This is a genomic window from Bacillus sp. NPDC094064, assembly GCF_050279585.1.
Lineage (GTDB): Bacteria > Bacillota > Bacilli > Bacillales > Bacillaceae_G > Bacillus_A.
On the sequence record NZ_JBNNUI010000001.1, the window covers coordinates 350,152 to 465,494 of the forward strand.

118 protein-coding genes, 10 pseudogenes and 1 riboswitch (2 of these 129 only partly in view) are annotated in these 115,343 nt (G+C 34.7%); of the genes and pseudogenes, 98 read left to right on the forward strand and 30 right to left on the reverse strand.

The features are described from left to right. Window positions 1–2,159 carry the 3' portion of an immune inhibitor A domain-containing protein gene (locus ACQKNI_RS01865; protein ID WP_427282156.1) on the forward strand. The gene continues 229 nt to the left of window position 1, outside the view, so the window shows 2,159 of its 2,388 coding nt (coding positions 230–2,388); its start codon lies beyond the left edge, outside the window; the stop codon is at window positions 2,157–2,159. 104 nt (window positions 2,160–2,263) lie between these two features. Here ACQKNI_RS01865 and ACQKNI_RS01870 read toward each other — a convergent pair whose 3' ends face one another. After that, window positions 2,264–2,881 (reverse strand): TetR/AcrR family transcriptional regulator, encoded by a 618-nt coding sequence (locus ACQKNI_RS01870; RefSeq protein ID WP_098252498.1) that lies wholly within the window; start codon window positions 2,879–2,881, stop codon window positions 2,264–2,266. A 172-nt stretch (window positions 2,882–3,053) separates the two neighbouring features. Here ACQKNI_RS01870 and ACQKNI_RS01875 point away from each other — a divergent pair, with 172 nt between their 5' ends. Further along, window positions 3,054–4,235: a YhgE/Pip domain-containing protein gene (locus ACQKNI_RS01875; RefSeq protein ID WP_427282157.1), complete on the forward strand. Its 1,182-nt coding sequence runs from the start codon at window positions 3,054–3,056 to the stop codon at window positions 4,233–4,235. Window positions 4,236–4,340: 105 nt separating this feature from the next. Here the strand turns inward: ACQKNI_RS01875 and ACQKNI_RS01880 are convergent, their stop codons facing one another. Then, complete coding sequence (locus tag ACQKNI_RS01880) at window positions 4,341–4,847, reverse strand: GNAT family N-acetyltransferase (protein WP_098266270.1); 507 nt, start codon at window positions 4,845–4,847, stop codon at window positions 4,341–4,343. A gap of 310 nt (window positions 4,848–5,157) precedes the next feature. On the opposite strand from ACQKNI_RS01880, the gene ACQKNI_RS01885 reads away from it, so the two are divergent. The 15 genes and pseudogenes from ACQKNI_RS01885 (at window position 5,158) to lepB (ACQKNI_RS01955) (ending at window position 16,325) form a co-directional block, all read left to right on the forward strand. Further along, window positions 5,158–5,592 (forward strand): ferritin-like domain-containing protein, encoded by a 435-nt coding sequence (locus ACQKNI_RS01885; protein WP_088229573.1) that lies wholly within the window; start codon window positions 5,158–5,160, stop codon window positions 5,590–5,592. Between the two features lie 175 nt (window positions 5,593–5,767). Continuing rightward, window positions 5,768–5,875 (forward strand): annotated as a pseudogene (locus ACQKNI_RS01890) (DUF2691 family protein); the annotation flags it as partial. A gap of 23 nt (window positions 5,876–5,898) precedes the next feature. Further along, a complete protein-coding gene (locus ACQKNI_RS01895) occupies window positions 5,899–6,414 on the forward strand; it encodes a GNAT family N-acetyltransferase (RefSeq protein ID WP_098945942.1) in 516 nt (171 codons plus the stop codon). After that, on the forward strand, window positions 6,415–7,296 hold the full coding sequence (locus ACQKNI_RS01900; protein ID WP_098252493.1) for an aminoglycoside phosphotransferase family protein: 882 nt from the start codon (window positions 6,415–6,417) through the stop codon (window positions 7,294–7,296). A gap of 73 nt (window positions 7,297–7,369) precedes the next feature. Further along, window positions 7,370–8,230, forward strand: a complete 861-nt coding sequence (locus tag ACQKNI_RS01905; RefSeq protein WP_427282158.1) for an AraC family transcriptional regulator — start codon at window positions 7,370–7,372, stop codon at window positions 8,228–8,230. 145 nt (window positions 8,231–8,375) lie between these two features. Continuing rightward, window positions 8,376–9,485, forward strand: coding sequence for an alpha/beta hydrolase (locus ACQKNI_RS01910; RefSeq protein WP_427282159.1), 1,110 nt, complete (start codon window positions 8,376–8,378; stop codon window positions 9,483–9,485). Window positions 9,486–9,494: 9 nt separating this feature from the next. Next, window positions 9,495–10,340 (forward strand): phosphatase PAP2 family protein, encoded by an 846-nt coding sequence (locus tag ACQKNI_RS01915; protein ID WP_098882378.1) that lies wholly within the window; start codon window positions 9,495–9,497, stop codon window positions 10,338–10,340. A 216-nt stretch (window positions 10,341–10,556) separates the two neighbouring features. Further along, window positions 10,557–10,901: an ArsR/SmtB family transcription factor gene (locus ACQKNI_RS01920; protein WP_098357102.1), complete on the forward strand. Its 345-nt coding sequence runs from the start codon at window positions 10,557–10,559 to the stop codon at window positions 10,899–10,901. Between the two features lie 12 nt (window positions 10,902–10,913). Then, window positions 10,914–11,429 carry an SRPBCC family protein gene (locus tag ACQKNI_RS01925; protein WP_098252488.1) on the forward strand — a complete coding sequence of 172 codons (516 nt, stop codon included), beginning with the start codon at window positions 10,914–10,916 and terminating at the stop codon, window positions 11,427–11,429. 71 nt (window positions 11,430–11,500) lie between these two features. After that, on the forward strand, window positions 11,501–11,881 hold the full coding sequence (locus tag ACQKNI_RS01930) for a VOC family protein (RefSeq protein ID WP_088229565.1): 381 nt from the start codon (window positions 11,501–11,503) through the stop codon (window positions 11,879–11,881). Window positions 11,882–12,018: 137 nt separating this feature from the next. Beyond that, window positions 12,019–12,606 carry a GNAT family N-acetyltransferase gene (locus ACQKNI_RS01935; RefSeq protein WP_098252487.1) on the forward strand — a complete coding sequence of 196 codons (588 nt, stop codon included), beginning with the start codon at window positions 12,019–12,021 and terminating at the stop codon, window positions 12,604–12,606. A 329-nt stretch (window positions 12,607–12,935) separates the two neighbouring features. Then, window positions 12,936–13,568 carry a YdcF family protein gene (locus ACQKNI_RS01940; RefSeq protein WP_088229563.1) on the forward strand — a complete coding sequence of 211 codons (633 nt, stop codon included), beginning with the start codon at window positions 12,936–12,938 and terminating at the stop codon, window positions 13,566–13,568. A 202-nt stretch (window positions 13,569–13,770) separates the two neighbouring features. After that, window positions 13,771–14,919 (forward strand): acyl-CoA dehydrogenase family protein, encoded by a 1,149-nt coding sequence (locus ACQKNI_RS01945; RefSeq protein ID WP_088229562.1) that lies wholly within the window; start codon window positions 13,771–13,773, stop codon window positions 14,917–14,919. A gap of 153 nt (window positions 14,920–15,072) precedes the next feature. Beyond that, a complete protein-coding gene (locus ACQKNI_RS01950) occupies window positions 15,073–15,750 on the forward strand; it encodes a copper homeostasis protein CutC (RefSeq protein ID WP_088229560.1) in 678 nt (225 codons plus the stop codon). Window positions 15,751–15,773: 23 nt separating this feature from the next. Then, window positions 15,774–16,325, forward strand: a complete 552-nt coding sequence (gene lepB, locus ACQKNI_RS01955) for a signal peptidase I (RefSeq protein WP_088229559.1) — start codon at window positions 15,774–15,776, stop codon at window positions 16,323–16,325. Window positions 16,326–16,378: 53 nt separating this feature from the next. On the opposite strand, the gene ACQKNI_RS01960 is transcribed toward lepB (ACQKNI_RS01955), so the two are convergent. Continuing rightward, a complete protein-coding gene (locus tag ACQKNI_RS01960) occupies window positions 16,379–16,792 on the reverse strand; it encodes a hypothetical protein (protein WP_088229558.1) in 414 nt (137 codons plus the stop codon). 254 nt (window positions 16,793–17,046) lie between these two features. Here ACQKNI_RS01960 and ACQKNI_RS01965 point away from each other — a divergent pair, with 254 nt between their 5' ends. The 7 genes from ACQKNI_RS01965 (at window position 17,047) to pcp (ending at window position 22,784) form a co-directional block, all read left to right on the forward strand. After that, window positions 17,047–17,799 carry an IclR family transcriptional regulator gene (locus ACQKNI_RS01965; RefSeq protein WP_088229557.1) on the forward strand — a complete coding sequence of 251 codons (753 nt, stop codon included), beginning with the start codon at window positions 17,047–17,049 and terminating at the stop codon, window positions 17,797–17,799. A gap of 14 nt (window positions 17,800–17,813) precedes the next feature. Next, window positions 17,814–18,527 (forward strand): 5-oxoprolinase subunit PxpB, encoded by a 714-nt coding sequence (pxpB, locus tag ACQKNI_RS01970; RefSeq protein WP_088229556.1) that lies wholly within the window; start codon window positions 17,814–17,816, stop codon window positions 18,525–18,527. Then, window positions 18,518–19,507, forward strand: coding sequence for a biotin-dependent carboxyltransferase family protein (locus tag ACQKNI_RS01975; protein ID WP_088229555.1), 990 nt, complete (start codon window positions 18,518–18,520; stop codon window positions 19,505–19,507). The genes pxpB and ACQKNI_RS01975 overlap by 10 nt, the downstream gene beginning before the upstream one ends. An 18-nt stretch (window positions 19,508–19,525) precedes the next feature. Continuing rightward, entirely contained in the window at window positions 19,526–20,287 is a 762-nt protein-coding gene (gene pxpA / locus ACQKNI_RS01980) for a 5-oxoprolinase subunit PxpA (protein ID WP_088229554.1), read from the forward strand. A gap of 173 nt (window positions 20,288–20,460) precedes the next feature. Next, window positions 20,461–21,156 carry a DUF969 domain-containing protein gene (locus ACQKNI_RS01985; protein WP_140417276.1) on the forward strand — a complete coding sequence of 232 codons (696 nt, stop codon included), beginning with the start codon at window positions 20,461–20,463 and terminating at the stop codon, window positions 21,154–21,156. Window position 21,157: 1 nt separating this feature from the next. Continuing rightward, a complete protein-coding gene (locus tag ACQKNI_RS01990; RefSeq protein WP_088229552.1) occupies window positions 21,158–22,120 on the forward strand; it encodes a DUF979 domain-containing protein in 963 nt (320 codons plus the stop codon). Between the two features lie 16 nt (window positions 22,121–22,136). Next, window positions 22,137–22,784, forward strand: a complete 648-nt coding sequence (pcp, locus tag ACQKNI_RS01995; protein WP_098252485.1) for a pyroglutamyl-peptidase I — start codon at window positions 22,137–22,139, stop codon at window positions 22,782–22,784. A 332-nt stretch (window positions 22,785–23,116) separates the two neighbouring features. Here pcp and ACQKNI_RS02000 read toward each other — a convergent pair whose 3' ends face one another. Continuing rightward, a complete protein-coding gene (locus ACQKNI_RS02000; protein ID WP_088229550.1) occupies window positions 23,117–24,604 on the reverse strand; it encodes a peptide MFS transporter in 1,488 nt (495 codons plus the stop codon). Window positions 24,605–24,969: 365 nt separating this feature from the next. Between ACQKNI_RS02000 and ACQKNI_RS02005 the strand changes: the two genes are divergently transcribed. Beyond that, window positions 24,970–25,701, forward strand: a complete 732-nt coding sequence (locus tag ACQKNI_RS02005; protein ID WP_140417275.1) for an NAD-dependent protein deacylase — start codon at window positions 24,970–24,972, stop codon at window positions 25,699–25,701. A 70-nt stretch (window positions 25,702–25,771) separates the two neighbouring features. On the opposite strand, the gene ACQKNI_RS02010 is transcribed toward ACQKNI_RS02005, so the two are convergent. Then, window positions 25,772–26,353, reverse strand: coding sequence for a hypothetical protein (locus tag ACQKNI_RS02010; protein WP_088229548.1), 582 nt, complete (start codon window positions 26,351–26,353; stop codon window positions 25,772–25,774). A 289-nt stretch (window positions 26,354–26,642) separates the two neighbouring features. Here ACQKNI_RS02010 and ACQKNI_RS02015 point away from each other — a divergent pair, with 289 nt between their 5' ends. The 5 genes from ACQKNI_RS02015 (at window position 26,643) to ACQKNI_RS02035 (ending at window position 31,445) form a co-directional block, all read left to right on the forward strand. After that, a complete protein-coding gene (locus ACQKNI_RS02015) occupies window positions 26,643–28,796 on the forward strand; it encodes a peptidoglycan D,D-transpeptidase FtsI family protein (RefSeq protein ID WP_088229934.1) in 2,154 nt (717 codons plus the stop codon). 82 nt (window positions 28,797–28,878) lie between these two features. Next, on the forward strand, window positions 28,879–29,400 hold the full coding sequence (lepB, locus tag ACQKNI_RS02020) for a signal peptidase I (protein WP_088229547.1): 522 nt from the start codon (window positions 28,879–28,881) through the stop codon (window positions 29,398–29,400). Between the two features lie 101 nt (window positions 29,401–29,501). Next, window positions 29,502–30,032 carry an NUDIX hydrolase gene (locus ACQKNI_RS02025; RefSeq protein WP_088229546.1) on the forward strand — a complete coding sequence of 177 codons (531 nt, stop codon included), beginning with the start codon at window positions 29,502–29,504 and terminating at the stop codon, window positions 30,030–30,032. 68 nt (window positions 30,033–30,100) lie between these two features. Then, window positions 30,101–31,228, forward strand: coding sequence for a hypothetical protein (locus ACQKNI_RS02030; RefSeq protein ID WP_088229545.1), 1,128 nt, complete (start codon window positions 30,101–30,103; stop codon window positions 31,226–31,228). A 31-nt stretch (window positions 31,229–31,259) separates the two neighbouring features. Then, complete coding sequence (locus ACQKNI_RS02035) at window positions 31,260–31,445, forward strand: antitoxin VbhA family protein (protein WP_088229544.1); 186 nt, start codon at window positions 31,260–31,262, stop codon at window positions 31,443–31,445. 90 nt (window positions 31,446–31,535) lie between these two features. Here ACQKNI_RS02035 and ACQKNI_RS02040 read toward each other — a convergent pair whose 3' ends face one another. Further along, window positions 31,536–32,297, reverse strand: a complete 762-nt coding sequence (locus tag ACQKNI_RS02040) for a class I SAM-dependent methyltransferase (RefSeq protein ID WP_098882381.1) — start codon at window positions 32,295–32,297, stop codon at window positions 31,536–31,538. A gap of 297 nt (window positions 32,298–32,594) precedes the next feature. Between ACQKNI_RS02040 and ACQKNI_RS02045 the strand changes: the two genes are divergently transcribed. Together ACQKNI_RS02045 and ACQKNI_RS02050 are read left to right on the forward strand one after the other, a co-directional pair. Beyond that, window positions 32,595–32,876: a hypothetical protein gene (locus ACQKNI_RS02045; RefSeq protein ID WP_088229542.1), complete on the forward strand. Its 282-nt coding sequence runs from the start codon at window positions 32,595–32,597 to the stop codon at window positions 32,874–32,876. Between the two features lie 192 nt (window positions 32,877–33,068). Continuing rightward, window positions 33,069–34,052 carry a hypothetical protein gene (locus tag ACQKNI_RS02050; RefSeq protein WP_088229541.1) on the forward strand — a complete coding sequence of 328 codons (984 nt, stop codon included), beginning with the start codon at window positions 33,069–33,071 and terminating at the stop codon, window positions 34,050–34,052. A gap of 196 nt (window positions 34,053–34,248) precedes the next feature. Here the strand turns inward: ACQKNI_RS02050 and ACQKNI_RS02055 are convergent, their stop codons facing one another. From ACQKNI_RS02055 to ACQKNI_RS02075, 5 genes and pseudogenes are all read right to left on the reverse strand, one after another. Continuing rightward, complete coding sequence (locus tag ACQKNI_RS02055; protein WP_098252548.1) at window positions 34,249–34,605, reverse strand: hypothetical protein; 357 nt, start codon at window positions 34,603–34,605, stop codon at window positions 34,249–34,251. 124 nt (window positions 34,606–34,729) lie between these two features. Beyond that, window positions 34,730–34,843 (reverse strand): annotated as a pseudogene (locus ACQKNI_RS02060) (IS1595 family transposase); the annotation flags it as partial. A 72-nt stretch (window positions 34,844–34,915) separates the two neighbouring features. After that, entirely contained in the window at window positions 34,916–35,686 is a 771-nt protein-coding gene (locus tag ACQKNI_RS02065; protein WP_088229540.1) for a DNA alkylation repair protein, read from the reverse strand. A 33-nt stretch (window positions 35,687–35,719) separates the two neighbouring features. After that, window positions 35,720–36,025 carry an iron-sulfur cluster biosynthesis family protein gene (locus ACQKNI_RS02070; protein WP_140417274.1) on the reverse strand — a complete coding sequence of 102 codons (306 nt, stop codon included), beginning with the start codon at window positions 36,023–36,025 and terminating at the stop codon, window positions 35,720–35,722. A 114-nt stretch (window positions 36,026–36,139) separates the two neighbouring features. Then, window positions 36,140–37,606: an amino acid permease gene (locus ACQKNI_RS02075; RefSeq protein WP_088229538.1), complete on the reverse strand. Its 1,467-nt coding sequence runs from the start codon at window positions 37,604–37,606 to the stop codon at window positions 36,140–36,142. A gap of 113 nt (window positions 37,607–37,719) precedes the next feature. Further along, window positions 37,720–37,912: riboswitch (Lysine riboswitch) on the reverse strand. A gap of 321 nt (window positions 37,913–38,233) precedes the next feature. Between ACQKNI_RS02075 and ACQKNI_RS02080 the strand changes: the two genes are divergently transcribed. Further along, on the forward strand, window positions 38,234–38,695 hold the full coding sequence (locus ACQKNI_RS02080; protein WP_088229537.1) for a GNAT family N-acetyltransferase: 462 nt from the start codon (window positions 38,234–38,236) through the stop codon (window positions 38,693–38,695). A gap of 20 nt (window positions 38,696–38,715) precedes the next feature. Here ACQKNI_RS02080 and ACQKNI_RS02085 read toward each other — a convergent pair whose 3' ends face one another. Further along, window positions 38,716–39,609 carry a sulfite exporter TauE/SafE family protein gene (locus ACQKNI_RS02085; RefSeq protein WP_088229536.1) on the reverse strand — a complete coding sequence of 298 codons (894 nt, stop codon included), beginning with the start codon at window positions 39,607–39,609 and terminating at the stop codon, window positions 38,716–38,718. A gap of 208 nt (window positions 39,610–39,817) precedes the next feature. On the opposite strand from ACQKNI_RS02085, the gene ACQKNI_RS02090 reads away from it, so the two are divergent. The 6 genes and pseudogenes from ACQKNI_RS02090 to ACQKNI_RS02115 all read left to right on the forward strand — a co-directional run bounded on the left by ACQKNI_RS02090 (window position 39,818) and on the right by ACQKNI_RS02115 (window position 43,707). Further along, a complete protein-coding gene (locus ACQKNI_RS02090) occupies window positions 39,818–40,615 on the forward strand; it encodes a VOC family protein (protein ID WP_088229535.1) in 798 nt (265 codons plus the stop codon). After that, window positions 40,603–40,716, forward strand: a pseudogene (locus tag ACQKNI_RS02095) (aminoglycoside phosphotransferase family protein); the annotation flags it as partial. The gene ACQKNI_RS02090 and the pseudogene ACQKNI_RS02095, both read left to right, overlap by 13 nt. 13 nt (window positions 40,717–40,729) lie before the next feature. Beyond that, window positions 40,730–41,473: a metallophosphoesterase family protein gene (locus ACQKNI_RS02100; protein WP_427282160.1), complete on the forward strand. Its 744-nt coding sequence runs from the start codon at window positions 40,730–40,732 to the stop codon at window positions 41,471–41,473. Between the two features lie 173 nt (window positions 41,474–41,646). After that, window positions 41,647–42,318, forward strand: coding sequence for a hypothetical protein (locus ACQKNI_RS02105; protein WP_427282161.1), 672 nt, complete (start codon window positions 41,647–41,649; stop codon window positions 42,316–42,318). Window positions 42,319–42,446: 128 nt separating this feature from the next. Beyond that, window positions 42,447–43,271 (forward strand): DUF2785 domain-containing protein, encoded by an 825-nt coding sequence (locus ACQKNI_RS02110; RefSeq protein ID WP_088229532.1) that lies wholly within the window; start codon window positions 42,447–42,449, stop codon window positions 43,269–43,271. 121 nt (window positions 43,272–43,392) lie between these two features. Beyond that, entirely contained in the window at window positions 43,393–43,707 is a 315-nt protein-coding gene (locus ACQKNI_RS02115; protein ID WP_088229531.1) for a DUF3892 domain-containing protein, read from the forward strand. A gap of 76 nt (window positions 43,708–43,783) precedes the next feature. Here the strand turns inward: ACQKNI_RS02115 and ACQKNI_RS02120 are convergent, their stop codons facing one another. Beyond that, window positions 43,784–44,224, reverse strand: a complete 441-nt coding sequence (locus ACQKNI_RS02120; protein ID WP_088229530.1) for a YaiI/YqxD family protein — start codon at window positions 44,222–44,224, stop codon at window positions 43,784–43,786. A gap of 131 nt (window positions 44,225–44,355) precedes the next feature. Further along, the gene (locus ACQKNI_RS02125; protein WP_098357087.1) at window positions 44,356–45,798 is read right to left on the reverse strand and encodes a PLP-dependent aminotransferase family protein; all 1,443 of its coding nucleotides are present in this window, start codon (window positions 45,796–45,798) and stop codon (window positions 44,356–44,358) included. A gap of 125 nt (window positions 45,799–45,923) precedes the next feature. On the opposite strand from ACQKNI_RS02125, the gene ACQKNI_RS02130 reads away from it, so the two are divergent. Further along, a complete protein-coding gene (locus ACQKNI_RS02130; RefSeq protein WP_098357086.1) occupies window positions 45,924–46,835 on the forward strand; it encodes a DMT family transporter in 912 nt (303 codons plus the stop codon). 33 nt (window positions 46,836–46,868) lie between these two features. Here ACQKNI_RS02130 and ACQKNI_RS02135 read toward each other — a convergent pair whose 3' ends face one another. Then, window positions 46,869–47,321 (reverse strand): NUDIX hydrolase, encoded by a 453-nt coding sequence (locus tag ACQKNI_RS02135; protein ID WP_098882383.1) that lies wholly within the window; start codon window positions 47,319–47,321, stop codon window positions 46,869–46,871. 96 nt (window positions 47,322–47,417) lie between these two features. On the opposite strand from ACQKNI_RS02135, the gene ACQKNI_RS02140 reads away from it, so the two are divergent. From ACQKNI_RS02140 to ACQKNI_RS02155, 4 genes and pseudogenes are all read left to right on the forward strand, one after another. After that, window positions 47,418–47,819 carry a DUF3980 domain-containing protein gene (locus ACQKNI_RS02140; protein WP_098357084.1) on the forward strand — a complete coding sequence of 134 codons (402 nt, stop codon included), beginning with the start codon at window positions 47,418–47,420 and terminating at the stop codon, window positions 47,817–47,819. A 17-nt stretch (window positions 47,820–47,836) separates the two neighbouring features. Beyond that, on the forward strand, window positions 47,837–48,307 hold the full coding sequence (locus ACQKNI_RS02145) for a GNAT family N-acetyltransferase (RefSeq protein ID WP_098840833.1): 471 nt from the start codon (window positions 47,837–47,839) through the stop codon (window positions 48,305–48,307). 48 nt (window positions 48,308–48,355) lie between these two features. Continuing rightward, window positions 48,356–49,247: pseudogene (locus ACQKNI_RS02150) on the forward strand (AraC family transcriptional regulator). A gap of 24 nt (window positions 49,248–49,271) precedes the next feature. Next, a pseudogene (locus ACQKNI_RS02155) lies at window positions 49,272–50,212 on the forward strand (serine hydrolase domain-containing protein). A gap of 367 nt (window positions 50,213–50,579) precedes the next feature. Here the strand turns inward: ACQKNI_RS02155 and ACQKNI_RS02160 are convergent. Further along, window positions 50,580–51,146: a TetR/AcrR family transcriptional regulator gene (locus ACQKNI_RS02160; RefSeq protein ID WP_088229522.1), complete on the reverse strand. Its 567-nt coding sequence runs from the start codon at window positions 51,144–51,146 to the stop codon at window positions 50,580–50,582. Window positions 51,147–51,292: 146 nt separating this feature from the next. On the opposite strand from ACQKNI_RS02160, the gene ACQKNI_RS02165 reads away from it, so the two are divergent. Together ACQKNI_RS02165 and ACQKNI_RS02170 are read left to right on the forward strand one after the other, a co-directional pair. After that, window positions 51,293–52,051: an SDR family oxidoreductase gene (locus ACQKNI_RS02165; RefSeq protein WP_088229521.1), complete on the forward strand. Its 759-nt coding sequence runs from the start codon at window positions 51,293–51,295 to the stop codon at window positions 52,049–52,051. A gap of 258 nt (window positions 52,052–52,309) precedes the next feature. Continuing rightward, the gene (locus ACQKNI_RS02170; protein ID WP_088229520.1) at window positions 52,310–53,347 is read left to right on the forward strand and encodes an SDR family oxidoreductase; all 1,038 of its coding nucleotides are present in this window, start codon (window positions 52,310–52,312) and stop codon (window positions 53,345–53,347) included. Between the two features lie 58 nt (window positions 53,348–53,405). Here the strand turns inward: ACQKNI_RS02170 and ACQKNI_RS02175 are convergent, their stop codons facing one another. Continuing rightward, on the reverse strand, window positions 53,406–54,188 hold the full coding sequence (locus tag ACQKNI_RS02175; protein ID WP_088229519.1) for a DUF4240 domain-containing protein: 783 nt from the start codon (window positions 54,186–54,188) through the stop codon (window positions 53,406–53,408). Window positions 54,189–54,380: 192 nt separating this feature from the next. On the opposite strand from ACQKNI_RS02175, the gene ACQKNI_RS02180 reads away from it, so the two are divergent. Together ACQKNI_RS02180 and ACQKNI_RS02185 are read left to right on the forward strand one after the other, a co-directional pair. Beyond that, window positions 54,381–54,848, forward strand: coding sequence for an NUDIX hydrolase (locus tag ACQKNI_RS02180; protein WP_088229518.1), 468 nt, complete (start codon window positions 54,381–54,383; stop codon window positions 54,846–54,848). Continuing rightward, on the forward strand, window positions 54,849–55,514 hold the full coding sequence (locus tag ACQKNI_RS02185) for an alpha/beta hydrolase (protein ID WP_098357081.1): 666 nt from the start codon (window positions 54,849–54,851) through the stop codon (window positions 55,512–55,514). Window positions 55,515–55,560: 46 nt separating this feature from the next. Here ACQKNI_RS02185 and ACQKNI_RS02190 read toward each other — a convergent pair whose 3' ends face one another. Continuing rightward, window positions 55,561–57,504, reverse strand: coding sequence for an elongation factor G (locus ACQKNI_RS02190; RefSeq protein WP_088229516.1), 1,944 nt, complete (start codon window positions 57,502–57,504; stop codon window positions 55,561–55,563). A gap of 264 nt (window positions 57,505–57,768) precedes the next feature. Between ACQKNI_RS02190 and ACQKNI_RS02195 the strand changes: the two genes are divergently transcribed. The 23 genes and pseudogenes from ACQKNI_RS02195 (at window position 57,769) to ACQKNI_RS02305 (ending at window position 73,948) form a co-directional block, all read left to right on the forward strand. Continuing rightward, window positions 57,769–58,197, forward strand: coding sequence for a MarR family winged helix-turn-helix transcriptional regulator (locus ACQKNI_RS02195; RefSeq protein ID WP_000204172.1), 429 nt, complete (start codon window positions 57,769–57,771; stop codon window positions 58,195–58,197). A gap of 18 nt (window positions 58,198–58,215) precedes the next feature. Next, on the forward strand, window positions 58,216–58,854 hold the full coding sequence (locus tag ACQKNI_RS02200; RefSeq protein WP_088229514.1) for a nitroreductase family protein: 639 nt from the start codon (window positions 58,216–58,218) through the stop codon (window positions 58,852–58,854). Between the two features lie 39 nt (window positions 58,855–58,893). Further along, window positions 58,894–59,187, forward strand: coding sequence for a putative quinol monooxygenase (locus tag ACQKNI_RS02205; protein ID WP_088229513.1), 294 nt, complete (start codon window positions 58,894–58,896; stop codon window positions 59,185–59,187). A 211-nt stretch (window positions 59,188–59,398) separates the two neighbouring features. Next, window positions 59,399–59,674 (forward strand): TIGR04197 family type VII secretion effector, encoded by a 276-nt coding sequence (locus ACQKNI_RS02210; protein WP_098357080.1) that lies wholly within the window; start codon window positions 59,399–59,401, stop codon window positions 59,672–59,674. A gap of 40 nt (window positions 59,675–59,714) precedes the next feature. After that, complete coding sequence (locus tag ACQKNI_RS02215) at window positions 59,715–60,077, forward strand: DUF3958 family protein (protein ID WP_098357079.1); 363 nt, start codon at window positions 59,715–59,717, stop codon at window positions 60,075–60,077. Continuing rightward, window positions 60,074–61,678 (forward strand): deaminase domain-containing protein, encoded by a 1,605-nt coding sequence (locus tag ACQKNI_RS02220; RefSeq protein ID WP_406911352.1) that lies wholly within the window; start codon window positions 60,074–60,076, stop codon window positions 61,676–61,678. Before ACQKNI_RS02215 ends, ACQKNI_RS02220 begins: the two co-directional genes overlap by 4 nt. A gap of 19 nt (window positions 61,679–61,697) precedes the next feature. Then, window positions 61,698–62,084 carry an Imm3 family immunity protein gene (locus ACQKNI_RS02225; RefSeq protein ID WP_088229509.1) on the forward strand — a complete coding sequence of 129 codons (387 nt, stop codon included), beginning with the start codon at window positions 61,698–61,700 and terminating at the stop codon, window positions 62,082–62,084. Between the two features lie 1,031 nt (window positions 62,085–63,115). Next, window positions 63,116–63,308 (forward strand): annotated as a pseudogene (locus tag ACQKNI_RS02230) (hypothetical protein); the annotation flags it as partial. Further along, a pseudogene (locus tag ACQKNI_RS02235) lies at window positions 63,299–63,713 on the forward strand (cytoplasmic protein); the annotation flags it as partial. The pseudogenes ACQKNI_RS02230 and ACQKNI_RS02235, both read left to right, overlap by 10 nt. Next, window positions 63,713–64,171 (forward strand): hypothetical protein, encoded by a 459-nt coding sequence (locus ACQKNI_RS02240; RefSeq protein ID WP_088229507.1) that lies wholly within the window; start codon window positions 63,713–63,715, stop codon window positions 64,169–64,171. The pseudogene ACQKNI_RS02235 and the gene ACQKNI_RS02240, both read left to right, overlap by 1 nt. Window positions 64,172–64,523: 352 nt before the next feature. Next, window positions 64,524–65,255 (forward strand): annotated as a pseudogene (locus ACQKNI_RS02245) (CdiA family toxin C-terminal domain-containing protein); the annotation flags it as partial. A 34-nt stretch (window positions 65,256–65,289) separates the two neighbouring features. Next, window positions 65,290–65,679, forward strand: a complete 390-nt coding sequence (locus ACQKNI_RS02250; RefSeq protein WP_001087574.1) for a hypothetical protein — start codon at window positions 65,290–65,292, stop codon at window positions 65,677–65,679. Window positions 65,680–65,911: 232 nt separating this feature from the next. Then, window positions 65,912–66,483: pseudogene (locus ACQKNI_RS02255) on the forward strand (hypothetical protein); the annotation flags it as partial. A gap of 2 nt (window positions 66,484–66,485) precedes the next feature. Further along, window positions 66,486–66,830 (forward strand): hypothetical protein, encoded by a 345-nt coding sequence (locus ACQKNI_RS02260; protein WP_088229506.1) that lies wholly within the window; start codon window positions 66,486–66,488, stop codon window positions 66,828–66,830. A gap of 449 nt (window positions 66,831–67,279) precedes the next feature. Further along, window positions 67,280–67,411: a hypothetical protein gene (locus tag ACQKNI_RS02265; protein WP_255291288.1), complete on the forward strand. Its 132-nt coding sequence runs from the start codon at window positions 67,280–67,282 to the stop codon at window positions 67,409–67,411. Between the two features lie 387 nt (window positions 67,412–67,798). Then, on the forward strand, window positions 67,799–67,972 hold the full coding sequence (locus ACQKNI_RS02270) for a hypothetical protein (RefSeq protein ID WP_240522890.1): 174 nt from the start codon (window positions 67,799–67,801) through the stop codon (window positions 67,970–67,972). Further along, window positions 67,950–68,129 carry a hypothetical protein gene (locus ACQKNI_RS02275; RefSeq protein WP_240522891.1) on the forward strand — a complete coding sequence of 60 codons (180 nt, stop codon included), beginning with the start codon at window positions 67,950–67,952 and terminating at the stop codon, window positions 68,127–68,129. Before ACQKNI_RS02270 ends, ACQKNI_RS02275 begins: the two co-directional genes overlap by 23 nt. A 40-nt stretch (window positions 68,130–68,169) precedes the next feature. Next, window positions 68,170–68,634 carry a hypothetical protein gene (locus ACQKNI_RS02280; protein WP_088229505.1) on the forward strand — a complete coding sequence of 155 codons (465 nt, stop codon included), beginning with the start codon at window positions 68,170–68,172 and terminating at the stop codon, window positions 68,632–68,634. Window positions 68,635–68,845: 211 nt separating this feature from the next. Further along, window positions 68,846–69,778: an AAA family ATPase gene (locus ACQKNI_RS02285; RefSeq protein ID WP_088229504.1), complete on the forward strand. Its 933-nt coding sequence runs from the start codon at window positions 68,846–68,848 to the stop codon at window positions 69,776–69,778. Further along, window positions 69,775–70,884 carry a DUF58 domain-containing protein gene (locus ACQKNI_RS02290; protein ID WP_098840736.1) on the forward strand — a complete coding sequence of 370 codons (1,110 nt, stop codon included), beginning with the start codon at window positions 69,775–69,777 and terminating at the stop codon, window positions 70,882–70,884. Before ACQKNI_RS02285 ends, ACQKNI_RS02290 begins: the two co-directional genes overlap by 4 nt. 15 nt (window positions 70,885–70,899) lie before the next feature. Continuing rightward, window positions 70,900–71,628, forward strand: a complete 729-nt coding sequence (locus ACQKNI_RS02295) for a signal peptidase II (RefSeq protein ID WP_427282162.1) — start codon at window positions 70,900–70,902, stop codon at window positions 71,626–71,628. 519 nt (window positions 71,629–72,147) lie between these two features. Then, a complete protein-coding gene (locus ACQKNI_RS02300; protein ID WP_427282163.1) occupies window positions 72,148–72,744 on the forward strand; it encodes a TetR/AcrR family transcriptional regulator in 597 nt (198 codons plus the stop codon). A gap of 61 nt (window positions 72,745–72,805) precedes the next feature. Next, window positions 72,806–73,948, forward strand: coding sequence for an MFS transporter (locus ACQKNI_RS02305; protein WP_088229500.1), 1,143 nt, complete (start codon window positions 72,806–72,808; stop codon window positions 73,946–73,948). Between the two features lie 81 nt (window positions 73,949–74,029). Here ACQKNI_RS02305 and ACQKNI_RS02310 read toward each other — a convergent pair whose 3' ends face one another. Together ACQKNI_RS02310 and ACQKNI_RS02315 are read right to left on the reverse strand one after the other, a co-directional pair. Further along, window positions 74,030–74,131: a YjcZ family sporulation protein gene (locus ACQKNI_RS02310; RefSeq protein WP_000505688.1), complete on the reverse strand. Its 102-nt coding sequence runs from the start codon at window positions 74,129–74,131 to the stop codon at window positions 74,030–74,032. Window positions 74,132–74,889: 758 nt separating this feature from the next. Beyond that, complete coding sequence (locus tag ACQKNI_RS02315) at window positions 74,890–75,102, reverse strand: hypothetical protein (protein WP_088229499.1); 213 nt, start codon at window positions 75,100–75,102, stop codon at window positions 74,890–74,892. A 687-nt stretch (window positions 75,103–75,789) separates the two neighbouring features. Between ACQKNI_RS02315 and ACQKNI_RS02320 the strand changes: the two genes are divergently transcribed. The 3 genes from ACQKNI_RS02320 to colA all read left to right on the forward strand — a co-directional run bounded on the left by ACQKNI_RS02320 (window position 75,790) and on the right by colA (window position 81,311). Beyond that, window positions 75,790–77,544, forward strand: a complete 1,755-nt coding sequence (locus tag ACQKNI_RS02320; protein WP_427282164.1) for an adenine deaminase C-terminal domain-containing protein — start codon at window positions 75,790–75,792, stop codon at window positions 77,542–77,544. A 113-nt stretch (window positions 77,545–77,657) separates the two neighbouring features. Beyond that, a complete protein-coding gene (locus tag ACQKNI_RS02325; protein WP_088229497.1) occupies window positions 77,658–78,152 on the forward strand; it encodes a hypothetical protein in 495 nt (164 codons plus the stop codon). Between the two features lie 522 nt (window positions 78,153–78,674). Beyond that, window positions 78,675–81,311 (forward strand): collagenase ColA, encoded by a 2,637-nt coding sequence (gene colA / locus ACQKNI_RS02330; RefSeq protein ID WP_098882917.1) that lies wholly within the window; start codon window positions 78,675–78,677, stop codon window positions 81,309–81,311. 167 nt (window positions 81,312–81,478) lie between these two features. On the opposite strand, the gene ACQKNI_RS02335 is transcribed toward colA, so the two are convergent. Next, window positions 81,479–82,858 carry a catalase gene (locus tag ACQKNI_RS02335; protein ID WP_098357561.1) on the reverse strand — a complete coding sequence of 460 codons (1,380 nt, stop codon included), beginning with the start codon at window positions 82,856–82,858 and terminating at the stop codon, window positions 81,479–81,481. 270 nt (window positions 82,859–83,128) lie between these two features. Here ACQKNI_RS02335 and ACQKNI_RS02340 point away from each other — a divergent pair, with 270 nt between their 5' ends. The 3 genes from ACQKNI_RS02340 to ACQKNI_RS02350 all read left to right on the forward strand — a co-directional run bounded on the left by ACQKNI_RS02340 (window position 83,129) and on the right by ACQKNI_RS02350 (window position 86,111). Continuing rightward, window positions 83,129–84,346: an aspartate aminotransferase family protein gene (locus ACQKNI_RS02340; RefSeq protein ID WP_088229494.1), complete on the forward strand. Its 1,218-nt coding sequence runs from the start codon at window positions 83,129–83,131 to the stop codon at window positions 84,344–84,346. A 4-nt stretch (window positions 84,347–84,350) separates the two neighbouring features. Continuing rightward, complete coding sequence (locus ACQKNI_RS02345) at window positions 84,351–84,536, forward strand: hypothetical protein (RefSeq protein WP_088229493.1); 186 nt, start codon at window positions 84,351–84,353, stop codon at window positions 84,534–84,536. Window positions 84,537–84,659: 123 nt separating this feature from the next. After that, entirely contained in the window at window positions 84,660–86,111 is a 1,452-nt protein-coding gene (locus tag ACQKNI_RS02350) for an MFS transporter (RefSeq protein ID WP_088229492.1), read from the forward strand. A gap of 66 nt (window positions 86,112–86,177) precedes the next feature. Here the strand turns inward: ACQKNI_RS02350 and ACQKNI_RS02355 are convergent, their stop codons facing one another. The 3 genes from ACQKNI_RS02355 to ACQKNI_RS02365 are packed head-to-tail and all read right to left on the reverse strand — an operon-like array spanning window position 86,178 to window position 89,351. Continuing rightward, window positions 86,178–87,287 (reverse strand): DUF4018 domain-containing protein, encoded by a 1,110-nt coding sequence (locus ACQKNI_RS02355; RefSeq protein ID WP_088229491.1) that lies wholly within the window; start codon window positions 87,285–87,287, stop codon window positions 86,178–86,180. Beyond that, entirely contained in the window at window positions 87,259–88,425 is a 1,167-nt protein-coding gene (locus ACQKNI_RS02360; protein ID WP_088229490.1) for a DUF58 domain-containing protein, read from the reverse strand. The genes ACQKNI_RS02355 and ACQKNI_RS02360 overlap by 29 nt, the downstream gene beginning before the upstream one ends. Beyond that, window positions 88,422–89,351, reverse strand: a complete 930-nt coding sequence (locus ACQKNI_RS02365) for an AAA family ATPase (RefSeq protein WP_088229489.1) — start codon at window positions 89,349–89,351, stop codon at window positions 88,422–88,424. Before ACQKNI_RS02365 ends, ACQKNI_RS02360 begins: the two co-directional genes overlap by 4 nt. 121 nt (window positions 89,352–89,472) lie before the next feature. Here ACQKNI_RS02365 and ACQKNI_RS02370 point away from each other — a divergent pair. Continuing rightward, a pseudogene (locus ACQKNI_RS02370) lies at window positions 89,473–89,856 on the forward strand (DUF2812 domain-containing protein); the annotation flags it as partial. A 114-nt stretch (window positions 89,857–89,970) separates the two neighbouring features. Here the strand turns inward: ACQKNI_RS02370 and ACQKNI_RS02375 are convergent. Next, window positions 89,971–90,264, reverse strand: coding sequence for a hypothetical protein (locus ACQKNI_RS02375; RefSeq protein ID WP_088229487.1), 294 nt, complete (start codon window positions 90,262–90,264; stop codon window positions 89,971–89,973). Window positions 90,265–90,407: 143 nt separating this feature from the next. Beyond that, on the reverse strand, window positions 90,408–90,656 hold the full coding sequence (locus ACQKNI_RS02380) for a DNA alkylation repair protein (RefSeq protein WP_088229486.1): 249 nt from the start codon (window positions 90,654–90,656) through the stop codon (window positions 90,408–90,410). Between the two features lie 272 nt (window positions 90,657–90,928). Between ACQKNI_RS02380 and ACQKNI_RS02385 the strand changes: the two genes are divergently transcribed. The 8 genes from ACQKNI_RS02385 to ACQKNI_RS02420 all read left to right on the forward strand — a co-directional run bounded on the left by ACQKNI_RS02385 (window position 90,929) and on the right by ACQKNI_RS02420 (window position 96,577). Further along, window positions 90,929–91,312 carry a VOC family protein gene (locus ACQKNI_RS02385; RefSeq protein ID WP_098253429.1) on the forward strand — a complete coding sequence of 128 codons (384 nt, stop codon included), beginning with the start codon at window positions 90,929–90,931 and terminating at the stop codon, window positions 91,310–91,312. A gap of 14 nt (window positions 91,313–91,326) precedes the next feature. Further along, the gene (locus ACQKNI_RS02390) at window positions 91,327–91,869 is read left to right on the forward strand and encodes a GNAT family N-acetyltransferase (protein WP_088229484.1); all 543 of its coding nucleotides are present in this window, start codon (window positions 91,327–91,329) and stop codon (window positions 91,867–91,869) included. Beyond that, on the forward strand, window positions 91,869–92,462 hold the full coding sequence (locus ACQKNI_RS02395; protein WP_088229483.1) for a kinase: 594 nt from the start codon (window positions 91,869–91,871) through the stop codon (window positions 92,460–92,462). Before ACQKNI_RS02390 ends, ACQKNI_RS02395 begins: the two co-directional genes overlap by 1 nt. A 482-nt stretch (window positions 92,463–92,944) precedes the next feature. Then, window positions 92,945–93,679, forward strand: coding sequence for a LytR/AlgR family response regulator transcription factor (locus ACQKNI_RS02400; protein ID WP_427282165.1), 735 nt, complete (start codon window positions 92,945–92,947; stop codon window positions 93,677–93,679). After that, on the forward strand, window positions 93,679–94,995 hold the full coding sequence (locus ACQKNI_RS02405) for a GHKL domain-containing protein (RefSeq protein ID WP_098253430.1): 1,317 nt from the start codon (window positions 93,679–93,681) through the stop codon (window positions 94,993–94,995). The genes ACQKNI_RS02400 and ACQKNI_RS02405 overlap by 1 nt, the downstream gene beginning before the upstream one ends. A gap of 89 nt (window positions 94,996–95,084) precedes the next feature. Further along, complete coding sequence (locus tag ACQKNI_RS02410; RefSeq protein ID WP_088229480.1) at window positions 95,085–95,768, forward strand: YhfC family glutamic-type intramembrane protease; 684 nt, start codon at window positions 95,085–95,087, stop codon at window positions 95,766–95,768. Then, window positions 95,765–96,151 (forward strand): DUF3887 domain-containing protein, encoded by a 387-nt coding sequence (locus ACQKNI_RS02415; protein ID WP_088229479.1) that lies wholly within the window; start codon window positions 95,765–95,767, stop codon window positions 96,149–96,151. The genes ACQKNI_RS02410 and ACQKNI_RS02415 overlap by 4 nt, the downstream gene beginning before the upstream one ends. Before the next feature lie 114 nt (window positions 96,152–96,265). Then, window positions 96,266–96,577, forward strand: coding sequence for a hypothetical protein (locus ACQKNI_RS02420; RefSeq protein WP_088229478.1), 312 nt, complete (start codon window positions 96,266–96,268; stop codon window positions 96,575–96,577). A gap of 40 nt (window positions 96,578–96,617) precedes the next feature. Here the strand turns inward: ACQKNI_RS02420 and ACQKNI_RS02425 are convergent, their stop codons facing one another. Together ACQKNI_RS02425 and ACQKNI_RS02430 are read right to left on the reverse strand one after the other, a co-directional pair. Continuing rightward, window positions 96,618–96,833, reverse strand: coding sequence for a helix-turn-helix domain-containing protein (locus ACQKNI_RS02425; protein WP_088229477.1), 216 nt, complete (start codon window positions 96,831–96,833; stop codon window positions 96,618–96,620). 10 nt (window positions 96,834–96,843) lie between these two features. Beyond that, complete coding sequence (locus ACQKNI_RS02430; protein ID WP_088229476.1) at window positions 96,844–97,326, reverse strand: DUF2975 domain-containing protein; 483 nt, start codon at window positions 97,324–97,326, stop codon at window positions 96,844–96,846. 238 nt (window positions 97,327–97,564) lie between these two features. Between ACQKNI_RS02430 and ACQKNI_RS02435 the strand changes: the two genes are divergently transcribed. The 11 genes from ACQKNI_RS02435 to ACQKNI_RS02485 all read left to right on the forward strand — a co-directional run bounded on the left by ACQKNI_RS02435 (window position 97,565) and on the right by ACQKNI_RS02485 (window position 112,464). Next, window positions 97,565–98,353, forward strand: coding sequence for a DeoR/GlpR family DNA-binding transcription regulator (locus tag ACQKNI_RS02435; RefSeq protein WP_088229475.1), 789 nt, complete (start codon window positions 97,565–97,567; stop codon window positions 98,351–98,353). A 330-nt stretch (window positions 98,354–98,683) separates the two neighbouring features. Then, on the forward strand, window positions 98,684–99,550 hold the full coding sequence (locus ACQKNI_RS02440; RefSeq protein WP_088229474.1) for a carbohydrate ABC transporter permease: 867 nt from the start codon (window positions 98,684–98,686) through the stop codon (window positions 99,548–99,550). Between the two features lie 10 nt (window positions 99,551–99,560). After that, a complete protein-coding gene (locus tag ACQKNI_RS02445; RefSeq protein ID WP_088229473.1) occupies window positions 99,561–100,379 on the forward strand; it encodes a carbohydrate ABC transporter permease in 819 nt (272 codons plus the stop codon). A gap of 25 nt (window positions 100,380–100,404) precedes the next feature. Next, window positions 100,405–101,766, forward strand: coding sequence for an extracellular solute-binding protein (locus ACQKNI_RS02450; protein ID WP_098357559.1), 1,362 nt, complete (start codon window positions 100,405–100,407; stop codon window positions 101,764–101,766). 91 nt (window positions 101,767–101,857) lie between these two features. Beyond that, window positions 101,858–103,285 carry a CehA/McbA family metallohydrolase gene (locus tag ACQKNI_RS02455; RefSeq protein WP_098357558.1) on the forward strand — a complete coding sequence of 476 codons (1,428 nt, stop codon included), beginning with the start codon at window positions 101,858–101,860 and terminating at the stop codon, window positions 103,283–103,285. Continuing rightward, window positions 103,278–103,985, forward strand: coding sequence for an HAD family hydrolase (locus ACQKNI_RS02460; protein ID WP_427282166.1), 708 nt, complete (start codon window positions 103,278–103,280; stop codon window positions 103,983–103,985). Before ACQKNI_RS02455 ends, ACQKNI_RS02460 begins: the two co-directional genes overlap by 8 nt. Window positions 103,986–104,053: 68 nt before the next feature. Beyond that, window positions 104,054–105,154 carry an ABC transporter ATP-binding protein gene (locus ACQKNI_RS02465; protein WP_098882913.1) on the forward strand — a complete coding sequence of 367 codons (1,101 nt, stop codon included), beginning with the start codon at window positions 104,054–104,056 and terminating at the stop codon, window positions 105,152–105,154. 240 nt (window positions 105,155–105,394) lie between these two features. Then, entirely contained in the window at window positions 105,395–107,056 is a 1,662-nt protein-coding gene (locus ACQKNI_RS02470; protein ID WP_098882912.1) for an alkaline phosphatase, read from the forward strand. Window positions 107,057–107,273: 217 nt separating this feature from the next. Then, entirely contained in the window at window positions 107,274–109,661 is a 2,388-nt protein-coding gene (locus ACQKNI_RS02475) for an immune inhibitor A domain-containing protein (protein WP_088229463.1), read from the forward strand. Between the two features lie 293 nt (window positions 109,662–109,954). Then, window positions 109,955–110,986 (forward strand): fatty acid desaturase, encoded by a 1,032-nt coding sequence (locus ACQKNI_RS02480; RefSeq protein WP_140417273.1) that lies wholly within the window; start codon window positions 109,955–109,957, stop codon window positions 110,984–110,986. Between the two features lie 290 nt (window positions 110,987–111,276). Next, on the forward strand, window positions 111,277–112,464 hold the full coding sequence (locus ACQKNI_RS02485; RefSeq protein WP_088229462.1) for an RtcB family protein: 1,188 nt from the start codon (window positions 111,277–111,279) through the stop codon (window positions 112,462–112,464). 275 nt (window positions 112,465–112,739) lie between these two features. Here ACQKNI_RS02485 and ACQKNI_RS02490 read toward each other — a convergent pair whose 3' ends face one another. Beyond that, on the reverse strand, window positions 112,740–113,087 hold the full coding sequence (locus ACQKNI_RS02490; RefSeq protein WP_088229461.1) for a VOC family protein: 348 nt from the start codon (window positions 113,085–113,087) through the stop codon (window positions 112,740–112,742). Window positions 113,088–113,337: 250 nt separating this feature from the next. After that, entirely contained in the window at window positions 113,338–114,762 is a 1,425-nt protein-coding gene (locus ACQKNI_RS02495) for an amino acid permease (RefSeq protein WP_427282167.1), read from the reverse strand. Window positions 114,763–115,029: 267 nt separating this feature from the next. On the opposite strand from ACQKNI_RS02495, the gene ACQKNI_RS02500 reads away from it, so the two are divergent. Beyond that, window positions 115,030–115,343, forward strand: partial view of an IclR family transcriptional regulator gene (locus ACQKNI_RS02500; protein WP_088229458.1) — the beginning only. The gene runs 436 nt beyond the window's last position; only the first 314 of its 750 coding nucleotides appear in the window; its start codon is at window positions 115,030–115,032; its stop codon lies off the right edge, out of view.

A 115,343-nucleotide genomic window follows, 5' to 3' on the forward strand; every position in this document is an offset into this window, starting at 1 on the left:
AAAAATATGTAGAGAAGAAAAAAGGCGAAAATGCTGGAAAAGAACCAGCAGCGGGGGACAGTGTTACAAGAGAAGCTGCTGACTTTTTGAAAAAAGTTAAAGATGCAAAAGCAGATGAGAAAGAAAAAGCAGATCAACCTGCTAGTGGCCCGGTAACTGGACAAGAGCCGGTTAAAGGGGGATTAAACGGCAAAGTACCAACTACTTCAGCGAAGCAAAAACAATATAACGGTGATGTTCGTAAAGATAAAGTTCTCGTATTGCTAGTAGAGTTTGATGACTTTAAGCATAACAATATTGATCAAGTACCAGGTTATATGTATTCAAACGATTTTAATCCAGAACATTATCAAAAAATGTTATTTGGTGATGAGCCGTTTACACTCTTTGATGGTTCAAAAATCCCAACATTTAAACAATATTATGAAGAGCAATCTGGTGGCAGCTATTCAGTCGATGGGACAGTGACAAAGTGGTTGACAGTTCCTGGTAAAGCAGCAGATTATGGTGCAGATGCTGGCGATGGCGGTCATGATAATAAAGGACCAAAAGGACCTCGTGATTTTGTAAAAGAGGCATTAAATGCAGCTGTAGAAAGTGGTATTGATTTATCTGAATTTGACCAATACGATCAATATGACAATAATGGAGATGGCAATAAAAACGAACCAGATGGTCTTATTGATCATTTAATGGTCATTCACGCTGGAGTTGGGCAAGATGGAGGCGGTGGTAGACTAGGTGATGACGCAATTTGGTCACATCGTTGGAACCTTGGATCACCATATCCAATTGAAGGAACAAAAGCAAAAGTTGATAACTGGGGCGGTAAAATGGCAGCATACGACTACACAATTGAGCCAGAAGACGGAGCAGTTGGTGTATTCGCACATGAATTTGGCCATGATCTAGGTCTTCCAGATGAGTATGATACGAAATATTCCGGATCAGGTGAGCCAATTAACTCTTGGTCTGTTATGAGCGGTGGCAGCTGGGCTGGTAAAATTGCAGGTTCAACGCCACCGAGTTTCTCTCCGCAAAATAAAGAGTTCTTTCAAAAGAACATGGGTGGAAACTGGGCAAATATTGTAGAGGTTGACTATGATAAATTAAACCGCGGTATCGGCCTTGCGACGTACTTAGATCAAAGTGTAACGAAATCAAATCGTCCTGGGCTGATTCGTGTTAACTTACCAGATAAAGAAGTAAAAGGTATTCAGCCTGCGTTCGGTAAGAAATACTACTATAGTACAAAAGGCGATAATCTTCATACAACATTAGAAACGCCAGTGTTCGATTTAACAAATGCAACAAATGTGAAGTTTGATTACAAATCATTGTATGAAATTGAAACGGATTATGACTTCCTTGAAGTACATGCAGTAACAGAAGATGGTACGAAAACGTTAGTGGATCGAATTGGTGAAAAGAATGTAAAAAATGGTCTAGACACAACAGATGGTAAATGGGTAGATAAGTCATATGACTTAAGTAAATTTAAAGGTCAGAAAGTAAAATTAGTATTCGAATACATTACAGATGGTGGTTTAGCACCGAACGGTTTTACTTTTGATAATGCTACATTAACTGTCGATGGAAATGTTGTGTTCTCTGATGATGCAGAAGGCGAAACAAAATTAAAATTAAATGGTTTCGTTGTAGCAGACGGTTTTGATAAGAAGAAGCATAACTACTATTTAGAGTGGAGAAACTACGCTGGTGCTGATCAAGCGTTAAAATATAGCAGTGGTGTACCGTATAATACAGGTCTTCTTGTATGGTATGCAGACTCTAGCTTTACAGATAATTGGGTTGGTATGCATCCAGGCGAAGGTTTCTTAGGAGTTGTTGATTCTCACCCAGAGGCAATTGTTGGAACGCTAAACGGCAAACCAACTGTTAAAAATAGTACACGATTCCAAATCGCAGATGCTGCGTTCTCCTTTAACCAAGCGCCAGCATGGAAAGTTGTATCTCCAACACGCGGAACATATGATTACAAAGGGTTACCAGGTGTAACGAAGTTTGATGATTCTAAATCGTATATGAACGATTTAATCCCAGATGCAGGACGTAAAGTACCGAAGCTTGGATTGAAATTTGAAGTAGTTGGACAAGCAGATGATAATTCTGCAGGCGCAGTTCGTTTATATCGTTAATAATGTAGAAGCTGTTGAAAGGGAGTCCTTTCAACAGCTTTTTTTTACAGAAACATAAATTCCAAGTTATTAATAAAATAATAGAAATTACTAAGCAAGCGGGCTTATTTCTTTAACCCAGCTGCATAAAAAGGTCCATGAACTGCGATTGTTGATAAAATATGAGCAATTTCCTCTGGTGTTTCTTTTTGCCCGCTATTTAACCATTGCTGAATGACACCTATATGAGCAGATGCCATATAAGAAGCTAAGTATTGGCTCGGGACAAGTAAATTCTCTTTCTTTATGAGAGCATCATTCGTATCTTCAAACAGTGTTTTCCACATAAAGTCTTTCAGTTTTGTTTGGAATGATAAATCCCCTTTTGGGCTAAGTACGGCTCTTATAAAATCACTATTTTCATTTAGAAATTCAAGAATAGAAGCGATAAGTACAAATGGAGTCGTTGGGGAAGGATTTGATCCAAGATCCGCAATAACTTCCGGAAATTTCTTTTTTGCAATGCTAGACATCTCATGCATAATTTCTTCTTGGCATCTCGTCATTAAATCAAATTTATCTAGATAATGTGTATAAAACGTACCACGGTTTATGTTCGCTTTCGTTGTAATATCTTTTACTGTAATGGCGTCAAAGCCTTTTTCTTCAATTAATTCCACAAATGCATTTCGTATTGCCGTTTTCGTACGAATCACGCGTAAATCTAAATTACTATCTCGCAAAGTATGTCCCTCCTAAATTTTCTTCAACATATTTATCAAATGTGTCTTATAACCGACACATTCGCGGTTTTTGATTATTGTATAAGGTTCAATGCAAACATATAATTCAAAATATAAATAAACAACACGTTGTTCGCTTATTGTAACTGAAATTAAAGGAGGGGAAAAGAACATGTTTAAAAATAAACTTTTATTATTATCACCAGTCATTGCACTACTTATTGTCTTTATTTTTTCATTAACATTATTCCCGACAGTTCAACCACAGCCAAAAAACTTGCCAATTGCAATTGTAAATGAGGATCAAGGAGTAGAAATTCCGAACCAACCTAAAATGAATATGGGGCAAACGATTGTTGATACGATTAAAAATAAATCAAAAGCAGATGAAGAACCTGCGGTTAAATGGGTAGAAGTAAAAAATAAGGAATCGGTTCAAAAGGGGTTAAATAATAAAGAGTATTACGCGGCATTAGTTATTCCGAAAGAATTTAGTGCAAAACAAGCATCATTACGAACACCACAGCCGTCTTCGCCAGAAGTAGAAATACTCATAAATCAAGGAATGAATACAGCTGCATCAACTATGGCAGGGCAAGTATTACAGGCGATCGTTGATAATATGAACAATACTGTTCGTACGCAGCTACTAGAAGGGTTTAAAGCAAAAGGTGCTACTTTAACAACAGATCAAGCTTCAAATTTAGTAACACCTATTGCGAAGAAAGTGACAAATGTGAATGAGGTTGGAAAAAATAGTGCGAACGGTAACTCGCCCATTTCATTATTCCAACCGCTATGGATTGCAAGTTTAGCGAGCGCAGCAATCATCTTTATTGCGATTCGTAAAATGCCAGTAGGTACACGAAAAGAAAACTTTGTATTAAAAGTAAAACAAATAGTAACAGGAGCTGTTGCGGCGCTTGTAATTGGATTTGGTCTTACATGGATTGCGGACGGAATGGTAGGATTAAATATTTCGAACTTCACGGATACGGCACTGTTTTTATCTATTACATCCTTTAGTTTCTTCTTAATGATTTCTGCAGTGCTCTCATTAGTTGGACTAAATGGAATCGGATTATTTGCTTTATTGCTGTTCTTCGGAGCACCGTTATTAGCACTGGCACCTGAAATGTTGTCGCCGTTTTATCAAGACTGGGTATACTCATGGTTGCCAATGCGATTTATGATCGAAGGATTAAGGGACATTTTCTTCTTCGGAAAAGGTTTAAGCTGGAATACACCTGTTACTATGCTCGTTTGGATTGGGATAGTAAGTATGGTTGTTATACTAGCGACTGCATGGAAGTCTCGTGCAGTAAAGGGACATAAAACAGAATTACATGCTTAAAAAGAAAAGCCGTTTCACTAGTAGTGAAGCGGTTTTTGTGATGAAATTTACATGGTTTTTTGCTTAAGCGAATGACCTTTCGTCTTTTCCATAGTATCGAGAGCTCTAAAGATCACGTACGTTCCAAACAATCTCACCGCGCTCGTCGTCCCACGTACTGTGATGCCGCTTAAATCCTATTTTTTCTAGTACGCGGAGGGAAGCAACATTCCAAGCACCTACAGTCGACCAAAGTTTGTGGCGCCCAGTAGCAATCGCAGCGTCCAGTACAACGGATGCTGCCTCAGTTGCGTAGCCTTTACCGTGAGCACTACGGAACAACTCGTATGCAATCTCCGGCTCTTCAAGTGTGGAACGCCCGATAATCAAGCCGCAGTATCCGATGAAATCGCCTTCATCTAGCCTTCGAATAGTGAGAAGGGAAATGCCATTTTCGTCTGCCTTCTTGCGCATCTCAATAAGCCAGCTACGAACGGAGTCAACGGTTGGCATGTCCACACCACGTTCGCCAATTAATTTGCTCAGCCAAACTGCATCGGATTCCTCCCACATACTAAGCTCAAGTCTTTCGGTTTTCAGCTGGAACGCCATAGGTTTAAATAAAGATGGCATAGTGGTACCTCCTAGTTATATGACTGTATTCATAATAGCTTCGCATCTCAACACCCCATCTGGTTGGAAACCCGATTCATTCGCGAATGTATAGTAACAGTTTACAAAAAAATAGTGATATTTTATCCGCCATTTGCCGTGCAGTAAAATCCCCACTGATTATAGTTTCACTTTATGAATAAGCAATTCCTTTGCAAAATAGACCATTGTAGCAATCTTTATTTTAAATCTAAAGTTGTCCCGTTATATACACAAGCTCCTCCTATTTCAAAATGCATAAAATGTTAAGAGACATTATGGAGGGGATACGATGTATAATTCGAATTATCATGATTGGTATAGACAGAATGATAAGTTGATTAGTGATATTGAAAAAGCGATTAACGGAGAGTATAGCGCCATCAGTTGCTATGCGAAATTAGCGAACATGGCCCCAAATCAAGTAGAACAAAAACAAATTCTTGAAATTCGTAACGATGAAATAAAGCATTTCCATCAATTTGTACAAATGTATACGAATTTAACTGGCAGGCAGCCGAAACCACAGATTACTGAAGACTGCCCGAATACGTACTTGCAAGGATTAGAATTCGCTATACAAGATGAGCAGAAGACAGTAGATTTTTATTTGGAAATTGCTGATGAAACATCAGATGCATCTATGAAAGAGTTGTTGCGGAGAATAGCTGCAGATGAACAAAATCATGCGGTGTGGTTTTTATATTATTTTGTGAAGTCGAAGTGAGTATTGAATACAATACTTAAATATAAGTAGAAGGAAACCGTTTCACAGTAGTGGAGCGGTTTTCTTGCGATGAAATGCAAATTACATAGGATCGACAAAATATAGTAGTTGAATTTGGTATATAATGTATGAAACGAAAATGAAAATAAATAAAATGAAACTTTAATCAGTGGGGGATCAAAAAGCGATTGAATTAATGTATAAAAACGCACTCGATTTAGGAGTTTACGTGGAATATGTTACAGATGAAAATGATGGCAGAACGCGTTTGTCAGTGTGGTAGCGCTAGGAAAGGGGAACGGAAATATGGAGAGAACTACAGTTCAAGAATATACAATTCGAATTGCTACTGAAGGTGAAAGTGATAGCATTATTACGCTATTAAAAGAAGTAGCACAGTGGTTACAACATAAAGAAGTAGATCAATGGCAGTATCTTTTAGGTGAAGAAGCTACGGCTGAAATACTAGAAGGTATAAGAGAGAAATATACGTATGTTGTTATGAAAGAAGAAGAAATTGTCGGCACGGTTACAGTATCTCCTAAACAAAGTGAATGGGATGAATATATTTTTGGTAAAGAGGAAGTTTCTGATTCGTTGTATATTCATAGATTTGCGGTGAAACGGAAGTATAAGGGGAATGGAATAGGAGAATGGATGTTACGATGGATAGAAGAGAATGTGCAACATGATAAAGAGTATTTGAAGTTAGATTGTGTAGGGCATAATCGGATATTGAATGATTTTTATAAGAGAAGTGGTTTTGAATATATTGGAAGTACGGATGGGCTTAGCAAGTTTCAAAAGAGAAGGGGAATGTGAATGCATCCAATTAACGTAAGTTTAGTTGAAAAGTTAATACAGGAACAGTTTCCTGAATGGGCACATTTAGAAGTGAAATCTGTAAAGCTTAGTGGGCATGATAATAGAACGTTTCATCTAGGCGATCAGATGAGTGTAAGATTACCAAGTGATGTAGCATATGCACCGCAAGTAGAGAAGGAAAACAAGTGGCTTCCTCTATTAAGCAAGGAACTTTCTTTACCAATTTCTTCTCCAATTGCGAAAGGGAATCCTTGTGAAGAATATCCGTGGCCTTGGTCTATTAATAAGTGGATAGAAGGAGAGACAGTTACGAAAGAAAATGTACGTGACTTAAACGAATTTGCGGCGGATTTAGGATCATTTCTAGTAGCATTGCAATCTATTGATGCGAGTGACGGACCGATAGCTGGAGCACATAATTTTTACCGAGGTGGGCTTATATTTGTATATGATAAAGAGGCGAGAGATGCTATCGAAAATAATAAGGACGTTTTTGATGAAACAGTATTAAAGCACCTTTGGGATTTAGCACTTCAGTCAACGTGGAAGCGCAAACCAGTTTGGGTGCATGGAGATATAGCGCCAGGGAACTTACTCGTTACAGACGGAAAGCTTAGTGCCGTAATTGATTTTGGGATATTAGGAGTAGGGGATCCTGCTTGTGATGCGGCGATGGCTTGGACATTCTTTGATAAGAATAGTAGAAATATATTTAAAGAAGTATTACAGATGGACGAAGAAACGTGGAATAGAGCGAGAGGTTGGGCGCTTTGGAAGGCGTTAATTACATATGATGCAAATAAGGGGAGTAATAAGAAAGTGGCAGAAGAATCGTATCGTGTGATCCAAGTGATTGTGGATGATTATTCAATAAAGTGAAAAGGTTTATATAGCATCAGTTTTGATTGAAGTTACTTGACGTTTACTGTGCAATAAAAAGGAGGGAACATGATTGAAAGTCAAGCAAGGGAAATATGAAGAAATAAAATTGCGTGATAGAATTCCAGGTATGGTTGAATATATAGATAGCACAAGGCTTCCGGCTGATTTTCACTACTATATTCCTCCACACTGGCATAGAAGTATTGAAATTAGTTTAGTTATATATGGAGACGTTTTTTTATATGTAAATGGGCAAAAAAAGAAAGTGTCAGCTGGTGAGTTTATCTTTGTAAACAGTGGAGATGTTCACGAATTTGAAAAAGTTGAAAATATAAGTTGTGCAGTCATGATGTTAATTGTTTCTTATGAATTTCTTAAAGAGCTAAATGATGACTTTGATACATATAGATTTAATTTAAAAGAATCCATTGTTCAGAACACAAAGCTCAAAGAAATATTTTATGAATTAAAGGGATTAGTCACAAACTCTGATGATTTAAGTTATATAAAAATGAATAGTTTAATTTATGAGATTGTTTATATTTTATTGCGCCACTGTAAAGATGGGGAGAAAGTAGATAATGATTTTCAACTTGGAAATAAACAAAAAGAGATGATTACATATATTTATGAGCATTACGATGAAGAGCTTAAACTGAAAGATATGGCGAAACACTTTTTTGTAAGTGAGGAACATTTTTCCCGTAGGTTCAAGAAATCTTTCGGATCAAATTTCACCTCTTTTTTAACGAGATACAGGCTTCATAAAGCTTATGAAGATATTATTAGCAGTACAAATTCTATACAAGATATAGCAATAAAACATGGATTTCCCAATGTAAAGTCATTCATTTCACAGTTTAAGGGGAAATATGGATTTACACCATTACAATATAGAAAAAATATGATATCAAAAAATGACAATAATTGAATCAAATATGAACAACAATAAAAATACGTTCCGTGTTACATTTTGTACATGGAACGTATTTTTATTTAGTAAATGAAAATTTACACGATTCTATAATTTTTTTAAAAAATGTAAGCGTTTTAACGCGAGGTAGGGGGAATAAAAGATGACTAGACAATATAGCTTAGATTTATTAGAAAAAATTCAAGAAAAACAAGAAACCATCAATGTACAAGGTGCAGAAGTCTTAGTGAAAAACATACCAGATTGCGATGAAAAGGGAGCGATGGATCCACGTCTTTATAAAGACATGAAGGTTCAAATGAACATAATGAGATTTATGCCTAAAAATATGATGAAAATGGACGCTTCCGAAAAATCAGTAAAGAATATGAGAAAACAGTTTAATGGTATTAAAAGCGTTCCGATTGTCACTAAAGATATAAATATTATGAATGAAACAGTTAAAGCGGAAGATGGATATGATATTCCGATAAGGATTTATAATAGTATTTCGAAACGAGAGGGTGCTCCAATTCTATACTTTATTCATGGTGGTGGATTTATGGCGGGATCACCAGATGTGGTAGAAGAACTTGTGAAATTAATAGTAGAAAAAACAGATATACTAGCCGTTTCCGTAGATTATCGATTAGCTCCGGAACATCCTTATCCAATTGGGCATACAGATTGTTACACTACTTTAAAATGGATTTATGAGAATGCTGAAGCATTCGGCGGTGATAAGAATAATATCTTTGTTGCGGGTGATAGTGCTGGAGGGAACTTAACTCAGTATTGTACAACGAGAGATATGGAAGATGGCAGAAACCTCGTAAAAGGACAATTGCTTCTGTATCCTACAATTAATATGTGTGACTATGAAGACGAGTTTTATTCTTGGAGTATAGATAAATATGAGATCGCTCCGAAATATAAAAAAGGACTAGAAAAACTGCTTAATGTGATGCATTCAATGGCCGGAGGGATGGCAGAAATACTTGGTACGCAAGACATTCATTCGAAGTATTTAAGTCCATATGTTGATGTAAATCCAGACTATCCATGTACATTTATTACGGTAGGAGAGCATGATTTTTTAATGATAGAATGTTTAGCGTATGCAGCTAAATTGACTAAAAAAGGAGTGGATACTGAAACAGTCCTTTATCGTGGTTTAGGGCACGCATATGGAGATAATGTAGGTGTCTATCCTCAAAGTGAAGATTTAGCGATTGAGATGGGTAATTTTATATTAAAACATAGTGGGAAGTAGGGGGAAATGATGAAAAATAAAACAGTGATAGTAAGTCTAATTTTCGCTATTTTACTATGCATATTCGCATTTACAGACCTACAGATATCCCATAGTTTATATGAACCAACTAATAAGATCGCTCTTTTTTTACAAGCTATAGGAGAGATTCCGGCGATGCTTATCGCCTTATTTTGTAGTATGTATTTATTTAAAACTAGAAAAAATAAAGGTTCAAGAGGATATTATCTATCTGGAATTGGATATGGAGTAATTATACTCTTGTTCGCTTTCATAGCTTCATTTATGTTAGTACATTATTTAACAATTTCAAAATCCTCAATTCCGATTATTATGATTTGCTTCATTGTAGCTACTTATATGATTTCTAAATCATGGAGTAAGTATGATGATGTAAGATTGAGAGATATTGCGTTAATTGGATTATTAAGTGTAGTGATCGTGTTAATTACATTTAATCTAATAAAATTAGGATGGGGTAGAGAACGCTATCGTCATATGATTTCTATAGGATCTTTTGAAGGATTTTCAAAATGGTTTATACCCCAAGGAATTGCTAAAAGTGATGAGTTTATGTCATTTCCTTCAGGCCATAGTGCGAATGCAGCGCTCGTTATTTGGTTGAGTTTATTACCAGGGTATTTTGCTTCATTCAAACGTAAAAAAATAGGTGTTTGGATTTTCATTCTTATGTGGATGATACTAGTGCCAGTTAGCCGTATTATGGTAGGGGCCCATTTTGCTTCAGATGTTACAGTTGGAGTCGCTATTTCATTAATTGTTTTTATATCTACGAAAAAGTATATATGGAGAAATAAGAAAGTTGATGTGCAGAGTATTCATGAAAGTATGTAAACACTCATTGAAATTTACAGAGTGGACTGTAATCAAAGGGAAGTCATTTTGATTCGAATGACTTCTTTTTGTTTGCCATAAAAGTCAAATTTAGTTTTGGAATATTCCTTGACAGGAATATTCCAACTTGGATATAATCGATTCAACAAGAAGATAATAGTAGTGATGATATGGATGTGTTATAACCGGAGACCATCGCTTAACGAGGTGAGTGATATGTCGGGGAAATTTCCGGGCGTGAACATGGCGACGCTGAATGCCTTATCTGAACCGAATCGTATGAATATCGTTGAACTTTTGCGTAACGGTCCTCTAACTGTTGGGGAAATTGCCGACCACTTGGGTTTAAGGCAACCACAAACTTCAAAACATTTAAAAGTGTTAAGTGATACTGGGATTGTAGAAGTGCAGGCGGAAGCGAATCGCCGGATTTATAAGTTACGACCTGAGCCTTTCCAAGCACTTGATTGTTGGGTACAGTCATTTAAGCATGTAATGGAAGAGAGATTTGATAATTTAGATACGTATTTGAAGGAATTGCAAAACAAGGAAAAGTCTTAAGGAGGAATGAAAATGTCAAACAATACAATGGTATCGAGAGTTGAGAATGGGCAGGTATTAGTACTAGAGCGCGTTTTTGATGCGCCACGTGATCTTGTATTCAGTATGTTTAAAGAAGCAGAGCATTTGAAACATTGGTGGGGACCAAGAGGCTGGGAAATTCCATCATGTACTGTTGATTTCCGTCCTGGGGGAGTTTGGCACTACTGTATGAAGTGTGTTGATCAAAAACAAGGGCAATTTTTTGGTATGGAATCATGGGGTAAAGGTGTATATAAAGAGATTATTGAGCCTGAGAAAATTGTTTATACCGATTATTTTTCGGATGCTGAAGGCAATGTGAATGATTCTATGCCATCAACGGAGATCACACTGGAATTCATTGATTTAGGTGGAAAGACAAAGTTAATAAATCGTGCTGAATATGTTAACGAAAAGGCCCTTAAGACCGTTATGGATATGGGAATGCTACAAGGTATTACTGAAACTTGGGATCGTTTGAATGAACGGCTTGAGTTATTGAAATAGATTTTGTACTGTAATTTCATTTTTGACGATAGTCAAGTTTAATAAAAAATTGTAAGGGAGCGTTAAAAGAAATGATTAATAATGTTGGGCAAATTATGTTATATGTGAATAACCAAGATGAAGTGAAGGAATTTTGGACAGAAAAAGTAGGGTTTATTGTAATTTCAGAGGAAGATAACGGTCAAGGAATGCGCTGGATTGAAATTGCGCCGACTAAAGAAGCTGAAACAAGCATTGTTCTCCATAATAAAGAGCTTATTGCTAAAATGCAGCCGGAGTTAAATCTTGGTACACCTTCTTTAATGTTCTTCTCAAAAGACTTCGATCGTTTATATAGCGATTTAGTAAACAAAAACGTTACAGTTGGAGAAATTGTAACGATGCCTACAGGTAGAATATTTAATTTTGCAGATAGCGAAAATAACTATTTTGCAGTAATGGAAAAGAAGTAAATTTTATTTGAAATTATGAGTGCGATGTTGAACTAAAGGCATCGCATTTTTTATTTTTGTTAAAAATAGTTTAATTTTATATAATAATAAAACGATATATAATAGTATGTTATAGTAACAACAAAGGGGGGGTAAAAATGGAAATTATTCACGAAAGAGCAAAGTTACGACTAATAGATAACGATGATGTCGAAACTTTGTTTTCAATTATAGAAGGAAATCGGGATATTTGGGCGTATTTAATCTCTAAAATGGATAGTGTTCAAGATATGCAGCAATATGTTCAAAAAGCGATAAAGGGCTATGGAAGAGGAACGCAAATACCATTCATCGTAGTCGATCAACAGACGAATACGATTGTAGGAAGTACACGGTTATATAATATTTCAGTAGAAGACAAGACAGTGGAGTTAGGGCAGACGTGGTATCATCCGAGTGTACAACGTACGAGTATAAATACAGAGTGTAAATATATGCTTCTCCAGTACGCTTTTGAAAAACTAAATATGTTGAGAGTGCAAATTAAGACAGATGTAAGAAATGAAAAAGCACAACGAGCAATCGAAAGGTTAGGCGCAGTAAAAGAGGGCGTACTGAGAAACGAAAGAAGATTGCCAAGTGGACATGTGAGAGATGCGGTTGTGTACAGCATTATCGCGAGTGAATGGCCAAGCATAAAAGAAAAATTGTTAGAAAAATTAGAGTTGTATAAAGAAACGTTATAATTCGTGTTTTGAAAGGTATATGGTTCGTAATACATGAAAAATATACCTTTTTTCTTACAAAATGCTACTTTATTTTAATTACTTTCGTTTCATCGTTCCCTTCTGATAAAAAATTCGTTACAATGTAGTTGTATGGTAATAAACTTATGAATTGAAAAATGTAATGAAAACCGCAAATGAAAAATGAATTGATAATCCTCAATTTTAAATGAAAACCCTTTTATATAAATAAAACAAGAAAAATTCCTTCTTTTAAATGAATTCAAACAAACTGATTTGATATATACGTTTTTTATAGAAGTATGGATGATGTACGGAGGCAATTACAAATGAAAGAAAATAAGAAAAGTAAAAAAAGACGAGTCTTTCAAGTATTTTTACTACTGATTTGTTCTGTTATTTTATATGTGAGCTATGCAGCTTATGATATTTGGAGTTATCGCTTTAAAACAGATGCTGGTGTGAAAACAGATGCTGGTATCGTACTAGGAGCAGCTTCTTGGAACGGAAAACCATCTCCTGTATTTAAAGAAAGAATTAATCATGCGATTTCTTTATATAAAAACGGAAATATTAAAAAGATTATTTTTACAGGTGGTACAAAGTTTGAGGCAGAACTCGAGGAATCACGCACTGCGAGAGTGTATGCATTGAAACAAGGTGTAAAAGAAGAAGATATTTTAATAGAAACAAAATCCCTTTTTACTGAAGAAAACTTAAAGAATGCGAAGGAAGTTGGAACAGAGAACGGAATACGCACATACACGATTGTAAGTGATCCACTTCATATGAAACGCGCAATGAGAATCGCGAAACATATTAACATTGAGGCATATGCTTCGCCAACGCCAACATCAGCATATAAAACGTTAGATACAGAAATTCCATTCTTCTTTAAAGAATTGTTCTCGTATATTGGATATGTAACCTCTTTGCCATTAAAGGCATTGAAGGGAGATTAATATAAGAAAAGGCCCTATTTTCTATAGGGATTTTTCTTATAATCCAAAAACATTGTATTTTTATCGGAATAATGAAACAATAGAGAGGTAGCTTCATATAATCATAATGACAAAATGAACGGTTGATGAATCGGGCATAAAGTGAAACTTTAATCAATGGGAGTTTTACTGCCCGTTAATGCGGGATAAAGGAGATTATAGTATGGCACTCTCATTTGTTGAAACAGAAGAACAATCGTATATGATTCAGCAGTTAAACACTTTAATTCCGAAATTTATGGAAAGAGAACCGGAATTAAGTGATTTAGGTTCTTTTCCATATGAAAATATTAATGATTTGAAACATATTGGATATACGAAAGTAACGTTACCGAAGGAATTTGGTGGTCGTGCGATTTCTTTATATGACTTCGTTTTATTTCAAGAAAAAATTGCAGAAGGTTGCGGAGCTACTGCATTGTCAATTGGATGGCATATCGGTATTGTGAAAGAACTAGCTGAAAATCGCTCTTGGAATAACGAGATGTTCAAATGGTTTTGCGAAGAAGTACGTAACGGTGCGCTCTTTAACCGGGCAGCGACAGAACCGAAAACAGGGAGTCCGACGCGTGGCGGCAAACCAGAAACAATAGCGATTCAAAAAGGTGATAAGTGGATTATAAATGGAAGAAAAACTTTCACAACGATGGCACCAGTACTTGATTATTTTATTATTTCAGCAAGTATGGAAGGCCGAGAAGAAGTTGGTGAGTTTGTCATACCGAGGAATACGCTCGGTGTATCTATTGAAGAAACGTGGGATAGCGTTGCAATGCGAGGGACTGCTAGCCACGATTTAGTCTTACAAAATGTAGAAATAGAGAACCGCTTTTTTACGGATGTAAAAGGCGGAAAAGTGAAACAAAAGGGTATTGGCTGGTTGCTACATATACCAGCATGTTATTTAGGAATCGCACAATCAGCAAGAAATTATGCAGTTCAGTTTGCGGAATCATACAAGCCAAATAGTTTAAATCATTCAATTAGTTTATTGCCGAATGTTAGAAGATTAGTCGGAGAATTAGAACTTGAGCTTATGCAAGCTCGTGTCTTTTTATATCAAATCGCGAAAAAGTACGATGAAGCAGAAGATAAGCTTTCACTACAAGCAGAGCTAGCAGCAGTGAAATACGCCGTAACAAATGCGGCGATATCCATAGTGGATAAATCGATGCGCATCGTAGGAGCAAAAAGTTTATCAGAAAAAAATCCGCTCCATCGTTACTATTTAAACGTCAGAGCAGGATTACACAATCCACCGATGGATGATGCGACACTGTCTATGCTGGCGGATGCGGCGTTTCGGTCGTGATGAATAAATGAAAAGGCTGTTCCAAAGCGGAATAGCCTTTTTATAATAAAAATCTTTCTTTTCATTCTTCTTTTTATAGTTTTATAGGAGAAAGCTAGGTTTCTTATTTCACCTACTGTATAATAAGAAAAAAGCACGAAAAGAGGTTATCTCATGCTAGAGGTTATCGCAACATGTTTAGAAGATGTGAAACGAATTGAACGAGCTGGCGGGCAGCGAGTTGAATTGATTTCATCTTATACAGAAGGTGGTTTAACACCGAGTTATGCATTTATAAAAAGAGCGGTAGAAGCGGTACATATATCCATTCACGTTATGATTCGTCCGCATGCGAAGTCTTTTACATATACGGAAGAAGAAATTGAAATGATGAAAGAAGATATTATAGTTGCGCAGAAGTTGGGTGCAGCAGGCGTTGTATTAGGCGTATTAAACGAAAAAAATGAAGTGGATGAAGAGAAATTAGCAGATTTATTGTCTGTTGTAGATGGAATAAATGTAACGTATCACCGTGCGATAGATGATACCGAAAATCCAGTGGAAGCGATGAGAACTTTAAAGAAGTTTCATAAAGTGACACACGTTTTAACTTCAGGTGGACAAGGAAATATAGTCGATAATATTCCAGTGCTTACAAATATGCAGAAGGTAAGCGATGGTCAAATTCAACTTGTTGCTGGAAGCGGTGTGACGAAGGAAAATATAAAGCAGTTGCTAGATGAAACTGGAATTTCGCAAGCTCATGTCGGTACAGCGGTAAGAGAAGGGAAATCCTGTTTTTCTGAAATAGATCCTAATTTAGTACAAGAATTAGTTGAAATAATAAAATAAGTGGTTAAGAAAGAGGAGAAACGATGAAGGAAAATACGAAGAAAGAATTATTCTCTTGGATTAAAACAATTGGGGTTACACTTGTACTAATTGTTATTATTCGAGGCGCTTTATTTACACCTTCTTTAGTACAAGGTGAATCGATGATGCCAACTTTAGAAAATAACGAGCGAGTTCTCGTGAATAAGATTGGTTATAATATAAGTGGATTAGATCGCTTTGATATTATCATCTTCCACGGAAAAGAAGGATACGATCTCGTAAAACGAGTAATTGGTTTACCAGGTGATACAGTTGAGTATAAAAATGATGTTTTATATGTAAACGGAAAAGCGATGGAAGAACCGTATTTAAAAGAATTTAAAGAAAAAGCAGCTGGCCGTGTATTAACTCCTGACTTTACGTTAGAACAAGTAACAGGGAAAACGAAAGTACCAGAAGGGCAAGTGTTTGTTTTAGGTGATAATCGTGAAGTTTCTAAGGATGGTCGTATGTTCGGATTTATTTCAGAAGATGAAATTGTCGGAAAAGGACAAGCTGTTTTCTGGCCGTTGAAACAAGTAAGAGCGTTATAAAGTAAAAAAGTATGGGAGAAATATTCTTCCATACTTTTTTTGTGTCTTTTTATTTAAATTGTTGGTTTTGCTATAACTTGAGCTTTTGAAAGAGAACCATCATTATTTTTAAATTTTATTTTGTACTCACCTTCAGGAAGCCAATCACTCCAATTTATACTGAATTCACTTATCGCTTGTTCCCCAGGTTTTAAAGTTACATCCATCATCCAAGAACCTTTAGCGTTATATAAAGTATAGCTAAAAGGAGAATCACCTATATTTTTTACAAGAACACTTAAGTCATCCCCATGAGAATAGTTAAAGCTAGAAATACTTGATCCGAAAAAATGAATTTCTTCATTCGCTATAGTATGATGTTGGGCCACTTTAGCGGTTGAATGAGTATCTTCGTCTGTCGCAAATGTTACATTATAACTTATACAAAAAGATAGCAGAATGGCAGGAATTACTCGCAGTTTTTTCAAAAGAAACACTCCTCACATTTTGTTGTACATATACCATAATAAACTGGATGAGTTGGAAGATTAATAGTTCAATATAAAAATTTACAAATATACTTATTTTTTTACGTTTTTTAAATAGCTGACAAAAATATATCGGGTTATGAACTAGAAAAAAATATTGATAGAATTGAAAGAATATTTTATAATTTTAAATTATATACTTGTTTCGAAAAACGGAATTTAAGTTCCGAAATTCGGAACTTAAAGGAGATAGGATGAGTATAAATAAAACGGCAGTGAAGACAATGGATATTTTGGAGTTGTTTTATGAGCATGAAGAGCTGAGTCTAACAGAGATGGTTCAGCTTACAAATATGCCGAAAACATCTGTTTATCGTTTAATTGGCTCGTTAGAAGAAATGGAGTTTTTACAAAAAAACGAGAAGGGAAGATATCGGTTAGGAGTTGTTTTTTTACGATTTGGTCAACTTGTTTCACAAAGGTTATCAGTAAGAAATATTGCGATTCCATATATGAAAGAACTTAGGGATAGTTTAGGGCAAGCGGTAAACTTAATTATTCAAGATGGTAATGACGCAATTTACGTTGAAAAGATGGAAGGGGTTCAGCCAGTACGTGTTTATACGGCGGTTGGAAGAAGAGCTCCGCTTTATGCTGGTGCTTGCCCGAGAATTTTACTATCGTATTTTTCTGAGGAAGAGAAAAGAAAGTACATAGAGGAAGCAGATTTAAAACAGTTTGCTGATGGAACGATTGTGAATAAAGAACAGTTGCTAGAAGTATTACATATGGCGAAAGTGGAAGGGTATACAATTAGTTATTCTGAACTAGAAAATCATACAGCAGCTATAGCAGCACCAATTTTTGCAAGTGATGGAACGGTTGTAGCGGGTATTAGTATTTCAGGTGTAGCAATTGAGTATAGCGAAAGTAGTATTCCATATTTTACTGCAAAGGTGAAAGAAACAGCATACCGCATTTCGAAAGAACTCGGCTTTTGGGCATAGAAAGAGGGAGTAGGATGAAATTTTCTGCGTTAGGGGATCAAGCAATTATCGTTACATTTGGCGAAGAAATTAAGATGGATATATACGAAAAAGTACAACGATTATTTCAAGCACTGCAGCAACATCCGTTTGCAGGAATGATTGAATGCGTTCCATCGTTTACTTCATTAGCGGTTTACTACAATTTGTATGAAGTATGGAAGCAAAATGATAGAAATGTAAGACCATATGATTACGTATGCCAGTACATAAATGGATTATATGAAACTTATACGGAAGAGCTGAAACGAGATGCGAAACATATTTCAATACCAGTTTGTTACGGGGGAGAATTTGGACCTGATTTAGAAGAGGTCGCGCATTATCACGGCTTACAGGTAGAAGATGTTATTCGAATACATAGTGAAACAACATATTTTGTATATATGCTAGGTTTTACACCGGGTTTCCCATATTTAGGGGGACTATCAAAAGAACTAGAAACACCTAGAAAAGAAACACCGCGATTACAAATTGCGCCTGGTTCGGTAGGGATTGGTGGAAATCAAACAGGTATATATCCGCTTGAAACACCGGGTGGATGGAATATTATCGGCCGAACACCTATTTCTCTATTTAATCCGAAAGAAGAAACACCAACATATATTCAAAGTGGTATGTATTTACGATTTATCCCGATAACAAAGGAAGAGTACGTATCGCTTGAGGGGGCTAAAGAATGGATGTAGAGGTTTTGCATGCAGGAATGTTTACAACAGTCCAAGATTTAGGAAGATTTCATTATCAGCAATACGGCGTTCCTGTCGGCGGGGCTATGGATCAAAATGCGCTCAGGATGATTAATATGTTAGTCGGTAATGAAGAGAATGAAGCAGGGCTCGAAATGACGATTATGGGGCCTAAATTATTAATAAAGAAAACGACTTTACTCGCGATTGGTGGCGCGGATATGGAACCGTTGCTAAATGGTGAACGTATTCCATTGTGGCGCCCCATATTAGCTGAAGAAGGAAGTATGCTTTGTTTCGGAAAAGCGAAAAGTGGTTGCAGGACATATGTAACCTTTGCAGGCGGTATAAATATGGATCGCACGATGGGAAGTAAAAGTACTTACATACGTGCTGCAATTGGCGGTATGGAAGGAAGAATGCTGAAAAAAGGTGACTATTTTCAAATTGGTGCAGGGGCAGACATTGCGAGTCGCTTCATTCAAAGCTTACGCGATGAAGAGAGAGTCAAAATGAAATGGGCTATTTGTAACGATGCTCTACCAAAATATAAGAAGCATCCTATTCTTCGCGTCATAACAGATTTTGAATATGATCAGTTTACAGAAAACAGTAAAGATTCATTTTTTACAAAAGAGTATAAAGTATCCAATTATGCTGATCGTATGGGATATCGGCTTGACGGAGAAGTGTTACATAGAGCCGTTGAAAAAGAGATTTTATCGAGCCCAGTTACATTCGGAACTATTCAAGTTCCAAATGGTGGACAGCCAATTATATTAATGGCAGATAGACAAACGACAGGTGGCTATCCGAGAATTGGAAATGTTATTTCAGTAGATTTACCTCTTCTTGCTCAGTTGAAACCGGGAGACTATGTTTCTTTTGAGAAAATAACGATAGAAGAAGCGGAGCAATTATACATAGAGCAAGAAAAAGATATGAGTCTATTAAAGAAATTCATCGCTTTGCGAAGCTGAAAGTAGGAGGAAAACATCATGAAGACAATCGATTTAAATTGTGATTTAGGAGAAAGCTTTGGAGCTTATAAAATGGGGAATGATGATGAGATTCTTCCGTTCGTTTCCTCTATAAACGTTGCTTGTGGTTTTCACGCAGGTGATCCATCTGTTATGCGGCAAACGGTTGAAAAGGCACTTCAGCATAATGTAGCAATAGGAGCTCATCCTGGATTTCCTGATTTAATTGGATTTGGGAGAAGGAATATGAACGTTTCAGCAAGTGAAGTGTACGATTATGTTTTATATCAAATTGGTGCATTAGACGGTTTTGTGAAAGCGGCTGGAGGGAAAATGCAGCACGTAAAACCGCACGGCGCGTTATATAATATGGCGGCAACAAATTCAGAAATTGCAGACGCAATTGCAAAGGCTATTTCTCATATAAACCGGGAGCTATCACTTTACGGGTTAGCAAATAGCGAGGCGTTTATACAGGCAGCACAAAAATATAACATCACTCTTGTGCAAGAAGCATTTGCTGATCGTACATATAAGCAAGATGGAACTTTAACGAGCCGTACAGAAGAAAATGCGCTCATAAAAAATGAAGACGAAGCAATAAACCAAGTACTTCAAATGGTGAAAGAAGGCTATGTAAAAGCGGTGCATGGAGAGAAAGTAGCAGTTCAAGCACAAACAATTTGTTTACATGGGGATGGAGAGAAAGCAGTCCAATTTGCAGAAAGAATATACAGAACATTCGAACTCAATGACATTACTATTTGTGCACCGAAATAAAGTGAAACTTTAATCGGTGGGGGGTGTTCATCTCCCACTGATTATTAGCCTACACCAATCGGGCATTTATGGGCAGCAGGGCTCTCACCTAACTTCTTTGCCCCAGCTGAATTTTGAGGTGGGAGTTTTACTGCCCGTTAATACGGGATAAAAAATGAGGGGAAGTGCTAGAAATGATTAAATTAATCGGGATACTAATCGTTGCAGTTGGGTTTTTATTTAGACTAAATACATTGTTAGTAGTTATGGTTGCAGGTATTGTTACTGGGATGGTTTCTGGTTTAAGTTTTCATGATGTCATCAGCATGTTCGGTAAATTTTTCATAGAAAATAGATATATGTCTATGCCTATTATATTAACTTTACCGGTAATTGGAATTTTAGAGCGTTATGGATTAAAAGAAAGAGCAGAAGCGCTTATAACGAAATCAAAGGGCGCAACAACTGGAAGAGTATTAATGTCATATTTTACGATAAGAGAATCATCAGCAGCACTAGGGCTTAATATTGGTGGTCATGCGCAAACGGTGAGACCACTCGTTGCACCCATGGCAGAAGGAGCTGCGCAAGGAAGATACGGTAAACTCCCTGAAAAATTGAGAGAAAAGATTAAAGCAAACGCAGCAGCTGCGGAAAATACAGCTTGGTTTTTCGGAGAGGATATATTTATCGCGACAGGTGCCATTTTATTAATGAAAGGATTCTTCGATTCAGTAGGTATGCATGTCGGAGTATGGGATATGGCGCTTTGGGGAATTCCAACTGCAATATCCGCACTAATTGTGAGCTGGATTAGGTTTAGAAGATTGGATAAATATATAGAGAAAACAATGAAGGCAGAAGTAAAAGAAGAGAAGGAGGCAATATAATATGAACATCATAACTATGGATACAATCTACTATGTATTAGGTATAATCGTTGCCTTTATCGCTGTGCGTATCGCATTTGATCGTGAACATCCAAATCGATTCGGTTCTAGTTTATTTTGGGCGTTGTTTGCCGTTACATTTTTATTTGGAAATGTAATACCTTCGTTTTACGTTGGCTGTATCGTACTCGCTATGGTCGTGTTAGCTTCACTCAATAAAGTAACAAAATCAGAGGAGAAAGAAGTACCAGTGCAAGAACGTGTAAAACATGCTGAGAAATTAAAAAATAAAATTTTTATGCCTGCACTGTTAATCCCGATTTTTACAATTATCGGTACATTGACGTTAGGAAAAATCAAATGGGGAAATGTCAATCTTGTTGATCCTGATAAAGTAACGTTAGTCGCATTAGCGTTAGGTGCATTACTCGCATTCGTTGCAGCGATGCGTATTACAAAAGCAAAAATAACAACGCCTGTTCAAGAAGGAAGCAGACTATTACAAGCTGTTGGCTGGGCAGTTATTTTACCGCAAATGTTAGCGGCACTTGGTGGTATTTTCGCGAAGTCTGGCGTAGGACAAGTCGTTTCTGATTTAGTCGGACAAGTGTTACCGACAGAGTATCCGTTCGTTGCTGTAATGGCGTATTGTTTAGGAATGATGCTATTCACAGTTGTAATGGGAAATGCATTCGCAGCGTTTGCCGTTATTACTGGCGGAATTGGTTTACCTTTAATTGTTCAAATGCACGGCGGGAACCCAGCAATTATGGCAGCACTCGGTATGTTTGCTGGATATTGCGGAACACTTATTACGCCAATGGCCGCAAACTTTAATATCGTTCCGGCAATGCTTTTAGAACTGAAAGATAAGAACGCTGTTATTAAGGCGCAAGTACCAATTGCTCTTTCCATTTTCATTATAAATATGTTTATCATGTACAGCCTTGTATATCGTTTCTAATTAGGAGGATAAAACTATGAAAACAGTATTACTAACAGGATTCGATCCGTTTGGAGGAGAAAGCATCAACCCAGCTTGGGAAGTAGCAAAAAGTTTACATGAAAAAACAATCGGAGAATACAAGGTTATTAGTAAACAAGTTCCAACTGTCTTTCATAAATCAATAAGCGTATTAAAAGAGTATATAGAAGAACTAAAGCCTGAAATGATTATATGTATTGGACAAGCTGGGGGTAGACCAGATATTACGATAGAGCGAATAGCAATTAATGTTGATGATGCAAGAATTGCTGATAATGAAAGAAATCAGCCAGTGGATGTACCGGTTGTAGAAGAAGGACCGATTGCGTATTGGTCTACGCTGCCGATGAAAGCAATTGTAAAAAAACTTCGCGAAGAAGGTATACCAGCTTCCGTTTCACAAACAGCAGGTACATTCGTTTGTAATCATTTATTCTATGGTCTCATGCATGAATTAGAGAACCATGATAAGAAAATAAAAGGCGGATTTGTTCATATTCCGTTCTTACCAGAACAAGCGAGTAACTATCCAGGACAACCGAGTATGTCACTTTCTACGATTAGTAAAGGGATAGAACTGGCAATTGAGATAACGACGGAAGTGGAAGTAGATATTGTAGCGTGCGGCGGTGCGACGCATTAAGTGAAAAGCATGTTAATTAAAGAGGGCTGATGCAGCCCTCTTTGTATTTTTTATTGAAGATACATTATAGAATATAAAGAGGAAGATTGCTGTAATAGGAGTAGTCTAACAAATACGGAATTGTAACCAGCATAATGTTTTTATCCGCTCTTTTTAGGGATAAAAGCATAAAGACTTAATTAAGTTTTACTTCAAAAATTAGATGGAACTTATTCTATGGACTTTTGGTTATTTTGCAGGTGAAGGATTGCTATGGTTATACAAAAAAAGAGTAACCTGTTTGGCTACTCTTCACATAGAAATTTGTATTTGTTTATTTCAATAAGAGACCGTTATTGAAGTCCCTTCATGAAATTTTGGATTTTTGATGATAATGCAAACAGCAGGATGCTAACTAAAATGGAGATAGCACCAATAACACCAAAGTAAATTGTTTCTGTTGCAGGATTATATAGTTTAACAACTTGGGCATTTATTGCTTGCGCAGACGCAGTTGATAAGAACCATAAGCTCATGGTTTGCGAAGAGAAAGCAGCTGGAGCCAGCTTCGTCGTTATTGATAATCCTGAAGGAGATAAACAAACTTCTCCAATTACAATTAAAAAGAAGCTAAGGACTAACCACATAGGATTCACTAAAGAGTGAGTACCGTTGATTAAAGCCGGAAAAATCATAACTAAGAATGATAAACCTGCAAATAGCAATCCAATAGCGAATTTTTTTGCCGTTGAAGGCTGCTTCTTGCCTAACTTTATCCAAATCCATGCGAAAATCGGGGCAAGCGTTACGATAAAGATTGGACTTAATGATTGGAACCAAGCAGAATGTAATGTAATTCCATTGAACTGTAATTGAGTTCGTTGATCCGCGTATGTCGCTAAAATAATAGCACCTTGTTCTTGTATAGACCAAAATATTGTAGCTGCAATAAAGAGTGGTATATACGCAAGAAGACGAGATTGCTCTACTTTTGTTGTTTTAGGACTACGATACATATAAATGAAATAATAGGCTGGAATAACAATCCCTAAGATACTAATGAGGAATGTAAAACGATTTATAGTTAACAACCCAGTTGGAATTGTAACCACACCTAGCAATGTTAATACAACCAGACCAATACTGAAATACTTAATAGTCTTTTTTCTTTCCGAATCTGATAATGGATTAGGTACTTGTGTACCGATTAGACCAAGGTTTTTCTGTTTTGTTCCAACAAATACCCCTAACCCAATTGCCATACCAATTGCTGCAACTCCAAAACCAAGGTGGAAATTATATTGCTGACCTAATGTTCCAACAACTAAAGGTGCAAGTAAGGCACCTAAGTTAATACCCATGTAGAATATACTGAACCCTGAGTCACGACGCGCATCTGTTTCACTGTATAAACTTCCTACGATGTTCGATATGTTAGGTTTTAACAACCCTGTTCCTAGAATTAAGAAGACCATAGAGATAAATAACGCACTTTTACTACCCGGTAAAGCTAAAATAAGATGGCCAATCATAATTAAAACGCCACCAAAGAATACGGTTCTACTTGGACCAAATAAACGATCCGATATCCATCCACCGATAATACTAGACATGAACAGTAAGGAACCGTAAATTGCCATTATCGAGGTTGCGGTAGATTGATCAATTCCTAATCCACCTTTTGCGACCGAATAGTACATATAATACAGCAAAATAGCTCTCATTCCGTAATGAGAAAACCTTTCCCAAAACTCAGTGAAGAATAAAGTGAATAATCCTTTTGGGTGTCCAAAAAATCCTGTTTGAGGAATACTTTGAACAAGTTCGTTTTTTTCTTTCATAATGTTAATATTACCCCTTATTAATTTTTGATATTATACAAGTATAACTTAAGAGACTCCCAGTAGTCTATAACTATCTAAGCCCATCGATGAAGAAAAGCAGCCTTTTGGCTGCTTTCTAAATGAATTAAGAAATCGTCATGTGCTCATTAGACACAAATCTACCTTTAAACAATCCAGAATTGATTGTGAGAGTGCTTTAGCTACGCCATTACCAACAAGTATTGAACAGTAGTTATCTTTGAAACTTTAATTACGCCCAAAAAAGTTTGGGTTTAGATAATGTAACATAGTAAGTAAATGGAATTGTGCAACACCTTTTGTAAACAACTGGTATAATAAGTATAGCAATATACATAGAGGTGATGTTTGTGCAATATGAAGAAGTACGTTCAATCTTAGAAAAAGCGAAGAAAATTACAGTGTTAACAGGCGCAGGAGCAAGTACAGAAAGCGGCATACCAGATTTCCGTTCATCAAATGGATTGTATGCTGATGCGAATGTAGAGATGTATTTATCAAGAGGATATTATAACCGAAATCCGAAAGAATTTTGGAAGCATTATAAAGAAATCTTTCAAATTAATACGTTTCACCAATATAAAGCAAATCGTGGGCATCGCTTTTTAGCAGAGCTAGAAGAACAAGGGAAAGATATAAAGATTTTAACGCAAAATATTGACGGTTTGCATCAAGTAGGTGGTAGTAAACATGTCATTGATTTACATGGAACACTGCAAACAGCACATTGTCCGAAGTGTAAAGCGGGATATGATTTGCAGTATATGATTGATCATGAAGTGCCGCGCTGTCAGAAGTGTAATTTCATTTTAAATCCTGATGTTGTTTTATATGGAGATACATTGCCGCAATATCAAAACGCGATGAAACGTTTATATGAAACAGATGTGCTTATCGTCATGGGAACGTCATTAAAAGTACAGCCTGTCGCTTCATTCCCAGAAATCGCAAAGAGGGAAATTGGAGCAACAACTATTTTAGTAAATGAAGAATTAACAGGACAAGAATTTAACTTTGATTTTGTTTTTCAACAAAAGATTGGTGAATTTGTTGAAGGGTTATCTTCGATTAAATAAGTTTTTGTTTTCGTAAAGAAACTGAGGTGTATAGAGGCCACCTCAGTTTTTTATTTGAGTAATCGCTGTTTTAAACCACATGAAAACATGTCGATAATGTAGTAACCACATCTCTATAATTTATAAAAAAGTGTTTGGTAGGTAAAATAGCAGCGTAAGAAGAAATATTATCTTTAGCGAATACACAATCGTCATAAAGTAAGCTAATATGTAGCTGGTGTAAAGGTTCTATTTGATTTTGCTTAAGATATAAAACTAAGTCATTATAAAGTTGCTCACTATACTCACTTACAGAATGTTCTAATGAAAGCTGACCTGCTATGCTAGTCCACCATACTTTAAAACTACATATTAATTCTTTGAATGATTCTTCATTACATACACGGGTGTCAAAAAGCTTTTCATAAAACATATGATTCTCCTCATGGAAAATTTGTAAATCATATCTGTCGTTAGCAATTTGTTTATGGAGTGTATGCCATAATTCTTTGAAATTTGCTTCAAAATCATTAGAAAAATTTAATTTTCTTGCTATGTAAGGGAACCGTAAATTCCCTTTGTTCTCTTTTTGATTGAGATAAATATTTTGAATATAAATCATAAAGTTTAAACAATGCGACGTATTAGTATGTATTGTAAACGAATCAGGCATTTTCATTTGCTCCTCCGTAATGTCTTTTATTGATTTATCTCTTTAGTATACAAAGAAATGTAAACGAATGGTATAAAAAACCAGTTTTATACTCTCTTTCTTTTTGAATACCATTCATGTTATTGCTTATTAAGGGAATGGTAATAAATAGGATGATAAATTAAAAAACTGAAAATTAAATCTTTTCTTTCTTTTGTAATTAATATAAAATTCTATATATATCATATAAATAAATTTGATACATAATCATTTAAGCGTAGAAGTTAATAGAATGAAGCGAGGGAGCGAAATGAGGCAGAAAAAGGAGAAGCAGAAACAGCCGAAAAAGAAAAAGACTCATATTCCATTTCGGTTAAATGTACTATTTTTTATCGTCTTTCTTTTATTTTCAGCTATTATAATTCAATTAGGTAAAGTACAAATCATTGATGGAGAAACGTATAGAAATGAAGTGAACAAAAAGGAAGATGTGACGGTGAGCACTCCGGTTCCTAGAGGGAAGATGTATGATCGGGAAGGTCAAGTGATTGTAAATAATAAACCGTTACGAACTGTTACATATACGAAAATGAAAGGAGTAGACTCGAAAGAGGTTTTACAAGTAGCAAGGGATTTAGCAAAGCTAATTGAAATGCCGCAAGAGGATATGGATAAGTTAACGGAGACTGATAAGAAAGATTTTTGGATGCAGTTAAATGAAAAGCGTGCTACGGAAAAAGTTACGAAAGAAGATGAAAGTAACTTTAGGAAGCAGGAAGTAGAAGGAAAAGAATTAGATAAAAAAGTAGAAGAATTACGCCGAGAAAGAATTACACAAGAAGAATTAAATGAACTTTCAAAAGATGATATAGAAGTGTTAGCAATTAAAAGTAAAATGAATGCAGGGTATAAAATGACGCCGCAAATTGTGAAAAAAGATGTGAGTCTAAATGAATATGCAGTCGTAAGTGAAAGATTGGCAAGCTTGCCAGGAGTAGATACGACGGTGGATTGGGAACGTGAATATCCAAATGATAAAATACTCCGTTCGGTCCTTGGTAGTGTTTCTAGTGAAAATGAAGGGTTACCAAGGGAGCAATTAGACTACTATTTAGTACGAGATTATAACCGAAATGATCGTATTGGTAAGAGTTATATTGAAAAACAATACGAGGATGCACTGCATGGTACGAAAGAACAGACGAAAAATATTACAGATAAAACCGGAAATATTGTTCGGACTGAGAAAGTGACACAAGGAAAAAGTGGGCATAATTTAATGTTAACAGTGGATATGGAGTTACAAAAGAAAGTGGAGGAGAGTCTTGATAAAAATTTAAGAGCATTTCATTCTTCAGAACCGATGATGGATCGCGCATTTGTTGTAATGATGAATCCGAAAAACGGTCAAATTTTATCAATGGCAGGAAAGAAAATTGTAAATAAAGACGGCGGGATGCAAATAGAAGATTTCGCTTTAGGGACGATGACAAGCTCGTATGAGTTAGGATCAACTGTGAAAGGGGCTACGTTATTAGCCGGATATCAAACGGAAGCGATTAAGCCGTATACACATTTCTTTGATGCACCAATGTACTTTAAAGGAAGTGCCAAGCCGAAGAAATCGTGGAAAGACTTTGGGGATATTGATGATTTAAGAGCGTTGCAAGTTTCATCAAACGTTTATATGTTTAATACAGCTTTAAAAATGGCAGGTATTAATTATGTACCAAATAATCCGTTAGATATTAAACAAGAAACATTTAATACAATGCGCTATTACTTTAGACAATTTGGCCTAGGCGTACCAACTGGTATTGACCTGCCGAATGAATCGATCGGTCAAGTAGGTAGAACGGATAACATACCTGGTTTTTTACTGGATTATGCGATTGGACAATATGATACATATACACCGCTTCAGCTCGCACAATATATTTCAACGATTGCGAATGGCGGTTACCGAATGAAACCACAAATTGTACAAGAAGTAAGAGAACAACCAAATAGACCAGAGGATGTTGGGAAAGTCATTCGGACGATAGAACCAACGGTATTAAATCGAGTAGATATGGACATTTCCTATATCAATCATGTGAAAGAAGGATTTAGAAGAGTATTCCAAGAAGCGGATGGAACGGGTACTGCAACGTTTAAAGGATTACCGTATAAACCAGCTGGCAAAACAGGAACAGCTGAGACAGTGTATGGCGGGGAAAGTGATATTGGAAGAGATGAAAACTATAACCGAAAAAAATGTTATAATTTAACTCTTGCCGGTTACGCACCATATGATGCCGATCCAGAAGTAGCTTTTTCAGTTGTTGTACCATGGGTGAATGATGATAAATCAGGAATTAATTCTGCGATTGGTAAAGAGATTTTAGATGCGTATTTCGAATTGAAAGCGAAAAGATCGGGTGTAAATCCACCCCCTGTAGAACAGCCGAACAAAGCCCAGTAAAAATAGTATCACTGCACAGACACATATTGTGCAGTGATATATTTTTTGAGTTGAAAAGCGTTTGAATAAGGTGGGAATGAATATGAAAGAGGAGATTAAGAGAGGTTGGGGGAAGTACATACTATTTATATTTGTCATGGTAATAGCCTACAATTCATTTACGTTATGCAAGGTAGAAGGAAAATCGATGCAGCCAACTCTGTATGAAGAAGACTACGTATTTGTAAATAAAGCAGCAGTACATTTTTCAAATTTACAGCACGGAGAAATTGTCATTATAAAAGAAGAGGATGAATCGAAATATTATGTGAAACGTGTCATAGGGCTTCCTGGTGATGTCATTAACATAACGAACGGAACGGTATATGTAAATGATAAAAAGCAAGAAGAACCATATACAAACAAAGAGTTATTCAACAATACGCAAGTGTTTTATAACTTTCAAAAGACAAAAATCCCGCCAAATAAATTATTTGTAATGGGAGATAATCGTGAACTTAGTAGGGATAGTCGAAATGGTTTAGGGTATATAGAAGAAGATAACATAATTGGCAAAGTAGAATTTGTGTATTATCCCTTTTCGAAAATGAAAATGATAGACTAGTTTAGTATCTTTATGTTCCTCAAAAAACAACCAATGAATAATTAGATGCTTTTATAATGGGAATGAAGTTAACGGTTAAGGAATAGAAAGGAACTGATCACATGTATAAGTACACAATTTGTTTCATTAGACAAGGGGATAACATACTCCTCTTAAATAGAAATAAAAAGCCGAATATGGGAATGTGGAATGGTGTTGGAGGGAAAATTGAAGATAATGAAACGCCATATGAAGGAATAATTAGAGAAACGCTTGAAGAAACAGGCATAGATCTTCCAAGTGTAACCTATAAAGGGAATGTGGTTTTTAAAAGTAAGGACGAGCCTCGGGGTAGTGAAGGAATGTATGTATTTCTTGCTGATCTGCCGGATGGAGTACATATGGACACGCCATTAAGTACGGCGGAAGGATTATTAGAATGGAAAGAAATCGATTGGATATTAAATTGTGATAATAGAGGTGTAGTTAGCAATTTACCAAAATACTTACCAATCATATTAACAGAAGATAAAAAATTAGAGCATATATTTACATATGATAACCGGAATATTATTAATCACACAACGATGCTTTTGACAGAAGATGATGCGAACAAGCGATATGTAAAAAAACTACCCTCATACTCTAGTTGATAAAATATTTTAAAGAGCAATCGGTATTTTCGTATCGATTGCTCTTATTCTATACGCGGGGTGATGATATGTTTCAGAAATTTAATTCATTGGCAATAATCGTCATATGTACGATGTTTCTTTTTGTAGCTTGTTCTAAAAATGATACAGAACTGAAAGATATTCAAAGAGCAGATTATCTTGTATCTTATTCAAATGCAATGAAAAACGGTGGTTACATGTATGCATACGATAAGAAAGGAAATGAGATTAGTAAAATAGAAGTAGATGGGCAAAGTATGATGAGTAATGCAAAAGATGAAAAGGGGTACTACTTTTCATCAAGTAGAAATAACATTCATTACGCAATTGATAAGACAGGTAAGGTGCAAGAGATAAATAGACCGAAACAATTACAAAATGTAAACGCAGGGGCATATTTCATCCATGCAGAGCAAGGATATGTATATTATGATGTGAATATTGGATTGGTAGACGAAAAGAAGGGATATACAAGTGAACTTGTATACTGGAAAGATAGTGACAAAAGGCAAGAAAGTGTAGAACTAAAGGGAACGATTCAAGGAGCGCATATTATTGAGAATCACATATACGCCTTTTCACAAACACTAGACAAAGTATATATTTCAGAAATAGATTTGGCTACAAATAAAAAAACAAATGAATTTGAAATTCCTAATGAAAACGTGTATTTTGCATCAACTGCTCAAAAAATAATTTTTCAAAAGTATAAAGATAAATTATTACTCGCATTAGGTGATAATGTAAATCAAAAGTTACCAGCAAAATTAATGATGATAAACCCGAAAACTAGAGTAGTAGAAAAAGAAACGATAGTAGATGACAAGCAATTTATACCTGTTCTAGTACATGTGAGTGATAATAATGTGTATATTTTAGATCAGGATGAAAAAATGAAAGAGTTAGATGAGGACTTGAACATTATACGTACATATTCATTGCAAAGCGATAAAAAAACAAAAATCGCTAGAGAGGATAAAGGAATATGTGATATACAAGTACAGGAGAATAAAATATACATCCTATACAAAGATATGAATTCGAAGAGTACAACGAAGCAACTTGTAGCTGAAATTGAAGGATATGATTTATTAACGGGAGCCAGCATTGAAAAGACTACTTTGCAATTAGATAAGAAGTGGGATGATATTACCTTTCTTGCATTAAAAGAGTAAATAAAATGATGTGAAGGGGATAACTCAAATTATGACATTCAAAAGTGAGGAAGAACTAAATGAAGCTATTGAAGAGGCTAAAGCAAGTCTAGCAATAGAGGGCATGACTCTTACAAAAGAAATGGAAAAAATTATTAGAGACAAGTTAGCAGGCAAGATAACGCATGAGCAATTTATTGTATTAGCAGATGCGATTGCGAGGCGTGAACGTACTTAACAATCTAGAAGCCACCACGAACTTTTGTTACATAAACAGGAAAAAAGAGATGGAAAATCCATCTCTTTTTCATTTTCATATACTCCATGATTAGCTGCGAATCCCCTTAATGATAAAACGATGTTGCCTCACATCAAAATATCCCATTTGCAAAATGATCTCATGTATACGATATAATTCCTCATAGTAACCCTCGACAGTAAAATCAGGAATTTGCCACGGAATTGCTTTTAAGTAATAGACGATAGCGCCAATATCATAAAAGCGTTGGAAAGGAAACTCTTCTTTTTCTTCTAAAATAGTAAATCCATTTTCCTTTAGTTCATTACATGCAGTTTCAAGAGAACAATTTGCAAATTCGCTATTTAGCGGTGAGATAAACTGCTTATTAAGTTCAGCACAATCAAGACCGCCAACTTGTTGTGTAAGAAATGTTCCATTTGGAGAAAGGATTCTTTTTACTTCAGTAGCAGCATACGATTCATGTTGATTTAAGATTAAATCAAACTGTCCATCTTGAAATGGTAATGCAGTATCATCGCTCACCTCTACAACTTTAACCCCTAAAGGCTCTAATTTCTTCTGAGCAATTGGCACGTTTGGAGCGTAGCCCTCAGTTGCATAAATAGTTGGCGGGAACGGTTGTAACATAGACAAAAACTCTCCGCCGCCAGTACCCATGTCTAGCATAGAATCTGCACGCTGCATAAGCTGGAAAGCTGTGCTGCCGTACGACCACGATAAAGGCTCGCTCTTCATTCGGCCCGTTTCTGAAATGAAAGAAAAATCCCAGCCGCTAAAAAGTGTATTTGCACTTTCTAATATCGTTAAAAATAATGGATCACGTTTCATAATTTTGTCCTCCTATTTTTTAATGGATAATATGATGAGAAAAAAAGGGAGGACCTCTTATTAAAGAGAAGCGGTTTTACGTTTCGTGTTCGAATAGATTCATATAAGTTTGCTCCTTGTAAGAATGGTTATTTATATATTCGGGATAATCGAGTGGAAATCCTTTGAGGCTATAAGAGAGGACAATTGTTTAATGAAAAAATGGATTGAGTGTATCGTGTAATTTTTCATTCATATGCTACAAAAAATAATTTTATTTGCTCCATAAAATGGTAAAATTACATTGGAGGTAAAAATATGAGAAAATTCAGTTTGTTATCGGTAACCTTGATGATTTTGGGACTATTATTGTTTGGATTAAATTGGATAATAGATGGCTATTCTGAGCCTATTGTCCTTTTGGGGTATATCTCTTTTTTATTCGGCATTGTTCTAAGTTTTATCGCGATTGTTAAACGTGAAGATGGAACCTTAAAATTCATATCACTTATTTCTTTCTTCGTTGTGATGTTTTTAATTACTTGGTTTGAGTCGTTTCAGATACTACGAATTATTACGTGGTTAAAAAATATCTATTAAAGTGGGGAACCTTAAATTTAGGGGTTCCTTTTAATTTATTGGATTATCAATATTAAAATTAACAGAGCTATTAATAAAAGAAATATATATATACTGAATATAAAACCTTTTAATTCTTTGAAAACATTCTATAATTTAGTATTGTTTATATATGGAATGTTTTGTTTGTACGAAAGAGGGATAAGGGGTTATATGAAAAGAATGAAAAATGTAATGTTGCTAGTGTTGTGTTTCTTATGTTTAAGTGGTTGTAATTATGAAGATGAAGATCAGGTGAAAAAATATGTGAAAAAAAAGCACGGAATCGATGTGGTTGTAACAGATTGGGGCGCTATACATGAAGGGAATATGGGGCATACATATCATACAGTTCAAGCGAAAAATAACAAAAATATTCAATTTAGAGTAGAGGTAAATGGCATCATCTATTCAAGAATAACAGGCGATGAATACGAATACGGGAAAAAAACATATGAGGAATATAAGAAATTCAAACCAATGCTAGAAGAAATTAAAAAATTAGGTTACGTGGAATCTGAAAATGAAAATGCTCTCCAATATATATTGGATGATGATAATATAGGGAGAAAACCAACTGATAAGTTATTATTAACTTTAAAAACGAGTGACAAGATAGATTACAGTCAATTTGAATCAGCAGAATTAGATCGTTTATATGCTCTATTCCAATTCATTCAGAAGAGTAATAGAAAAATAACAGAACTTGAAATTGAGGATCATAATGGTGAATCTATAGGCTTCCCTTTTAATAATGTGCAAAAAGCTATAACGAAAGAAGAACTGCTTCTAGCAATGAAAAATACTGTAAGCAGTTATTGGACATACTTGATTCAAACTGAAACAAAAGTAGATGAAAGGTTAAATGAAATCCAAAATGATCGTTTCGTAATTAAAGATATTACTTGTCCACACCCAAAAGACGGCAATTGTCCAGAGTATAAAGTGACTTTAGTTTTCAATGACAGTGAGATTAAATATAAAGATGATTCCTATGTAATAGAGGATTTGAGAAAGGTAGTCACTATTCTTAAAGAAGAACTACATAATAAGGAATTTGACATATTTTTGACGAACAAGGATAGAACAAGTTATTCACTCTGGCTATCATCAGAAGCAATTAAGAAAAGTAATACCGTAGAAGAGTTAGTAAAATAATGGTGTAAAGAAGAAGTTTAAAGTACTTTTTACGTTTGTTATTTCTTTATTCAAAGGCGCTGTTAAATTTTAATGTTGATAATCTGTAAAAAATTTAGGAAACCCAACATATACTTAGGGGTTTCCTATTTTATTACACAGTATTAGTATAGTTCGTCCCTCATAATTGTGTAAGTGGAGAGTTGCTAAAATAGTATTATTTTCTCATTACTCTCCCGATAACTTTTTGTGTTTTTTCATCAACAAGTTTGATAATGTCGCCCAACAAAGCACTTTTTTTAGAACTTAACGTAACCATTGACACTTCTTTACCATCGAAGGAAGGGTCAATTAAACTAAATCTCTTTGTGTCTGCTGTTACTTTACTTACTTTTGCGTCTTTCCAATCACCGACAATTTCTTTTCGTTCCGAGTCAGTAAGCGAATTCCAAGCAATTTCCCGCACGTCTTTTGTTGTTTGTACTGCTTTTGTTCCTGTTTGCTTATCTGAGCTTTGGCAACCACTTAAAACGAAAGAGTGTAAGACTATTGCTGATAGAAGTAGAATTCTCATTATTTTCAAAGTAATTCTCCTTTCTGTGTATAGATTTAATAATTAGATTATCTTATCTTATATTATATTATTTTCTTTAATCAATTATTATCGAACTATTCAGATTACAAAGTTTTAATCGGAACTACACATTAAATTTTGACAATCGCAAACTGTCAAATGTGTAAGTCATTTCAAATATAAATGATGTTAATAGAAATTCTTTAATATGTTGCTTAGTGCTTTCATTACTGTGACTAACAGAGCCTATTCAAAAAGCAAAAACGCTTATACTTCATTTTTGAAGCATAAGCGTTTTTGTGTAAAATACTCAAAAAGAAAAATCCTTTGGTAAAGTACCATTTTTAATTACCGTTCTTAACCCATGTTTTATAATCCAAGGGTTAACTGGATGCTGGTTATCGCGTAATTGCTGTAACCATTGAAAAACGAGCTCTTTATTTTCTTTCGTAATATCATTAATATGATTGGCTACAGATTTTTGAACATATTTAGAAGGGTCATTCATTAATGGTTCAAGAAGTTTTAAATTGTTCTTAAAATCACCTTTCAGAGCTCCCATTTTTTTAGCCCAAGGAAGTCTTGGTCTAGTACCTTCAGAAACTAATCTTCTAATGTGGCTGTTGTCGTCATGAATCCACTTTTGTAATATGTTTAGTGTGTCTTCATGATATGTTTCAAGAAAAGGCCGAATGGCATATTCAGCAGTATTCCTTTTTGTTATTTCATACATAGCATTGAATGAGGATTCAAAATCGTTAAGCCCGTATTTTTCAACGTATTTTGCAATAGGCATATACATATATCCGTTTGTAAATGTGCCTACTTCTGTTGTATTTTCTGGTCCCAATATTTTCAGTAATATATGTATTGCTTCACTGAAATCTTTTTGTAATGTAGTGTGTAATTCATCTGCGATTACTTCAATACGTTGCTTTAATTCTAAATTTTCAACTTTACATGTTACGGAAGCTACAAAGGTTTTTTTAGAGAAATTAGGATCATGTTTACAAATAGAATCAGCCATTTTTTCTGCTAATTCTTCATTAAATAAAAATTTTAACGGAACATATTTACCCATATTTTCACCTCAGTGGTCAGTTGAAAACAAATTTTATTTTTTAATCGACAACCCATAAACCAAAGTTTCACTAGGCGTTGTAATACTAAAACCTGTCGTCTTATAATCCAGTTTCACTGTATCACCAGTATAGTCTTTCGTGAATGAATCCATTTGTACGATGAAATCAGCATCTTCATATACAATATCATCGGCATGATAAGTATCCCAAATTAAATCCACATCAACGAAAATGCTACAAGAGTTTGTCATTGTCCCTCTAATGCGAATGATCTTTTTATCTTCACGTTCTAATCTATGTATAGCTGCTTTTGCTTCATCAGTAATACGAATGTTCATAGTATCCCAACCTTTATGTATATTTCCTTTATTATTGCAAAAACAGGAGCAATAGGGAAGGGAGAAGCATTGCAATAAAAAACGAGCAAACAAATTTGTTTGCTCGTTGCACTTTTATTTTAGTTCACATTTATCAAGTGGAATCACTTTTGTTTTCTTCGTAAATTTATATCCTAACCATAGTACTAAGAAAAGTGGTAAACCGATGTAAGAAACGAATACACCGTTCCAATCGATAGATTCTCCCATAAATGCGCCATAGTTTTGTCCTAAAATGACGATGACACAAAGTGCAAATGCGAAGATTGGACCGAACGGGAACCATTTTGCTCTATATGGTAAGTCTTTTAAATCTTTTCCTTGTGCGATATATGCTTTACGGAAACGATAATGACTAATTGCAATCCCAACCCATGCGATAAAGCCAGACATTCCAGATGCGTTTAATAACCAAATGTATACAACGCCGTCACCGAATAAAGAAGCGATGAAAGCGACACTACCAACAATTGATGTTACGATTAATGCGTTAACAGGTACGCCGCGGCTATCCAATTTCCCTAAGAACTTCGGTGCTTTGCCTTGGCGAGCTAAATCCCAAAGCATACGAGTTGATGCATACATACCAGAGTTACCAGCAGATAGTACGGCAGTTAAAATAACAGCGTTCATAACAGAAGCAGCAAAGGCAACGCCCGCTTTTTCAAAAATAAGTGTAAATGGACTTACTGTAACATCACTTGCAGCAAGGCTTTCAGTTGTGTAAGGAATTAATAAACCGATAACGAGAATCGCAAGGATATAGAATAAAAGAATACGCCAAAAGATCGAACGAATTGCTTTCGGAATATTGCGTTCTGGATCAGACGTTTCACCAGCAGCTACCCCAAGTAATTCAGTACCTTGGAAGGAGAAACCAGCTGCCATAAATACACCGATAATTGCCATAATGCCGCCGTTAAATGGTGCATCTGCAACAGTGAAGTTTTTAAAGCCAACAGATTCGCCGCCCATAATGCCGAAAATCATCATAAAACCGACAATTAAAAAGATAATAATCGTAACTACTTTAATAAGTGCGAACCAATATTCAGATTCACCAAACCCTTTAACAGATAAGTAGTTTAAAAGGAAAATAATAGCTAAACAAAGGCCACTCCAAACGAGTGAAGGTGTATCTGGAAACCAAAATTTCATAATTAACGATACAGCTGCGAGTTCAGCCGCTATCGTAATTGCCCAGTTATACCAATAGTTCCATCCTAGTGCGAAACCAAGTGATGGATCAACAAATTTTGTTGCATACGTGCTGAAAGATCCAGTTACAGGCATGTATGCTGCGAGTTCTGCTAAGCTTGTCATTAAGAAATAAACCATAATACCAATTGCGGCGTATGCAACTAATGCACCACCAGGTCCAGCTGTATGGATAACACCACCGCTGGCAAGAAATAGTCCGGTACCAATTGTACCACCGAGAGAAATCATCGTAAGGTGTCTTGATTTTAAACTACGTTTTAATTCACCTTTTCCTTGTGTAGTTTGCGTTTTAGAGGTAGTTTGATTCGTTGCGCTATTCATGTTCAACACTCCTTTTCTTGTAAGATAGGAAGGAGCGGGGGGAGAAAAGTACAAAAAACCGCCAAAGGAATTTGGCGGAACGTTTCACAAATAACCACCCCATCATACCCTTCCGTTAAGATAGCACCCCACGTTTACACGGTAATTTTGTAAACGTGACAGTTCTGTTCCTTTCGGAGACAGCCCCAGCTTATAGTTCCAGAGAAGAAATATAAACTTCGGCAACTTTTCCTTTCAAACGGAGTCGGTGACATTCTCTGTGTCTCGTCCATTTTACTTTTAAAAGTCGCAACCTCTACCTCATCGGACTGATGAGGATTTATATATTGCTAAGATTTTTAATATATCGCAATTGTAATCACTTTCTGAATATATTGCAAGGGATTTTGTTAGGAAAAGTCAAAAAATATCGGTTATTGTTTAGGAAACGTTTGCAAAACTCCACCCGAACCTACTGTTATGTAACAAAAAATAAAGAAAGAAATTGTTATACAAATGTTTCGCAAAAAATGATGAAAAACCCTTTAAAATTAAAAGAAAATTCGGAAAATATAATTCGACATTCATAATGTGGTCATATTTTTTGTTATAATGAGATAAACGTTTAAAGGAAAAGGGGAAATCATTATGAAATTAGAAACGGAAAGGCTCTATATAGTACCATGTACAGAAGAGATGTTTCGTGTTGCTGAAAAACAAGGGTATAACAGTGGTCCGCATATTATAGGCCATGTAGAACATGTAAAAGAAGATGCGGCTTTATTACCTTGGGGCGCATGGTATGTCATTCGAAAAGAAGATGACATCGTACTAGGGGATATAGGTTTTAAAGGGAAACCAAGCGAGAATGGTACAGTAGAAATTGGTTACGGTTTTATTGAGAAATATTGGAATAAAGGATATGCTACAGAATCTGTAGCTGAATTAATAAAGTGGGCTTTTCAGACAGGAGAAGTAGAAACGGTTATTGCAGAGACACTTCAAGATAATTATGGTTCAATCCGTGTATTAGAAAAATTACATATGAAGAGAGTAGAAGCTACAGAAACGATGATCAATTGGAAAATAGAAAAATACCGCTCGAAATAAATCGGGCGGTATTTTTGTAATTAAGGTAGTATTTGTTTTTGATCTGTCGGGTATCCAATTGTCGAATGTTTCGAATGATTACGGACAGCAATAAAAATAGATATAATAACGACAAGACCAACTGCCACGTAAGAAAGTGAAATAATAGTTGGATCCACTTTAAATGTTGTAAGTAGTGTACGTATATTCGTAAAAATAATAAGACCACCAACTAATACGCCAAGTAAATGAGATGGAACGATGCGTACTAACCATGCTGCAATTGGAGCTGCAACAATACCGCCAAGCATTAAGGAGAATACCCAAACCCAGCTTACTTGTTCCCAGCCAAGTGAGATGAAGAAGCCGATTGTTGCAGCGAGCGAAACAGGAAATTCACTCGTATCTACAGAGCCAATCACTTTTCTAGCTTCATTTCCTCTTGCAAGTAGCACAGGTGTCGTAATTGGACCCCAGCCACCACCGCCAGTTGAATCGACGAATCCAGCGAATAAACCGAGCGGTACAAGTTGTTTGGCAGACATACGTTTTTTTGAAGCGACAATTTGTTTTTGAATAAGAAATCGTAATAAAATATAAACCCCTAAAGTGAATAAAAATATTGAAATGTACGGTTTAATCACATTGCCAGGTAAATTACTTAAAAAACATGCCCCAATAAATGCACCAATTGCTCCTGGTAACGTAAGCCTGGAAACGGTATATTTATCCACGTTTCCAAATTTAATGTGAGATGCACCAGAAGCGGCAGTTGTAACGACTTCAGCTAAGTGAACAGAAGCGGAAGCTACAGCCGGTGCGATACCAAACATTAATAATAGAGAAGTAGAGGTTACCCCATACGCCATTCCGAGTGCTCCATCAATCAATTGAGCGAAAAACCCAATAATAGCAAATACAATTAATTTCTGCATAAATATTCCCCCTGTAATAAATAAATGAAAAAGGCACTTTTCCCATATGAGAAAAGTGCCTTTGGTTTTTCCAATCAGCAATAATTAGATTTGTTTTATTATAATACACATTAATCGTATAAATCAACTAGGTTTTAAAGTTTTTTGAATTGAATGAAAGAAAAATAAAATATACAATAAAAGGATGGAGAGAAAGGGGAGAAAGACAATGTTAGCATTTGATCATCTCGTTCATGCAGTGCATGGCACACCGGAGGAAGCAGCAAAACAAATGCAGGAGCGTGGATTTCATACTGCATTAGGTGGACAACATACGACTTGGGGTACTTGGAATAGTTTATGTTATTTTGACTTATCATATATAGAGTTTTTAGCAGTCCAGCATGAAGAAAAAGCGAAAGAAGCAGAAAATCCATTAGTGCAGGAAACGGTCGTGAAATTACAAGCTGGAGAAGGAATGCTACAAATCGCAATTCGAACAGGTGCAATTGAAGAATTAGCAGTTAAGTTCAGAAAGCATGGCATACAAACGATTGGACCATTTGAAGGGAAACGTATGAGAAAAGATGGCCGTCTTTTAGAATGGAAAATGTTATTTGTAAAGCAAGAAGAGACCGGACCAAAACTACCTTTCTTTATACAGTGGAATGAAACAGATGAAGAAAGAAGAAGCGATTTACAGAAAATAGGGACGATCACTGAGCATAAAAACAAAGTACAACAAATTGAAACGATTCATTACGCGGTGAAAAACGTTCGAGAAACGGTGCGAAAATGGAAAGAAGTAATGGGGCTAACGGCAAGCCGGATCGTGAAAAATGAAGAATGGAATGCAGAGTGTCAAAGCGTATCATTTGGTGACATTCATGTACAGTTTTGTGCACCAATTGGGGAAGGATTAGTACTAGAATGCTTGAAGAATCAAGGCGAATATCCTTTTGCAGTGGAGTTTAAAGGGGAAAATAAACGAGAGCATGAAGTGTTAGGTAGTTTGTACATATATTGAAAGAGAGAGTAAATCGAATTTTAGAAGATCATAATCATTTTTCATCCTATATTCCAGAATGGTATCAATCACAACATGTAGATATAATAAACAATAAATAACGGAGGAATTCATATGGATAAAATAGCAGTAATTTCAGATATACATGGTAATATTCCAGCTTTAGAATCTGTGCTACAAGATATTAAATTAAGAGGAATCGAGCGCATTATTTGTCTTGGAGATTTAGTCGGAAAAGGCCCTCATTCAAGCGAAGTAATTGAAATTATTCGTAAAGAATGTGAAGTAGTCGTAATGGGAAACTGGGATGATTTTATAACAAAACCGACTGAATTTGAAGCGTTAAAATGGCATCAAAAACAACTATCAGAAGAACAAAATGAGTATTTAAGAAGTTTACCATTTTCAATCGAGTTTTATATGAGCGGGAAACTCATTCGTATGTTCCACGCATCACCGAGAAGTTTATACGAAAGAATTCAACCACATGCTACAAGAGAAGAGCGTATTAGTATGTTCGAAAATAGTGATTTGACGGAAAATATAGAAGGAGAAAGACAACCAGATGTCGTTTGTTACGGTGACGTTCACCAAGCATTTGTTCAAAATTTCAGAGGGAAAACGTTATGTAATGCTGGTAGTGTAGGAAATTCTCTTGAAATTACACAAGCATCCTATTTAATTTTTGAAGGAACTTGCAATGAAAAAGAAGCAACGAGTTTTTCCATCCAACTCGTACGAGTACCGTATGATATTGAATTGGCTATCAGACTAGCAGAAGAACTCGATATGCCGGAAATTGAAGAATATAAACAGGAGTTACGGACTGCTTTGTATCGAGGGTTTAAGGGGAAGTAAGCGAATAATAATATATCAACGATTTTTCAAATATATCTTTCGTAACTAAAAATATATCAACGATTTTTTCGGTATATCGACGATTCGACATAGGATATCGACTTACCGACAAATAGTGACATAAATTCTTACTCATAATTATATTATGTAAACTTATTGTAGGAGGAAATATCATGAACCGTAAAAACCACATAAAAAAAATTGTAGATCATATTTTAAAATTAAACTTAACCCATCCAATAAGAGTGGGAATAAGTGGTATTACAGCTTCAGGAAAGACAACATTTGCAAACGAACTAGCGGAAGAAGTAAAAAAGCAAGGAGTACCAGTAACACGCGCAAGTATTGACGATTTTCATAACCCGAGAGTGATTCGCTATACGCAAGGTAAAGAATCTGCTAGAGGATATTATGAAGATGCACACGATTATACAGCTTTTAAAGAAAGGTTATTAATGCCTTTAGGACCTAATGGGAATTTACAGTATGAAACGATTTCTCATAACTTAATAACGGATATCCTTGTTCATAATGAACCGCTAGTAGCCCAGAAAAATATGGTATTAATAGTAGATGGAACATTTCTATTGAAAAAAGACATTGAGCATTTATTTGATTACAAAATTTTTGTAGATACAGATTTTGAGATTGCGAGGAAACGTGGTTCGAAGCGGGAGACTGAAGCTTTTGGAAGCTTTGAAAAAGCAGAGAAGATGTTTTTAAACAGGTATCATGCGGCTTGTAAAATGTATATAGACGAGCATAATCCGATAGGGTGTGCGGATATTGTATTTCAGAATAGTGATTTAGGAAATCCAGGAGTTATATTTCATGAAAGAACGTAATACATAATCAGAAATATATGTATAGCCTTATATTTGTTGTTATAATTCTTGTATAATGAAATTAATTTTATGAAGTGAAGAACAGGGGATAAGGCAATTACAAAACGTAAAAAGGGGACGGGGATATAATGAATGAAGTACTAGAATTAAAAGAAGAACTACAACAAATTAAAAATAACAATTATGCTGTACCAGAAGACGTAGATGCATATCCATATGCACAGTGGATGCTAGATTATATCGGATCACCTGATGCTGAATTACGAGATGATTTGATATATAGTACGCTTCATCAGTGGATTACAAATGATGTGTTTAGACAAAAAGAATTACGAGGATTAATGTTACAAGCAATTAGCCCGGATTATTTATTTTATAAAATTGGAGAAAAGGGAACAGACTCTGTTTTCAAACGTGCATTCTCTGTTTTAATCCCGCCACTTATTTTATCTGTGCATGAAAGAGAACCGTTGTTATCTGAAGAACAACTGTACAGTGTGGCAGAACAAGTGCTAGAATATGTCTATTTAGAAGAAGATGTAAGAGGTTACGTAGAAGGAAAAGGCTGGGCACATTCTACAGCACATGCTGCTGATGCGCTAGATGCTTTAGCTCGTACAATACAAAATCGTGAATTTTCATATGCAATACTAGCTGCTGTTCGTCAAAAGGTTCGTTTAAATGACTACGTATACATACACTTTGAGGATGAGAGATTAGTAACGCCAATTATGTCGTTACGTAACCAAAACCTTTTAACTGAAGAAGAGTGGAGCAACTGGTTACATAGTATAGCTATTGTTGAAGACATCCCGCACCCCCAGTATGATATTTTAGTACAAAATATTAGAGCTTTCTTAAGAAGTTTATATTTTAGAGTTTTAGAGACAGAGGGCAGTACAGCCTTTACAGATGATATATTGGAGACTTTGAAGGATTTGCGTAGGTATTAAAAAAGTCTTCGGATTAGAATATATGATTCAATACTTATAATAAATGAAAATACATTATGTTAAAGTACATAAAACCAGCACCTCCCAACCATACTAATAAAATGTGTTGGAGGTGAGTTTAATGGACAAAAAAGACTTTGAAAAAGTGTATAATGATTACTTACATCAAGGGGAAGAGCAAGTTCAATTTGAAGTAGCTCAGAATGTCGTTTCAGGGGCAGAACAAATAGTTGCCGTTCGTAAAAATGATGACGGGGATTTAATTGCATTTAAAACAAGCGGCGGAAGAGAGTTAGATTATATTACTGCTCTTAACGAAGCAAAATCAGGGAAGTTAGCTCATTTGGACGTATTTCATAAGTATGGTAGGGATATTATACGTAGTGAAGCGGATGGTATAAAGGAAAATAATTTAGACAATTTACCTTCATTTTAAAAGGGTAAACCTCAAGAAGAGAATGTTCATTTGGATATTCTCTTCTTTTCTTTCTCTACAAATAGAAGGTTCATTTCTAAAGTGCAATCACACTTTTAAAGAGTGCTCTAAAGTTCTCTTTATCTTCTGCTGTAAATGGTTTTGGTCCCTTTGTACGCTTGCCGCTTTTTCGAACCATTGCACTTAAATAACGTGTTTGTAATAGTTGGTCAATGTTTTCATTCGTATACTTGTATCCTTTATGATGAAGAACGATACAGCCTTTTGCTAAAGCGAGTGAAGCAAGACCGTAATCTTGTGTAACGATTAAATCTTCTTTTTTTGCTAACTGCATAATCCGGTAATCCGCAGCATCTGCTCCAGAATCAACATAAATTGTTTCCACACCTTTTGGCTGCTCTGCATTAGAATAATGAGAAAAGCTAGTAACGAGTGTAACAGGAATTTCTGCCTTCGTAGCTTCAAAGATTATAACATCTTTTACAGGGCATGCATCTGCATCAACGTAAATTTTCATTTTTATCACTCCTATAAAGTGAAACTTGAATTAGTGGGAGTTTTACTGCCCACAAATAGCGGGATAAATAGGTTCGACTTGATAATAATGGTAGATTTATCTTTTGTCAAACAAGATCTCTTTACCTAATGTTATTTTTCACAAACCAAAATAGCTTCACGCAAACGAGCAATACCTTCCTCAATTTGATCAATATTCACTTTCCCATAAGATAAACGAATATAACCATCTTTCGCGCCGAAAATACTACCTGGCATAAAGGCAATTTCTTGTTTTAAGCTTTGCATAATGAGTTGTTTTTCGTTTATCGGTTCTTTTAATTTTCCCCATATGTATATACCGCCGGTCGGGTTTGAAAAAGAGATTTTATCGTGAAGTTGCTCGTTTAGGGCGCGGACGATAACGTCTCTTTTTTCTGCTAGTTGTTTTCGTAACGGTACGATATGGGATTGAAATGGTACGGTTTCAAAAAACTGCTGCATAAGCCACTGCGGGAATATGCTCATACCTAATTCCATTTGGTGCCGTGCGTCAGATAACCTTTCTACTACAGACTGCGGGGCGACAAGCCAGCCGACTCGTAAACCTGGTGCGATCATTTTTGATAAGGAATGTACATAAATGACTGTTCCGTTTTCATCAATTGATTTTAAAGTAGGACAAGGTTGTTTCTTTTCTAACGTAAGTAAACTAGACGGATCATCTTCAACGATCGCAATTCGTAAGTCTGCGCAAAGTGATAACAGTTTTTTTCTGCGCTTTGGATGAAGCATCGTTCCCGTAGGATTTTGGAAATTTGGATTTAAAAAAATCATTTTAATACGATGCTTTCTAAATAATTCTTGCACATCGTCTGGATTAATACCGTGTTCGTCGACGGGTAACGGGAAAATACGAATACCTGCTGATTGGAATAACGGCAGGGAATAACAGTGTGATGGACTTTCGAAAGCAACAGCATCACCTGGATTTAATAAACATTGTACGATAAGGTGAAGTGCTTGCTGCGCGCCGGATGTAATCATAATGGATTGTTCGGTTGCTTCAACTTTTAAATATTCTTTCATATATCTTACGACTGCTTGTCTTAGTGGGAGATAACCTTGCGGGTGATCGTAACTTAATGAATTCGTTAACGGTTGTTCTCGTAAAATCGTTTGTAGTTGATCGTGAGGATAGAGATTACAACCGAGTTCTCCATTAGCGAAATCTATAATATTTTCATTTTGTTGTACTTCTGACCGAATATGACGAAGTAACGGTAAGTTTGGTAAAAACGTACCACCTTCTACGAAATTTCTCCAGTTCGGCGTTAATGTTGGAGAAACGCCCCACATATGTGTACTCACACGTGTACCTTTACCGGTCGTACTTTCTACAATTCCCATAGCACGAAGTTCATTATAAGCAGTTGTTACTGTACTTCGGTTTACATTTAATTGAGTAGCTAATTTCCGTTCTGAAGGGAGGAAGCTACCTGGAGGAAGTTCTCCGTATGTAATACGTTTTTCAATAAAGTCAACAACTTGCTGATAAATAGGGATTTTACTGTCATTATCTAGCTTCCATTGCATAAAAAACGCCTCCGTATCTTTTCACTACATCAAGTATAGCAAATTGGCTGGGTAAAAAAACAGCCAATTGGACGGTGTTTTATCCAGCCAATTTTACTATGCTAAATATGGAAGGGGAGATTCGGATGAAACGATGGCAAATGGAATGGCTCCTAGTATCAGTTGCATTAGTATGGGGAGCAAATTATACAATTGGAAAGTATGGCGTGGCATTTATGTCATCCATTCAATTTAATAGTTTACGATTTTTAGTAGCATCACCGGTATTATTACTTATTACTTTTATAATGGAACGCTCATTACGTATTGAAAGAAAAGATTGGTTACGATTATTAGCAGTAGGCATTGTTGGAACGACGATGTATCAAACGATGTTTATGCTATCTGTGAAATATACTTCAGCAACGAACGCCTCATTATTAATTGCGATGTCACCTATATTTACAGGGATATTAGCAGTATTGCACAAACAAGAACGTTTTTCGATGAAAGTGCAAATTGGTTCGATAGTAGCATTTATTGGTGCAGCATTCGTTTTATTAACAGGGCATACAGGAGGAGCTACTTACGAGTATGCATGGCTCGGAAATGTAATTGGATTAGTCGCGGCAATTGCGTGGGGATGGTATCCGATATTAGCGCAACCTCTTATTACAAAATACTCTGCAATGAGAGTCACATCATGGTCTACTTTAATTGGAATTGTACCTCTCGTTATATACTGTTTATTCAACGTAAATACATTAACGTGGCCAGTAGATATGCCAAGCTGGGGCTCACTAGCATATTCGATCGTCTTTGCGACAATTTTCGGACTTGCGATGTGGTATGTCGGTATTAGCAAAATCGGCTCAACAAAAGTAATGGTTTATATGTATCTTGTACCATTGTTCGCAGTTATCTTTGCAGCTGTAACAATCGGAGAGGAAATCAATATGATGCAATTAGTTGGCGGTCTTATTATCTTCATCGGTTTATATGTAGTCAAAAAAGGCGGAATCAAAAAGCCTGCTCTCAATTTGAAAAAAGTAAGTTAGTAGTAAAAATGATCTCTTTCACATAGAAGGAGATCATTTTTTATTTCGTAATAAAATCGCTTGTTCAATGGCCCATTTTTGATGATCATGAATGAGAAGCTCTACAGCAAGTAAAGGAGACATCCACCGCAAAACATGATCTTCCTCACAGTTTTCAGTTTGCTGATTCACCATGTTCGCGATGTAAAAGAACCCATCGTTTAAATAATATGTATCTTCCTTTTCAGCATAAAAATATCGCATTGCATTACCGATATACTGCTCAATTTCAATGGCCCATCCTAATTCTTCTAGTAGTTCACGATGTAAGCATTCATCTTTTGTTTCAGTACCTTCCATACCGCCACCAGGTAAAAAGTATCGTTCCCCTTTTTGGACAACAGCAATCTTTGAAGAAGTTGAGTTAAAAATAATTGCATAACAACTAGGTCGTAATACATATTGCTCAGTAAGCTTTTTACAACCAAAAGTAAGTTTAGACATCATAAAACACCTCATCTTTCTATAAAATACATAAAAGGAATATTAAGGTAATAATGGAATTGTATAAGTATAATCTTATGAGATGGGAGTGATACCAAAATGATAAATCGAAAGTGTTCGCGCTGTAAAGAAATAACAGGTACATTGCACGGTGGTAAAAAAATTAAGGAAGAATTTCTATGTGAAGATTGTTTGCAAAAAGGAATTGCGAGCGGAGAAATCGAATTATCACAATTGGAAGAAAAACAAACTTCGTATCTTTCTATAAAGATATTAAAAATAATGAGTGTTATTTATTTAATATTCTCTATTATAACCGCTTTTTCTGCTGGAGCACTTATACAGGATCCAGGGCTTGGTGGAATATCATTTTCAATAACAGGTGCAGTTGGTGTTATGGTAATTGGATCGATATTCCAGTCTGTGCTTGTGTTTTCAGGTATTTGGGTATTCATCCTTCTAGTAGAAACAGTCATTAAAATTTATGAAAAAATGAAGTGAGTGAGAGGGAGAAACATATGCGAGTAAGAAATATCCAAGGGGAAGATTATGTAAAAATTCATTCTGTTTTAAATGATTGGTGGGGCGGGAGAGACATGGCTGGCATGTTGCCAAAATTGTTTTTCGTCCACTTTCAAGAAACGAGTTTTATTATTGAAGAAGAGGGAGAAACGTTAGGTTTTTTATGTGGATTCTTTTCGCAAACGCATAAAGAGGAAGCGTACGTTCATTTTATCGGAGTAAATCCGAAGTATAGAAGACGAGGAATCGCATCGACATTATATTCTTATTTCTTTGATGTAGCTCGTGCAAATAACCGTAAAGTTGTAAAAGCAATCACATCACCAATTAATAAAAAGTCGATATTATTTCATCAAGAAATCGGTTTTCGAATTGAGGCTGGGGATGATGAGGTAGAGGGTGTATCGGTACATACAAATTATGACGGGAACGGCGGGAGTAGAGTTTTGTTTTTGAAACATGTGTAAAAGTAGGCTAGCGCTAAGTTAGCCTTTTTATTGTGAGGAGAAAGAGATATGGAGAGTAAACAAAGTAGAAATGAGTACATAAGGCGCATTTATAAAGTACAAGACTATATAGAATCACACATAAATGATTCACTTTCAATTGAAGAGTTAGCCAATGTCGCAGGATTTTCAAAGTATCATTTTCATAGAATTTTTAAAGGAATAGTAGATGAACCGTTATCCCGGTATGTGAATCGCTTGAAGTTAGAAAGGGCAACAAACATTCTTACATATCGATTGGATATGACGATTACGGATATCGCTTACCATTTTGGTTTCACAGATTCAGCAGTTTTCTCTCGGACATTTAAAAGTTATTACGGTGTAAGTCCGTCTCAATATCGAAACCATAATAGCAAGAATTGCAAAGACGTAAGTGAACCTTCTCAATACAATGAATGTAAGAAGGTTCGAGGAAATGTTGAAATTGTAACAGCGGACGATATAAACGTCGCATACATAAGACATATCGGTACATATGAAGAGTTAACTATAGCTTTTCCAAAAATGATAGAGAAATTATTTCATTACGCAGCTAAGCAAAACTATCATGTATTTGAGGATACGAAAGTATTAACCATTTACCACGATCATCATGAGTTTACAGAAGACTATCATTTAAGAACAAGTTTATGTATAACAATTCCAGATGCGCCCGCAGTAGAAACGAGTGATATTGGAATAATGGTAATAGCTTCTGGAAAGTATGCAGTAGGGCATTTTGAAATATTCCAAGATGAATATAAAGGAGCATGGGACTTTATATACGGTGAATGGCTGCCAAATAGCGGATATAAACCGAGAGATTCGTATCCTTTTGAAGTGTATAGAAATGATCCAAAGAAGCATCCCAGAAAAGAAACATATAGTTGATATATATGTACCTATCGAACCTTTTTAATTATAGGTTAAAGGGAGAGGAATAATGAAAACTGCTGAAAAGTTAGATCAGATTATAAAAGAAGAATATAAAATATGAATGGTATGTTAGTAGTGCAGAAAGGTAATGTTATTTTTGAAAAATATTATAACGGTTACGGACCAAATAATGCATTTCATGTAGCGTCAGTTACAAAAACGATAATCTCTGCGCTAATTGGGATATGTATAGATAAAGGCTATATAAAAAGCGTTGATCAAAAAGTAATAGAGTTTTTCCCTGAATATAAACTTAAGGCATCTGAAGTAACAGTACGCCATCTTCTAACAATGACAGCGCCATATCCTTTTGTAGACTGGCAAGAACCGTTAGAAGAACTATGTACACAAGAGGATTGGGTACAGTATACACTTAATAGAATGGGGAACGGCGGAGAAATCGGATCTTTTAAATACTCATCTGCAGGAGCGCATGTACTATCAGCAATTATTACGAGTGTAACAGGAAAAAGTGCGCGTGAATTTGCGAATGAATACTTATTTCAGCCACTCGGTATGAGAGAAATTCCAAACTACAATATGAAATCTTTTGGATTCGATGACTTATTCGGAAAAGATGTGAAAGGATGGGTTCATGATCCAAATGGTATTTCGACGGGCGGCTGGGGACTAACTTTAACAGCTAGAGATATGGTGAAGTTTGGACAATTATATTTGAGTGATGGTACTCATAATGGAAAGCAAATTCTTTCAAAATCATGGGTAAAAGAGTCGACAGAAATGAACCAAAATCAATATGGTTACTTATGGTGGTTACGAGAAGAGGATGGAATCTTTTCATACTGTGCCATGGGTGATGGTGGGAATGTGATTTGTTGTGTACCGGAGAAGGATTTGGTGGTGGCCATAGCAGCTGGAATTATATTGGAAGCTAATGATGTATGGGAGTTAATTAAAGAGTACATATTTCCTTATTTAAAAGATTAATATGTTTATTTTTATGAAAATGAGAATAAAAGGTTTAGTTATACTTGTTTTGTTCTCTATATTATTATCTTCTTTATTTGTTTGAAACGCTCCCAAATATCGATTTAAACAATAAAGAAGAAATTGATAAAGTCTTACCGTGGTCAACAGATTTACCGTCTAGATGCAGAGTGCCGAAGAAAAGTGAATTAAACAAAAAATAACTCCAAAATCAACTTTCATTGTATATTTTGGAGTTACTTTAAGTTTACGGATATTTCATATGGAGATAGTTTTCTAATTGAGTTATTCTGCCCAGTTAGTGCAGTAACAGAGTGTAGTTAGTTTCGGTACATCTTTTTTATAAACAATACAACTTTGTTTTAAATTAACCATCTACTCCCAAGTTTAAAAATTGAACAAGTTGATCATTTAAATAACTTGTACTATAAGAAAAATCATTTTGATACCATTCAATAATGATGCCAATAATCGCATTCGCTTGGTAGGAACAATAAAGTGAAGGGTTCACCCCTTCTTTAAATAAAGCTTCTTTATCTTGAAGTAACAAATGTTTTATTTCCTCAAAAAATAAATAATAGTATATTAAAGGAACCTTTTTGGAAAATACAATTCTGTAGAATGATTTATATTTTTCGATATGATGAAAAATCCGAATTGTAGTAGGATCTAATTTACTAGTTTTCAATACTGATACGTAGCGATAAGGTTCTTGATAAGAACGTGTCAAATCTGCTGTAATTTCTTTAAAATACTCCTCAAATAAATCTTCTACTTGTTTATAATGCAAGTAAAATGTACCACGATTTACTTTTGCCTTTCTGCAAATTTCCGAGATGGAGATGACTTCTAAAGTTTTTTCGTTTAATAATTCTAACAATGCGTTATGTAACGCCTCTTTTGTTTTCACAATACGCATATCTGTACGCATCATTTTTTTCACCTCTTAATGAACACATTTCTTTCGATGTGTTAATTATTGAACATTTATCACTTTTTTGCTCATTGTAAGCGCTCTTTTAAATTATTATAATTTTTATTGAACAACTGTGCAATAAAAGACAAAGGGGGCCGTTTCAGATGAGATTAGAAGGTAAAGTAGCAATTGTCACTGGTGCTGCGTCAGGTATGGGGAAAGCAATTGCAGAAGGTTATGCAAAAGAAGGAGCAAAAGTCGTTGTATCAGACTTAAATTTAGAAGGGGCTCAATATGTAGTGCAAGGAATTAAAGCTACAGGTGCAGAGGCCATTGCTGTTCAAACAAACGTTACCTCTGATGAAGATATTCAACGCCTTTTCGATGAAACAAAACAAGCTTACGGGGAATTAGATATTCTTGTTAATAATGCAGGTATCATGGATGGAATGGAACCTGTTGGTGAAGTTTCAGACGAACGCTGGGAAAAGGTTTTCTCTGTGAATACAGTATCTGTAATGAAAACAATGCGTATTGCAGTGAATCTATTCTTGGAACAAGGACACGGTACGATCGTCAATAATATTTCTGCAGGTGGATTATGCGGTGCACGTGCTGGTGCTGTTTACACAGCATCTAAACATGCAGTCGTTGGCCTAACAAAAAATACGGCCTTTATGTATGCAAACAACAACATCCGTTGTAACGGTATCGCCCCTGGAGCAGTCATAACAAACATTGCTTCTACAATGACGAATGTGAGCGAATTTGGTGCGAGCCGTCAAGCATTAGGTATGGCAATTAATCCACGTGCTGGACAACCAGAAGAAGTTGCACAACTGGCTATCTTCTTAGGGTCAGACGAAGCTAGTTTCGTAAACGGACAAGTCATTTCTGTAGACGGCGGCTGGACTTCATATTAATTTTAATTCAAGTTTAAAAAAGAAAATAAGTTTTGAAAAAGCAATGCTCCTGTCAATTTGGCAGGGGCATTGTCCATATAATACATATAAAAATAAGTACTTTTTATTTAAGAAACCGTATTGATTAATTTTTCAAAAGGGTTTCTTTTTTGCTTATAGAATTAAAATTGTAGTAAAAAAGAAAATCCCGCGTAACTTTCCACAATAAAAAATCGTTAAACAAATGAATAGATTTTTTATCACGAATGGGGGAGAACCATGAAAATTCTAATACTAGGCGGTACACGATTTTTAGGAAGAGCTTTTGTAGAAGAGGCTTTGAACAGAGGACATGAAGTTACATTATTTAACCGCGGAACAAACAAAGAAGTTTTTCCTGAAGTGGAGCAGCTTATCGGTGACAGAAATGGTGATGTATCAAGTTTAGAAAATCGAAAATGGGATGTTATCGTAGATACATGTGGATTTTCTCCACATCACATTAGAAATGTTGGAGAAGTACTGAAAGATAATATTGAACACTATATATTCATCTCAAGCCTTTCCGTATATAAAGATTGGATCCCGCATGACATAAAAGAAGACTATATATTACAACCTGAACCAACGGGTGAGCAAATAAAGGCTGTAGAGAATGGTGAAATATCTCCTTATGAGTATTATGGTGCGCTTAAAGTATTATGTGAAAAAGAAGTAGAGAAGTATTGGCCGGGGCGTGTTTTACACGTAAGAGCAGGACTTCTTTCAGGAATGTTTGATTATACAGATCGACTTCCATACTGGATTCAGCGTGTAGCAAAGGGCGGAAAAGTGTTAGTTCCAGGAAGAAAAGATCGTCCAGTACAATTAGTTGATATAAAAGATGTCGCGAGCTTTGGACTCGACATGGCAGAAAATAATAAAGCAGGTACATTCAATATAACAGGTCCGAATGATGAATTAACGATGGAAGAACTATTAAATACATGTAAAAAGGTTACGAATAGCGATGCTGAATTTGTTTGGGTTGATGAATCGTTTATGAATGAACATAAAGTGCAGCCTTGGACAGAGATGCCTTTATGGCTTCCCGAAACTTTTCCGTTAGAAGGGGAAACGAAGCCGTGGAAAGGTGGGTTTTCTATTAGTGTCGAGAGTGCCGTTAAAGAAGGGCTTACTTTTAGAAGTTTAGAAGATACAGTTACAGACGTGTATGGGTGGATGAAGGAAATGGAAAATAGGGAATTAAAAGCAGGTATTTCAAAGGAAAGAGAAAAGGTGCTGTTAGAAAAGTGGCATGAAATAAAGAGAGTTTAAATAAGAGTCCAATGAAAAAGGACTCTGTCTATTTGCTAAACAGAGTCCTAATATTCATCTACCACTCAATCGGTTCTTCCCCATACATCTCCCATAGCTTAGGAAACTTCTTTTTTAAACCTTCTTCATTCCAGTCAAACTCAAAATCTACATCGTCGAATTCTTCATTAGATAAGACATGGTAAAGTGTAAAGTAAGTATCATCTTCGTCACCAGTTTTTTCTGCATATACAGTGAAACCGAAATATAAAGAAAGTTCTTCTATTTCTGGGACGTCATACTCACTCAAATTTTCTAATACAGGAATTAACCGTTCTGGATCTTCAATACAAGCTTCGTATGTCTCTTTTCCTTGATATAATAACCATCCGCGGAAGTAATCAAAACAATCGTCCGAACAACCACCTAAAATAATATAGGCAGCAGCCCATAAACGAGACGTATAGGAAGCTGTCAAAATACGATGCATATGCGTATCAAAGGCTACAATTTCATGTACTGTACGTTTTGCGAGATGAGAAGTAAGCCATTCTATTTGTTCTTCTTGGTCTTCACCTTTCGTTTTTGCACGACTAAGTAGTTCCCAAAATTCTTCTTCTGTTATCGTTTTTTCTTTTATGTAAATTTCCCCAGGGCATGGGTCTGTATATCCTTTTTTACGTTTGGAAGCAACTAGTTTGTTAGCTTCTTTCATACATTCTTCTTCTGTTTCAAATTCTTTCGCTTTCACGCTGCCAGCTGTGCCAATTTTCCCATAAAACACAACGTAGTCTTTTTCTTTCACAACGATTTTCCAAAACTTATTGGATTTCTCAGTTTGCTGGATTAATAACGTTTCCATTCGTACCCCCATACTGTTTTTCTAGTGTGCAATGTGATTGTAACATATGTATATACACTTGTAATGATGAAAAATAAGAGTTCGGAAAATTCGAAAATGATTGAATGAAGTGGGCGAATTTAGTAATCTTATTTGTACAGCACATACATAATAGCTTTGCAATGATTCGATATTATATAGGGGGCATTACAGATGGATCTTACGTTTAAAGTAGAGGAAACATGTTTTAATTACCGTGTCGGAGCAATTTGTAAACATGATAATAAAATCCTTATTTTGCAAGGGGACGGTGAAGATTTTTGGTACGTACCGGGCGGACGAGTGAAAATGCTAGAAAATAGTGAAGACGCGTTAAAACGAGAGCTTGCAGAAGAACTAAATGTTCCTATTGAAGTGAAGAGATTAATATGGTCAGTAGAAAATTTCTTCACACTTTCTGAGCGAAAGTTTCATGAGATTAGTTTTTATTACGAAGTAGAGCTACATGAGTTACCTGCAAATGGAGAAGATCAATATATTTTGGAAGAAGAGGGAAGGAAGTATTTATTTAAGTGGGTGCCGGTAGAAGAGTTAGATGCATATAATTTACAGCCCGCGTTTATAAAAGAGAAAGTAAAGGATATAGCAGTTCATACAGAACATATCGTCTTACAAGATTAAATGTATTCGGAGGGGAGAACGGTGAAGGGGACTAAAAAAGAGATACATATAAATGACAAAGCAATTCATTATACACATATAGAAAAAGGTTCTAGTACGGTTTGCTTTATGTTCTCAGGTTCAGGATACAATTACGATAAGCCGTTATTTTATTATGCGACGATGTTAATGCTTGAACATAAAATGGATGTAGTACATATTCATTATTCTTATGATGGACAATTAATGAATAAACCAATGGAAGAAGTAACGAAAGTAATGATGGATGATATTCATCCTATAATGAATGAAGTATTAAAAGATGAGCAATACAGTCATACAATGTTTTTAGGGAAATCACTTGGAACGATTCCAATTGCGAATGGTGTAATGAAGAGAGAAGAGTTTTTGCAGTCAAAAATGATATTACTTACACCTTTACTGACGTTTGATACGATTTTTGAATCTATCTTACATAGTGATCATGAAGGGCTTTTAGTAATTGGAGACAAAGATCACCAATACAATGCAGATCAAATTAATCAGTTACATAATACAAATTTAAAAATTGATGTTATCAAAAACGCAAATCATTCTGTAAATGTTGGAGAATATGAAACAGAAAATTCAATTGAAGCAATAGCGAAAATAATAGAAAAGCTTAAAGAAATTATTAGGGAAAACTAACTTATCAATACATGCAAAAAGAGGTGCGAATTGCACCTCTTTTACTTTAATAAGCCTTCAGCACATGAAGCAAATAATCCTTCCGATTCAGCGGATTATAATCAACACGTTTTCGAGTAGGGAAGGGAGGCTTCAGCTTTGTGAAACCAGCTGGATTTGTTGTAAAGATACCTTCTCCTTCAGTAAATGAATGAAGCATTCGTTTAAAATGCTCTGTTTTCGCAACAGGTAATGATCCTGTTAATTGGTAAGAATCATTATATAATATAGGCTCTGCAAAAGTTGCTGGAATGGCAGCGAGCTTATACATTGCGGTACTAATTGCACGTTCCAGTACGGTTAATTCAAACTCGTTTATTGGTTCATATACATATGTTTCGGCTTTCTTTAAAGCATCTATTAAAACGAGCGGTGTTAAGTTTCTAAAGTCACTCGCTGTTGTAACAGGACTTGCATAGCCGGTATGTGTTAACGTGACGATAATATCCGTAACTCCCCATCCGTATAAACCTTGTTTTAACGTTTGGAATACTGCATCTTCAATCGCTTTATGAAATGCTAAAGGCAATGAACCAAGCTCAACACCTAATTTATACGTTATGCCAGAGTTAAGTTCACCACGTTCAATTTTAAAACCAATTGTTGCGTAAAATGGATTCGCTTTTTCACCCATTACTTCCACGCTATTACCTACGCCAATTGGTTTCTCAATGCATACAACTCGCGTATTTGAAAAAGTAACCTGCAAATTATATTTCTCATACAGTGTTGTTTCAATGACTTCTTTTTGCACCTCACCGAAAAGGCGAATGTATAGTTCATTATGAATATCGTCTTTCCACACTTTAATGAGTGGATCTTCTTCACATAGTTCCATAAGAGCAGCGTATAAATCATGAATTCGTTCCTTAGGTACCGCATCAATGGCTGCTTCCATTTGTGGTTCGGCAAAGTGAATATCCTTTATATAATCCGTCCGTTCACCAATAATATCACCAATTTTTATATCACTCAGTCCCCACACTTTGCAAAACTCTCCACTAGGAACGGTAGAAGTTTGAACGGCATCTCCATTATGAAATATGCACATTTTTTTAATCTTTTCCTTATGTGGTAGAGACTTATTCCGCTGTATATCCACATATTTTCTAACGTGTAAGCTACCTGAAAAAACTCTTACATAAGCAATCTTTTCTCCGGAAGATTCACGTTCAATTTTAAAAACAACACTGGATAATTCTTCATCTTGAGACGAATTATTAGCTGGAAGTAAGGCTGAAATATTTTCAAGTAGTTCAGGTACGCCCATGCCTGTCATGGCTGATCCGAAAAAGACTGGATACACATTTGCTTGCTGTATTTGTTGTTCTAGCTCTTTTCTTAATAATGCGTCCGGTATTATTTCGTTATTTACATATGATGCAAGCAATGATTCGTTATATGGCGCTAATCGCTCTATACAATCGTCATATGATTTATATTCAATAATATGAGCTGTCTTTGTTCCTTCGTTATGGACAGAATAGAAGGGGAATGCTTCATTTGAAAGAATTTCTTTTATTTGTTTCATAACTTTTTCAGTATTTGCACCACTACGATCAATTTTATTAACAAATAAAATAGTCGGTATGTTTAGTTTCTGTAATGTTCGCATTAAAATCTTTGTTTGTGCTTGCACACCTTCAACGGCAGAGATAACTAAAATCGCACCGTCTAAAACGCGGAACGATCGCTCCACTTCAGCGATAAAATCAGCGTGTCCAGGTGTATCAATGACATTTATTTTTACATCATCAATAAAGAAAGAAACGACAGAAGCTTTAATCGTAATTCCGCGTTGTCTTTCTAATTCCATTGAGTCAGTTTGTGTACTTCCGCTATCAACTCGGCCAACTTCTTTAATTACATTCGTTTCATATAGAATACGCTCAGTCAAACTCGTCTTGCCAGCGTCTACGTGTGCAACAATCCCTATATTTATTGTTGTCATATATAAATATCCTCATTTCATTTCCCATTTTCATTTCCTCATTTCTATTTGTGTATTGCCGCATAACAATCACTCTCCAGTCATTTAAATTATTATTATTATAATGAAATTTACATTTTTTGTAACGCTACAAAGCGCCTTAATTTGGAAAAATAAAAATGAAAACAAAATGCTTGCATTCTAAATCGATATAGATTATATTAATTGACATATCAACTATTGATACATCAAACATTTTTATTTTGATTGTGAAGGAGGGTTAATTTGACAAGTTCGTGCTCAAAAGAAGCGATTATTTTATATAAATTACACTTTCTAAATAAAGAAGTAAGTTCGAAGTTTGAAGGGTGTACGGGTATGAGCCAGTCTCGATTAGAGCTTATACTTCAGTTATATGAAGTAGGTGAAATTAGTCAAAAAGCACTTCAGCAAGAAGTGAATATTGATAATGCTGCGATTACGAGACATTTAAAGCAGCTTGAGGCAAATGAAATGATTGTAAGACGTAAAAATCCAGATGATAACAGAATTACGTTAGTTTCTCTTACTGAAGAGGGACGAAATAAAATTCAAGCGTTTCAAGAGGAAAAAGAGCGTTTTGCAGCATCTGCATTTAAAGGATTAAGTGAAGAAGAACGAGACAATCTTTTAAATATGTTAAACCATATTCAAGAAAATATAAAAGAATTATAAAAAAGGGAGAATACAACTATGACTAACTCAGTAAAAACAAATGATTTTAACGAAATTTTAACAGGACGTCGTTCAATTCGTAAGTACGACCCTTCAGTGAAAATTAGCAAAGAAGAAATGACAGAAATTCTTACAGAAGCAACACTGGCACCATCTTCAGTAAACATGCAACCATGGAGATTCGTAGTGATTGAAAGTGACGAAGCAAAAGCAACACTTGCGCCACTTGCGAAATTCAATCAATCTCAAGTAGAAACATCTTCAGCAATGATCGCTTTATTTGGTGACTTAAACAACTTTGATAACGCAGAAGAAATTTACGGTACAGCAGTAGAGCGTGGTTTAATGCCAGCTGAAGTAAAAGAAGATCAAATGAAAAAACTTTCAGCTTACTTCTCAATGGTTACACCAGAAGTAATGAAAGATACGGTTTTAATTGACGGTGGTCTTGTAGCGATGCAATTTATGCTAGCAGCTCGTGCTCACGGTTATGACACTTGTCCAATTGGCGGATTTGAAAAAGACCAAATCGCAGAAGCTTTCGGATTAGATAAAGAACGTCACGTACCAGTAATGTTAATTTCAATCGGAAAAGCTGCTGACAGTGGTTATCAATCAGTACGTCTTCCAGTTGAAAAAGTTGCTGAGTGGAAGTAATTTTAAAAGAAATAAGTGGAATATGAGAGGGGAAACACCATGATTATTATTCACGCAATATTTCAAGTAGATCCAGCGAAACAACAATCATTTTTAGAAGAAATTCAGCCACTACTTCATGGTTCTAGAGAAGAAAGTGGAAATGTATCTTATGAACTATATAAAGATACAGAAAAAGAAAGTGTTTATACGATGGTAGAAGTATGGAAAGATGAAGCAGCAGTTGCGAGTCATAATACGAGTGAACACTTCACATCTTTCGTTAGTAAAGCACCGCAATTTTTAACAGCTCCGCTAAATATAAAAGCTTATAATGGAGAATTAGTAAAATAATAAGGTAGAAAAAGATGACTTTAGCATATGGCTGAGGTCATCTTTTTTTGTATAAGTAAAATCTACTTTCGATACAGTTATGTTGAAATAGAAGATTTGCTCGTATCCTCAGTAACAGTGCTGAATTGTATGTTAAATTCGAACATTCGGTTTATTAGAATATTTTTCCGTGGTATAATTTTTGTAAATAAAAGGTAGAGGGGAGTAAGTAATGGGAGAATTTCAAAGTAATTTGCATAGGGCAACGCAACTTGCAACGAAAATGAGAAATGCTTCAGATAGAATGCAGAGTGCTACTAGTCGCTCTATAAATAAGGCAACGCGTACTACACTATCTGTGAACTTCAAAGCACAAGAAGCAAATCAGCAAAATTTACACATCACGAAACAATTTTGCGCTGCTTTTCAACAGACGATTGATAATATCCATTCTGTAGCAAATGATTTTGAGAAAATGGATACCGGACTTCAAAAGACTTTTCAATAATGTAACGGCCTACGTAAAGGGGAAAAGGTAGGGAGAAAAGATGAGTCAAGAACTTGAAACGAGAATAAGTCAATGTAATCAAAAATTACGAAGTATATTTGAAGAACAAAATGAAAACCGAATTGCACTGCAAAATCAAGAACAAGCTGAGGCTAGTTTTCATGAATGGAAAAATAGAAGCAATCGTTTATTTAACCGAATACTAGAAACTTGGTATGGTGACAAAGAAGTGTTTCACCTTTTTACGAATATGCGACAAGAAATCGGACAGTATGAAAGAAAACTTACATTCGAATTAGAAAACGAAAAAGAGACGTTGCTTAAAGAAAAACGGCATCTCAGTGAGAAAGAAAACGACCTTTCCTATGAACAGCAGCAACTACAAAGGGAGGTCAATACATGAGTTTAAACATGTATTTGGGAGAAGTACAAAGTCAAACTCAAAGTATGAACGCTATATGTAATGCTACGATTCAAAGTATGGAACAAGCCATTCAATCTATCGATGCGTTTGCGATAGATACAGTATTACAAGGACAAACATACAGTAGTGCAAAAGCCTACCTTGTCCAAACATTTCGGCCATTAGCGCAAGGAATTATATGCTTATGTGAAGAATTAATTCGCCAAAACGAAGCATTCCCAAATGAGTTCCAAGCAAAAGTTGCTTCAACAGATGTGATCGAACATGAAATAAGACAACAAATACAGGAAATCAATCAATCGATTGCAAGTATAGAAGCAATCGAAGTACTTACACCAATGCCCGGAGTAGACGCAATTGTTGCGGTCTTAGTTGCGATGAGGAAAAAACTAGAAGAAAAACTAGAGCGTTTATATGAATTCAATCATTCGTCCAGCAACAACTACAGCACCGCCCTACAATTAGCAGCTAGCATCACAGCCGGACTCGCTGAAGTGCAAAGCGGGAAAGGGTTTAGTCCTGTGAGTGGGACGTTTCATAGTGAAAAGTTAAATATGGAATGGGCAAAGCAAATTCAAATAATTATAGAAGAGAAAATACGGAAATCTGACAATGGTATTGGAAAAAGTGTAGATTTAGAGCACAATGTGTATAACGACATGGAAGGAATAAGCAGCGAAAATCAATCTATCAATAATAGATTTACAAAAGAAGAGATACAAGCGACACAAAAATACCTTGAAGGAATTAAAAATGGTACAATAAAAGGGAATATAGGTGAGGATTTCCAAGTTGAAACCGATGATTATGAAATGGAGCATAACATTTTTGGCCAGCCAGTCGGTGGTAGAAGGCCAGTACTCGATCCTTTTTTAATCGGTGTGGCGAAGTTTGGATTCGATTTTCTCTTTGGTGATCTTTTCACACTCTTTGACCCAGAAGCTACCTATGGTGAAAAACTCCTAGCAGTGGGGATGATGACTCCATATGGGAAAGGTGTAAAAATAGTTGATAAACTTCATGATTTAAAAAAGGTTGGAGATGTGAAGAAAGCAACGTCTGGGAGTGCGGGGATTGCTAAGGGTACGGGTAAAGTTTATCCTACAAGGGAAATTGATATAGCAACTGAAGCTCATATAATTGATAGAGTGAAAGAGCTAAGGGGGAAATTAACTAGTGGATATAAAAAGTCTGGGAACTTTGCTTTAGCAGAAGTAGATGTTAAAGGTATTGATAAATCAGAGTTTTTTGCTCAAAGTAGCATAAATGAACTAAATGGTACGTTAGAGGAAAGGATAGCGGATATTTCATTAAAGCCTAATAACCCAACTTTTAAAGCTTCAAAAGCAGCAGATAAGAATGGAATTGAGTACCCAAGAGATTCTGATACTGAGTATAAAATTCTAAATGATATAGCTAACAGACTTGGAAATAATACTGAGGCAAAAGGTAAAATAAAGTTATTTACAGAATTAGATACTTGCGATAGTTGTAGTAGGGTAATAGCGGAATTTTCTAAAAAATATAAAAATATAGAACTAGAGGTTATCCATAATAACGGAAACAGATTAAAACCATAGTCTTATAGGAGGAATATAAATGGAAGATTGGGAGTATAATGAATTAATTGAGGCTGTTAAAGAAATGTATGATAATATGTTAAATGAAAATAGAGGATATAAATATGCTACTGCAAGAACATTTTATGAGTTCGAAACCGTCTGCAATGAGGGTGAAACAGAAAATTTATTAGTTCACTTAGCCATTGGAGAGATAGTAGTGACACATCCAAAAGTTTTTGTGGGTGTGGTTGATATCATAAAAAAAGAATTAGGAAGCATTGATAGGAATGAATTAGAGAATGAATTGTTATCAGAAGAGGTTGAGGATCTGTTGACCAGAATAAATAATGTCAATCATAAACTTAATAACGTAATATTGGACTATGATCCTAATGCTGATAATTATGATAATACGTCAAGATAATAGACGCAGATTCCTACCGGCTTTCGTTTGGTGGTCTTCATAAAAAAGTTTAAATAAAGAATAATATGTATCCTTTGTAGAGGTCATCTTGAAAAAATTATGCAACATCAAGAAGATGATTTCTGTATTCGGGTATTACCCCCTTATAGTAGACAGCTGAAAGAAGGTTACTGTACTGTTTATTATGGAGGGGATTTTTTATGTCTTTAGATAAAGTTCTATTGCAGGATGTGAAGGAGTAAAAAGATTTAGAGAGAAGGTAGGATTAAAGCCATACTCAATAGATTTAGGTTATACAATTGCAAGTGTTACTGTAGGCAATAAGACTTATTTTGGTGTAAATTCAACTATTACCGAAGAGTCACATAAAGAAACTAGAGAGCTGTGGAAAAGTGGTTAAGAGAAGTAGAGTGGGTGCCACCCAAAAAGGATAATCCAAAACATTTGAGACATGCAGAGTAATATTTTTTAATAAGAGCATTTGAAAAACATGGATTTTTAAATAACTAATATTTATGAATAACTTTAAAGCTTTTTTGCTCTAAGTAATACTCATGTTTAAATTATAGTTTATAAAAGTAAACAAATTAGTTTGCTTATAATGATTTTTAAAATATTACAACCTATGATACTAGATTTATAGCTATGTACAAGAGCAAAAAGGTTTGTAGTACAAAAATTAAAAATATGAACGCATATAAGACAAGTGAACTCAAAAAACAGGCTATAAAAAAGTAAAGACTCATGATGGTTGTACCGTCATGGAGTACTGTGTGCAATTCTAGAATAGAAAACAAAGTACGAGCTTAGGCGAGATGACATTTTACCGGGTGATAAATATAAACACATGGAGTGTATATGAAACTAACAAACTCGTAAGTTTTAACATAGTATTTGTCATGATGTACAAAAGGTGTCATACTGTTACTACAAAACTTACAAATTTATGCTACTTAAAAACATATGAACTTAAAGCACTTGATTGTCAACTAAAGGCAACAAGTGCTTTTTATTTTAAGATTACAACATAGGGTACGGAAAATAGAGAGACTGAAGTTCCACCTGCTTTTAGACAAACTGATTTTGCTAGTTCTTATGAAGCAAGGTATAATCAGACACCTTCACTAGTTAATTCGAATGTTGAATTTGAAGGAATCAGAGGAGAATCTTTAAGTATGCTTAAATCACCACCAGACCCTGTATTGAAACGTATATTAATAGAAGCTTATTATAAGTTTGCGAAATCTAAAGATGGTAGTAAGGGCACGGATAAAACACTATCTAAAAAGAAATCAATACCCGATTTTGTGAAAAAACAATGGGAAGAAATATGTTGTGGATTCTTATATTCCGGGTGAAGAAATTGTCTCGAGGAAATTTACCCAATTGGCTGAAGTAAAAGAAAAGACGGCATTAAGTTATTTAAGTGAGTTTACTAAAAAGTATTCTTCCGGTTCAGAAATTTCTTCAGGTAAATTTAATCCTAATGCTTTAAAAGGTGGTCAACTAGATGGAGAGCTAATTTTGGAAATCCCTGTACAAACAAAGCCAGTTCCACAAAAAATTATTGAAGAGGCGAATGAGAAAGGGATTATTATTCGTGATATTAATGGGAAGGTGTATAATTAATGGAAATTTATTATTGTGATAAGTGGTCTAACATAAAAAAGAAGCCTTGGAATATTATTGATAAGAATGCAGCCAAGACACTTCATGAAAATCGTCATTCTTATACTGCTGTTCTTAGTGATGGAGAGCAGCCAAAGTATTTAGTAAATGTCACTGAGAAATGGGTATCGGTAAGTTTTTTGGATGATTTTCTTCGTAAATATTTACACTACGATTTTATTGTTAAAGAAGATAATAGACTATTCCTAAGGACAATAATGTATTGGGAATATGACGGAGATACACAGTTAAAAAGTATGATTTTGGGGTATCAAGAAAATGGTCATATTGCTATGGAGCAAAAAGATTCTAAAACTGGAGAAGTAGAAGAGCGAGAGACAAAAGATGATGTATCTAGAAATTGGGATACATTCCCTGAGTTTGGCCAATACTTATATTTGTGCAAAGAAGAGAGGTAATTCTTTTGAATATAAGAACAATAACTAGGCGAGATAGCTATTAGTGGGCTAAGAATGTAAATAAATGGAATAAACGTGAAACTAATGAATTCGTAAGTTTTAAAGATATTGTAAAGTTAATTGAAAATCCCCTAAAATAATCCTACTTAATAAACAGATGAACTTAAAGCACTTGATTGCCGATTAAAAGCAACAAGTGCTTTTTATTTCGGAATTACAATATTTGGTACGGTGAATTATATATCCCAAAATACAAAAACAAAAGTTTCAAATGATGAAGTGCTTCCACAATTCTCTTTCATGATATGAAGAAGTTTTCAACGACTGGATTATCGTAGCAGTTTACTCTACGAGACATGCCAATCAATCGATTGCAAGTATAGAAGCAATCGAAGTACTTACACCAATGCCCGGAGTAGACGCAATTGTTGCGGTCTTAGTTGCGATGAGGAAAAAACTAGAAGAAAAACTAGAGCGTTTATATGAATTCAATCATTCGTCCAGCAACAACTACAGCACCGCCCTACAATTAGCAGCTAGCATCACAGCCGGACTCGCTGAAGTGCAAAGCGGGAAAGGGTTTAGTCCTGTGAGTGGGACGTTTCATAGTGAAAAGTTAAATATGGAATGGGCAAAGCAAATTCAAATAATTATAGAAGAGAAAATACGGAAATCTGACAATGGTATTGGAAAAAGTGTAGATTTAGAGCACAATGTGTATAACGACATTGAAGGAATAAGCAGCGAAAATAAATCTATCAATAATAGATTTACAAAAGAAGAGGTACAAGCGACACAAAAATACCTTGAAGGGATTTATGAGATTGAATACAAAATACCTAGAAAAGATATGGCTGGAAATATTGCAGAACCTGTTTCGTATAAAAATATTAAGGAGCCTAAAACAATATACGATCCAGCAATGATTAGTGATGATAAGATATATCAGTGGGGAAAAGAAGCAATGCAAAAGGGAACAATAAATGGTAGGCTTGTTGAAGGTACTGCTTCAAATGGATTGAAGTTCAGAGGTTATTTAAATGATGCTGGTGAGATAACTAACTTTTTCCCAATTCTAGACTGATATTATCAAGATACAATATTTATAGGAGGATAAAGTGAATAGTAATTTTGAATTTATTGAAGATAAAGAGAAAAACGATGAATTGATGTCAATATATTTTAACTTTATAAACGGTAAGTACTTGGAAAGAGCTTTGAGTTTTTTTGTAAAAAAAGAGGGATTTGGACAAGAAATAGTATTCGTTCATTTTCAGTCTGATTTAGATGAATTTGATATGTCACAGCTACCTACACCTTTAGATGATAAGCATGTGTTAGTTGAATTAGATTCTCCAGCTGTTGAGTCTGAACAACAAGTGTATTTGGACTTTGAAACTTTTTATAATTATTTGGAAGAACATGTGAAAAAAGAAGTGGAAAAAAATCCAGAAAGAAATGGATTAATGGATTTATTAGTGCAAGTTAAGCGTAGCTTAAATTTGTAATATCTTATAGCCATTTTACTAGATTCGTAGGGCAGAAAAAGAACTTTTTGAAGAACGCGTTTTTATTAGGATTTTATTATATTTCAATAAGGAAGATTGTCTGATATTGAATAAGTAAAGAGGAAGTTATAGATGAAAAAGACTCAACAAAAGAGACCTCATATTTGAGGTCTCTTTTGTTGAGTCTATTGAAAAAATCTCTAATTAAAAATTAGCGTGAGATAACAACTATAAGGGTACGGGTAAAACTGTAAGCAATTATCTTGATGATATAGTCGAGGCTGGTGGTACCAGAAGAGAAATAAATTCTAAACTTCGAAATCCATTAGATAATCCTAAGATAGCAAAGGAGATTGAGGGAAATACTGAAGCTGTATATGGATATTCACCTAAGAAGGAATCTGCCTTAAATAAGTTTGGGGTAGACTGGACAAATGGTGATGATGTAGCTTATGCAAGAAGCGAAAGAATAAAGTATCATGAAAAAATACAACAAAAAAGAATACAACTAGAACAAGATATTAAAAATCTTCAAAATGATGGGCTATCTATGGAGGAAATTGCTAGATTGAAAGTTGAAGAGCGAAATCAAGGAAGAATGGAAACGTATATAAAATCTAATAATTTAGATGGATTGAATGCAATGAAAGAAATATTCTTGAATATGGCAGAGCAGAAGGATCTACACCTGAACAACTTTATAAAAAGTATGGTTCATGGGAAGATGTGATATATGGCAGTTTAAAAACAAATCCAGCAATGGATGTCTTGACAGGATTATTTCATAGTATGGGAGGAAAATAATTATGAATGTAGAAAAAATACAAGGTAATATAAAGTGGATTGCATACAATAATTTAAGATTTAGAATAGAGAAGGTTAATGATGATTCATCCGTAATTTGGATTTCTGATAATTTTGTGAATTTATGTTTTACCTTAGTAATGAATGACTTTTTAAGTAAATGTGAGGATGAGTTGAATATAAATATCGAAATTGATTTGACTTGGAATAATCATAGAGGTTTGATTATAAAAAATCATGATATAAATCTAATTTTAGGAGAAATAATTAATTTTATTAGCGAATGGGAGTTAGAAGGAAATTCAAATGCTGATAATTTTTCTACGGAAGAGTGGTATTCAGCATAAGCTTGCAGGGTATGCTAGCTTTCCATCATTTTTAGGAATTTAAAAATATGGAGGGAAATTTAAATTTAATGTATGTTTAGGGGATATTGAATGTGAATTGAAACTAAAGAGTTAGATAAATATTTTAAGCAACTAGTGAGGAATGAATTCTGTATAGTAAAGAATTCATTCCTTTTAAGTTTGTTTTAATTTACTTGTAATTATAGTAGTTAATATTTGAAGAGGCAATCACCCTAAGTCATAAAGACACGAAAGCCTATACTCAAAGTAAGATTTCAAAGCTTTAGGAAGAAATTGGTTGAGTTAAAGGGGCTAAGGATGATACTTAGGGTACGGCTAACGGTAAACCTAGCAGTAACAAAAACACAACTGTAGATAATTTTGATGCGAAAACAGCTACAAATAAGCAAAAAGGTAATTATGGTGAAATAAAATCTAGTGACAATTTATTGAATAATCAAAGTTTAAAAGAAGCTGGATTTGATTTAAAGTCAGTCGGAAAAAGTGCACCATCAGGCATAAATGATAAAATAGTAAAAGGGATTGATGGATTATACGAAAATACAAATGCAGAATCATAGATCAAATATGTTATTGATGAAGCTAAATTTGGCAGTTCACAATTAGGGAAAACTAAAGATGGATCACAAATGTCAAATGATTGGTTGAATGGTGCGAAGACGCGAAAAAGTAGGATATTGAAGGCTGTTGATCGAAACTATTTGGAGTTAGAGGAAATATTAAAAGAGGCATTTTTAATGTATGATGATTTTAAAAGTGAAATAAGTAATGTGTATAGTAAAACCCATAAGTGAAAGTAGTAAGTAATAAGATACTGTAAATTATTATACATAAGTGATTAAAATGCTCAAAACATTATTAGTTTGTTTTGAGCATTTTTTTATTTTGATAAAAAAATAATTTGTGTGAATGTAACAATCAAATGAAAATAGAAGGTAATAAAAAGTATGAGTATACAAGATGTTATGAAACAGTTACACCAATCAATAATTAGAGGGAATTTAACAACGTATCGTGAATTATTTGAGAGTACGAATAGTAATGAAGTGACTGATCACTATTGGAAGGATGCAATGAAATTATATACGGGGCTTTCTAATGAAAAAATCGATATTATTTAAAATACTTGAACAAATAGAAGTGGATACTGTATATGCAGTTTTAAGAATAATAGAAGAAGGACTGTGTACTGAAGATGAAGAGTTGGATTTTCAATTAACTATTAATGGTGACTTACAGTATTTATTTTTAGAGCATGATGAAAAAAATAGAAACTAGGAATATTTTTAAGAGGTATAGAAGGTAGGGATTATTAACTATGAATATTTATTATTGTGACGAGTGGTCAGATATTAGAAAGCAACCTTGGAATATAATTGATACATGTAAAGCATACTTGTGTCATCAAAATCACGAACCATATACGGCTGTGTTAACTGAAGGTGAGAGGATTAAGTATGTTATAAATGTTACAAAAGACTGGGTTTCAGTTGGTTTTTATGATGACTTAGTTCGTAAGTATTTAAATTATGATTTTGAAGTTATAAATGATAATAGAATTTTCTTAAGAACAGCTATGTATTGGGAATATAATGATACGAATGAAAAAGAAAACACTCGCTTAATTTTGAATTTCCGCGAAAATGGTTATACAGTAATGGAAAAAATGGATGTAAATAAAGGGTTAGTAGAAGAACGAGAGGTTCATGATCATCTTGAAAATAACTGGGATGTATTTCCTGATTTTGGTCATTATATTCATTTGTGCAGAGAGGAGAGATAGTGAATGTATATAAGGTGTCAAATACCCAATATGAAAATTACGTGAGTTAGGCACTTCATTGTCAACCGACGACAATAGGTGCTTTTTTTACGTGCAGTGAAGAAAAAATATAAGTTTTCTTTTTACTCTATTTCATCTTCGAATTGCATGTTATAATTTGGAAAATATATATTCTTAATTTTTAGATAATTTAAAGGTGGTAGATTACTATATGAGTACATTAAAGAAAATAACTAACAATATTTCGAAAGTTATTATAGGAAAAGATGAATCGATTGAACTTGCAGCAATAGCTCTCATAGCAAGAGGGCACATTTTATTAGAGGATGTACCTGGGACGGGGAAAACAACGTTAGCGAAAAGTTTGGCTAAAAGTGTGGACGCTAAGTTCCAAAGAATTCAATTCACAGCTGACACTTTACCTGGAGATGTTATTGGTCTTGAATATTTTGATGTAAAGGAATCGGAATTTAAAACGAGGTTAGGTCCTATTTTTGCAAATATCGTATTAGTGGATGAAATTAATCGAGCTGTACCGAGAACACAATCTTCGTTATTGGAAGTTATGGAAGAACGTACTGTTACGATTGCGAAACAGACACATTCATTACCAGAACCTTTTTTAGTTATTGCGACGCAAAATCCTCTTGAATCCGCTGGTACATTTCCTTTACCAGATGCTCAATTAGACCGGTTTTTACTTACAATTCGACAAGGTTATCCTACGAGAGAAGCAGAAAAGGAAATGATGAATCGGTTTCAAATGAATGATCCGTTAGAAACGTTACATTCTATTATTTCAAGTGAAGAAATTATTACGATGCAAAAGCGTGCAAGAGAAGTGTTAGTAGGGAATGATGTGCAAGATTATCTTCTTGAAATTATTGAGGCAACGCGTAAGCATGAGTTAATTGAAATTGGTGTAAGTCCGAGGGGGACGTTGGCATTTATGAGGGCGATTCAAGCACGGGCAATATTAAATGAAAGAGATTATTGCACGCCAGATGATATAAAACTACTTGCTGCATCCGTTTGCGCTCATCGTTTAACGTTAACGATTGAGGGAGAGATGAAAACGACGAAAGAACAAATCATGAAAGAAATTCTCCATACAATTAGTGTGCCAGTGGAGAATGTACGATGAATCAACAGCTTGTGTATACACCTTTAGCGGAGCCTTTCGTAATGGGAGTTATGTCAGTTGTAGCCGTTATCTTAAGTGTATTTTCAAGTAATCTACTCTTATTATCTCTCGTATTTTTGTATGTGATTTTAATAGGTGCTACGCATGTATACATGCGTAAAGTATCTCGTGTTGAATGGGAATACAGTCAAGGGAATTCAAATGTTTTCATAGGTGAAACGAATATGTGCAAAATTAAAATTTCAAACAAGTCGATATTTCCTATTCTTAATATCGTATTTCGATTTAAATGTGAAAATAAGCTAACTTGGGATCATGATGAAATAAACAAAAATACTAATACAGGTTCAAATTATTATATGAATTTTAATTTAAAAGGAAGAGAGTCTGTTTCATTTGATTTGCAAGCTGTAGCGTTAAAAAGAGGCATTGCGAAATGGGAAGAAGTTGAAATTGTTATTACTGATCTCTTTGGATTCGTAACGAACCATATAACATATAAACAAGTCGATACGCCCTCCTATTTAGTCTTACCAGCTGTTCCCAAAATACAAGTGCCCGAATTACAAGAATGGTCACGTGGATTTCGAAAAGCGATGTCTTCACCCTTATATGATGAAACGAAAGTAATGGGAGTGAAGTCTTATGAAAATGAAGATTTTCGTTCCATCCACTGGAGTGCAACAGCGAAAACAGGGACGATAACCGCGAAAAAGTACGAGCGAACGCAATCAGATAAATACGCGATTTATCTCAACTTGCAAAACAAAAGTGGTGTTTCTTTGCGAAATGATACAGAGGAACTAATCGAATTAACGGCGGGTATATGTAAACAACTGCTCATGCAAAACTGTTCGTTTGAAGTATGGATCAATAGTGTAAAAGATAACGGTTTGCTACATATAAAAAATGGGGATAATCGGAAACACTTGCAAAATGTATTAAAGGTACTTGCCTCAATATCGGATCAGGATACGCCTGTATCTTCTTCTTATTTTTACACAGCAGGTTTTCGTCGTAAGGAACTGGATGCGGTTCCTTTAATCCTTGGTACTTCACCAAAGAAATATAGTAGAACGAATAAATGGATTGTAATTAAAGAATAAGAAAGGGCTTCTGTCATGTTGAATAAAAAGCAGCATACGAAAGTGAAGTTTTGGAGTGTTAAAGTAATAATTATACTTTTCTTTTCGATTAGTGCGATAGCGTTATCGCAAGGTGTTGTGCATGTACAAGGCATAGTAAAAGAGCGTTTTTTTAGTGAGAAAAAATCTGAAAAAATTTATAAAGAAACAATAAACTACGAAAATATTGAAGAGTATGAGACACCTATTGAAGATAAAAAAGTAGAAGATAAAGGGATAAGAACAACAACAGGTAAAAAAATGAAAGAGTTCGAAAGGGAAAGTTTATGGGGAGCCATATTTTCTGTACTTTCAAATTCATGGATTACTGTAGTTTTTTATGTTGTTATTGCAGTGGTAATTATATATTTTCTTTATAAATCAGTTAGGAAAAAGTTAACGAAATCAGAAATGGAACAAGAGAAACAATCGGTAAAAAAAGAAAATACGGTAAGGACCGAAAAGAACGAGAAAGTGAGGCATCAGTTAGAGCAACCGTTGCCTACAGATACGATAAGAAAAACGTTAGTTGAATGGGAAAGGACTTTACCATTTCATGAACAGAGAAGATCCTATGAAACGATGCAACAATGGTTAAAGAGAATATGTAGAACGAGAGGCATTATTCCGATATATGAGTCTGTTCGATATGGTGAAAAGAATTATACGGAATTAGATGTGGAAAAAACAATGAAGTGGATAGAGGGGGATGGGAAATTGGATTAAGTTAAAAAAATTGAAAGAAAGAGATTTAGGAATTACAAGGTGTAATGTTTCATGTATTATCCAATGTAGGTTACAAAGGATGGTACGATTTTTTAATCGATTTCGTATGAAACTATATATGCTTGATAGCGAATGAAAGTAAAACGGAAATATCCTTTTTGTTGGAATTCATTTAAAAATAATTTGAAGAAAGCATTTTTTATTAAGTTTCAGGTTAACAAAAGAGGATTTGCTACGAATAGCAGGTCCTCTTTTTAAATGACAAAAGGTAACTGTGAATTTTTGTGAGAAAGGGAGAAGGAGAGATGAAATTTTGGACGGGCTTCAAAATCTTAATTTGGTGGGAATGGGGTACCGCCTTATAGCCATTAAGCTAACCAAGTAAATTACTAGATATGAAACGATCCTTGTCTACAATAATCAAATTTTATTTTAAATACAATAAAACACCTTTATTGACCAAATGGTACAAAAAGTGTATTCTACTAATGTTATCTTTAAAATGAGAGGAGAATAAGATTGACTAATCGCGGCAGACCCAGAGAGTTTGATTATTCCTCAATTGTAGATGTTGCAATGAAAACATTTTGGATAAGAGGATATGAGGGGTGTTCTACACAAGATTTATGCAGTGATACAGGACTTGGAAAAGGAAGTTTATACAATACTTTTGGTAGTAAACATGAACTGTATAAACAAGTATTAGAACGCTACCATGAAATTGGGATTAGGGAACAAAAGAAATTGTTAGATACTCCAATTCCAGTTAAAGAACGATTAAGTAATTTTTTTGAATGGGCATTGAAGGAAGACTTTGAAAATATTGATCAAAAAGGATGTTTATTGATTAATGCCAGCGTAGAACGTGCTAAAAACGATTTAATGGTTCAAGAAATTTTCTCAAGGCATGTTGAGCTTCTTAAACAAGCTATTGAAACAGTGATGGAGGAAGGATTGCAAACAGGTGAAATTTCAAAGAAGCAATCAGCTGAGGAATTAGCTAGTCTGCTTTTAAGCAGTTATTACGGATTCCGTGTTCTTAATGTATCGATGCAAAATCGGATATTAGCTGAACAGGTTATCAAAGGAACAATGGATTCTATTTTTGGCGCTTAGTGCGCTCTTTTTTGCACTATTTTTGTACCAATCATTACAATAATGGATAAGGAGTGTTTTTATGCCATCGATTATTTATTTATTAGCTTTAGCAATCTTTTGTATGACTACATCAGAATTTATGGTTGCAGGTATGATGAATGAACTTGCTCTTGCATTCCAGGTTTCTGTATCGTCTATTGGGTATTTAATTTCAGCTTATGCAGGAGCAATGGTAATAGGAGGCCCCATTTTAACTGCAATCCTCTTGCGAATGCGCAGCAAACAAGCATTATTGTTTTTAATGTTCGTATTTTTAATTGGTCAATCGCTCGGAGCTATTGCTTGGAACTATGATATTATGATGATTTCACGTATTATAACTGGTATTGTTTCAGCTTCAGCTTTTGGAGTTACGATTTCCTTCTCTGCAACATTGGTTCACTCTGATTCAAGGGGAAAAGCTGCATCAATTGTACTTGCAGGTTTAATGCTCGCAACTGTATTAGGTTTACCTATAACAACCGTTATTTCGCAATATTTTGGCTGGCGTATTAGTTTTGGAGCTGTTTCTGTTCTTGTGCTAGTATCAGGGATTATGATTCAATGGTTGTTACCATCATCTTCAAATAAAGAGCAATTAAACTGGAAAGACGAAATTCTACGATTTAAAAATATTCATCTTTGGGCAGCGTACGTAACAAGTATGTTTATTATTGGTGGTACGTTTGCAGCATTTAGTTATTTTACGCCCATTTTTACAAATGTTACAGGCTTTTCAAGCACAAGTATTCCATATTTACTTGCTCTCTATGGTAGCGCGACGGTAATTGGCAATATAATAATTGGAAAGTTTGCTGATAAATATACAATGAAAATATTGATGTGCGGATTGATTATATTGATAGTAGCATTGTCTTTATTTGCTTTAGGAGCAGAAAATAAATATATTGCCGTTATTTCTACTGTTTTTATTGGTTTAACTGGTGTAGCAATGAATCCAGCTATGGTTGCGAGAGTCATGAAAACAGCTAGTAATGGAACGATGATAAATACCGTTCATAGTTCTTTTATTACGCTAGGTATTGTTATTGGTTCGTCACTAGGTGGTCTTGGGATCAGTAAAGGATATGGTTTTGTATCTCCGCTATGGATTGGAGCTTGTTTAGCTATCCTTGGGGTAATTTCATTATTCCCATATTTACATAAAGGAAAGGTAGATTAAGATGTTTAAAATTTCTTTATATGGGGCAGTACCCCATAAAGAAAAGACACTCATATATGAGTGTCTTTTCCGATAGTTTTTTTAGCAGAAGCAAGAAGCTCCAACTATGATTAATAGAATAAATAATACAACTAATAAAGCAAAGCCGCCGCCACAACTACTACAACTACCACCAAAGCCCATTTTAATCTCTCCTTTGAGTAGGAGGGGAAAATTAAGGTCACTCATGTAATTTAATGGATTCAATTTACTTTATGTTTTTACGCATTAATTGAGCAGGTCCTCTTGAAATAAAGAAAAGACACCCTAAGGTGCCTTTTCTTTATTTTTATAGCAATAGAGGATTTTTTTAGTAGGGGTCCCGCAAACTAATTGACATAAAACCCTCTTATCAGTAGTTAGTCTGCCTAAGTTCAAATGAGAATAAGCTCTTTTATTTTCTTTAAGCATAACATGTAAAAGAATATGAAATATTTATAAAAAGTAGGTGCAAACATGACATTAGATTCTCACCGTATTATAGGTTTCCCAGGAATGGGTATGGGCGGTTTCCCTAGAATAGATATACCAGTTATCCATAACCTTAATTTCTAATAATTTATATTCGAATATAGATGATAATAGATAAGATTAACCCTTGAATTACCTGTTAAAGTCATCTTATCTATTGCCATCTATTAACTTGTACCAACTTTCTTATATAACATCATTTATTCATAAAAACTTATTAAATTCTCTACAGCAATTTAATTAATTTATACAAACTATATTTTTACGTTTTTTAAAGATTAAAGAGCCGCGTTACTCTTAATAGGGTAACGCGGCTCTTTTCTTATCCAAATTTACTTAGCGTGGTTTTTTTCCGAAATGCTGGCGGGACCCCAATAGGAAAAGGGAAAAGAATTAAGTTTACTCGTTCTTAAGAGTTTTCCCTTTGAAATCTACTTTTTGTTCGTTGTTCTATATACGTCTGAAATTGGTAAGTCCACGCCATGTAAATCTTGAGTAGTGCCTTTCTTTTTAACATTGGTGTTGTCTGGATTATGTGCCTCTTGAGATGTTTCTTCCATCTGTTCTTGAGCCTTACTTGGAGTATTTAGAGCATCTGATGACACGTGGTCAAGTTGTTGACTTAATAGATTTTTTTCATCCATGTTATGTAGCTCCTTTGTGAATTTAGATATAAAACAATATAATTATAAATAGTTACTTAGATATTTTGTATCTTTGAATGGAATCATATGCAGAAATCATATTGAGAAATTAAATAATTATAAAAATTATTAGTTCTTAATAAAATTGTAATCTTGTGAGAAATGGAGATGGAATTTTGAACGGACTTCAAAATCTTAATTTGGTGGGCATGGGGTACTATTTTTCAAAAAATATATGGCGCAATGACTGGAATCATGACGGGAGTGCTTGTTGTATTGTATGCTACGATTTTCAATATAAAAATTGCAAACTTTTTTCTAACAGTCCCACACGCTATTAATGACATTAGTACAGGAGCAATAGCATTATTTATTCATATCGTAATAAATTTTATTGTAAGCTTAGCTTCAAAAAACATATCGATTCAAAAGGGGTCTACCACATCAACATCAAGCTAAAATAATCTTATATCTATTAGCTTAGTAAAAAATAAACAGGATGTCTGTTGCATGACATCCTGTTTATTTTGGAGCAAAGAGGTACGTTTTGAATTCTGAAAATTGTTATTTTTACAACTATTACATATAATAAAGGTTATAGGGAGTTATAAATAGGGAATACTTTAGTTGATTAACTATTTCTCGTTTCAACCAATATAACAGTTAATAGATTTGGAGTTGAATACAATGGAAAAAAATCAGTATAAATGGAGTAATAAACAATTACGAGAGGATGTTGAAGTATTAGATGGTAAGAGGAGTCCGCACATTTTATTAAAGAATGCAACGTATTTAAATTCTTACTTACGTAATTGGACAGTAGCAAATATTTGGATTTATGATGACAGGATTGTATACGTAGGAGAGAAGTTACCGGAGCAATTAACAGATTGTGAAGTGATTGATTGCGAAGGAAAGTGTGTCGTACCCGGTTACATAGAACCTCATGCACACCCATATCAATTATATAACCCAGAGACGTTAGCAAATCATGCGATGCAGTTTGGGACAACAACTTTTATTAATGATAATTTAACTTTATTTTTCACATTAAAGCGTGAAGAAGCATTTCGTTTATTAGATGAATTTAAAAAGATTCCAGCAAGTATGTATTGGTGGTGTCGTTTTGATGGACAGACTGAATTGCAAAACGGAGAATCGTTGTTTAATAGTGAAGAAATAATGGAGTGGCTACAGCATGAAGCAGTTCTTCAAGGCGGAGAGTTAACAGCATGGCCAAAACTATTACATGGCGATGATGAAATGTTAAATTGGGTTCAGGAAACGAAGCGATTACAGAAAAAAGTAGAAGGACATTTCCCAGGTGCATCTGAAACAACGTTAGCAAAGTTAAAGTTGTTAGGTACAGATTGCGATCATGAAGCGATGACAGGGCAGGAAGCGTTAACTCGCCTAATGCAAGGTTACACTGTATCTCTTAGAAATTCTTCGATTAGACCGGATTTGGAGGTTTTATTAAAAGAATTGTTGGAATTAGGTGTGAAGCAGTTTGATAGATTCTTTTTTACAACAGACGGTTCGCATCCGTCATTTTATGAAAACGGCATGACGAATCGCTTGATAGAAATAGCGATAGAGCAAGGGGTACCAGTAATAGATGCGTATCAAATGGCAAGTTATAATATTGCCCGTTATTATAATATGGAACATGTGCATGGTTCAATTGCGACAGGTAGAGTGGCCAATATGAATATTTTAGAAAGTAAAGAAAACCCAGTACCAGTCAGTGTCATTGCAAAGGGACAGTGGGTAAAGCGTGACGGAGTAAACAAAAATGGATCGTTACTTATAGAATGGAGTAACTTCAAAGTAAATCCACTAACATTAGACTGGACCATAGAGAAAGAGGATATGATTTTCCCTAATAAAACGGGTATGCACTTATTAAATAACGTTATAACAAAACCATATGTAAGTGAAATTGATTTAAACCATGATGAACTTTCTATTGATCATGATGAATGTTTCTTAATGATGATTGCTCGTGATGGTACTTGGCGAGTAAATACAGTTGTAAAAGGTTTTGCAAAAGAATTAGGTGGTCTTGCTAGTTCTTATTCTGGTACAGGTGATATGATTCTGATTGGAAAAAGTAAAGAGGATATGCTTACAGCTTTTCATAGAGTAAAAGAGCTCGGCGGGGGAATGGTAATAGCTGAAAGGAATGAAGTATTACATGAAATTGCATTACCGCTACTTGGGATTATGTCGGATGTAAATATGAGTGATTTAATACAGGAAGAGAAAAAGATGGTGAACTTACTGCAAGAAAGAGGATATGCTTATAACGATCCAGCATTTACAATTTTATTCTTTTCTGCGACGCACTTGCCATTTATACGAGTAACGCCTATAGGGTTATATGATGTGAAAAGTAGTAAGGTAGTTGCCGAGCCGGTGAATTTGATAAAGCAATATTAAAAGAAAAGGTCCTATAAAAAGTCTATTTTATAGGACCTTTCACATTCCTAGCATAAGAAAATCTTAAGCCTCAAATAATATAGTATCTAAATCATTTGAGGTGATATGTAAATATGAAAAAAATATTTTACATTTTAAGCGTATTTATTTTGTGTGTATCGATACAACACGTTGTACATTCCCAATCAGATGCACCAAGGTTATCTTCGGATTGTCTTGAAGAAAGAAAAATTCGAGATGAAAAGTATGTGAAGAGTATAATGCAGGACATTAAATCTACATTTAATTTAAATATTGATGAACATAGTTTTTGGGAAGTAAGTAAAAGAGATCTGGAGGCTGCCCATTTGATGTATGGTGGAAAGAAAAATGATTCTTATTATAATTCGCTAACTAAAATTTATGATAGTGGTGGATTTAGCGAGCAGCCTAGCTTATTTGTGAGTGCACAAGAAGCATTTTTACTTTATAAAGAAAAAGATAATATCAATGTAATGAAACGCCTAAACCTAGACGTTGAAAAAGGGGAATGGATCGTTATAAAAACGAAAAAGAAGAAAGGGAAAAAAGTGAAATTCAAGCCGTTGCAATGTGAAAAAGAGAAATGAACATAATATGAACTGATGTAACAAAATGCTAATTAATATTGTTTTTATCAAACGATAGCTTGTTATCTATATAAAATAGGAAAAGGTAAGTAAACATATTATCCTTTTGTAATATGTTTACTTACCTTTTTGAATGGGTTTAAAATTCGGAATGGTGTTAGTTGAAAATTATTTGTTGGCTAATGCAAAAATAATCTTCAACGAGTCCTTTCGTCATAAAAAGAGGAATTTGTGTCGAAATATTTATACACTGCGGAGACAAATATGTATATTTTATTCTACAGTATTAATGAAAGAATGCTAGCTATGCATAAGAAATGTAATTGGCACAGTTTTTGCTTGTATTAAATGTAAGGAAGGGGATTGTATGTAAGGAATCTGTATTCGTAATAGTATAAAACGAGCTACTATTGCATTAGTGATTTTACATGTATTTATAGCGGAACTGTAAATACATACAAATAAGTATGTTCTGATATTAAAATTCAGAATTTTCTTTAAATAATTAAAGGGGGCAATGGCATGGTTAAATATTCAAAAATTTCTAAGTTGATTCTTGGTGTTGGACTAGTGACAATATCATGTAATGGTTTGCAAATTCAAGCAGAGACAAAAGAGAAAAATGTGAAGAACGTATTACAAATGGAGCCGGTAGGAATACAGAAATCCGTTGATGAGTTGGCGCACTCTTCAACAGTACAAGAAAATGCATCTTTTACAAAACGGTTAAAGTTAGCGGATTTATCGCAGCGTCCACTAGCACCAACCGATAATATTAAACCGTTAGCTGAAGAAAAAAAGTATTCGATGGCCGAACTAAATCAATTGAGCAACAAACAATTAACTGATCTTCTTGTGACGATTAAATGGTATCAAATTCCAGAATTATTTCAGTTTAATAGTGATAGTCTCAAGTTCTATCAAGATGATAGTCGAATGCAAGCAATCATTGATAAACTAGCAGAACAAGGTCAAACTTATACGAAAGATGATTCAAAAGGGATTGAAACATTAGTAGAAGCTCTACGTGCAGCATTTTATTTAGGTTTTTATCATGATGAATTAAGCAAACTAAATGAGCGTAGCTACCATGATAAATGTTTACCGGCTTTAAAAACAATTGCAAAAAATCCAAATTTCAAACTTGGTACATCAGAACAAAATAAAGTTATTTCATCATATGGAAAATTAATTGGAAATGCATCAGCAGATGTTGAAACGGTTTTATATGCAGGTGGAATTTTCAAACAATATAACGATAATCTTGCAACTTTCATTGAAGACCGAACAAAAGGAGACGCTATATATGAGTTAATGAGGGGAATAGACTTTGATATTCAGACGGATATGTACACGACTGGAAAAGAGCCAAAAGATACGATGTGGTATCGAAATATTGATAACTTTATTAATGAAGTAAATCGTTTTGCACTACTTGGGACAGTAACAAATAAAAACGGCTGGTTAATTAATAATGGAATTTATTATGCTGGTCGATTGGGCAAGCTTCATAGTACACCAACAAAAGGTCAACAAGTTGTTACAGATGCAATGCGAATTTATCCATATTTAGGAGAGCAATATTTTGTTGCAGCAGAACAAATTACTACAAATTACGGTGGAGTAGATGCGAACGGAAAAACTGTAAATTTAGATCAAATTCGAGAAGATGGTAAAAAGAAATATTTACCGAAAACGTATACGTTTGATGATGGAGCAATTGTCTTTAAAGCTGGGGATAAAGTTAGCGAAGAGAAAATTAAACGTCTATACTGGGCGGCAAAAGAAGTTCGTTCTCAATTTTATCGTACAGTTGGTAGTGATAAACCACTTGAAAGTGGACATGCTGATGATGTGTTAACGATGGTTATTTATAATAGTCCAGATGAGTATCAATTTAATCGTCAACTGTACGGATATGAAACGAATAATGGTGGAATTTATATTGAAGGGACAGGAACGTTCTTTACATATGAACGTACACCAGAGCAAAGTATTTATAGTTTGGAAGAATTGTTCCGCCATGAATTTACACACTATTTACAAGGAAGATACGAGGTTCAGGGATTATGGGGCCAAGGGGAAATGTATCAAGATGAACGTTTAACATGGTTTGAAGAAGGAAATGCAGAGTTCTTTGCAGGTGCAACGCGATTAGATAGTGTAGTACCGCGAAAAAGTATAATTGGTGGATTATCTTATGATCCTGCAAAACGTTATACAGCATCACAAACATTAAATGCGAGATATGGAACGTGGGATTTTTATAACTATTCGTTTGCATTGCAATCATATATGTATAATAACCGTCCTGAAATGTTCGATAAATTGCATGATTTAATTCGTGCAAATGATGTTTCAAGTTACGATGCATACCGTTCTACATTAAGCAAAGATAATAAATTAAATGAAGAATATCAATCTTATATGCAAATGCTTATTGATAATCGTGATAAGTATACAATTCCACAAGTATCAGATGATTACTTAGCGCAGCATGATCCAAAATCGCTTGCGGATGTTACGTCAGAGATCACAAATGAAGCAAAGTTAAAAGATGTGAAAGTAACAAAGAATAAATCACAATTCTTTAATACATTTACACTACAGGGGATATATACAGGAAGTGCGGCTAAAGGAGAAGTTGAGGACTGGAAAGTGATGAATCAAGCAACGAATGATATGTTGAAACGTCTTTCAGGAAAAGAGTGGACGGGATATAAAACATTGACTGCTTATTTTGTAAATTACCGTGTAAATAATGCTGGACAATTTGAATATGATGTTGTATTTAGCGGACTGAATACAGAAGAAGGTACGGCTGTAGAAAAAGAACCGAATAATTCATTTGATACAGCGAATCCACTATCTTTAAATACGTTACTAAGAGGAAACTTAAGCGATCAAGATCAGGTTGACCGATTTGTTATTGATGTAAAGGACCCAAATGATTTACAAATTACTATTACGAACGAACAAAACATTGGATTGAACTGGGTACTATATTCTGAATCAGACTTAAATAATTATGTAACTTATGCAACAAAACGTGATGGAAACAAATTGCTTGGCAATTATAATGCAAAGCCAGGGAAATATTACTTAAGTGTATATAAGTATGGCGGTGGAACAGGAAATTATACGGTGCAAGTAAAATAATTTACTATAGTTTGTTTTGAAAGGCTACTTCAATATATCCCTGTTCTAATTATAGAACAGGGATATATTGGCTTTATATTTTAAAATTAAATAACCTCATTGGATTTTGACAAGAAAATAATTAATATAGATTTGAATTCTCATTCGTAAAGCATGTTTTAATCTTCTTAATGCTCTTTCATTTTTGTCTCAATGCTTGTTTTCAAATTAGTTGATACTTGATTGAAATACCCCAAAACTATCTTCCTAATATCATCGGATATAACTTTCAAATCACTAGCTAAGTTTTCAGCAAGGTGCTCTTTTTCTATCGATTGTAACTTGTCATAAAACTCACCAGCCTGCTGAAAGTCATCCTGTTTCGTTATAGGAGTTCTTTCAATTTTACCCTCAACATATCTTCCGTCACCGCTTGTTATTTGATTAGTAGGTGTCCAATTTTGTTGTTGGTTAATAGGTAATTTGCGGAATTCGGGACCAATTCTTCTTCTTTGTGAATCACTATAAATGTTAGCACGACCTTGCAGCATTTTATCATCTGATAGTTCTGCACCGTCTAGTAAATTAGAAGGGGAGAAGGCTACTTTTTCTACTTGTTCCATATAATTTTCAGGATTTTTATTTAATACCATTTTACCGACTGGTATAAGAGGGTACGCCTTTTCATCCCATACTTTTGTATCATCTAAAGGATCATAAGAAAGATGTGCTTCATCTTTCGGATCCATGAGCTGGACATATAATCCATATTCCACTGGTTTACCATTTGCAATTGCATCATATAAATCTTTCCCGCTATAATCAGGATTTTCGGCAGCTAGCTTGTTTGCTTCCACACTATTAATGTATTGTACACCTTCAAATGGATACCAATGATACTTTACGTACTTTCGATTACCTTCAGCATTTCTCCAAACGTACGTATTTACACTATGCCCTGGGATGTGGCGAAAGCTTTTTGCCGTACCAGCATCAGAGTATAAATGGATAACAAAATGAATGGATTCGGGTGCTCTAGCGACAAAACTCCAAAATCTATCAGGGTCTATTAAGTTATTTTTAGGTGAAGGTAAGAGTGCTTTAATCGTTTCAGGGAAACGCATCGGATCACGAACAGAAAAGACAGGAATGTGATTACATAAAAGATCAAAAACACCATCATTTGTATAAAATTTTGTCGCAAAACCGCGTACATTTCTAGAAGTATCAGGAGTTCCTTTCGTACTAACGGCGAATGAAAACCGTACCATAACAGGAACTTTCTCATTAGGATTTTGTAGGAAGTTTAGTTTAGTATATTCGGACATCGGATAAATCGTTTGAAAATAACCGAATGCACCAAATCCTTTTGCATGAACAGTTCGTTCTAAAATTTTTTCGTGAATAAATTCTTGTAACGTTTCGTGCAGTACACTATCTTGTTTTAGAACAGGTCCACGTGAACCAACTGTTTGAGAGTGAAGTTTAGCTGGTTCAGTAAGTTCTCGATGTTTATTAAAGTCTTCTTCTAATAAATCTTTCCTATGTTTATCATATTTTTCATTCATCGATATAGCCTCCAAATTTTTTCGTCGATTGTTACTAAATATGATTTTTTAGCTTTGATTATGTATGACATGCAAAGTTCAAAATAGTAACAGACCGCTAGATGAAAAAAACGCGCATGTAGTGGACCTGTTGAAATAGAAGAAATTATGGAAAAATGAATATCGGGAAGAAAATTACTATGAAAATTTCAATCTTAAAAATGAATGTATACATGACTTTATAGAAAATGAACATAAATAAACAGGGAAAATAACTAGGAGGAATTTAAAATGTCGGATTGGTTTCAATTAGATAAAGAATATATGATGCCTACGTATTGTCGTACGAAGGTTGCAATAGAAAGAGGAGAAGGGTGTAAACTATATGATGTGGATGGTAAAGAGTATGTAGATTTGTTTTCTGGTGTGGGAGTGAATGTATTAGGCTACAACCACCCAAAAATTGTGCAAACGACAATGGAGCAAGTTACGAAATCGTTGCATCTACCGTTTCATTTTTTAAACCCAGTTGCGATTGAGTATGCAAAGAAATTAGTTGATAATTCTTTAGGAAATGGTAAGGTCTTCTATACAAATTCAGGTACGGAAGCGACAGAAACGACTTTGAAATTAATTGACAAATATAGAGCTATTACGAATGAAGAGCGCGATGGAGTTGTTGTGTTGAAAAATAGTTTCCACGGGCGTACGTTAGGGGCACTTCATTTTACAAGACAAGAAAATGTATATCAAAATTTTCCTAAAACATCTATTCCTGTATATGAAGTAGAGCGCGAAAATATAGAGCAATTAGAAGAAACAATCATAAATGAAAAGCCGATTGCAATTATGCTAGAGCCTGTTTTAGGAAGCGGCGGAATCTATCCTTTATCAAGTGAATATTTGCATAGTGTTCAACATCTTTGTGATACATATAATGTGATTCTTATCGTTGATGAAGTACAGAGTGGTATGGGGAGAACTGGAAAACTATTTGCTTATCAAAATTTCAATATTACACCGGATATTATTCAAATTGGTAAAGGAGCAGGGGGCGGGATACCGCTTGGAGGAATCATTGTAGGTGAAAAGCTATGTGATGTATTTTCACCAGGAGATCACGGAACAACGTTTGCTCATTCATCAATGGGAGCAGCTTTAGGTTTAACGGTATTAAATACATTGATTGATGATGGTTTAATGCAAGAAGCGTATGAAATGTCACATTATTTCAATGAAAAACTGCAAGGAATTCAAAAAGAAAACTCTTATTATGTTCAGGAAGTACGTCATGCTGGCATGATGTTTGGAATTAGTTTGAATGATACGAATGAAAATGTGAAGAAATTACAATCCATATTAATGGCTAAAGGGATGTTAGTCGATGTTACACAAGGGAATATCATCCGTTTACTTCCTCCTTATATAATTACAGAAAAGGAAATTGATGCATTTATTAATGAATTTATTTCCGTTATTCATAGTGTGGCAGCGATAGCAAGTGTTTAAAAATTTGGATGAAACTACAAATGTAAAAAGTACCGTATTTTTAATTCATACAGGAAGAAAATGGGGTGAAAAAAATAAATTTTTGTATTTAAATAAAAAGCTGAAAAAAGCACTCATACAGCGCTTCTTTCAGCTTTTTAAACTATTAAATTACTTAATAAAGGAAGCATCTCATTGGACAAATAATTAATTATGTGAAACAATAATAACAGATAAGGAGACGTTGTTTTTCCTTAAGTGCTTCGAATTAATTTTATTCAATAAGAGAAGGTGTGCTTAAAGAAGTTAAATTAAAAAGGAGCTGTTTTATTTTATGCAACAAAATAATGATTTAAATTTTGAACCTCAAGACGTTAATATTGTCAATCCTAAACAAGCCAGGAAAGCAGTTATTGCTACTGGTATTGGGAATGCAATGGAGTGGTTTGACTTTGGATTATACGCGTATTTAGCGGTTATTTTAAGTCAAATATTCTTCTCAGGTGTGGATAATAGTGGTTTGCAACTTGTACTTACATTTGGTACATTTGCAGCGGCCTTTCTCGTTCGACCAATCGGAGGTATTTTCTTTGGTAGAATAGGAGATAAGTATGGCCGAAAAATTGTTTTAAGTACAACTATTATTTTAATGGCACTTTCTACATTATTCATCGCATTACTACCAACCTATGAACAAATTGGTGTATGGGCACCAATACTACTTTTAGTTGCTCGAATGATTCAAGGCTTCTCTACAGGCGGCGAATATTCAGGAGCAATGGTTTATATCGCAGAATCTTCTCCAGATAAAAAGCGTGGTATACTCGGTAGTGGTCTTGAAATTGGAACACTCTCAGGTTACATTGCTGCTTCGGTAATTGTTACCATTTTGACGTTATTGTTAACAGATGAGCAAATGCTCAGCTGGGGATGGCGTATTCCTTTCTTAATAGCTGCACCAATTGGTTTGGTCGGTTTATATTTACGCCGTCATTTAGATGAATCTCCCATCTTTGAAGAGATGGAAAAAGCACAAGAGGAATCTGAAGACAATGAACAATTTTCATTTATGGATATATTAAAATATCACAAAAAAGACTTCTTATTAAGCACAATAATTGTCGCCTTCTTTAATATTACGAACTATATGATTCTTTCGTATATTCCTTCTTATCTAACTCAAGTACTAAAAGTCAAAGAAACAACTGGCTTATTAATTATTTCGATTACGATGGCACTTATGATTCCACTAGCGCTTTATTTCGGTAAGTTAAGTGATAAAATTGGTAATAAACGCGTCGTACAAATTGGTTTACTTGGTTTAACGGTATTTGCAATTCCGGCATTTTTACTAATAGGTAACGGACATATTGCAGCTATATTTGCAGGTGTTTTCGTATTAGGTTTCTTCCTAAGTGTGTATGAAGGAACATTACCTTCATTATTGCCATCGCTCTTTTTCACCGATGTACGTTATCGAGCACTTTCGATCTCCTTTAACATTTCTGTATCAATATTCGGTGGAACAACGCCGCTCGTATGTTCATACTTAGTTCATGCGACTGGTAACCCACTCGCACCGGCATTTTATTTAACTGGTGTAAGTATTATAGGATTAGTTGCATTTAGTGTACTTTTCGTTACAACATCAGGACGTGCGCTAAAAGGTTCATATCCTACAGTAGAAACAAAGAAAGAAGCACACTTAATTGCTAAAGAAGACCCTGAAGAAACACTTTGGTGGCATGAAGAGTCATTAGAAATTGAAGCAGGGAAGCATGCTTAAGTTATAAAAGTGACGTAGAAGTATATAAAAAAACTCCTATTTTTTAATAGGAGTTTTTTTATTACATTATTTCTTTCGTTTCTTCAAATTCTTCTGATATTCATAAAGCTTATGAACTTCTTCCTTAAATTCATGCAGAAGTACAGTGTTTTCTTCGTTTGAATAACGCACTGTATTATAAGCATCTATAATAATATGCTTCTCTATATTTACATCCTCTTCACTATTTATTCTCTCTAGCCAAGCCTCAACAGTTTCTCCTCGCTCCCGGTTTAAAGGAGTTGATAACTTACTTTCTAGTTTGAAAATTTCTTTTCGTATTTCGTTATGTGGCGGTTTGTTTCGTTTAAAACGTTTTTGATTCAGTCCTTCTCTATCAGTAATAATAGTAGATTCGAAGATAGGCATATTTGGTAAACTTAAATGTTTTCGTTTTTTTACTATTTTCCATACGACATAAATTGCAATGACTGTACAGACTATTATTGTAGCGCTATTTATGAGTATTGGATCAAAATCAGGAATTTTTTTCCCGTCTTCAATTTTTGGTTTTAAGAGATGTCCTTTATTTGCCCAAACATCTTCAGTATCTTTTAATTCCGCTGCTTTAATTAATGGCATTAAAGCATAGCCGACGCCTAATGCGACTACTTCCGTTATAAAACCAAAAATAAGTCGAATGAAAGGAAATACTTGAACAATTAATATACTCATTAAGCCAATCGTAATGATAGAAGTAAAACGTAATAGTTGTTGTTTGCGATTTGCCCCGGTTAACCAAAATGTAATCATAAGATGCAAGGCTAATATTAATAGTTTCCACAACGGTGGAAAGGGTGCATAAAATATAGCTGAAACGACAAACCATACAATACCACCTAAAGATTTTTGAACTGGATATCCAGGTCCGACCGCATGTACGATAAAGAAAAATAGTGGTAATATGATTGTGCCAAAAACAGAAAAAGGTAAAAATATTGAGAAAGCAACTATTTGAAGACCTAATAGTATTATAAATCCTGTCATTTTTTTATTCATAAATTTATGAATAAGAAATACTCCTACATAGCCTGTTGTTAAAAATATTGCAATACCAATTAGTTCATTTCTTTCTGTTAGTAATGAAAGCAGGAGGAGCAGAATGAAATCATGAATGTGATATAGCCAAGTTTTCAACTGGTTCCACCATCCCTTCATCATGAATGACAAATGTCGGTTGTGTTAAAAGAGGAAGTTCTTTTTTGTGCAAACCGAGAAAAATGATAGTTGATGATCGCTCTCTTTTTTTCATTACATAATGAAGAAATCCTTGTTTCGGAAGTAACGTACTATCATCTGAAATACGGGCTAATTCTTCTAAAGCTTTTGCATATTGCGTTTGTCCTTCATTTAACGGTATATGTAATGCACCACCTTCTGCTAATACACTAATAAATAATTCAAACGGTATTTGATGCTTCGTTGCATACTGGCAAATGTATGTTGCATATGAAATAAGTTCTTCTACATTATCTCTCCAACCAAAACCGCGATCAGCAGCTAAAGAAAGACAAATCGTCCAACTATAATTTTTTACAGGCTCATATTGCTTCGCTTGTAATGCTTGCATTTTAGCGGATGCTTTCCAATGAATAGAACGGAAAGACTCACGCTCGTAGCGCTTTACACCGATAATAGATGTTTCATCAGTGTAAAAAGAAAAATTCGTTCGATAAGAACCATGTAATAGTTGCTGAAGTTCTTGCAAACCTGCTACTTCTTTAGGAGAAGGATACACAATAATTTCAGTCCTTAATTTATCAAAAATAGGTAAATGTACAGTTAATAGATGAAATGGATCTTTTAAGACACATTCGAACTGTTCAATTTGAAACACACCACGTTTCGTTGCGGTTAATGTTAAATCCCATTTTTGCGCCGAATGTGCAGGTTGTGAAAATGGGAAAGAGAATAACGTTTTTGATATTTGTTCAATCCCTTGCTCTTTGTGCGGTATAAGGGATGGATTTAAATGAAAATAACAAACACCATTAACGAGTGGTATATTTGCTCCATTTTTTAAATGAATAAAAAACTGCCCAGATTCATCAGGAAAAAGCCGTGTTGTCTGTTTCTCATTTATAACTTGAAATTTTTTCTCTATGTAAGCGACATATTTGTAAATAAAAATCGCGAATAAATAATAGAAGAAAAAGAGAAACATAAGCATTCGTTGCGGGAAAAAGAATGTGAAAAGTAACGCGACTGGAACGGTTAGTTGAATAATATGAAGTTGAAAAAATAAAGGTACAGTTACAACGCGTTGCCCATTCATGCTTGTTCAATCTCCACGGGTACATCCACTTCTTTTAAAATCCTTTGCATAATTTCATTTTTTGTTGTGCGCAGGGCGCCTTCCATTGATAAGACGATACGGTGATTCCAAACGGAAGGAATTAAAAATTGTATATCTTCAGGCGTGCAATATTCTCTGCCGCGTAAAAAGGCTAATGCTTGAACTGCGCGCACTAAAGCTAAAGTGGCACGTGGGCTTACACCGTTAGCGATGTAATCGTGATGTCTTGTAGCGTGGGCAAGTTTAATTATGTAATGTTCTAACGGTTCGGATACGAATATTTCCTTTACTCGTTTCTGTGCTTCTAAAATATCTTCTAATGAAATGACAGATGTGACACTTTCTAACGGTGTATCATTACGAAAACGTCGCATCATTTGTAGCTCATCTTCTGGAGACGGATAGCCAATTGAAATTGTCATTAAAAAGCGATCAAGCTGTGCATCTGGAAGAGGGAACGTTCCTTGTGATTCAATTGGATTTTGCGTCGCAATAACAAAGAACGGTTTCGGAAGAGGCGTAGATTGTTTTTCAAGCGTCACTTGTCGTTCTTCCATTGCTTCTAACAAACTAGACTGTGTTCTCGGCATTGCGCGGTTAATTTCATCTGCCAGTAAAATGTTTGTCACGACTGGTCCAAGCCTTAACTCGAATTCGCTCGTTTTCGGATTAAAATATTCAATACCTGTTACATCACTCGGAAGTACATCAGGGGTAAACTGAACGCGCGAAAAATGACCACCAATACTTTTTGAAATTGTTTTCGCCAGTAACGTTTTCCCAGTGCCAGGCACGTCTTCAAGTAGTACATGTCCATCAGCAAGTAGTGAAACGAGTAGTAGATCAATAACATTTTCCTTACCAACAAAAACAGACCCTATATTTTCTTTTAATTTATGAATCATATGTAACATTCCTTTCATCATAAAAGAGTTAATATTTCTATATTTTAACAAATTATTCTGAAAATTGGAATGATTTTTCAATTTAAAGAAATGGATATTTAATTATTAAAATGCACTTGCTAAAGCAGATTTTAGATTAGAGTATAAAGATTCGAAAGAAAAACAAAAAGAATATATTGAAATATATGAAATGTGTGGCTGGAAACATGTAACGAGTTTTGCGAAATGGAATTATTTTTGTAAAGAAGTAGAAGAGGAAAATGAGTTGCCAGATATATATTCAGAAAAGGAAACGAGGATACAAAAACTTACTGAGTTGTTACAGTTTTTTGTAATTATGTTTGTAACGATAATGCCAGCGCTTTACTTATGTTTTCTTGGACCATCAGAATCTAGAATTCCTTATATATTTAAAGGTATGATAGGATTTGTAGGTTGTATGTATTTATATATATTTATTAATGTATCTTGGAAGATTAAAAAGTTAAAAAATGAAATATTGTAACAAAGAGTGGATTTATTAAAGAAGATGGTTGTATATTGAATGGAAATCACCTTCTTTAATTTCTATATACCCTTGTTTTGTTAGATATTTTTTATATAATAAAACATTATATATTTAAGGCATAGAACTAACAGTTACAAAGATAATCCCAGTAATAATACCTAAAAAAATCATAAATGAAGAAGAAACAATTAATAATGAACTACCAATTAATATTATTTTATTAGATTTTTGATTTTTAAAATGGAAATAAAGTAAAAGGCCACAAACAGTAGACAGTATCCATAGAGCTAAACCATAAGGAGTCGAGATTTTCTTCCATTCGAAAATCCAAAAGTAAAAGATGACTATGTGACAAGTTAATAGTAGAAATGTAGATGGAATCACTAACTTTTTATTTAAAATCATTGTTTTCACCTCCCTTATGTAAATATTACCAGGAAAGTGTGAGGTTTAATATATAATAAGGAAGAAATATGTTTTATATTACCATATTAAAAGGAAAAAACCCCTTATAGAAAAATCTATTTCTATAAGGGGTAGTAATAATTTTAAGAGAAAGACTGATTTTGAGCAGGTTTAATAAATTGTTCTGGATTTTCAACAAGCCCGCATACAGCGCATTGGACGCGGTATGTAGGTCCTTGATAAGCCATATGAAAAACATTCATCGTTTCGTTTGTGTATTCTTCTTCTACTTGACCAGTTTGTGGATTTAACTTGACTGGTTTTACTTGTTGCTCAAGAATATTAAAGCGAGTACGGTTCGTTTTACAACTTGGACATAGCATTGGTTCCATATGTATACACCTCCATTTGTATCATTTCTAAAGTGCTTTGATTTTATGCAAGTAAAAAAACTTTCTCAATATAAATAGGTATTTAATGTATTTAAAATTCAGAAAAAATAAAATATAATAAAAATAAGAACTGGTTATGTCCAAACCAAATCTCCTGTTTTATGCCAATAAGCTGGGGGCCGAGAAATCGGCCTCATTTTTTTGTGCGTATGGAACAAGGTTATTTGAAAGATTTGTCGAATTTTTAGGGGATAGATAAAGGGGGGTATAACATGAATTTAAAAATGAAATACATCATATTATATGTAGAAAAGTTTGAGGAATGTTTAAGATTCTATAAAGATACTTTACAGTTACCTATAAAAGCAGAGCACGGTACATATATTGAATTTCATACTGGATCAACAATTTTAGCGATGAATACGAGAGAAGATGTAAAGAAATTAACCGGATTACCGCTTACAGAAGGTGAATTACAGTCTTCTCATTTCGAATTAGGATTCGTTGTTGATAATGTACAAGAAACGATTGAGCAATTTAGAGAACAAGGTATCAAGATTTTAGTTGAACCAATTGTAAAGCCATGGGGGCAAACAATTGCATACATTGCTGATCCAGACGGTAATTATATTGAAATTTGCAGTTCATTAGAATAGAAGGAGAAAAAGAGATGGGGTTTCCGAAACTAGAAACAGAACGTTTACTATTAAGAGAACTTACACTACTAGATGCAGAAACGATGTTCCGTTATTTTTCGAAAGAATCTGTTATACGTTATTTCGGAATGGATTCTTTCGAAAATATTGAGCAAGCGAAAATGACGATTCAAACGTTTAAAAATCGTTATGAAGAAGGAAGTGTGTTTCGCTGGGGAATCGAGAAAAAGGGGACGGGCCAACTAATCGGAACGTGCGGTTTTCATTTAATTAACAATCATCATAAAAGAGCTGAAATTGGTTATGAATTAGACGATACATATTGGGGAAAGGGATATGCATCAGAAGCACTTCAGGCCATTTTAACTTATGGATTTGAATCGTTACAGCTCATAAGAATTGCCGCTGTTGTATATGTAGAAAATAAAGCTTCGCAAAAATTGTTAAAAAAAGCAGGGTTTCAAGAAGAAGGATTACTTCGAAAACATATGATTCAAAATGGAGTTGCCCATGATACAATTTTATATTCTTTATTAAAAGAAGAGTGGCAGAAGTAATGAGTACGAACGAACTTATAACTATTATGAAGAAGCATAGGGAAAATAGATTCATTTTAGGAATAGATGGTTTAAGCCGTTCGGGCAAAACAACATTCGTAGCAAATTTAAAGGGAAATATGAAACAAGAAGGTATTCCGTTTCATATTTTTCATATGGATGATCATATAGTGGAGCGTAATAAACGTTATCATACAGGAGAGGAAGAATGGTTTGAGTATTACCATTTACAATGGGATATTAAATGGCTTCAGCAGAAATTTTTTCAGAAGTTACAGCATGAAACAAATTTGAAATTGCCTTTCTATCACGATGAAACAGACTTGTGTGAAATGAAAAAAGTACAGATCCCTATCGTAGGCGCAATTGTAGTGGAAGGAGTTTTTCTGCAGCGAAAAGAATGGAGAGATTTCTTTCACTATATGGTGTATTTGGATTGCCCAAGAGAGACAAGGTTTCTTCGCGAGAGTGAGGAAACGCAGAAGAAGCTTTCAAAGTTTCAAAATAGGTATTGGAAAGCAGAGGATTATTATTTGGAAATGGAATTGCCGAAGAATAGGGCGGATTTAGTCATATGTAACGATATTAAATAGAGGGTGCCAAAAATAAGTTTTTCAAGTAGTTATTCGTAAAGAGCTATCAATTTTATTAAAGACTGTATCTTTCAATTTAAAGGTACAGTTTTTATTTTTTTGAGCTATTCCATACTTGATAGCTATTTCTATTATCGATATTGTTAAAAATGGAATGGTTAGAAAATTCTTCTTTAGACATAAGTAAAGTATTAGAAGTGAAATGTTTTACTACTGTTCCATGTTTGGTAGGGAAAAAGAATAAATCATATTCAGGTAGAAATTGTTAAATCTATGTATTTAGTATATTCGTTTCTATATGTATACTATTCATTAAAAATCACCTCTAGTTTGTATTCTATAATAGTAGTTTAAATGCCTTTTTAATATGCAGAAAAAACAATAATAGCTGTTATTACGTTTGAAAATATAGGGAATATTATTCAGTATTTGTAAGTAATCGTGTTATTCTAAAGATAGATTTCTATAAAGCGAGTGATCATATGAGTATTTTCATTTTAGAAGATGATGTCATACAAGCGCGGCAAATGAAGCGGCTAGTTGAGGAGATTTGTGAAAAGTATATGTTGCCTTACGATTTTATTGAGGTAACTAGTAAAAGTGAAAACATTATTCATAACATTTCAAGGACGAAGTATGTCCCAATCTATTTTTTAGATATAGAGATAAAAAGAGAAGAACGGAAGGGTTTGCAAGTAGCACAAGAAATACGAAAGTATGATACGCAAGGGATTATTGTGTTTGTAACGACGCATTCTGAATTTGCACCCATATCTTATCGATACATGGTATCTGCTTTAACTTTTATTGATAAAGGTTTGCCATACGAAGAGCGATATAAGGTGTTTGAAGAATGTTTACTTCAATATGAAGCGCGTAATAAGCATATCATTCCACCTGATGACTTTATTGTTGAAAATAATAATGCGACTGTGAAAGTTCCATTTCATGAAGTTGAATATATTATGACCGATGAACCACACCGTTTAGCATTAGTGACGCTAGATCGTAACGTTTATTTTTACGGGACATTAAAGGAGATTGAAATAATAGATGAACGCTTATTTCGTTGCCATCAATCCTACGTCGTGAATACGAAGCAAATGTCTTCTTATGATGCAAAGCAAAAAATGATGATTTTAAAAAGTGGAAAACGTATCCCAGTATCACGTCGTTTAGTGAGTAAAGTACGTAACATGTTAAAGGGTGAGATGTAATGTATATTTATGATTTATTTGCACTACTGCTTACAAGTATGAGTCATACATTTTTATACATTCAATTAATTCGGTACAACAGATTGTCATATAGAATGTTAGTGACTTTAAGTGCTGTATTTATTGTTTTACTTGCAGTTGTTGTAACAGTGACTAGATATCCAGAGTTAAATAGCACAATTGTGTTATTTCTTATAAGCTTAGGATTAATGCAAAATGAATTGAAATTTATGCGAAATTTATATTTTGCACTAGTGAGTATGGTTATTATAACTTTAGTGAAAATGCTGCTTCTTGATTTAGGAATGAAACTATTTATGTTAACGCCACTCAATTTATATCTATGGACAGGTAGCATTATTCATCTTATCGTATCCAGTATTACTTTTATCGGTATTATTTTAGCTCGTAAAAGAATTCAAAAAATTGCTCAATATATAGTAGGAAGTCCACTATATTATGTAACGTATATATTACTAATTATTGGATTCATAATTGAACTAATTTTAACAAGGCCATCTACTCATTTTTTAGCAAAGTTAAATCAACAATATGGTGAATTAAGTTATATAGCAGCGATAATTTTATTTTTATTATTAGTAATCATTGTATTAATAAGCTCACATTTATCGAAAGAAAAGTTACTAGAAGAACATGAAAAGCGTTTGGACAAAGAGTTATTAGATTATGTGGAGAAATTAGAGGATATGCATGATGAACTTGCTAGTTTCCGCCATGATTATATGAATGTGTTATTGGCGTTAGAAGAGGGGATACGCACAAAGAATGTGAAAGAAATCGAACGAGTGTACGGCGAAGTTATTACTCCCACATTAAACTTAATAAATAATCATGAATTAGATATCGCGAAATTATCGCGAATTCAAATTTCTGAAGTGAAAAGTGTATTAAGAGCGAAAGTTGGTACGGCACAGCAACAACAAATAAAAGTAATGCTTGATATTCCAGATAAAATCGAAACAGTGTCGATGCCAATTATTCCATTTATTCGTATCATTTCTGTTTTATTAGATAACGCAATTGAAGAAGCAATACATAGCGAGGAAAAGGTACTGCAAATTGCTTTATTTGAAATGGATACAAAACAATATTTTGTTGTGCGTAATAGTTCTCATTATAAAGAACTGGATCTACAAAAAATATATGAGAAGAACTATTCGAGTAAAGAAGGGGAAAGAGGATACGGATTATTCTCATTAAAACGTATTATAAATAAAACAAACAATGCAACGTTAGAAACGACTTATACAAACCCTTATTTCACCCAAACTTTCATCTTAAAAGACATGAGATGACCATTTATGATGAAAATGAAACCGAATAGGAAATAACTACATACTTTCTTCACTTGTTTTTATACACTTCAAGTAAGAGGTGAAGCGAGATGAATGGTCTTATTTTTACAGCGTTTATCAGCATAGGATTACCGCTTGTTGCACTTATATATGCCTTTTGGAAGAAACGCTATATCCCGTATATATTGGGTACATTGGCTTTTGTTGTATCACAAGTGTTAATTCGCATACCGATACTAAATTATTTAAATGGAAATAGCACAGCTTTTTCTATGTTTAGTATGATGCAGCCTGTATTATTTGCGATTTTGCTTAGTTTATCAGCTGGAGTTTTTGAAGAGGTAGCTCGTTTTATCGCAATGCGTTATTTTATGAAACAGCGTGATTGGCAATCTGGCTTTCTATTCGGAGCAGGACACGGTGGTATTGAAGCGATATTAATAGTTGGTATTCCAGTATTATCTCTATTATTATCGCAAACAGTTAGTGGAAATATGGATAGTTATTTTGTCGGCGGAATTGAACGTTTCTTTGCGATGTTACTCCATATTGGACTTTCCTTCATTGTATTGCAAGCTGTCGTTCAGAAGAAATTTCGATATGTTATTATTGCCATTCTCATCCATGGAGTTGTAAATACATTAGCTAGCACGATCTCGCTATATGTACCAGGTGAAAGTGGGATAATTGCTGTTGAGGTTTCAATAGCAATAAGCGCTTTACTTGTATTTAGTTATAGTTTTATTTTAAAAAGAAAGGGTGTATTAAAATGAAAAGAATGTTACTCATTATTATAAGTGCTATCGCGGCGTTTGCACTTGCAGCATGTACGGGAAATAAAGTAGATGAAAGTACGTCAAAAAAATTTATTCCGAAGGCGGAAGAAATTGTATTACTATTAAACGAAGCGAAGTATAAAGAAGTGCATGACAACTTTGATAGTAAAATGAAAACAGGGTTATCAGAAGAAAAAATGAAAGAGCTTACACCAGTAATTGAGAAAGCTGGTACGTTCGAAAAAATTGAGAAAAAGTCGATTGAAGAAAAAGATGGTTTATATACTGTTATTCTTGTAGCAAAGTATAGTAAAGAACAACGTACCTTTATCATAACTTATAATGATAAAGAAGAAATAGCAGGGCTGTATATTAAATAGAAATATAATGGCAGATAAAGTGGTAGTGTCCACTTTATCTGTTTTTTATACCATCCAATTTTTGGTTATTTGTACTAAAATAATCTCATAATTATATAGAAGGGGGATGATGGGATGAACACTGAAATAGTTCCCCAAAAGAAGTACAGTATAATAAGCTATATATCTTTACTCATCGGCATTTTGTGCTTTTTATTCGTTTTTATTACACCGACAAGGATAGCGAATGCAGGTAATATAGTGGGAGACTATATTACAGTTGCCCTGACAGTTGCAGGTATCATACTTTCTGTCATTACAATGACGAAAAAAACAGAGAAGAAAGCAATTGCAATTGTCTCATTAATACTTTCCTCATCTTTCTTTATTTTTTGGATTATTACGATTATCTTATTGTTTACTGGTCAAATTAGTTTTGCGCCGTAATGTGCAATAAAAAGAGTCCTTCTTGTATGAAGGACTCTTTTTATTCGCTCTCTTCTGGTCGATATTCTAAAATATCCCCAGGTTGGCACTCTAATGCTTTACAAATTGCTTCTAAAGTGGAAAATCGAATTGCTTTTGCTTTTCCATTTTTCAAAATAGAAAGGTTAGCCATTGTAATACCAACTTTATCAGTCAGCTCTGTTACGCTCATTTTCCGTTTAGCAAGCATTACATCAATATTAATTATTATTGCCATATGTATCACCTCAGACTGTTAAATCGTTTTCTGATTTTATATCTATCGCATCTTGTAAAAGCCTTTGGAGAACGGCAGCAAAGACCGCGATAACCATTGATGCAAGAATCATGATCATGCCAATAATGATAAAGCCTGGAGCATCATCTCTCTCCGCAATGAGATAAAAGAGTGGCATGCCTAATACGTACAAGACGCTGATTGTTAAAGCACAGTTTTTTATGTTTTTTAAAGCGCTAACAGACAATTCCGAGAAAGCATTATTTTTATCAATATAGCTTAAAAGTTTAAAAGCTTGATACAGGGCGTAGTAAAAAGGGATAGCCGTTGCATATAAATTGATAAAGACAAGATATTTTATAAATGCAATATCGGGATACAACTCAGCTGCGAAATTCCCAATTTTAGGAACCAAAAATATACACATAGCTAGAACAGGGATTCCAATTAGAATCACAACGGTTTTTAAAAAGAGTGTGGACCCTTGTTTCATAAAAAGCACCTCATTTATTTAATATCTTTTAAATTTAACATAAAATTTATCGTTTAACAATAAATTTTTATTTATTATAATCATGTTTTTATTGTTAAATAATTTTTAGATTTAAATGAATATAATCGTTTCTTATTTCTGTAAATGATGTTATGTTAAAAGTAATGATTAATCCTTTTGTATATTAAGAGTTTTTAGAAAATCAATATTTTGCGTAATTTGATGAGGTGTTAATAAAATGAAATCTTACACACAATTTGAACGAAGAAAACACATACTAGATGAGTTAGAAAAGTATAATCGAGTGATGGTAAATGATTTAGCGAAGGTATTAAATGTTACAACAGAAACGATACGAAGAGATTTAGATATGTTGCACAAGGAAGGGCAGCTTACGAAAATACATGGTGGGGCAATTAAGAAAAAAGATCAATCACTAGAATTTCATTTTGATAAACGTCGATCTGAAAATATTGAAGAAAAACGAAAAATTGCAATGGAAGCGAGTAAAATCGTAGAAGATAATGATATTATCGCAATTGAAATTGGGACAACTACAATGCAAATTTTAGATTACATATACGATAAAAAGAATTTGACGATTTTAACAAACTCGATACCAGCTGTAAATAAAATTATTGAGCTGAAAGAACAGTATGATTCCTTTGATTGCAGGTTAATAGTCATAGGGGGAATATTGAATACAAATTCATTAGCATTGTCTGGAGAAATGACGTTAAACTATCTTGATCATTTCACTGTTAATAAGTTATTTGCTTCTTGTGATGGCATTTCATTAGAAAAAGAACTAACATGTTCGTATATTGAAGATGCACAAATATTTAAGCAGCTAAAGAATAATGCAAAACAAGTTGTAATGATGGCTGATGAGTCAAAGTTTAATTTAACAAAGTTTTATAAAAGCGGGAGTTTTAGTGATATAGATGCATTATATACGAATGCAAAGCTTGATGAAGCGTGGGAAAGTGTGTTAACAAGTAATGGGGTTGAAGTAATAACAATATAGAAAAATGAAAAGAAGGCGAATTAGTGGGCTTGGATATAGTATTACATCAGGAACCAATTAATACTGAAATCATAATTCAAGAAGAACAAGTAGAACCTTAGAATAATTTCCGCTAACGAATTTTAAAACAACTAGTATCTTTTATGAGGAGCTAGTTGTTTTTTTTGTTTGTTTTTTGTTAAAGCTATTTCTTAATCCGTTGAGAAATAGCTTTATTTTTGTTTATATGTTGTTTTATTTTGTTAATTTGTTGTTTTTACAATTAGTTAACAAATTAACAACATTGTGTTAATAATATACCCGTACAATATGAATTAGGAGGTGGCAAGAATGCAAATAAAACTATCAAAAGCTGTGTTCTTTTTACTACCAGTTGGAATACCTCTAATTTTGTTTTGGATTATTCCGAATTTCATTAGTTTAGGTATTAGTTTTACTGATTGGGATTTTATGACGAATGATTTTAACTTTGTTGGTTTAGAAAACTATTTTAATTTATTTACACAAGATTCTTTTATGCAAGCATTGCTCAATACGTTTTATTTCGGAATTGGAACAGTCATTCCAACAATTGCATTGGGCTTAGGTTTCGCATTATTCTTCCGAAAAAAATTTAAAGGTTCTGCATTGTACCAATTAATGATCTTTTCACCTTGGGTAACGCCAACAATAGCTGTATCCATTGTGTGGTCACTCCTATATGAACCTCAATTTGGAGTTATTAATAAAGTGCTAAACTTTTTCGGAATACCAGGTTTGGACTGGCTTCAAAGTAGTCAAACAGCGATGTTAGCAGTCATTATAATGACAGTTTGGAAATTAGTTGGTTGGACGATGATCTTCTATATCGGCGCACTAGAAAAAGTTCCAGATAGTTTATATGAAGCAGCTAGTATTGATGGAGCAAATGCATGGCAGAAATTTCGATATGTAACACTGCCAATGGTTTCATCAACAACTTTCTTCTTAGTTGTCGTCAATACAATTTCTTCGGTGCAGGCTTACGATCAAATAAAAATCTTAACACAAGGTGGACCTAGTGGTTCTACGCGTACGTTACTTTATTTATTCTTCCAACAAGGGTTTGAACAGTTTGATATGGGATCTGCAACAGCAATCGCATTTATCATACTAATTATTACAATTCTACTATCTGTTGTAAACAAAATAATAGGTGACAAGTGGGTGAACTATTAAGGTGAATAATATGAAAAAAGGTCCATTAATTGTAAAGCATCTCTTTCTAGCGTTATCAAGTATACTATTTGTTTTTCCATTCATATGGATGGTACTTGGCTCGTTTAAAACATCTAGTGAAGTATTACAAGGAGGCTTTTGGCCTAAGGAATTTCACTGGGAAAATTATCGACAAGTATTAGACATACTACCATTTAACACATATTTATTTAATAGTTTTTATACATCTTTCCTTATTACAATATATGTGCTTGTTTCATCTGCACTGTTTGCTTATATGTTGGCATTTTACAAATTTAAAGGTAAAAATATTACATTTAGTGTTGTAATGGCAACGTATATGATTCCTGGAGCTGTTTCGTATGTTCCTGTATATGTAATGTTAGGGAAATTCGGTCTCCTTGATTCGCATTTTGGATACATGATTTCTATGGCTGTTAGTGTATTCGGTATTTTCTATTTAAAACAATCGTTCCACAAAGTTGGTTTTGAAATAGTAGAAGCAGCCAAAATTGATGGGGCAAGTGATTGGCGTATTCTTTGGAAGATTATTTTCCCAATGACACGATCATCATTTGTAACACTAGGATTGGTCACATTTATTGGTAATTATAATAATTACATGTGGCCAGCTCTTATATTGAAAGATAATACGCAAAAGTTAATTACGAATGGAATTGCTGATTATTTCATTAATAGTTCCTTAGGGCGAGATTGGTCACACATTATGGTTGCAAGCACAATCGCAACAGTGCCGCTCTTAATCGTATTTTTAATTCTACAAAAATGGTTCTTATCTGGTGTTACTGATTCAGGAATAAAGGGGTAAATAAATATTAAAGGAGATTTGTGGGATGAAAAAACTATTCATGCTTCTAACAGTTATAACATTGTTTGTTAGTGCACTTGCGGGTTGTTCAGGCGGAAAAGGAAGTACGGTTAAAGCGAGTAAAGAAGGGGAGAAGGTTGTTGTTCCATTCATTAATGGAGTAGGGGGCTCTCTTGCAGATAGTGTAGATAAGATTGTGGAAGAATACAATAAAAGTCAGGACAAATATGTAGTGAAAACGACAAAAGCAGGTAGCTACGATGAGTCATATCAAAAGCTACAAAGTGGATTTGCAGCGAATAACCAAGAAGCAATTGCATTACTAGGTTCAGATGTCATTCAAGAATATGCTAAAAAACAGTTAATCGTACCTATAGATGAATATGTTAAAAATGATACTAATTTCAAAAAAGAAGATTATGGGAAAGGTTTTATGGAGCAAGCAACAATTAACGATAAGTTATATGGAATTCCGTTTTACGGTACAACGCAAATTTTCTATTACAATAAAAAAGCATTAGCAGAGAATGGTTTTACAAAAGATGATTTAAAGACGTGGGAAGGTGTAGAAAAGGTAGCAAAAACTGTCGCAAAACGTGGTGAAAACGGTGATGTTACGTATGCTGGCTGGATGCCAATGTGGGGGACATCAAACTTAATTGATGCGGTTCGCAGTGCTGGCGGAAATGTATTAAGTGAAGATGGTACAAAAGTATTAATTAACGATGACACTTGGGTTACGGTATGGGAGAAATTCCGTACATGGCTACATGAAGATAAAATTATGAAAATACATTCAGGTGGTACTGGATGGGAATATTGGGACAAAACTGTAATTGATTTAGTTGAAGGTAGAACGCTAGGATTTACAGGATCATCTGGTGACCAAGGATTTGTTTTTAAATCATTAGGTAAAGGAATGACAGAGGAAGAACGCCTTAACACATTTGAAGCATTACCTCAGCCAGCTTGGGGGAATAATAAACCAGCTCCAAAATTAGAAACTTATTTGTTCACATTAACGAGAAATATTGATCCAGAAGTAGCAAAAGGTGCATATGACTTTATGAAATTTGCGACAAGTACGGAAAAAACAGCTGAATGGTCCATGGCTACAGGATATATCCCTGTTCGTAACAATGTAACAGATTACGGTCCATATGCTGAATTTGTCAAAAAACAACCACAAGCATTAGTTCCATTAGAACAAGCTAACAATAATGGAGTGGGACCATTTGTAGATCCAACAGGCGGGAAAATCAATGATGCTTTAAATGTAGCGAAAGATAAAGTAGAAATTGAAGGGATTCCAGCAAAGAAAGCATTGGATGAAGCAGCTAAAATTGCACAAAAAGAGTTAGATAAAGTGTTGAAAAAGAAGAAGTAAACATAGATGGTATTACGAATAAGAGGTGCTTTTTGAGAAAAAGAAGTGCCTCTAACATTCCTTCATTAAAACGTAAAAAGGTGTGAAAACAATGATCGAAATAACAAGTACGATAACACTTTCTCCATTCATAAAAAACAAACATTGTTTCCAAATGGATGAAACTGATATGACAAATTTCACATTAACGATTGATCAAGGGGATAGCCGGAAAATCCCGCTTTTATTAATCGTAAGAGATCCTAACGGTTATGTACGTATACAATATCAAACACCAATTGCAAATGAAAAACTAATCGTTTCGAAAGATTTAGAGTTTTGTTCCGCAGGTTGTAGTGGAGGAGAAATCCAACCTGGTAATTGGGAATTAGAAGTCGTATATATCCCTCATTGTGCAAAGAAAGTAGTGAGATTTACTGGGACAAAAGTTGAATACACAGTAAATATAGTAGTGAACGATCAGTTGGAACGAAAGTATAATAGAGAACACTTTTGTAAGGGAAATGTTTTTATCGATGATGACCGTTTTAATAAGGTAATAAATGAAGAACATCGCTGGTACAAAGGAGAATTTCATGAGCACACAGATTTAACTGATGGCGAGATAGATGATGAACTTGGAATGAAAGTATGCGAAAAACAAGAATTAGATTTTTTATATGCAACGGAGCACAATATCGTAATGCCATCTTATGAAAAAGGAAACACATTAATTATTCCATCTATGGAGCTTACAACTCCTTTCGGTCATTACAACATTTTTGGTATGAGGGAATACGTGGATTTTACAGAGTATGTAGATGAATCATTTAGCGCTGACAAAATGAATGCACTATTTGCACTAATGAAAGAAAAAGGTTATTTATTGAGTGTGAATCATCCATTTATGAAGCCTTGGGCGAACCAAGTGAATATTAATTTAGAACATGTTCATACGATGGAAATTATGTGTGATCCAACTTATAAAAAAAGTAAAACATCCACTTTAGAAGCTTTGCGTTGTTTCGATCAAATGTGGGCAAATGGTCTTAAAATTTGGGGGATAGGTGGAAGTGATTCGCATTTACATCCATCTAAAACATTCCCAGGATCAAAAGATCCATCCATTTACGGTGATCCAGGAACATATGTATTATGTAACGGTTTATCAATTAAAAACTTAAAATCTGCAATCAAAAAGGGAAGAATTTATTTCTCTCGATTTAGAAAATTAGCGATAGACATTCAAAACGAGGGCGAAACGAAATATGTCGGTGATGAGGCTACAGGAAATATTATTTACAGCATTTCTACTGACAAACCGTGTGAGTGGAGACTCATAATAAATGGGCAAATAATGGAACAAAAATCTGGCGGCGACGTAACTTTTGAATTCTCATTACATGAAGGGGCGTACGCTAGAGTTGAGGGATGGGAAGATGACGAATTAGTAGCGTTTATTAATCCTATTCATAATAAAGTTCAAAATAAAAATATAAAAACATGGAATGAAGTTACAGGGGGAATAAAAAGTGAATAAAGCAATTATTTTTGATAAAGATGGAACATTAATACAGTTAGATTCAGTTTGGTATAAAATTGTGCATCGTGTGTTAGATGATATATTTCAAACGTATCCAAGTGAAAAAAGTAAACGAGATGATTACTTATCGATTATTGGCATGAATGATAACGATTTTGAGAGTACGAGTTTACTAGCTTGTCACACAAATTACTTTATTGCGGCTGCATGGTATTCGTTGTTAGAAAATCAACATGTGGATAAAGAAGATTTCATTCATGATGTATGTCTTTTATTCAAAAAGTACTCTACAGCAGATGATCTTGTATTTACAGAAGTGGAAGGTGCAAAGGAAACGTTACAATATTTAAAAGACAATGAATATATTATTGGGGTTGTTACGGCAGACGATGTAGATGCAGCGATTCATTCTCTAAAAATGACTGAGTTATATGATTATGTAGATTTTTTAGGTGCAGATGACGGTGTGAATAGAACAAAACCTGAAAGTGATTTTTATCATATGTTTAAAGAAAAATTTTCTCTAACTGAAGAAGATGTGCTTATGGTAGGCGATACATTAACAGACGTAAAATTTGCAAGAAATAGTAACATTAAAGTAGTGGGTGTCTTATCCGGTGCGAGCAGGAAAGAAGATTTAGAAGGAAAAGCTGATTATATTTTAGAAAGTATGAAGGATATTTCGAAAATTTTATAAAATAACTGAACACCGAATTTTTTCAATAAAAATATATACAAAAACAGCTCGAATTCTAGGAGGATATTATGGCTCAACTATCATTCAAAAACATTTACAAAAAATATGATCATGATGTGACAATCGTAAAAGATTTTAACCTAGAAGTAAATGATGGAGAATTTATCGTTTTGGTTGGCCCTTCAGGGTGTGGGAAATCTACAACATTACGTATGATTGCAGGACTTGAGGAGATTTCGGAGGGCGACTTTTATATTGACGGAAAACGTGTAAATGATATTTCGCCGAAAGATAGAGATATTGCAATGGTATTTCAAAACTACGCGCTTTATCCACATATGAGTGTTTATGAAAACATGGCATTTGGATTAAAACTACGAAAATATAGTAAAGAAGAAATTGACAAACGTGTCCAACATGCAGCGAAGATTCTTGGTCTTGATCAGTATTTAAGTCGAAAACCAAAAGCTCTTTCAGGTGGACAGCGTCAGCGTGTTGCCTTAGGACGAGCGATTGTTCGAAATGCAAAGGTATTTTTAATGGACGAGCCTCTATCAAACTTAGATGCGAAGTTGCGTGTTCAAATGCGCGCTGAGATTACAAAATTACACAAACAGCTACAAACAACAACTGTGTATGTTACGCACGATCAAATAGAAGCGATGACGATGGCAACTCGCCTTGTTGTGTTAAAAGATGGGATTGTACAACAAGTGGGGACACCGAAAGAAGTGTATGACAATCCGGAGAATGTATTTGTCGGAGGATTCATCGGCTCTCCTGGAATGAATTTTTTCAAAGGAGTATTAACAGATACCGCAGTTATAATTGATAAGTGGAAAATTGAAGTGCCAGAAGAGAAGATGAAAGGCTTACGAAATAACGGATATGCGAATAAAGAAATTATAATAGGAATACGTCCAGAAGACTTTTATTATGGAAAAGAAACCGAGGGTTTACCATATAACGCAAAAGTAACGGTATCTATTGATGTAGCAGAACTAATGGGGGCAGAAACATATCTATATTCCAACTTAAATGGACAATCTTTCGTTGCACGTGTGGATACTTCTTTAGATGCGCAAAGTCAATCAAATATAGAGTTAGTTTTGAACATGGACAAAGTTCATTATTTCGATTCAGCAACTGAGAAACGAATTGTTTTATAGAAAATAATTATGGGATTATATTTTGAAAATTCCTCCAATTGAATGAAAAATAAAAAACCGATTATCCTTTACATTACAGGATAATCGGTTTTTTACTTTTTTAAGAAACTAGTTGTTGTTAGCTACATGAAAATGGGGGATTACTATTATAAACTTACATAAATACATCGGGAGATTTCCGTCTTGTATGCATATAAAGATTCGATAGTGGATGTCGAAATAGTCTATGGAGGGACAGCGATGACGAATTGTAGTAAAAAGATAATAGGACTCATGATAACCTTAAGTATGTTAGGGACAGAAATTACAATGAAAGATAGTGAGGTTAGAGCTGAGACGAAAAAAGTAGAACATCAGCCTAGAAATGTAATTATGATGGTTATGGACGGAACAAGTTCTTCAGCGACAACATTGGCTCGCTTGTATAAAGGAGCGCCGCTTGCGTTAGATGAAATTGTAACAGGGGGCGTTCGCACATATTCGGCGGAATCAGCTATTACAGACTCAGCACCGGCAGCAACAGCATTAGCAACTGGAAATAAATCGAATGCAGGCTATGTAGGTGTATTACCTTCTATTGTGAATTCACCTAGTGTAAAGTTAATTAAAGAAGAGGACAGGATGAGACCAGTTGCCAATGTTTTAGAAGGTGCAAGACGTACTGGACGTGCTACTGGCATTGTTGCTACATCTGAAATTCAGCATGCTACTCCGGCCGGGTTTTCGGCACATCATGCGAATCGTAAGCATTTTGAAGTACTTGCAAAGCAGCAAGTGTACCAAAATATAGATGTCGTATTAGGTGGTGGGAAGGCAGCACTTTTACCTGTAAAAAGCGATGGAATCCGAAAAGACGGTGAAGATTTAATAAAAGTAATTCGAGAAAAAGGATACGACGTTGTGGAAACGAAAGATGCATTATTGCACGCTAAATCAAATAAAATTTGGGGCTCTTTTTCCCATACTGCACTTGCGTTCGATATGGATCGTGAAGCAACAAACCCAGAGCAACCAACACTTTCTCAAATGACGGAAAAAGCAATACAAGTGTTATCAAAAGATAAAGATGGTTTCTTTTTGTTTGTAGAGGGAAGTAAGCCAGACTGGGCAGCTCATGTGAATGATCCAGTTGGGATTATTAGTGATGTGTTAGCATTTGATAATGCAGTAGCAAAAGCGTTACAATTTGCAAAAAAAGACGGGAATACGTTGCTCATCGCTGTAGCTGACCATGGTAACAGCGGGATTTCTATTGGGAATATGAATACGACAAAAGAATATAAGACGACTCCGGTAACAGCTTACATAGATCCACTGAAAAAGGCAAAATTGACACTTGAAGGTGCTACAAATAAATTAAAAGGTGATTTATCTAATGTAGAATACGTAGCTGCACTATACGGTTTGGACAATTTAAATCAAGAGGAAAAAGAAAAATTTAAAGCAGTTCAAAAGAAAAGTGATGTAGGCCCAATACTTACTACATTATTGGCTAACCGTGCAAACATTGGTTTTACGACAGGCGGTCATACAGGTGAAGACGTATTTTTATACTCTTATGGACCTCAAAACCCAAAAGGATTAGTCCAAAATACGGACATTGCGAAAACGATGGCGAAAGCGATGGGCTTTAACTTAGAAGGATTAACAAATAAATTATTTGTAGAGAGTAAATCAGCCTTTAAGAAAATTGGTGCAACTGTAACGATTGACAAAACGGATGTAGCAAATAAGGTACTCGTCGTAAAGCGCAATAAAGTTGAAGCTCAATTATTTGCTAATACAAATATCATTCGTATCGATGGTAAAGAGTATGAATTAGGAAGCGTTATTGTAGAAAGCAATGGAAGATTCTATGTTCCAGAAGAGGCAATTCATTTATTTATAAAGCATTCTCTTTAAAAAATCGCCAACCACTTATCCTGGATAGGTTAAGTAGTTGGCGATTTTTTGTATTATACCGAAATAGTCTGCCATCTTTTTATTTATTTCACCTTGCGCAAAAAAATATTTCTCAACAATTGTACGATCGAAAAATATTGAATATTCGCATTATAACGAATATTATGTTGTTATCGACAAAAAAACGATAATTCGCAAACACTGGGGAGGAAATGCATTGAAAAAGAATAAGAAGTTAAAACCTTTATCGGTACTAGCAACAGCGGCAGTGCTAAGTAGTACTTTTGCTTTTGGAAGTCATGCAGCGTATGCTGAGACGCCAACATCATCTCTACCAATAGATGAGCATTTAATACCGGAGGAGCGTTTGGCAGAAGCACTAAAAGAACGGGGAGTAATTGATCAATCTGCATCGCAAGCTGAGACATCAAAGGCTGTCGAAAAATATGTTGAGAAAAAGAAAGGGGAAAACCCTGGAAAAGAAATCATCAAAGAAGATAGTCTTACGCAAGAAGCTTCTGATTTTATGAAAAAAGTAAAAGATGCAAAAATGAAGGAAAATGAACAGGCGCAGCAGCCGGCGGTAGGACCAGTAGCTGGACAAGATGCTGGATTGAATGCTAGAAAATTAAATGGAAAAGTACCTACGACACCAGCGCAGCAAGCTGAGTACAATGGATCTGTTCGAAAAGATAAAGTACTTGTTTTACTTGTAGAATTTAGCGATTTTAAGCATAACAATATTGATCAAGAGCCAGGATATATGTATTCTAAGGACTTTAATCGTGAACATTATCAAAAAATGTTATTTGGTGATGAGCCATTTACGTTATTTGATGGATCGAAGATTAACACATTTAAACAATATTATGAAGAACAATCTGGTGGTAGCTACACAGTAGATGGAACTGTAACAGAATGGCTTACTGTTCCAGGGAAAGCTTCAGATTATGGTGCGGATGCGGGAACTGGACATGATAATAAAGGACCTTTAGGACCACGTGATTTTGTTAAGGAAGCTTTAAAAGCGGCGGTAGCAAAAGGAATTAACTTAGCTGATTATGACCAATTTGATCAATACGATCAAGATGGTGATGGAAATAAAAATGAGCCAGATGGCATTATTGATCATTTAATGGTTGTACATGCTGGTGTTGGTCAAGAAGCCGGCGGGGGGAAATTGAAAGATGATGCAATTTGGTCTCATCGTTCAAAACTTGGATCAAAACCATATGCAATTGATGGCACAAAATCTTCTGTTTCGAATTGGGGCGGAAAGATGGCTGCATACGATTATACAATCGAGCCTGAAGACGGAGCGGTTGGTGTGTTCGCGCATGAGTATGGTCATGATTTAGGCTTACCAGATGAATACGATACAAAGTACTCAGGACAAGGTGAACCTGTTGAATCATGGTCTATTATGAGTGGCGGTAGCTGGGCTGGAAAAATTGCAGGAACAGAGCCAACAAGTTTCTCACCACAAAATAAAGAATTTTTCCAAAAGAATATGAAGGGTAACTGGGCGAATATCGTTGAGGTAGATTATGATAAACTTCGCACTGGAATCGGTGTTGCAACATATTTAGATCAAAGTGTTACAAAATCAAACCGACCAGGAATCATTCGTGTTAACTTGCCGGACAAGGATATCAAAAATATCGAATCGGCATTTGGTAAGAAGTTCTATTACAGTACAAAAGGAAACGACATTCATACAACACTTGAGACACCAGTATTTGATTTAACAAATGCAACGGATGCTAAGTTTGATTATAAGGCATTCTACGAACTTGAAGCGAAGTATGATTTCTTGGATGTAAATGCGATTGCGGAAGATGGAACGAAAACACGCATTGATAGAATGGGTGAAAAAGATGTAAAAGGCGGTGCGGATACAACTGATGGTAAGTGGGTTGATAAAACTTACGATTTAAGTCAATTTAAAGGTAAAAAGGTAAAACTGCAATTTGAGTATGTAACAGATATTGCAGTAGCTTATAAAGGATTTGCGTTAGATAATGCAGCATTAACTGTAGATGGAAAAGTTGTTTTCTCTGATGATGCAGAAGGCGCTCCAGCCATGACGTTAAAAGGATTTACTGTGTCTAATGGATTTGAACAGAAAAAAAATAACTACTATGTAGAGTGGAGAAATTATGCTGGTTCTGACACGGCGTTACAACATGCGCGTGGTCCAGTATTCAATACAGGAATGGTCGTATGGTATGCGGATCAAAGCTTTACAGATAACTGGGTAGGCGTTCATCCAGGAGAAGGCTTCCTAGGAGTAGTAGATTCTCATCCAGAGGCAATCGTAGGGACATTAAACGGAAAACCGACTGTGAAGAGCAGTACACGTTATCAAATTGCCGATGCGGCATTCTCGTTTGATCAAACGCCAGCATGGAGAGTAGATTCACCAACTCGCGGTATTTTTGACTACAAAGGATTACCAGGAGTTGCAAAATTTGATGATTCTAAGCAATACATTAACAGTGTCATTCCAGATGCAGGACGTAAGTTGCCGAAACTAGGACTTAAGTTTGAAGTAGTAGGCCAAGCGGAAGACAAGTCTGCAGGTGCAGTTTGGATTCATCGATAAAATAAGGTGAAACGAAGAGGAGCTGCCATAAGTCGTTGAAACTGACTTATGGCAGCTCTATTCTTATTGTGAAAAAGCTCTATGTTTTTTATGTATTTATTGGAAAAAAACTCGCGTTTTCTGGGACAAATACTCCTTCCGTCCTATTGTAGTAGCCATTTTGTACGTAAGTAATTTGTAAGAAAAAAAGAGATTTTCATAATATATAATATTTATTATATCTACACTTAACACCTACTACTAATAGTATGCTATAATATGAACTAGCAACATAAAGGAAAGGAATTAAAAAAATGACCTTACAAAATACTAAAAATTTAAAAAAACAAGTTGCTCCTTTTGAAAAATCAACGATTAAAAAAAGTGTGTGGCAACTTATCAACACAATCGTGCCATTTATTATTTTATGGTACCTTGCTTATAAAAGTCTGTCTGTTTCTTATTGGTTATCATTAGTTCCATCTCTGTTAGCCGCTGGATTTATGACAAGGATTTTCATTATTTTTCATGATTGTACCCATTATTCATTTTTTAAAAGTCGACGTGCAAATAGAATAGTTGGGACATGTATGGGGGTTTTAACTTTATTCCCGTTTGATCAATGGGGGCATGAGCATTCCATTCATCATGCTACAAGTGGTAATTTGGATAAACGAGGTACAGGAGATATTTGGACGCTTACAGTGGATGAATATTTGGCGGCATCATTTAGACTCCGTTTAGCATATCGTTTATATCGCAACCCATTCGTTATGTTTGGATTAGGTCCAATTTATGTTTTTCTGCTTAAAAATAGATTTAACCGAAAAGGTGCTAGAAAGAAAGAGCGTATGAACACCTATTTGACGAATGTTTTAATCGTTGCTTTAGTAGGATTACTTTGCTGGGCAATCGGATGGCAATCGTTTCTTCTAGTGCATGGTTCCATATTCTTAATAGCAGGTTCAATAGGTATTTGGCTGTTTTACGTACAGCACACATTCGAGGATTCTTATTTTGAAGAAGATAAAGAGTGGGAATATGTGAAAGCAGCAGTGGAAGGAAGTTCGTTTTATAAACTTCCAAAATTCCTGCAATTTCTAACTGGTAATATCGGATATCATCATGTTCACCATTTAAGCCCAAGAGTACCTAACTATAAACTAGAGGAGGCACACAATAATACGCTTCCTTTAAAAAATGTACCAACGATTACTCTTGCTACAAGTTTGCGATCACTCCGTTTCCGTCTTTGGGATGAGAAAAGTAACAATTTTGTTAGCTTTAAAGACGTCAAAAATATAATTAAAAATAATGTTTCTGTTCGGGTGAAATCGGAACTATAATTTCATCGTATATAAGACTCCCCTTAATCATTTTGATTTAAGGGGAGTTTTTCTTTAAATGTATATGACTGATATTAAGGAGAAGTTGAAATGATTGTATGTATAAAAGAGACGATAAATATGTTATGTAAACAACATAAATCGTCATAATTTTTTATTATTTGGATTGGTATAATAGCTATATAATGGAAAGCAGCAAATGGATGATAACGGTTATATGTTAAAGAGTAATGATAAGAACACATAAAATGTAATACAATAATTTTTTCAAAAGGAAGGGGAAATAAAGGGTGTTGAAATTACAAGGGAAATTCAATGAAGCGAAAGTATTTACTAAAAACGTTGATGAGACTGCAGTTGGGCAAATTCTTGATCTTTGTAATCAAGAATTCGTAAAAGATAGTAAAATTCGTATTATGCCAGACACACACGCAGGAGCAGGTTGTACGATTGGGACGACAATGACAATTCAAGATAAAATCGTTCCTAATCTTGTAGGGGTAGACATTGGTTGTGGTATGGAAGTTGTAGTAATTGATAAGAAAAAAGAAGAGATTAATTTCGATCATTTAGATGAGACAATTCGTAAATTTGTCCCAAGTGGATTTAGTATACGAAATAAGGAACATCATTTTTCAAAAATGATTGATTTTGACGGTGTGAGGGCTCCTTTCACATTACAACGCGCTCAAAAAAGTATAGGTACTCTTGGGGGAGGAAATCATTTCATTGAACTAAATGAAGATGATAAAGGGAATGTATATATTGTCATTCATAGTGGTTCTCGTAATTTAGGTAAACAAATAGCAGAGTATTACCAGAAATATGCATATGAACAATTGATTCATGTTACATCAATGAAAGATGAGATTATTAAGAGATTAATTAAAGAGGGGAGAGAAAAAGAAATACAAGAAACTTTACGTGGAATTAAGAAGCCTCAGATTCGTAAAGAACTAGCTTATTTAGAAGGACAGGGATTCAAAGATTATATGAATGACATGAATATTGCACAAAAGTATGCTGAGTTAAATCGAAAAGCAATGATTGATGAAATCGTCACTAAAATGGACTGGAAAGTAACGGATCAATTTACTACAATACATAACTATATCGACATGGAAAATATGATTCTACGAAAAGGCGCTATTTCAGCTCAAAAAGATGAACGAGTAATTATTCCAATTAATATGAGAGATGGTTCAATTATTGCGTTTGGTAAAGGGAATGCAGACTGGAACTTTTCTGGTCCACATGGAGCTGGACGTATCATGAGTCGTAAAAAGGCTAAAGAATCATTGAGCCTAGAGGATTTCCAAAATACGATGACAGAAGTTTGGACTACATCAGTAGTAGAGAGCACAATTGATGAGGCACCAATGGTATACAAGCCAATGGATGAAATTATAGAAAATACAAAAGAAACGATAGATATTAAGCACATTATTAAGCCATTATATAATTTTAAAGCTAATTAGAAGGAAGTAATGATCAGCTAGTAAAAGTTATCAATCCGTTTCTTTTGTTCGGAGACAAAATCTAATCAAGGAAAGTGGAATAATAATTACATGGAACTACTTCTATTAGGGAAGATGTTCGATTGATGGCGATGAGGTAAAATCAGAGTTTACAACGAAGCTAAGAAGTTTGAATACAAAAGCCGATTCCTGTGGAGTTACGGAATTGGCTTTTGTATTTACTTTGTTGTTGCACGAAAACACGAGTCAACTTACTAGCAAATAATGATAACTCTCTATTTCTCCCAAAGCTCGATTAGTCGACCTTCAGGATCTTTAATCCAAATAAACTTTCCAAATTCACTAACCACTTCTTTCTTCTCAAGAGGTACACCAATATGTTCAAGATGCTGAATAGTCTCGTTTAAATTATGTACCTGGAAATTTAACATCACTTGTTGTTCTGTTGGAAAATAATTATCATTTTCGGTAAAGAAAGAAAAAATAGTTTCAGTTCCTAATTGGGATTTAATCACAGTCCCATTCCAATTTTCTATGTCGATCTTCAACACATTGCTGTACCATTTTTTTACAACATCAATATTATTAGTTCGCCAAAATATTCCTCCGAAGCCTTTTATCATCATAAATAACTCCTGTCTATTTTAAAATTTTTAAGCAACATATATTCAATATATCAAAACAGTAATCGTAAGGAAAATCATTCACTTATAAAAAGTGAAAAATTATAATTACTAGCATTGTAGTGTTTTCTATACTATGGAAAATGACATTATCCTTTGCAAAACTTGCCATCCAAGCCAAGAAGTATAACAATAAAAGACCGCACATGGCTTTTAGTTCATGTGCGGTCTTTTATGTATATGTATTACATTACATAGTTTTGCTAAATTTAGTTTCTGTTTGAGTGTTAGCAGCAATCCTTTTCTTAACCTTAAAGTGATAGTAGGTGTAACAAAAGATAATAAATGGTACAGTGCAATAGATTCCTAGTCTTTGATCTGGGATAAAGATAAGACTTATTAAGATAATGCCGTATAATCCAAAACCAAGAATTGGTACAAGAGGATAAAGTGGAGTTCGGAATTTTAAATCTTCTAATTTTCCACCTTCAGCCAAATAACGTTTACGGAAAAAGAATTGAGAAACACAAATTGACATCCAAACAATAATTGTAATGACTCCAGAAATTGAAATGAGCCATAAGTAAACCGTTTCAGCAGCTACAACGCTTGTCAAAAGAGAAAAAGCAGAAATAGCGATTGTCATGATTAAAGCGTTTAAAGGTATTCCTCGTGATGATAATTTCTTTAAAAAGGCTGGAGCCATTTCATGTTGTGATAACGACCAAAGCATTCGAGTTGCGGCGTATAGTCCTGAGTTTGCGACAGAAAGAACAGCAGTAAGAATAACAAAGTTCATAATATCAGCTGCATATGGAATACCCATATTATCAAAAACAGCAACAAATGGGCTCTTTGTTAATCCCGCTTCTTCCCATGGAATTAAAGCCACGAGAACAAAGATTGCTAAGACGAAGAAAAACATCGTGCGCCATATAATATTTCTAATAGAACGAGGTAAAGTCTTCGCTGGATCTTCACTTTCACCTGCTGCGATCCCTACAAGTTCTGTACCTTGGAAGGAATAATTGACAGTAACCATTGTTAAAAGAATAGCGGCAAGTCCATTTGGGAATAAACCACCATGATTTACGAAATTTGAAAATAGCGGTGCTGGTTCGTCTCCTTTTAAATCAATAAAACCGAACATAGCGGCGCCGCCAAGGATAATAAAAGCAATAATGGCAGATACTTTAATACTTGAAAACCAAAATTCTGTTTCTGCATAACTACGTGCAGATAATGCGTTAATCGTGAATATCGTAACACCAAATATTAAACACCAAACCCAGACGGGAATATCAGGAAACCAGCGCTGCATTGTAATGCCAGCAGTTGTAAATTCAAGCCCGGTCGTGTTCGCCCAGCTTAACCAATATAACCATCCGATTGTAAACCCAGTTGCAGGGTTAATAAACTTAGTTGCATATTCCTGGAAAGAACCTGAAACAGGCATGGCCACAGCAAGCTCACCAAGACATAGCATAACGAGATACATTAATAATCCACCGGCCATAAAGGCAAGTACGGATCCACCAGGTCCAGCTTGACTTATAATATAACCAGATCCGTTAAATAACCCCGTTCCAATCACACCACCGAGTGCAATCATGAATAAATGTCTACTTTTCATCGTACGTTTTAATTCATTTTTTGTATTGTTTACTTGCGTCATCGTTTTCCTCACTTTCGTAGTTGGTAGTATGAAAATTGATGTTTTTCCGTATTATGGAATGTATTCCGTGATGTGAAATCTTGTTATAATTTTCAGATAATTAAGAAGAAAAGTCAATATTTTTTTGTTTACGCTTTCAAATTATTATTAGTGATATATTTTTATTTTTAGAAAATTGAATAAATAGATTGATTTCACTTTAAATTTTTGTTAAATTGATAGTGAATTGAGCGTACTAACATATTACAAGTAAAGTTGAGGCGAGTTATGGTACAGTCCATTGATCGAGCGATAAGTATTATTAAGCTATTGAATTCTACAAATGAAAAAGAGTATTGGGCTATTTCTGATATAGCGGATGGAACACATCTTCCGGTTAGTACAGTACATAGGTTACTGAACTCTCTAATGGAGCATGGGTTAGTTACACAAATTTCAGAAACAAAACAGTACAAAATTGGACCAATGTGGATGGAAATAGGATTACGTCAATTGGAGAAGGTAGATTACAGATCTGTTGCAAGAGAAGTGATGAAGCGTTTGGCCTCTGAAGTGGAAGAAAGTGTTTATTTGAACATTCC

Excerpts from the sequence above, each read along its gene's own strand:
- ACQKNI_RS01875 (WP_427282157.1), top strand. The coding sequence starts at position 3,054 with ATGTTTAAAAATAAACTTTTATTATTATCACCAGTCATTGCACTACTT.
- ACQKNI_RS01880 (WP_098266270.1), bottom strand. The coding sequence starts at position 4,847 with ATGCCATCTTTATTTAAACCTATGGCGTTCCAGCTGAAAACCGAAAGA.
- ACQKNI_RS01885 (WP_088229573.1), top strand. The coding sequence starts at position 5,158 with ATGTATAATTCGAATTATCATGATTGGTATAGACAGAATGATAAGTTG.
- ACQKNI_RS01895 (WP_098945942.1), top strand. The coding sequence starts at position 5,899 with ATGGAGAGAACTACAGTTCAAGAATATACAATTCGAATTGCTACTGAA.
- ACQKNI_RS01900 (WP_098252493.1), top strand. The coding sequence starts at position 6,415 with ATGCATCCAATTAACGTAAGTTTAGTTGAAAAGTTAATACAGGAACAG.
- ACQKNI_RS01910 (WP_427282159.1), top strand. The coding sequence starts at position 8,376 with ATGACTAGACAATATAGCTTAGATTTATTAGAAAAAATTCAAGAAAAA.
- ACQKNI_RS01915 (WP_098882378.1), top strand. The coding sequence starts at position 9,495 with ATGAAAAATAAAACAGTGATAGTAAGTCTAATTTTCGCTATTTTACTA.
- ACQKNI_RS01920 (WP_098357102.1), top strand. The coding sequence starts at position 10,557 with ATGTCGGGGAAATTTCCGGGCGTGAACATGGCGACGCTGAATGCCTTA.
- ACQKNI_RS01925 (WP_098252488.1), top strand. The coding sequence starts at position 10,914 with ATGTCAAACAATACAATGGTATCGAGAGTTGAGAATGGGCAGGTATTA.
- ACQKNI_RS01930 (WP_088229565.1), top strand. The coding sequence starts at position 11,501 with ATGATTAATAATGTTGGGCAAATTATGTTATATGTGAATAACCAAGAT.
- ACQKNI_RS01935 (WP_098252487.1), top strand. The coding sequence starts at position 12,019 with ATGGAAATTATTCACGAAAGAGCAAAGTTACGACTAATAGATAACGAT.
- ACQKNI_RS01940 (WP_088229563.1), top strand. The coding sequence starts at position 12,936 with ATGAAAGAAAATAAGAAAAGTAAAAAAAGACGAGTCTTTCAAGTATTT.
- ACQKNI_RS01945 (WP_088229562.1), top strand. The coding sequence starts at position 13,771 with ATGGCACTCTCATTTGTTGAAACAGAAGAACAATCGTATATGATTCAG.
- ACQKNI_RS01950 (WP_088229560.1), top strand. The coding sequence starts at position 15,073 with ATGCTAGAGGTTATCGCAACATGTTTAGAAGATGTGAAACGAATTGAA.
- lepB (WP_088229559.1), top strand. The coding sequence starts at position 15,774 with ATGAAGGAAAATACGAAGAAAGAATTATTCTCTTGGATTAAAACAATT.
- ACQKNI_RS01965 (WP_088229557.1), top strand. The coding sequence starts at position 17,047 with ATGAGTATAAATAAAACGGCAGTGAAGACAATGGATATTTTGGAGTTG.
- pxpB (WP_088229556.1), top strand. The coding sequence starts at position 17,814 with ATGAAATTTTCTGCGTTAGGGGATCAAGCAATTATCGTTACATTTGGC.
- ACQKNI_RS01975 (WP_088229555.1), top strand. The coding sequence starts at position 18,518 with ATGGATGTAGAGGTTTTGCATGCAGGAATGTTTACAACAGTCCAAGAT.
- pxpA (WP_088229554.1), top strand. The coding sequence starts at position 19,526 with ATGAAGACAATCGATTTAAATTGTGATTTAGGAGAAAGCTTTGGAGCT.
- ACQKNI_RS01985 (WP_140417276.1), top strand. The coding sequence starts at position 20,461 with ATGATTAAATTAATCGGGATACTAATCGTTGCAGTTGGGTTTTTATTT.
- ACQKNI_RS01990 (WP_088229552.1), top strand. The coding sequence starts at position 21,158 with ATGAACATCATAACTATGGATACAATCTACTATGTATTAGGTATAATC.
- pcp (WP_098252485.1), top strand. The coding sequence starts at position 22,137 with ATGAAAACAGTATTACTAACAGGATTCGATCCGTTTGGAGGAGAAAGC.
- ACQKNI_RS02000 (WP_088229550.1), bottom strand. The coding sequence starts at position 24,604 with ATGAAAGAAAAAAACGAACTTGTTCAAAGTATTCCTCAAACAGGATTT.
- ACQKNI_RS02005 (WP_140417275.1), top strand. The coding sequence starts at position 24,970 with ATGTTTGTGCAATATGAAGAAGTACGTTCAATCTTAGAAAAAGCGAAG.
- ACQKNI_RS02010 (WP_088229548.1), bottom strand. The coding sequence starts at position 26,353 with ATGCCTGATTCGTTTACAATACATACTAATACGTCGCATTGTTTAAAC.
- ACQKNI_RS02015 (WP_088229934.1), top strand. The coding sequence starts at position 26,643 with ATGAGGCAGAAAAAGGAGAAGCAGAAACAGCCGAAAAAGAAAAAGACT.
- lepB (WP_088229547.1), top strand. The coding sequence starts at position 28,879 with ATGAAAGAGGAGATTAAGAGAGGTTGGGGGAAGTACATACTATTTATA.
- ACQKNI_RS02025 (WP_088229546.1), top strand. The coding sequence starts at position 29,502 with ATGTATAAGTACACAATTTGTTTCATTAGACAAGGGGATAACATACTC.
- ACQKNI_RS02030 (WP_088229545.1), top strand. The coding sequence starts at position 30,101 with ATGTTTCAGAAATTTAATTCATTGGCAATAATCGTCATATGTACGATG.
- ACQKNI_RS02035 (WP_088229544.1), top strand. The coding sequence starts at position 31,260 with ATGACATTCAAAAGTGAGGAAGAACTAAATGAAGCTATTGAAGAGGCT.
- ACQKNI_RS02040 (WP_098882381.1), bottom strand. The coding sequence starts at position 32,297 with ATGAAACGTGATCCATTATTTTTAACGATATTAGAAAGTGCAAATACA.
- ACQKNI_RS02045 (WP_088229542.1), top strand. The coding sequence starts at position 32,595 with ATGAGAAAATTCAGTTTGTTATCGGTAACCTTGATGATTTTGGGACTA.
- ACQKNI_RS02050 (WP_088229541.1), top strand. The coding sequence starts at position 33,069 with ATGAAAAGAATGAAAAATGTAATGTTGCTAGTGTTGTGTTTCTTATGT.
- ACQKNI_RS02055 (WP_098252548.1), bottom strand. The coding sequence starts at position 34,605 with ATGAGAATTCTACTTCTATCAGCAATAGTCTTACACTCTTTCGTTTTA.
- ACQKNI_RS02065 (WP_088229540.1), bottom strand. The coding sequence starts at position 35,686 with ATGGGTAAATATGTTCCGTTAAAATTTTTATTTAATGAAGAATTAGCA.
- ACQKNI_RS02070 (WP_140417274.1), bottom strand. The coding sequence starts at position 36,025 with ATGAACATTCGTATTACTGATGAAGCAAAAGCAGCTATACATAGATTA.
- ACQKNI_RS02075 (WP_088229538.1), bottom strand. The coding sequence starts at position 37,606 with ATGAATAGCGCAACGAATCAAACTACCTCTAAAACGCAAACTACACAA.
- ACQKNI_RS02080 (WP_088229537.1), top strand. The coding sequence starts at position 38,234 with ATGAAATTAGAAACGGAAAGGCTCTATATAGTACCATGTACAGAAGAG.
- ACQKNI_RS02085 (WP_088229536.1), bottom strand. The coding sequence starts at position 39,609 with ATGCAGAAATTAATTGTATTTGCTATTATTGGGTTTTTCGCTCAATTG.
- ACQKNI_RS02090 (WP_088229535.1), top strand. The coding sequence starts at position 39,818 with ATGTTAGCATTTGATCATCTCGTTCATGCAGTGCATGGCACACCGGAG.
- ACQKNI_RS02100 (WP_427282160.1), top strand. The coding sequence starts at position 40,730 with ATGGATAAAATAGCAGTAATTTCAGATATACATGGTAATATTCCAGCT.
- ACQKNI_RS02105 (WP_427282161.1), top strand. The coding sequence starts at position 41,647 with ATGAACCGTAAAAACCACATAAAAAAAATTGTAGATCATATTTTAAAA.
- ACQKNI_RS02110 (WP_088229532.1), top strand. The coding sequence starts at position 42,447 with ATGAATGAAGTACTAGAATTAAAAGAAGAACTACAACAAATTAAAAAT.
- ACQKNI_RS02115 (WP_088229531.1), top strand. The coding sequence starts at position 43,393 with ATGGACAAAAAAGACTTTGAAAAAGTGTATAATGATTACTTACATCAA.
- ACQKNI_RS02120 (WP_088229530.1), bottom strand. The coding sequence starts at position 44,224 with ATGAAAATTTACGTTGATGCAGATGCATGCCCTGTAAAAGATGTTATA.
- ACQKNI_RS02125 (WP_098357087.1), bottom strand. The coding sequence starts at position 45,798 with ATGCAATGGAAGCTAGATAATGACAGTAAAATCCCTATTTATCAGCAA.
- ACQKNI_RS02130 (WP_098357086.1), top strand. The coding sequence starts at position 45,924 with ATGAAACGATGGCAAATGGAATGGCTCCTAGTATCAGTTGCATTAGTA.
- ACQKNI_RS02135 (WP_098882383.1), bottom strand. The coding sequence starts at position 47,321 with ATGATGTCTAAACTTACTTTTGGTTGTAAAAAGCTTACTGAGCAATAT.
- ACQKNI_RS02140 (WP_098357084.1), top strand. The coding sequence starts at position 47,418 with ATGATAAATCGAAAGTGTTCGCGCTGTAAAGAAATAACAGGTACATTG.
- ACQKNI_RS02145 (WP_098840833.1), top strand. The coding sequence starts at position 47,837 with ATGCGAGTAAGAAATATCCAAGGGGAAGATTATGTAAAAATTCATTCT.
- ACQKNI_RS02160 (WP_088229522.1), bottom strand. The coding sequence starts at position 51,146 with ATGATGCGTACAGATATGCGTATTGTGAAAACAAAAGAGGCGTTACAT.
- ACQKNI_RS02165 (WP_088229521.1), top strand. The coding sequence starts at position 51,293 with ATGAGATTAGAAGGTAAAGTAGCAATTGTCACTGGTGCTGCGTCAGGT.
- ACQKNI_RS02170 (WP_088229520.1), top strand. The coding sequence starts at position 52,310 with ATGAAAATTCTAATACTAGGCGGTACACGATTTTTAGGAAGAGCTTTT.
- ACQKNI_RS02175 (WP_088229519.1), bottom strand. The coding sequence starts at position 54,188 with ATGGAAACGTTATTAATCCAGCAAACTGAGAAATCCAATAAGTTTTGG.
- ACQKNI_RS02180 (WP_088229518.1), top strand. The coding sequence starts at position 54,381 with ATGGATCTTACGTTTAAAGTAGAGGAAACATGTTTTAATTACCGTGTC.
- ACQKNI_RS02185 (WP_098357081.1), top strand. The coding sequence starts at position 54,849 with ATGTATTCGGAGGGGAGAACGGTGAAGGGGACTAAAAAAGAGATACAT.
- ACQKNI_RS02190 (WP_088229516.1), bottom strand. The coding sequence starts at position 57,504 with ATGACAACAATAAATATAGGGATTGTTGCACACGTAGACGCTGGCAAG.
- ACQKNI_RS02200 (WP_088229514.1), top strand. The coding sequence starts at position 58,216 with ATGACTAACTCAGTAAAAACAAATGATTTTAACGAAATTTTAACAGGA.
- ACQKNI_RS02205 (WP_088229513.1), top strand. The coding sequence starts at position 58,894 with ATGATTATTATTCACGCAATATTTCAAGTAGATCCAGCGAAACAACAA.
- ACQKNI_RS02210 (WP_098357080.1), top strand. The coding sequence starts at position 59,399 with ATGGGAGAATTTCAAAGTAATTTGCATAGGGCAACGCAACTTGCAACG.
- ACQKNI_RS02215 (WP_098357079.1), top strand. The coding sequence starts at position 59,715 with ATGAGTCAAGAACTTGAAACGAGAATAAGTCAATGTAATCAAAAATTA.
- ACQKNI_RS02220 (WP_406911352.1), top strand. The coding sequence starts at position 60,074 with ATGAGTTTAAACATGTATTTGGGAGAAGTACAAAGTCAAACTCAAAGT.
- ACQKNI_RS02225 (WP_088229509.1), top strand. The coding sequence starts at position 61,698 with ATGGAAGATTGGGAGTATAATGAATTAATTGAGGCTGTTAAAGAAATG.
- ACQKNI_RS02240 (WP_088229507.1), top strand. The coding sequence starts at position 63,713 with ATGGAAATTTATTATTGTGATAAGTGGTCTAACATAAAAAAGAAGCCT.
- ACQKNI_RS02260 (WP_088229506.1), top strand. The coding sequence starts at position 66,486 with ATGAATGTAGAAAAAATACAAGGTAATATAAAGTGGATTGCATACAAT.
- ACQKNI_RS02270 (WP_240522890.1), top strand. The coding sequence starts at position 67,799 with ATGAGTATACAAGATGTTATGAAACAGTTACACCAATCAATAATTAGA.
- ACQKNI_RS02275 (WP_240522891.1), top strand. The coding sequence starts at position 67,950 with ATGAAAAAATCGATATTATTTAAAATACTTGAACAAATAGAAGTGGAT.
- ACQKNI_RS02280 (WP_088229505.1), top strand. The coding sequence starts at position 68,170 with ATGAATATTTATTATTGTGACGAGTGGTCAGATATTAGAAAGCAACCT.
- ACQKNI_RS02285 (WP_088229504.1), top strand. The coding sequence starts at position 68,846 with ATGAGTACATTAAAGAAAATAACTAACAATATTTCGAAAGTTATTATA.
- ACQKNI_RS02290 (WP_098840736.1), top strand. The coding sequence starts at position 69,775 with ATGAATCAACAGCTTGTGTATACACCTTTAGCGGAGCCTTTCGTAATG.
- ACQKNI_RS02295 (WP_427282162.1), top strand. The coding sequence starts at position 70,900 with ATGTTGAATAAAAAGCAGCATACGAAAGTGAAGTTTTGGAGTGTTAAA.
- ACQKNI_RS02305 (WP_088229500.1), top strand. The coding sequence starts at position 72,806 with ATGCCATCGATTATTTATTTATTAGCTTTAGCAATCTTTTGTATGACT.
- ACQKNI_RS02310 (WP_000505688.1), bottom strand. The coding sequence starts at position 74,131 with ATGGGCTTTGGTGGTAGTTGTAGTAGTTGTGGCGGCGGCTTTGCTTTA.
- ACQKNI_RS02315 (WP_088229499.1), bottom strand. The coding sequence starts at position 75,102 with ATGGATGAAAAAAATCTATTAAGTCAACAACTTGACCACGTGTCATCA.
- ACQKNI_RS02320 (WP_427282164.1), top strand. The coding sequence starts at position 75,790 with ATGGAAAAAAATCAGTATAAATGGAGTAATAAACAATTACGAGAGGAT.
- ACQKNI_RS02325 (WP_088229497.1), top strand. The coding sequence starts at position 77,658 with ATGAAAAAAATATTTTACATTTTAAGCGTATTTATTTTGTGTGTATCG.
- colA (WP_098882917.1), top strand. The coding sequence starts at position 78,675 with ATGGTTAAATATTCAAAAATTTCTAAGTTGATTCTTGGTGTTGGACTA.
- ACQKNI_RS02335 (WP_098357561.1), bottom strand. The coding sequence starts at position 82,858 with ATGAATGAAAAATATGATAAACATAGGAAAGATTTATTAGAAGAAGAC.
- ACQKNI_RS02340 (WP_088229494.1), top strand. The coding sequence starts at position 83,129 with ATGTCGGATTGGTTTCAATTAGATAAAGAATATATGATGCCTACGTAT.
- ACQKNI_RS02350 (WP_088229492.1), top strand. The coding sequence starts at position 84,660 with ATGCAACAAAATAATGATTTAAATTTTGAACCTCAAGACGTTAATATT.
- ACQKNI_RS02360 (WP_088229490.1), bottom strand. The coding sequence starts at position 88,425 with ATGAATGGGCAACGCGTTGTAACTGTACCTTTATTTTTTCAACTTCAT.
- ACQKNI_RS02365 (WP_088229489.1), bottom strand. The coding sequence starts at position 89,351 with ATGATTCATAAATTAAAAGAAAATATAGGGTCTGTTTTTGTTGGTAAG.
- ACQKNI_RS02375 (WP_088229487.1), bottom strand. The coding sequence starts at position 90,264 with ATGATTTTAAATAAAAAGTTAGTGATTCCATCTACATTTCTACTATTA.
- ACQKNI_RS02380 (WP_088229486.1), bottom strand. The coding sequence starts at position 90,656 with ATGGAACCAATGCTATGTCCAAGTTGTAAAACGAACCGTACTCGCTTT.
- ACQKNI_RS02385 (WP_098253429.1), top strand. The coding sequence starts at position 90,929 with ATGAATTTAAAAATGAAATACATCATATTATATGTAGAAAAGTTTGAG.
- ACQKNI_RS02390 (WP_088229484.1), top strand. The coding sequence starts at position 91,327 with ATGGGGTTTCCGAAACTAGAAACAGAACGTTTACTATTAAGAGAACTT.
- ACQKNI_RS02395 (WP_088229483.1), top strand. The coding sequence starts at position 91,869 with ATGAGTACGAACGAACTTATAACTATTATGAAGAAGCATAGGGAAAAT.
- ACQKNI_RS02400 (WP_427282165.1), top strand. The coding sequence starts at position 92,945 with ATGAGTATTTTCATTTTAGAAGATGATGTCATACAAGCGCGGCAAATG.
- ACQKNI_RS02405 (WP_098253430.1), top strand. The coding sequence starts at position 93,679 with ATGTATATTTATGATTTATTTGCACTACTGCTTACAAGTATGAGTCAT.
- ACQKNI_RS02410 (WP_088229480.1), top strand. The coding sequence starts at position 95,085 with ATGAATGGTCTTATTTTTACAGCGTTTATCAGCATAGGATTACCGCTT.
- ACQKNI_RS02415 (WP_088229479.1), top strand. The coding sequence starts at position 95,765 with ATGAAAAGAATGTTACTCATTATTATAAGTGCTATCGCGGCGTTTGCA.
- ACQKNI_RS02420 (WP_088229478.1), top strand. The coding sequence starts at position 96,266 with ATGAACACTGAAATAGTTCCCCAAAAGAAGTACAGTATAATAAGCTAT.
- ACQKNI_RS02425 (WP_088229477.1), bottom strand. The coding sequence starts at position 96,833 with ATGGCAATAATAATTAATATTGATGTAATGCTTGCTAAACGGAAAATG.
- ACQKNI_RS02430 (WP_088229476.1), bottom strand. The coding sequence starts at position 97,326 with ATGAAACAAGGGTCCACACTCTTTTTAAAAACCGTTGTGATTCTAATT.
- ACQKNI_RS02435 (WP_088229475.1), top strand. The coding sequence starts at position 97,565 with ATGAAATCTTACACACAATTTGAACGAAGAAAACACATACTAGATGAG.
- ACQKNI_RS02440 (WP_088229474.1), top strand. The coding sequence starts at position 98,684 with ATGCAAATAAAACTATCAAAAGCTGTGTTCTTTTTACTACCAGTTGGA.
- ACQKNI_RS02445 (WP_088229473.1), top strand. The coding sequence starts at position 99,561 with ATGAAAAAAGGTCCATTAATTGTAAAGCATCTCTTTCTAGCGTTATCA.
- ACQKNI_RS02450 (WP_098357559.1), top strand. The coding sequence starts at position 100,405 with ATGAAAAAACTATTCATGCTTCTAACAGTTATAACATTGTTTGTTAGT.
- ACQKNI_RS02455 (WP_098357558.1), top strand. The coding sequence starts at position 101,858 with ATGATCGAAATAACAAGTACGATAACACTTTCTCCATTCATAAAAAAC.
- ACQKNI_RS02465 (WP_098882913.1), top strand. The coding sequence starts at position 104,054 with ATGGCTCAACTATCATTCAAAAACATTTACAAAAAATATGATCATGAT.
- ACQKNI_RS02470 (WP_098882912.1), top strand. The coding sequence starts at position 105,395 with ATGACGAATTGTAGTAAAAAGATAATAGGACTCATGATAACCTTAAGT.
- ACQKNI_RS02480 (WP_140417273.1), top strand. The coding sequence starts at position 109,955 with ATGACCTTACAAAATACTAAAAATTTAAAAAAACAAGTTGCTCCTTTT.
- ACQKNI_RS02490 (WP_088229461.1), bottom strand. The coding sequence starts at position 113,087 with ATGATAAAAGGCTTCGGAGGAATATTTTGGCGAACTAATAATATTGAT.
- ACQKNI_RS02495 (WP_427282167.1), bottom strand. The coding sequence starts at position 114,762 with ATGACGCAAGTAAACAATACAAAAAATGAATTAAAACGTACGATGAAA.